87 protein-coding genes and 5 tRNA genes are annotated in these 95,246 nt (G+C 59.5%); 44 read left to right on the top strand and 48 right to left on the bottom strand.

Annotation, left to right across the window (positions count from 1 at the left end):
- The first annotated feature begins 45 nt into the window (after positions 1–45).
- A complete protein-coding gene (locus AB5Z05_RS16825) occupies positions 46–1,086 on the top strand; it encodes an IS481-like element ISAs19 family transposase (protein ID WP_279460456.1) in 1,041 nt (346 codons plus the stop codon).
- A 383-nt stretch (positions 1,087–1,469) separates the two neighbouring features.
- Entirely contained in the window at positions 1,470–2,069 is a 600-nt protein-coding gene (gene nqrE, locus AB5Z05_RS16820) for an NADH:ubiquinone reductase (Na(+)-transporting) subunit E (RefSeq protein ID WP_076493655.1), read from the top strand.
- A 65-nt stretch (positions 2,070–2,134) separates the two neighbouring features.
- Here the strand turns inward: nqrE and lnt are convergent, their stop codons facing one another.
- The 5 genes from lnt to miaB form a co-directional block, all read right to left on the bottom strand.
- A complete protein-coding gene (lnt, locus tag AB5Z05_RS16815; RefSeq protein ID WP_368152295.1) occupies positions 2,135–3,679 on the bottom strand; it encodes an apolipoprotein N-acyltransferase in 1,545 nt (514 codons plus the stop codon).
- 148 nt (positions 3,680–3,827) lie between these two features.
- Positions 3,828–4,712: a CNNM family magnesium/cobalt transport protein CorC gene (corC, locus tag AB5Z05_RS16810; RefSeq protein ID WP_005354092.1), complete on the bottom strand. Its 885-nt coding sequence runs from the start codon at positions 4,710–4,712 to the stop codon at positions 3,828–3,830.
- Positions 4,713–4,807: 95 nt separating this feature from the next.
- The gene (gene ybeY / locus AB5Z05_RS16805; RefSeq protein ID WP_368152294.1) at positions 4,808–5,272 is read right to left on the bottom strand and encodes an rRNA maturation RNase YbeY; all 465 of its coding nucleotides are present in this window, start codon (positions 5,270–5,272) and stop codon (positions 4,808–4,810) included.
- Entirely contained in the window at positions 5,269–6,318 is a 1,050-nt protein-coding gene (locus AB5Z05_RS16800; RefSeq protein WP_005335135.1) for a PhoH family protein, read from the bottom strand. The genes ybeY and AB5Z05_RS16800 overlap by 4 nt, the downstream gene beginning before the upstream one ends.
- A gap of 54 nt (positions 6,319–6,372) precedes the next feature.
- On the bottom strand, positions 6,373–7,806 hold the full coding sequence (miaB, locus tag AB5Z05_RS16795; RefSeq protein WP_368152292.1) for a tRNA (N6-isopentenyl adenosine(37)-C2)-methylthiotransferase MiaB: 1,434 nt from the start codon (positions 7,804–7,806) through the stop codon (positions 6,373–6,375).
- A gap of 265 nt (positions 7,807–8,071) precedes the next feature.
- Here miaB and AB5Z05_RS16790 point away from each other — a divergent pair, with 265 nt between their 5' ends.
- From AB5Z05_RS16790 to AB5Z05_RS16775, 4 genes are all read left to right on the top strand, one after another.
- Positions 8,072–9,235: an FAD-dependent monooxygenase gene (locus tag AB5Z05_RS16790; RefSeq protein WP_368152291.1), complete on the top strand. Its 1,164-nt coding sequence runs from the start codon at positions 8,072–8,074 to the stop codon at positions 9,233–9,235.
- Positions 9,236–9,284: 49 nt separating this feature from the next.
- On the top strand, positions 9,285–9,851 hold the full coding sequence (locus AB5Z05_RS16785; protein ID WP_368152289.1) for a cysteine hydrolase family protein: 567 nt from the start codon (positions 9,285–9,287) through the stop codon (positions 9,849–9,851).
- Positions 9,852–9,983: 132 nt separating this feature from the next.
- Positions 9,984–10,640 (top strand): excalibur calcium-binding domain-containing protein, encoded by a 657-nt coding sequence (locus tag AB5Z05_RS16780; protein ID WP_368152299.1) that lies wholly within the window; start codon positions 9,984–9,986, stop codon positions 10,638–10,640.
- Positions 10,641–10,839: 199 nt separating this feature from the next.
- Positions 10,840–11,778 (top strand): diguanylate cyclase, encoded by a 939-nt coding sequence (locus tag AB5Z05_RS16775; protein ID WP_368152287.1) that lies wholly within the window; start codon positions 10,840–10,842, stop codon positions 11,776–11,778.
- A gap of 92 nt (positions 11,779–11,870) precedes the next feature.
- Here AB5Z05_RS16775 and AB5Z05_RS16770 read toward each other — a convergent pair whose 3' ends face one another.
- Positions 11,871–12,779, bottom strand: coding sequence for a LysR family transcriptional regulator (locus tag AB5Z05_RS16770; protein ID WP_368152285.1), 909 nt, complete (start codon positions 12,777–12,779; stop codon positions 11,871–11,873).
- Positions 12,780–12,895: 116 nt separating this feature from the next.
- Between AB5Z05_RS16770 and AB5Z05_RS16765 the strand changes: the two genes are divergently transcribed.
- Positions 12,896–13,141 carry a hypothetical protein gene (locus AB5Z05_RS16765; protein ID WP_021229756.1) on the top strand — a complete coding sequence of 82 codons (246 nt, stop codon included), beginning with the start codon at positions 12,896–12,898 and terminating at the stop codon, positions 13,139–13,141.
- Between the two features lie 20 nt (positions 13,142–13,161).
- Positions 13,162–13,806, top strand: a complete 645-nt coding sequence (locus AB5Z05_RS16760) for an HAD-IA family hydrolase (protein ID WP_368152283.1) — start codon at positions 13,162–13,164, stop codon at positions 13,804–13,806.
- A 112-nt stretch (positions 13,807–13,918) separates the two neighbouring features.
- Here AB5Z05_RS16760 and AB5Z05_RS16755 read toward each other — a convergent pair whose 3' ends face one another.
- The gene (locus tag AB5Z05_RS16755; RefSeq protein ID WP_368152281.1) at positions 13,919–14,521 is read right to left on the bottom strand and encodes a nitroreductase family protein; all 603 of its coding nucleotides are present in this window, start codon (positions 14,519–14,521) and stop codon (positions 13,919–13,921) included.
- 248 nt (positions 14,522–14,769) lie between these two features.
- On the opposite strand from AB5Z05_RS16755, the gene AB5Z05_RS16750 reads away from it, so the two are divergent.
- Together AB5Z05_RS16750 and AB5Z05_RS16745 are read left to right on the top strand one after the other, a co-directional pair.
- The gene (locus tag AB5Z05_RS16750) at positions 14,770–16,320 is read left to right on the top strand and encodes a sensor domain-containing diguanylate cyclase (protein WP_227274193.1); all 1,551 of its coding nucleotides are present in this window, start codon (positions 14,770–14,772) and stop codon (positions 16,318–16,320) included.
- Positions 16,321–16,567: 247 nt separating this feature from the next.
- The gene (locus AB5Z05_RS16745; RefSeq protein WP_368152280.1) at positions 16,568–17,041 is read left to right on the top strand and encodes a YMGG-like glycine zipper-containing protein; all 474 of its coding nucleotides are present in this window, start codon (positions 16,568–16,570) and stop codon (positions 17,039–17,041) included.
- A gap of 80 nt (positions 17,042–17,121) precedes the next feature.
- Here AB5Z05_RS16745 and AB5Z05_RS16740 read toward each other — a convergent pair whose 3' ends face one another.
- The 5 genes from AB5Z05_RS16740 to AB5Z05_RS16720 all read right to left on the bottom strand — a co-directional run bounded on the left by AB5Z05_RS16740 (position 17,122) and on the right by AB5Z05_RS16720 (position 22,069).
- Positions 17,122–18,078 carry a D-2-hydroxyacid dehydrogenase gene (locus tag AB5Z05_RS16740; protein ID WP_021229760.1) on the bottom strand — a complete coding sequence of 319 codons (957 nt, stop codon included), beginning with the start codon at positions 18,076–18,078 and terminating at the stop codon, positions 17,122–17,124.
- A gap of 143 nt (positions 18,079–18,221) precedes the next feature.
- Positions 18,222–18,986, bottom strand: a complete 765-nt coding sequence (locus AB5Z05_RS16735) for a DUF3530 family protein (RefSeq protein ID WP_368152278.1) — start codon at positions 18,984–18,986, stop codon at positions 18,222–18,224.
- Between the two features lie 134 nt (positions 18,987–19,120).
- Positions 19,121–19,687, bottom strand: a complete 567-nt coding sequence (gene efp / locus AB5Z05_RS16730; protein WP_005362323.1) for an elongation factor P — start codon at positions 19,685–19,687, stop codon at positions 19,121–19,123.
- A 45-nt stretch (positions 19,688–19,732) separates the two neighbouring features.
- Positions 19,733–20,929, bottom strand: a complete 1,197-nt coding sequence (gene earP / locus AB5Z05_RS16725; protein WP_368152276.1) for an elongation factor P maturation arginine rhamnosyltransferase EarP — start codon at positions 20,927–20,929, stop codon at positions 19,733–19,735.
- Positions 20,930–21,025: 96 nt separating this feature from the next.
- Positions 21,026–22,069, bottom strand: coding sequence for a GMP reductase (locus AB5Z05_RS16720; protein WP_042078931.1), 1,044 nt, complete (start codon positions 22,067–22,069; stop codon positions 21,026–21,028).
- A 381-nt stretch (positions 22,070–22,450) separates the two neighbouring features.
- Here AB5Z05_RS16720 and AB5Z05_RS16715 point away from each other — a divergent pair, with 381 nt between their 5' ends.
- From AB5Z05_RS16715 to AB5Z05_RS16705, 3 genes are all read left to right on the top strand, one after another.
- The gene (locus tag AB5Z05_RS16715) at positions 22,451–22,945 is read left to right on the top strand and encodes an ATP-dependent zinc protease (protein WP_368152275.1); all 495 of its coding nucleotides are present in this window, start codon (positions 22,451–22,453) and stop codon (positions 22,943–22,945) included.
- Positions 22,946–23,083: 138 nt separating this feature from the next.
- Entirely contained in the window at positions 23,084–23,560 is a 477-nt protein-coding gene (locus AB5Z05_RS16710; protein WP_236758141.1) for a CesT family type III secretion system chaperone, read from the top strand.
- 33 nt (positions 23,561–23,593) lie between these two features.
- On the top strand, positions 23,594–24,886 hold the full coding sequence (locus AB5Z05_RS16705) for a phospholipase (protein WP_368152273.1): 1,293 nt from the start codon (positions 23,594–23,596) through the stop codon (positions 24,884–24,886).
- Positions 24,887–24,980: 94 nt separating this feature from the next.
- Here the strand turns inward: AB5Z05_RS16705 and AB5Z05_RS16700 are convergent, their stop codons facing one another.
- From AB5Z05_RS16700 to AB5Z05_RS16670, 7 genes are all read right to left on the bottom strand, one after another.
- Positions 24,981–26,423 carry an ATP-binding protein gene (locus AB5Z05_RS16700; protein WP_368152272.1) on the bottom strand — a complete coding sequence of 481 codons (1,443 nt, stop codon included), beginning with the start codon at positions 26,421–26,423 and terminating at the stop codon, positions 24,981–24,983.
- Positions 26,420–27,106, bottom strand: coding sequence for a response regulator (locus tag AB5Z05_RS16695; protein WP_005335091.1), 687 nt, complete (start codon positions 27,104–27,106; stop codon positions 26,420–26,422). The genes AB5Z05_RS16700 and AB5Z05_RS16695 overlap by 4 nt, the downstream gene beginning before the upstream one ends.
- Before the next feature lie 130 nt (positions 27,107–27,236).
- Positions 27,237–27,803, bottom strand: coding sequence for a tetratricopeptide repeat protein (locus AB5Z05_RS16690; RefSeq protein ID WP_234704167.1), 567 nt, complete (start codon positions 27,801–27,803; stop codon positions 27,237–27,239).
- A gap of 67 nt (positions 27,804–27,870) precedes the next feature.
- Entirely contained in the window at positions 27,871–28,740 is an 870-nt protein-coding gene (locus AB5Z05_RS16685; protein ID WP_042082681.1) for an SDR family oxidoreductase, read from the bottom strand.
- Positions 28,741–28,774: 34 nt separating this feature from the next.
- Entirely contained in the window at positions 28,775–29,428 is a 654-nt protein-coding gene (locus AB5Z05_RS16680; RefSeq protein WP_005347997.1) for a TenA family transcriptional regulator, read from the bottom strand.
- On the bottom strand, positions 29,425–30,921 hold the full coding sequence (locus AB5Z05_RS16675; protein ID WP_368152270.1) for an AMP-dependent synthetase/ligase: 1,497 nt from the start codon (positions 30,919–30,921) through the stop codon (positions 29,425–29,427). The genes AB5Z05_RS16680 and AB5Z05_RS16675 overlap by 4 nt, the downstream gene beginning before the upstream one ends.
- Complete coding sequence (locus AB5Z05_RS16670; protein ID WP_368152269.1) at positions 30,918–31,592, bottom strand: thermostable hemolysin; 675 nt, start codon at positions 31,590–31,592, stop codon at positions 30,918–30,920. Before AB5Z05_RS16670 ends, AB5Z05_RS16675 begins: the two co-directional genes overlap by 4 nt.
- A 144-nt stretch (positions 31,593–31,736) precedes the next feature.
- On the opposite strand from AB5Z05_RS16670, the gene AB5Z05_RS16665 reads away from it, so the two are divergent.
- Positions 31,737–32,384 carry a class I SAM-dependent methyltransferase gene (locus AB5Z05_RS16665; protein WP_368152268.1) on the top strand — a complete coding sequence of 216 codons (648 nt, stop codon included), beginning with the start codon at positions 31,737–31,739 and terminating at the stop codon, positions 32,382–32,384.
- 39 nt (positions 32,385–32,423) lie between these two features.
- On the opposite strand, the gene AB5Z05_RS16660 is transcribed toward AB5Z05_RS16665, so the two are convergent.
- On the bottom strand, positions 32,424–33,812 hold the full coding sequence (locus AB5Z05_RS16660; RefSeq protein ID WP_368152266.1) for an NAD(P)/FAD-dependent oxidoreductase: 1,389 nt from the start codon (positions 33,810–33,812) through the stop codon (positions 32,424–32,426).
- 28 nt (positions 33,813–33,840) lie between these two features.
- On the bottom strand, positions 33,841–34,764 hold the full coding sequence (locus tag AB5Z05_RS16655) for an ABC transporter six-transmembrane domain-containing protein (RefSeq protein WP_368152264.1): 924 nt from the start codon (positions 34,762–34,764) through the stop codon (positions 33,841–33,843).
- 107 nt (positions 34,765–34,871) lie between these two features.
- Here AB5Z05_RS16655 and AB5Z05_RS16650 point away from each other — a divergent pair, with 107 nt between their 5' ends.
- The 3 genes from AB5Z05_RS16650 (at position 34,872) to AB5Z05_RS16640 (ending at position 37,640) form a co-directional block, all read left to right on the top strand.
- Positions 34,872–35,465 carry a TetR/AcrR family transcriptional regulator gene (locus AB5Z05_RS16650; protein ID WP_368152263.1) on the top strand — a complete coding sequence of 198 codons (594 nt, stop codon included), beginning with the start codon at positions 34,872–34,874 and terminating at the stop codon, positions 35,463–35,465.
- 107 nt (positions 35,466–35,572) lie between these two features.
- Positions 35,573–36,799 carry a winged helix-turn-helix domain-containing protein gene (locus AB5Z05_RS16645; RefSeq protein ID WP_368152261.1) on the top strand — a complete coding sequence of 409 codons (1,227 nt, stop codon included), beginning with the start codon at positions 35,573–35,575 and terminating at the stop codon, positions 36,797–36,799.
- Positions 36,800–36,890: 91 nt separating this feature from the next.
- A complete protein-coding gene (locus AB5Z05_RS16640; protein WP_368152259.1) occupies positions 36,891–37,640 on the top strand; it encodes a substrate-binding periplasmic protein in 750 nt (249 codons plus the stop codon).
- An 89-nt stretch (positions 37,641–37,729) separates the two neighbouring features.
- Here AB5Z05_RS16640 and AB5Z05_RS16635 read toward each other — a convergent pair whose 3' ends face one another.
- The 10 genes from AB5Z05_RS16635 to mscM all read right to left on the bottom strand — a co-directional run bounded on the left by AB5Z05_RS16635 (position 37,730) and on the right by mscM (position 50,149).
- A complete protein-coding gene (locus AB5Z05_RS16635) occupies positions 37,730–38,854 on the bottom strand; it encodes a M20 family metallopeptidase (RefSeq protein ID WP_368152258.1) in 1,125 nt (374 codons plus the stop codon).
- 25 nt (positions 38,855–38,879) lie between these two features.
- Positions 38,880–39,347 carry a YjiG family protein gene (locus tag AB5Z05_RS16630; protein WP_005335063.1) on the bottom strand — a complete coding sequence of 156 codons (468 nt, stop codon included), beginning with the start codon at positions 39,345–39,347 and terminating at the stop codon, positions 38,880–38,882.
- Positions 39,344–40,072 carry a nucleoside recognition domain-containing protein gene (locus AB5Z05_RS16625; RefSeq protein ID WP_005335061.1) on the bottom strand — a complete coding sequence of 243 codons (729 nt, stop codon included), beginning with the start codon at positions 40,070–40,072 and terminating at the stop codon, positions 39,344–39,346. The genes AB5Z05_RS16630 and AB5Z05_RS16625 overlap by 4 nt, the downstream gene beginning before the upstream one ends.
- Positions 40,073–40,323: 251 nt before the next feature.
- Positions 40,324–40,680 (bottom strand): fumarate reductase subunit FrdD, encoded by a 357-nt coding sequence (frdD, locus tag AB5Z05_RS16620; RefSeq protein ID WP_005335059.1) that lies wholly within the window; start codon positions 40,678–40,680, stop codon positions 40,324–40,326.
- Between the two features lie 10 nt (positions 40,681–40,690).
- The gene (locus AB5Z05_RS16615; RefSeq protein WP_005335058.1) at positions 40,691–41,089 is read right to left on the bottom strand and encodes a hypothetical protein; all 399 of its coding nucleotides are present in this window, start codon (positions 41,087–41,089) and stop codon (positions 40,691–40,693) included.
- Positions 41,090–41,105: 16 nt separating this feature from the next.
- Positions 41,106–41,840 carry a succinate dehydrogenase/fumarate reductase iron-sulfur subunit gene (locus AB5Z05_RS16610; protein ID WP_005335057.1) on the bottom strand — a complete coding sequence of 245 codons (735 nt, stop codon included), beginning with the start codon at positions 41,838–41,840 and terminating at the stop codon, positions 41,106–41,108.
- Positions 41,833–43,617 (bottom strand): fumarate reductase (quinol) flavoprotein subunit, encoded by a 1,785-nt coding sequence (frdA, locus tag AB5Z05_RS16605; protein WP_005335056.1) that lies wholly within the window; start codon positions 43,615–43,617, stop codon positions 41,833–41,835. The genes AB5Z05_RS16610 and frdA overlap by 8 nt, the downstream gene beginning before the upstream one ends.
- A gap of 509 nt (positions 43,618–44,126) precedes the next feature.
- Entirely contained in the window at positions 44,127–46,004 is a 1,878-nt protein-coding gene (locus tag AB5Z05_RS16600; RefSeq protein ID WP_368152256.1) for a methyl-accepting chemotaxis protein, read from the bottom strand.
- A gap of 155 nt (positions 46,005–46,159) precedes the next feature.
- Complete coding sequence (locus AB5Z05_RS16595; protein ID WP_368152254.1) at positions 46,160–46,843, bottom strand: glycerophosphodiester phosphodiesterase; 684 nt, start codon at positions 46,841–46,843, stop codon at positions 46,160–46,162.
- 24 nt (positions 46,844–46,867) lie between these two features.
- Positions 46,868–50,149 (bottom strand): miniconductance mechanosensitive channel MscM, encoded by a 3,282-nt coding sequence (gene mscM, locus AB5Z05_RS16590; RefSeq protein ID WP_319888598.1) that lies wholly within the window; start codon positions 50,147–50,149, stop codon positions 46,868–46,870.
- A gap of 155 nt (positions 50,150–50,304) precedes the next feature.
- Between mscM and AB5Z05_RS16585 the strand changes: the two genes are divergently transcribed.
- The gene (locus AB5Z05_RS16585) at positions 50,305–51,642 is read left to right on the top strand and encodes an MATE family efflux transporter (protein WP_368152252.1); all 1,338 of its coding nucleotides are present in this window, start codon (positions 50,305–50,307) and stop codon (positions 51,640–51,642) included.
- A 102-nt stretch (positions 51,643–51,744) separates the two neighbouring features.
- Here the strand turns inward: AB5Z05_RS16585 and AB5Z05_RS16580 are convergent, their stop codons facing one another.
- Complete coding sequence (locus AB5Z05_RS16580; protein ID WP_368152251.1) at positions 51,745–52,566, bottom strand: peptidoglycan DD-metalloendopeptidase family protein; 822 nt, start codon at positions 52,564–52,566, stop codon at positions 51,745–51,747.
- A 302-nt stretch (positions 52,567–52,868) separates the two neighbouring features.
- On the opposite strand from AB5Z05_RS16580, the gene AB5Z05_RS16575 reads away from it, so the two are divergent.
- Complete coding sequence (locus tag AB5Z05_RS16575) at positions 52,869–53,648, top strand: BPSS1780 family membrane protein (RefSeq protein ID WP_368152250.1); 780 nt, start codon at positions 52,869–52,871, stop codon at positions 53,646–53,648.
- A 66-nt stretch (positions 53,649–53,714) separates the two neighbouring features.
- Here AB5Z05_RS16575 and AB5Z05_RS16570 read toward each other — a convergent pair whose 3' ends face one another.
- Positions 53,715–54,614 (bottom strand): LysR family transcriptional regulator, encoded by a 900-nt coding sequence (locus tag AB5Z05_RS16570; RefSeq protein WP_005362277.1) that lies wholly within the window; start codon positions 54,612–54,614, stop codon positions 53,715–53,717.
- A gap of 126 nt (positions 54,615–54,740) precedes the next feature.
- On the opposite strand from AB5Z05_RS16570, the gene AB5Z05_RS16565 reads away from it, so the two are divergent.
- The 4 genes from AB5Z05_RS16565 to oxyR all read left to right on the top strand — a co-directional run bounded on the left by AB5Z05_RS16565 (position 54,741) and on the right by oxyR (position 59,189).
- Positions 54,741–55,601: a Vmh family MBL fold metallo-hydrolase gene (locus tag AB5Z05_RS16565; RefSeq protein ID WP_058055949.1), complete on the top strand. Its 861-nt coding sequence runs from the start codon at positions 54,741–54,743 to the stop codon at positions 55,599–55,601.
- Positions 55,602–55,675: 74 nt separating this feature from the next.
- Entirely contained in the window at positions 55,676–56,320 is a 645-nt protein-coding gene (locus AB5Z05_RS16560) for a DsbA family protein (protein WP_368152296.1), read from the top strand.
- A 172-nt stretch (positions 56,321–56,492) separates the two neighbouring features.
- Entirely contained in the window at positions 56,493–58,133 is a 1,641-nt protein-coding gene (locus AB5Z05_RS16555; RefSeq protein ID WP_158109828.1) for a methyl-accepting chemotaxis protein, read from the top strand.
- Positions 58,134–58,289: 156 nt separating this feature from the next.
- A complete protein-coding gene (gene oxyR / locus AB5Z05_RS16550) occupies positions 58,290–59,189 on the top strand; it encodes a DNA-binding transcriptional regulator OxyR (RefSeq protein ID WP_088868677.1) in 900 nt (299 codons plus the stop codon).
- 49 nt (positions 59,190–59,238) lie between these two features.
- Here the strand turns inward: oxyR and AB5Z05_RS16545 are convergent, their stop codons facing one another.
- Positions 59,239–61,710, bottom strand: coding sequence for a penicillin-binding protein 1A (locus AB5Z05_RS16545; RefSeq protein ID WP_368152248.1), 2,472 nt, complete (start codon positions 61,708–61,710; stop codon positions 59,239–59,241).
- Between the two features lie 300 nt (positions 61,711–62,010).
- Between AB5Z05_RS16545 and tapM the strand changes: the two genes are divergently transcribed.
- The 19 genes from tapM to AB5Z05_RS16450 all read left to right on the top strand — a co-directional run bounded on the left by tapM (position 62,011) and on the right by AB5Z05_RS16450 (position 80,312).
- Entirely contained in the window at positions 62,011–63,072 is a 1,062-nt protein-coding gene (gene tapM / locus AB5Z05_RS16540; protein WP_368152247.1) for a PilM family type IVa pilus assembly protein TapM, read from the top strand.
- Positions 63,060–63,638, top strand: a complete 579-nt coding sequence (gene tapN / locus AB5Z05_RS16535; protein ID WP_368152245.1) for a PilN family type IV pilus biogenesis protein TapN — start codon at positions 63,060–63,062, stop codon at positions 63,636–63,638. The genes tapM and tapN overlap by 13 nt, the downstream gene beginning before the upstream one ends.
- The gene (gene tapO / locus AB5Z05_RS16530) at positions 63,635–64,234 is read left to right on the top strand and encodes a PilO family type IV pilus biogenesis protein TapO (protein WP_019446350.1); all 600 of its coding nucleotides are present in this window, start codon (positions 63,635–63,637) and stop codon (positions 64,232–64,234) included. Before tapN ends, tapO begins: the two co-directional genes overlap by 4 nt.
- A complete protein-coding gene (locus tag AB5Z05_RS16525) occupies positions 64,231–64,764 on the top strand; it encodes a pilus assembly protein PilP (protein ID WP_005335020.1) in 534 nt (177 codons plus the stop codon). Before tapO ends, AB5Z05_RS16525 begins: the two co-directional genes overlap by 4 nt.
- 16 nt (positions 64,765–64,780) lie before the next feature.
- Positions 64,781–67,006 carry a type IV pilus secretin PilQ gene (gene pilQ, locus AB5Z05_RS16520; RefSeq protein ID WP_368152243.1) on the top strand — a complete coding sequence of 742 codons (2,226 nt, stop codon included), beginning with the start codon at positions 64,781–64,783 and terminating at the stop codon, positions 67,004–67,006.
- Between the two features lie 191 nt (positions 67,007–67,197).
- Entirely contained in the window at positions 67,198–67,716 is a 519-nt protein-coding gene (gene aroK / locus AB5Z05_RS16515) for a shikimate kinase AroK (RefSeq protein ID WP_005335014.1), read from the top strand.
- Between the two features lie 14 nt (positions 67,717–67,730).
- Positions 67,731–68,813, top strand: coding sequence for a 3-dehydroquinate synthase (gene aroB / locus AB5Z05_RS16510; RefSeq protein ID WP_021229792.1), 1,083 nt, complete (start codon positions 67,731–67,733; stop codon positions 68,811–68,813).
- Positions 68,803–70,383, top strand: coding sequence for an SPOR domain-containing protein (locus AB5Z05_RS16505; protein WP_368152242.1), 1,581 nt, complete (start codon positions 68,803–68,805; stop codon positions 70,381–70,383). The genes aroB and AB5Z05_RS16505 overlap by 11 nt, the downstream gene beginning before the upstream one ends.
- Before the next feature lie 70 nt (positions 70,384–70,453).
- On the top strand, positions 70,454–71,326 hold the full coding sequence (locus tag AB5Z05_RS16500; protein ID WP_005335008.1) for a Dam family site-specific DNA-(adenine-N6)-methyltransferase: 873 nt from the start codon (positions 70,454–70,456) through the stop codon (positions 71,324–71,326).
- A gap of 189 nt (positions 71,327–71,515) precedes the next feature.
- Positions 71,516–72,190, top strand: a complete 675-nt coding sequence (rpe, locus tag AB5Z05_RS16495; RefSeq protein ID WP_005335006.1) for a ribulose-phosphate 3-epimerase — start codon at positions 71,516–71,518, stop codon at positions 72,188–72,190.
- Entirely contained in the window at positions 72,177–72,845 is a 669-nt protein-coding gene (locus tag AB5Z05_RS16490) for a phosphoglycolate phosphatase (RefSeq protein ID WP_042082626.1), read from the top strand. The genes rpe and AB5Z05_RS16490 overlap by 14 nt, the downstream gene beginning before the upstream one ends.
- 42 nt (positions 72,846–72,887) lie before the next feature.
- Positions 72,888–73,892, top strand: coding sequence for a tryptophan--tRNA ligase (trpS, locus tag AB5Z05_RS16485; protein ID WP_005362251.1), 1,005 nt, complete (start codon positions 72,888–72,890; stop codon positions 73,890–73,892).
- Between the two features lie 118 nt (positions 73,893–74,010).
- On the top strand, positions 74,011–74,226 hold the full coding sequence (locus AB5Z05_RS16480; protein ID WP_005334997.1) for a hypothetical protein: 216 nt from the start codon (positions 74,011–74,013) through the stop codon (positions 74,224–74,226).
- 21 nt (positions 74,227–74,247) lie between these two features.
- Positions 74,248–74,829: an aminodeoxychorismate synthase component II gene (locus AB5Z05_RS16475; RefSeq protein WP_064340847.1), complete on the top strand. Its 582-nt coding sequence runs from the start codon at positions 74,248–74,250 to the stop codon at positions 74,827–74,829.
- A gap of 276 nt (positions 74,830–75,105) precedes the next feature.
- A complete protein-coding gene (locus AB5Z05_RS16470) occupies positions 75,106–76,323 on the top strand; it encodes an aspartate aminotransferase family protein (RefSeq protein WP_368152239.1) in 1,218 nt (405 codons plus the stop codon).
- Between the two features lie 76 nt (positions 76,324–76,399).
- Complete coding sequence (gene astA, locus AB5Z05_RS16465) at positions 76,400–77,419, top strand: arginine N-succinyltransferase (protein ID WP_005334994.1); 1,020 nt, start codon at positions 76,400–76,402, stop codon at positions 77,417–77,419.
- A gap of 72 nt (positions 77,420–77,491) precedes the next feature.
- Positions 77,492–78,961: a succinylglutamate-semialdehyde dehydrogenase gene (gene astD, locus AB5Z05_RS16460; RefSeq protein ID WP_368152237.1), complete on the top strand. Its 1,470-nt coding sequence runs from the start codon at positions 77,492–77,494 to the stop codon at positions 78,959–78,961.
- A 59-nt stretch (positions 78,962–79,020) separates the two neighbouring features.
- On the top strand, positions 79,021–79,818 hold the full coding sequence (locus tag AB5Z05_RS16455; RefSeq protein WP_159144220.1) for a DUF1338 domain-containing protein: 798 nt from the start codon (positions 79,021–79,023) through the stop codon (positions 79,816–79,818).
- Between the two features lie 233 nt (positions 79,819–80,051).
- Positions 80,052–80,312: a hypothetical protein gene (locus tag AB5Z05_RS16450; protein WP_076491277.1), complete on the top strand. Its 261-nt coding sequence runs from the start codon at positions 80,052–80,054 to the stop codon at positions 80,310–80,312.
- A gap of 84 nt (positions 80,313–80,396) precedes the next feature.
- Here the strand turns inward: AB5Z05_RS16450 and AB5Z05_RS16445 are convergent, their stop codons facing one another.
- On the bottom strand, positions 80,397–80,999 hold the full coding sequence (locus AB5Z05_RS16445; protein ID WP_150995647.1) for an HAD family phosphatase: 603 nt from the start codon (positions 80,997–80,999) through the stop codon (positions 80,397–80,399).
- A 173-nt stretch (positions 81,000–81,172) separates the two neighbouring features.
- Between AB5Z05_RS16445 and AB5Z05_RS16440 the strand changes: the two genes are divergently transcribed.
- Positions 81,173–82,549, top strand: coding sequence for an MDR family MFS transporter (locus AB5Z05_RS16440; protein ID WP_368152236.1), 1,377 nt, complete (start codon positions 81,173–81,175; stop codon positions 82,547–82,549).
- A 111-nt stretch (positions 82,550–82,660) separates the two neighbouring features.
- Here AB5Z05_RS16440 and nifJ read toward each other — a convergent pair whose 3' ends face one another.
- The 8 genes from nifJ to pnuC all read right to left on the bottom strand — a co-directional run bounded on the left by nifJ (position 82,661) and on the right by pnuC (position 92,333).
- The gene (nifJ, locus tag AB5Z05_RS16435; RefSeq protein WP_368152235.1) at positions 82,661–86,206 is read right to left on the bottom strand and encodes a pyruvate:ferredoxin (flavodoxin) oxidoreductase; all 3,546 of its coding nucleotides are present in this window, start codon (positions 86,204–86,206) and stop codon (positions 82,661–82,663) included.
- A 229-nt stretch (positions 86,207–86,435) separates the two neighbouring features.
- Positions 86,436–88,076: an alpha-glucosidase gene (locus AB5Z05_RS16430; protein WP_368152233.1), complete on the bottom strand. Its 1,641-nt coding sequence runs from the start codon at positions 88,074–88,076 to the stop codon at positions 86,436–86,438.
- Positions 88,077–88,276: 200 nt separating this feature from the next.
- Positions 88,277–88,678 carry a DUF1622 domain-containing protein gene (locus tag AB5Z05_RS16425; protein WP_043822331.1) on the bottom strand — a complete coding sequence of 134 codons (402 nt, stop codon included), beginning with the start codon at positions 88,676–88,678 and terminating at the stop codon, positions 88,277–88,279.
- Between the two features lie 61 nt (positions 88,679–88,739).
- On the bottom strand, positions 88,740–89,660 hold the full coding sequence (locus AB5Z05_RS16420) for an alpha/beta hydrolase (RefSeq protein WP_368152232.1): 921 nt from the start codon (positions 89,658–89,660) through the stop codon (positions 88,740–88,742).
- Between the two features lie 87 nt (positions 89,661–89,747).
- Positions 89,748–90,068, bottom strand: coding sequence for a N(4)-acetylcytidine aminohydrolase (yqfB, locus tag AB5Z05_RS16415; RefSeq protein ID WP_219271097.1), 321 nt, complete (start codon positions 90,066–90,068; stop codon positions 89,748–89,750).
- 43 nt (positions 90,069–90,111) lie between these two features.
- Positions 90,112–90,783 (bottom strand): Crp/Fnr family transcriptional regulator, encoded by a 672-nt coding sequence (locus tag AB5Z05_RS16410; protein ID WP_368152231.1) that lies wholly within the window; start codon positions 90,781–90,783, stop codon positions 90,112–90,114.
- A 104-nt stretch (positions 90,784–90,887) separates the two neighbouring features.
- On the bottom strand, positions 90,888–91,613 hold the full coding sequence (locus AB5Z05_RS16405; RefSeq protein WP_368152229.1) for a nucleoside phosphorylase: 726 nt from the start codon (positions 91,611–91,613) through the stop codon (positions 90,888–90,890).
- Positions 91,614–91,616: 3 nt separating this feature from the next.
- A complete protein-coding gene (gene pnuC / locus AB5Z05_RS16400; RefSeq protein WP_005353925.1) occupies positions 91,617–92,333 on the bottom strand; it encodes a nicotinamide riboside transporter PnuC in 717 nt (238 codons plus the stop codon).
- Between the two features lie 263 nt (positions 92,334–92,596).
- Here pnuC and AB5Z05_RS16395 point away from each other — a divergent pair, with 263 nt between their 5' ends.
- Entirely contained in the window at positions 92,597–94,429 is a 1,833-nt protein-coding gene (locus AB5Z05_RS16395) for an SLC13 family permease (protein ID WP_368152227.1), read from the top strand.
- 218 nt (positions 94,430–94,647) lie between these two features.
- Here AB5Z05_RS16395 and AB5Z05_RS16390 read toward each other — a convergent pair.
- The 5 genes from AB5Z05_RS16390 to AB5Z05_RS16370 all read right to left on the bottom strand — a co-directional run bounded on the left by AB5Z05_RS16390 (position 94,648) and on the right by AB5Z05_RS16370 (position 95,130).
- Positions 94,648–94,731, bottom strand: a tRNA-Leu gene (locus tag AB5Z05_RS16390).
- A gap of 8 nt (positions 94,732–94,739) precedes the next feature.
- A tRNA-Met gene (locus tag AB5Z05_RS16385) sits at positions 94,740–94,816 on the bottom strand.
- A gap of 39 nt (positions 94,817–94,855) precedes the next feature.
- Positions 94,856–94,930: transfer RNA gene (locus tag AB5Z05_RS16380), tRNA-Gln, on the bottom strand.
- Between the two features lie 10 nt (positions 94,931–94,940).
- Positions 94,941–95,017, bottom strand: a tRNA-Met gene (locus AB5Z05_RS16375).
- Between the two features lie 38 nt (positions 95,018–95,055).
- A tRNA-Gln gene (locus AB5Z05_RS16370) sits at positions 95,056–95,130 on the bottom strand.
- Between the last annotated feature and the right edge of the window lie 116 nt (positions 95,131–95,246).

Raw genomic sequence — 95,246 nt, 5'->3', positions numbered from 1 at the left:
CGGATAACAAAACGGTACCCCTACCGTGTTATCTGGAGTCACCGTATGACCACCAACGAGAAAGTAGCACGTCGCAAACTCAGCCTGCTAGAGCTCGCCAAAGAGCTCAATAACGTCAGTAAAGCCTGCAAGCTCATTGGCTACAGCCGCCAGCAGTTCTACGAAATTCGCCGTAATTACCAGACCTATGGCGCCGAGGGCTTGCTCGACAAATTGCCGGGCTGTAAAGGGGCTCATCCCAATCGGGTTGCGCCCGAGATTGAACAGGCCATCCTCGATTACTCCCTCACCAGACCAACTCAAGGCCCGCTGCGGGTCGCGCAAGAACTGGCTCTGCAAGGCATCAATGTCAGTGCGGGCGGTGTGCGTGGCGTGTGGCAACGGCACGACTTGCTCTCTAAACACGACCGCTTGCTGCGCCTTGAGAAAACTCACCGTGAGCAGACCATTGAGCTCAATGACGAGCAAATTCGCCTGTTAGAACGATTCAGTCCCGAGTTCCGAGAACGCCAGATTGAGGTTCATTACACCGGAGAACTGGTGGCGGTCGACACCTTCTTCGTCGGCGCGCTCAAGGGGGTTGGCAAGGTGTATCTACAAACCGTGCTGGACTGCTACAGTCGCCACGCCTGGGGACGGCTCTACACCAGCAAGCTGCCGGTGACCTCGGTTCATGTGCTCAATGAAACGGTGCTGCCGTTTTTCGAGGCCCACGAGGCGCGGGTCTATACCATCCTGTCGGACAACGGGCGCGAGTTCTGTGGGCGCCCAGACCACCATCCCTACGAGCTGTTCCTGCAACTGGAGGGGATTGAGCACCGAACCACCAAGGTGCGCAGGCCGCAGAGCAACGGCTTTATCGAGCGGCTGCATCGAACCTTGCTGGATGAACACTTCCGCATCAAGGGGAGGACGACCTGGTATGAGTCGGTAGAGCAGATGCAGACAGACCTGGATAGCTATCTGGTGCACTACAACACCCAGCGGCCACATCAGGGCAGGATGATGGAGGGTCAAACCCCCTACAGCATGTTCAAGAAGGGTCTGAAATTGATACCGAAGGAAGTGCGCTCTAAAGTAGCGTAAACAAGACACCGGTTTGAGGCCGGTGTCAGGTGATAACTAGATCTGTACACTCGGCCTGCTCTGTGGCCTGTTGTTCTTTGTGCCGCTGATCTATGTCAGACAAGCTTGTGGCCACGTTGGCTATCTGCATAAACGGCAACTCTGTGGCTACCATCTGCAATTTCGCTTCTGTCACGGCGACTAGCTCACCCAGCTGGCGGACGCTCATCCACGTTTTCACACTGCTTTTAACGCTACCGATTGACTGACGGGGCAGGCTGACAACTGCAGCCTGCGCTCTATCGTCCGGAGTTGCGTCCGTGCTTTCTGTTGTTTCGTCCATGCTGCTGGCCATCGGCCAGAGGCAGACTTTCTCTTTGCGCAAACACCTGGTGAGCACACCTATGGACTACTACCTCAACCTGTTTATTCACTCAATCTTTGTCGAAAACCTCGCCCTGGCCTTCTTTCTGGGGATGTGTACCTTTCTGGCCGTCTCGAAGAACATCAACACCGCCTTTGGCCTTGGCATGACGATCCTTGTGGTGATGGTGATCGCCATTCCCCTCAACAACTTGATTTACCGCCATATCTTGCGGGCAGGCAGCACCTTTTTCGGCGAATTCGATCTGGGATTTCTCGATTACATCATCTACATCGGGGTGTTGGCGGCGCTGGTGCAGGTGATGGAGATGGTGCTCGACAAGTACGTTCCGGCGCTCTATCAGGCGCTTGGTATCTATCTGCCGTTGTTGACGGTGCACTGCGCCATCTTTGGTGGGGTGATGTTTATGGCGCAGCGGGATTACGATTTTGCCGAGTCGCTGGTCTACAGCGCAGGCTCGGGGCTTGGCTGGCTGCTGGCCATTGTCGCCATGGCCGGGCTGCGCCAGAAACTGAAGTACGCTGATGTACCCGAGGGGCTGCGGGGCATCGGCATCACCTTTATCGTGGCGGGGCTGATGTCCCTCGGCTTTATGTCCTTCTCAGGCATATCGCTTTGATTGGAGATGAAAAAAATGAGGCGCCTGCGGGCGCCTCGTTGTTTATCGGGGATTGCGGATTGGCGTTACAGCTCGCGGGCCCAGGGGTGAGCCTTGGGGCGCAGGGCCAGCGCCAGACCCAGCAGCAGCACGGTCAGGCCGTAGAGGGGCCAGCTGCCAAAGCGCATATAGGGGGTCTCGCCGTGGGCGGGACGCACCTCGCTGCGCAGCACGCCCGCTTCAAACTGCGGGATCTGGCCGATGATGCTGCCGTCGATTTCGGTAACGATGGTGATGCCGGTGTTGGTGTCCCGCAGCAGCGGACGAGCCAGCTCCAGCGCGCGCATCCGGGCGATCTCCATATGCTGCCAGGGGCCAATGCTGGTGCCGAACCAGGCATCGTTGGAGACGGTCAGCAGGAAGTCGGTATCGGCATTGACGTTGCGGCGCACCTCCTCCGGGAAGATGATCTCGTAGCAGATGGCGGCGGCAAACTTGAGCCCCTTGGCGATCAGGTTTGGCTGCACTTCGTCACCCCGGCTGAAGGAGGACATCGGCAGGTTGAAGAAGGGGGCGATGGGGCGCAGCAGATCTTCAAACGGCACGAACTCGCCGATGGGCAGCAGGTGGTACTTGTTGTAGCGGTTGGAGTGGTTGTAGAAGTAGGACTCCTTGCCATCCGCATCCTGCACCCCCATGCCGAGCACGGTATTGTAGAAGCGTTGTTGCTGCTCGTCGTAGTGAATAATCCCAGCCAGCAGGCCGGTATCGTTCACCTTCATCGCCTTGTCCAGATTCTCCAGATAGGGGCCCATCGCCTTCTCGATGGCCGGGATCGCCGACTCTGGCCAGATGATGATGTCGGCATCCTGATTCTCGCGGCTCAAGTCCTGATAGGTGCGCACCGTGGGGGCCAGCGCCTCCGGATCCCACTTGAGGGACTGGGCGATATTGCCCTGCACCAGTGCCACCTTGACCGGCTCGCCACGGGTCACCCAGTTGAGCTGCATCAGACCGTGGGCACCTGCCACCAGCAGGGCAGGCACCGCCAGCCAGAGCGGGGAGCGGGATTTCCACACCAGCCAGATAGCGGAGGCGGACAGCAACAGGGCGAGGGTGATGCCCTGCACCCCGAGAATGGGGGCAAAGCCCTTGAGTGGGCCGTCGATCTGGCTGTAACCAAACCAGAGCCAGGGGAAGCCGGTCATCACCCAGCCGCGCAGCCAGTCAGCCACCAACCACAGTGCCGGGAAGGCGAACAGCCAGCGGCTCCAGTGACGGCCGCCAAAGAAGCGGGCAAAGATCCAGCAGGCGAGCATCGGGTAGAGGGCCAGATAGGCGGAGAGCCCGGCCAGCAGTACAAAGGCGACCGGCAGCGGGATGCCACCAAACTCAGTCATGCTGACGTGGATCCACCACAGCCCCGGCAAAAAGAGTCCCATGGCGTAGCCAAAACCGCGCCAGGCGGCCTGTTTCGGCGTGGCTTTGTCCAGCAGGGCGTAGAGGCCAAGCAGGGAGGGGATCACCAGCGGCCAGTAGCCGAAGGGGGAGAAGGCCAGCACGGCGATGGCACCAGAGGCCAATGCACTGAGGCTTAACAGAATTTTGGAAGTAACAGGGGATAATCTCACGGGCGATGGTGCTCGTCTTGGTGTGCAACTGGGGTCGAATGGCCGGTATCTTAACCTGTAAGCGGGGCAACGGCGAGCCTCGATGCCGGTGGCAGAGAGCACAACGCCCCGAGGTCGGGGCGTTGTTTCACACATTGAGCGGATCTGCTTATTGCGGCTCGGATTGCGCCGCCGCGTGGTGTTCGGGGATCTTCACCTGCAGCTGCTGCAGACGACGCCGGTCGGCATGCATCACCTTGAACAGGTAGCCGTCCAGCTCGATCTCCTCGCCCTTCTTTGGCAGGTGGCTGAAGGCGTGCATTACCAGACCACCCACCGTGTCCACCTCTTCATCGCTGAATTTGGTGCCGAAGAAGTCGTTGAAATCCTCGATCTCGGTCAGGGCACTGATGGAGAAGACCCGCTTGCTGAGGCGGCGGATTTCGTCCGGTTCATCCTCGATGTCGTCAAACTCGTCGTCGATCTCGCCAACGATCAGTTCCAGTATGTCTTCGATGGTCACCAGACCGGAGACGCCACCAAATTCGTCGACCACGATGGCCATGTGGTAGCGCTCTTCACGGAACTCCTTGAGCAGACGGTCAACCCGTTTGCTTTCCGGCACGATCACCGTGGGGCGCAAGATTTTCTCGAGCTGCAGAGGCTCGCTGGCGTGATGGCCACCAAACCCGAAGGGGAGCAGATCCTTGGCGAGCAGAATGCCCTCCACATGATCCTTGTCCTCGTTGATTACCGGGAAGCGGGAGTGGCCGGACTCGATGATCACCGGCAGGATTGCATCCACCGGTTGGGACTTCTCGATGGTCACCATCTGGGAGCGGGGGATCATGATATCGCGCACGCGAAGATCGGCGATCTCCAGCACCCCCTCGATCATGTCCTTGGTGTCCTGATCGATGAGGTCGCGCTCTTCGGCATCGGCTATCACGTCTACCAAATCATTGCGGTCTTTTGGCTCGCCCTGGAAGAGTTGGCTGAGTTTGTCGAGCCAGGTTTTCTTCGGCGAGCCGGTACTAGGGTGATCGTCGGTCATTTTCTCTCTTGGTTACTCGTATGAACACACTTGAAATAGTTCGGGTTATATAAGGATGGCCATCTGCTGTTTCAAGACGATGACCGTCCGGCGTTTTACTCTTCGTCGTTCAGATAAGGATCGGCAAAACCGAGCTCCTGCATGATGTCGCGTTCAAGCGCTTCCATCTCTTCGGCTTCCTCATCCTCGATATGGTCATAACCTAGCAGATGCAGACTGCCGTGCACAACCATGTGGGCCCAGTGGGCCATCATGGGCTTGCCCTGCTCCTCAGCCTCGCGCTCTACCACCTGACGGCAGATCACCAGATCGCCGAGCAGCGGCAGCTCCAGACCGGGTGGCGCCTCGAACGGGAAGGAGAGCACGTTGGTGGGCTTGTCCTTGCCGCGATAGGTGAGGTTGAGTTCGTTGCTCTCCGCCTCGTCGACGATGCGCACAGTCACTTCTGCCTCCTGCTGGAAGCCGAGAATGGTGCCGTCGAGCCAGCCTTGCAACTGGGCTTCGGTGGGCAGGCCGTCAGTGCTGGCACTGGCCACCTGCAGATCCAGGGTTACGCTCATTGCTCACTCTCTTTGCTGGCGTTTGTTTGGCCGGCCACCTTCTCGGCTGCCTGTTTGGCATCGAATGCCTCGTAAGCCTGCACGATACGGGCCACCACCGGGTGGCGCACCACGTCTTTGGACTCGAAGAAGTTGAACGACAGACCATCGACCCCTTGCAGCACTTCCAGCGCGTGGCGCAGGCCGGATTTGGCGTTGCGCGGCAGGTCTACCTGGGTGATGTCACCGGTGACCACCGCCTTGGAGTTGAAGCCGATGCGGGTGAGGAACATCTTCATCTGCTCGGTGGTGGTGTTCTGGGCCTCATCGAGAATGATAAAGGCGTCATTGAGGGTTCTTCCGCGCATATAGGCGAGCGGCGCCACCTCGATGATGTTGCGCTCCATCAGCTTCTCGACCCGCTCAAAACCCAGCATCTCGAACAGGGCGTCGTAGAGCGGGCGCAGGTAAGGATCCACCTTCTGGGAGAGATCGCCGGGCAGGAAGCCCAGTTTCTCGCCCGCTTCCACCGCCGGACGGGTCAGCAGAATGCGGCGGATCTCCTGACGCTCCAGCGCATCCACTGCTGCCGCGACCGCCAGATAGGTCTTGCCGGTACCGGCCGGGCCTATGCCGAAGCAGATATCGTGGCGCACGATATTGGCAATGTACTGGGCCTGATTTGGGCTGCGTGGCTTGATGAGACCGCGCTTGGTCTTGACCGTCACCTCCTTGCCATAGGGGATGCTAGGCGCCGGTTCGTCATCCTGCTCCAGCACCCGCGACTCCTGAATGGCCAGATGGACCATGTCGGGGGTGATGTCGGTCACCTTGCCACCCTTGAGGGGCTGGGTTTCCACATAGAGGTGCTTGAGGATGACGGCGGCGGCATCCAGCTGGGCCGGTTTGCCCACCAACTGGAAGTGGCTGTCACGGTAGCTGATCTCGACGCCGAGGCGGCGCTCCAGCTGCTTGATGTTGTCATCGAAGGGGCCGCACAGGCTGGCAAGGCGCTGGTTGTCGGCGGGCTCCAGATGCAGATTCAGGGTCGAGATGTGTCGGCTCAAAATATCCTCGTCTCAAGGCGCTCCCCATCCGCCGGGCGAATGGGGAGGAGGGGATTAATGGGGAGTGAAGGCGGCAACGCCCAGCTCGTCCGGTACGTTATCCGGGCGACGGGCCAGGATTTCGCTCGGGGCGGTGGCGATCCGCAGGTTCATCTCGCTCTCGCCGCGGATGAACTTGCCGCGCAGGGAGTTGGGACGCACCTCGGTGATCTCCACGTCGGCAAAGCCGCCGATCAGGGTGTGCTGGCCTTCAAAGTTGACCACCCGGTTGTTCTCGGTGCGACCACACAGCTGCATCGGGTCGAGCTTGGAGGGCCCTTCCACCAGAATGCGCTGGGTAGTGCCCAGCATGGCGCGGCCAATCTGCATCGCCTGGTTGTTGATGACGTGCTGCAGGCGGGCCAGACGGGCTTTCTTCACTTCCATGTCGACATCGTCTGGCATGTCGGCGGCCGGGGTGCCCGGGCGCGGACTGAAGATGAAGCTGAAGCTCATGTCGAAACCCACATCCTCGATCAACTTCATGGTCGCTTCAAAGTCTTCCTCCGTCTCGTTCGGGAAGCCAACGATGAAGTCGGAGCTGATGGTGATGTCGGGACGGGCGGCACGCAGGCGACGGATCTTGGATTTGTACTCCAGGATGGTGTGCGGGCGCTTCATCATGGTCAGGATGCGATCAGAGCCGCTCTGCACCGGCAGGTGCAGGAAGCTGACCACTTCCGGGGTGTCTTTGTAGACTTCGATGATGTCGTCGGTGAACTCGATCGGGTGGCTGGTGGTGTAGCGAATGCGATCGATACCGTCGATGGCGGCCACCAGACGCAGCAACTCGGCGAAGGTGCAGATGCCGCCATCAAAGGTCGGACCGCGGTAGGCGTTGACGTTCTGGCCGAGCAGGTTCACTTCGCGCACGCCCTGCTGGGCGAGCTGGGCGATTTCGTAGAGCACGTCGTCCAGCGGTCGGCTCACCTCTTCACCGCGGGTGTAGGGCACCACGCAGTAAGTACAGTATTTGGAGCAGCCTTCCATGATGGAGACGAACGCGGTAGCCCCTTCGGCGCGAGGTTCGGGCAGGCTGTCGAATTTTTCGATTTCGGGGAAGGCGATATCAACCTGGGCACCACGGCCCTCTTGCACTTCCTTGATCATGGCGGGCAGGCGATGCAGGGTCTGCGGGCCGAACACGATATCCACATAGGGAGCGCGCTGGCGGATGGCGTCGCCCTCCTGAGAGGCAACGCAGCCACCCACGCCGATCACCAGACCGGGCTTGTTGGCCTTGAGCTTTTTCCAGCGTCCCAGCTGGTGGAACACCTTCTCCTGCGCTTTTTCGCGGATGGAGCAGGTATTCAGCAGCAAGACATCTGCCTCTTCGGGCTCTTCGGTAAGGGTGTAGCCATTGCTGGCATCCAACAGGTCGGCCATTTTGGACGAGTCATACTCGTTCATCTGGCAACCCCAGGTTTTAATGTGAAGTTTCTTGCTCATTGCTTCTCTTGACTTGTTTTGAAATCGGCATGGTCAAAGGACCGCGCATTTTACTCCGCATTCTGGATACTGCCTAGCTAATATCCAGCTGGCAATGGTGCTCACCCGATACCTGTTGCCAGCAAGCTCAATAAGCTTTCTCTTTGATTTGACGCAGCAATTCCCCGTTTGTCTCACTGTTTATCAGTCGCCCTTGCGCTATCATGCAGCCATCCGGTTCACGTCCGGGCGCTGTCGCCGGACGCACCCTTTCAGGAATAAATGTATGGAACAGTGTGATATCGCCATCGTCGGCGCCGGCATGGTGGGCGCCGCCACCGCCTGTCTGCTGGCGGCTCAGGGCCTCTCGGTGCGGGTCATCGAGACCCAACTGCCGGAGCATTACGGGCCGGAGCAGCCGCTGGAGCTGCGGGTCTCCGCCATCAGTCAGGCCTCGGTGGCGCTGCTGGAGCAGGCCGGTGCCTGGCACCATCTGCAGCAGATGCGGCTCTGCCCCTACCGCCGGCTGGAGACCTGGGAGCTGGACGGTTTTGCCACCCGCTTCAATGCCGCCGATCTCGGTCTGCCCCAGCTCGGCTACATCATCGAAAACCGGTTGGTTCAGCTCGCCCTGCTCAAACGGATGGAGGATTTTCCCACCATCCAGACCCACACCCCGGCGGCTGTGATGAGCCTGCGCCAGAGTGCAGATGAAGCTGTGCTGACTCTGGACGACGGCACTGAACTGGCCGCGCGCTGGGTGCTGGCTTGCGACGGTGCCGAATCCCACACCCGCAAGCTGGCGGGTATCGGCGTATCGCGCTTCGAGTACCGCCAGCACTGCATGCTGATCAATATCGACACCGATTTTGCGCAGGAAGATATCACCTGGCAGCAGTTCACCCCGAGTGGCCCGCGGGCCTTCCTGCCGCTGCCCGGTCAGCACGGCTCTCTGGTGTGGTATGACAGCCCGGCCCGTATCCGCGCGCTGGCGGCCATGAGCAACGAAGGGCTTGCCGCCGAAGTGCGCCGCCACTTCCCAAGCCGGCTCGGCGGGTTCACCGTCACCGGCAAGGGGAGCTTCCCGCTGGTGCGCCGCCACGCCAACGGCTATCACGCCGGTAGGGTGGTGCTGCTTGGCGATGCTGCCCACACCATCAACCCGCTGGCGGGGCAGGGGGTCAACCTCGGCTTCAAGGATGTGGCCTGCTGGGCTGATCTGCTGCAAGGAGCTGGCGCCGACTGGCATCAGCTGGCATTGGCCGAGCGTTACGAGCGGCGCCGTCGTCCCGACAACCTGCTGATGCAGTCGGGGATGGATCTCTTCTACGGGGTATTCAGCAATGAGATTGGCCCGCTCAAGCTGGCCCGCAATCTTGCTCTCAATCTGGCGGACAAGGCGGGCCCATTGAAGGAGATGGCGCTGCGCTATGCACTGGGGCTGGTTTGACAGGTCGGAACCAGATAGCACGGGCTGAATGCGCGAAGGAGCAAAGGTGATGAACAAGGCACTGCTGGTGATCGATTTTATCAACGACATCGCCCACCCCGACGGGCGCATTGCCGCCTCCGCAGCCCATGTGCTGGAGCAGGATGCCATCGCGCATGCCAATCAGGCGCTGGCCCATGCCCGCGCCCACGGCTGGCTGGTAGTGCTGATCAAGGTGGGCTTTGACGGCGGCTATCAGCTGCAACCCAAGGGGTCTCCCATGTTTGGTCGCGCTCACCAGTTGGGGGCGCTCTCCTTGGCTGACAGCGGCACCGACTTTCATCCGGATCTGGATGTGCAACCCGGTGATCTGGTGCTGGCCAAGCCCAGGGTCAGCCCCTTCTATGGCACGGCGCTGGAGCCTGCGCTGCGGGCCAATCACATCGACCACCTCTATCTGTGCGGGGTGAGCACCAGCTGGGCCATTCAGGCGGCAGCGCGGGATGGTCACGATCGCGACTACGCCATCACCATTCTGGAGGATGCCTGCGCCGCCGTAGATGCCACCGAGCATCACACCTCGCTGCGGATGCTGGGTCGCATCGCCGAGATCATCAAGGTGTCCCAGCTGGCTTGATCCTTAACGCAGGCAGCACCCGAGCACCGTGTTGAGATTGACTCAGCGGCTCCCTATCGGGCCGCAGCGCTTTTGGGCAACATGATTGTCGGGCAATATAGTGCTCACATGGATAACAACAAGGATGGACAGATGCGTTATCAGGGACGGATCGCGAGCTGGAACGAGGCGCGCGGCTTTGGATTTATTACGCCGGAGCAAAATGGCGCCGAGCAGGCAATCAATGGAGCACGCAGTGCAGGGCTGTTTGTGCATGTTACGGCGCTGCAATCAGATGGCCGCGTGCCAGTGCCGGGGGAGCGTGTCACCTATCTGATCGGCAGTGGCCAGGATGGCAAACCAAGGGCGTTACAGGTCTTTTTCCCCGATCGCCCGCTCACGTTGGCGGATGCCGAGCCTTCATCCGCATCATCAGCGGCGCCATCGTTTCGGGCGGCAAGTCAGCCGCCACGCCCCACCTCGACCAGTGAGAGAAGTAACCCCTATCGACGTCGCAAGAGCAGCTGGAGTGGCAAATTGATCCCTCTGCTGGTGCTCGTCGGCCTCTTTTCCATCTATTCCCGTTTCTCGGCCGAGTCGATGGCGCCATTGCCGGTCTCCTCTTTCAATCAGGAGGAGGTCAGCACGCCACAGGCAACGACCTTTATTCGCCAGTGTGATGGTCGGCAGCATTGTTCCCAGATGACTTCCTGCGAGGAGGCAACCTGGTTTTTGCAACATTGCCCGAACACCAAAATGGACGGAGAGGGCGATGGCATCCCCTGCGAAAATCAGTGGTGTGGTCATTAAATGTGACTGATCAGATACATATTCTCATGATGTGCTCTTGTTATCCGGAACAGGGAAACTGGCCTGAAACCTTGCCGGATAGTGTTCGATGGTGAAATTTGGTCTCAGTTGGCTAAGTGGAAATTGGGTGCTTTACTCTATCTGCTGACTTTATTGTTAATAGATGGCGGTATGCCACTTTTGCCACAGGATGGCCATCATGGTGGATGATATACAGAGGCCGCGAAGTCACTTCTCCGAGCGGGCTCATTATCTGGCTGCGCTGCTGGATTCGCTGGAAGACCAGATATCGGTGATAGACCGGGATGGCGTGATCCATTACACCAATCTCGCCTGGGAGCTGTTTGGTGAACAAAACGGCATGCCCAAGGGATATAACTGGCTCGGAGTCAATTACATGGGGGCTTGTGACGATGAAGCCGAGCCCTCAGGATTGGCTGCCGTTGAGGGGATCCTCCGGGTTATCCGTCATCAGCAGGATAAGTTCTATCTGGAATACCCCTGCCACAGCCCCGACACCCTGCGCTGGTTTATGATGCGAGTCGCGCCGGTACCCGGGCTTGATGCCGAGTATTTTTCCATCGCCCATATCAATATCACCGAGCGCAAGCTGCTGGAGCTGGAAGTTGCCAGCCTCTCCCAACATGATCCCCTGACCGGACTGGCCAATCGGCGGCTGTTCAACAGCTTTCTGCATAACGAGTGGCGGCGCAGCATGCGTGAACACACACCGCTCTCCCTCATCATGCTGGATCTGGATAACTTCAAGGCGTGCAATGACCATCTTGGTCATCAGATGGGGGATGGCTCCCTCCAGCTGGTGGGCCATCTTCTGCAATCCTTCTGCCAGCGTCCGGCGGATCTGCCCTGCCGTTTTGGTGGTGACGAGTTTGCTCTGATCCTCGGCAATACCGATCGAGATGCGGCCCAGCGGATTGGAGAGGAGATCCGCCAGGCCATTAACGATCTCGACATCGTGGTGGCAAATAATATTCAGCTTAGCGCCAGCATTGGCATTGCTACCTACACGGCAGAGCAACTGCTGGAGGGAGAAGGGGCGTTGCTGGCCGCGGCCGATGCGGCGCTTTATTGCGCCAAGGGGGCGGGTAAAAACCGTAGTCACTGCGCCAGTTGTTGAGCCGCATTACCGCTTTTGTCCTGCATGCGCCCCCTTGATGGGGGCGCACTGTTTTGACGTGGCACGATGTTAGCTACCAGCGAGCGCTGGTTTCAGCGCTCGGGTGTGGCCGACACCGGCAGGGGATGGCTGGCGATCACCTGGTTGACGAAGTGATCCCGGATGGGGTCGGCAAAGTCCGGATTCCATACCATGCTGACCTCCCACTCGGAGCTGGGGCCTGAGAGGGGATAGAGGGTGACATCGGGCCCTGCGATAAAGCTGACGCTGCGTGGCAGGATGGCGTTGCCGATGCCCGCCGCGACCAGCGCCACCAGCGTCTGGATATCTTCGGCCTCCTGAACCATGCCGGTCAGCCGATTGGCGCCGAGGAAACCGGCGATCTGCTGGCTGAGACCGGGGCAGCGGTGGCCCACCATCTGCAACAGGGGTTGACTGGTCAGTGCCTGCTGGACGTCGAATGCGGCCGGGTCTGGCTCGGTCATCCGTGTCGGCACCGCCAGCACCAGCCGGTCGATCAGCAGTCTGTGCTCCTGCAACTGCGGCACCTGAGGTCTGCGCATAAAGCCAAGCTGCAACTGGCCGGAGAGCAACTGCTCCTGCTGGATGGCGGAGGGCATATCCTGCAGATGGACCATCACGTCCGTGACCTGCTGTTTGAAGCGGGCCACCAGCGCAGGGGCCAGTGCGAAACTCGACAGACCGAAGCCAATCTTGAGCCGACCGGCTACCCCGCTCGCCACCGCCAGCGCATGGCTCTCGAACTCCCGACCGTGCTCGACCAGCGCACTCGCCTGAGTGAGCAGCTGGGCACCGAGCGCTGTCAGCTCGGCGCCGTGGCGGCCCCGTTTGAACAGGGTGCAGCCCAGTGCCTGCTCCAGCCCCTGGATCTGCTTGGTGAGGGCCGGTTGGGTGATAAAGAGGCGGCTGGCCGCTTCCCGGTAGTTGGCGGTGTCGGCCAGCGTTACAAACGCCTGCAGTTGCCTCAAGTCGAATCTCATTCCAATTGGTTATCCAAAGTGGCGATTTATTGATTATAAATTATCTAATCGCCTTGTTCTAATGGCTCTGCAAGGGGGGAATCGCCCTCCTCTGAACCGGAACAAGGAGCCATATCATGTCCACTCAACGTTATCTTTTTTTGATCAAGGGCAAGCTGGTGCTGGCCCAGCCATTGGCGGCCCCGGATACGGGGGAGCTGCTCGCCAGCCTGTTGCAACAGGGGTTTGTGGTCGGCCCCTTGCAAGTGTGGGCTGGCAGTGCCGAGCAGGCGCTGGCCTGTTATGAGCGTGCCGCTCAGCAGCAGGCCTTTGCCGATGCGCTCTCTGGCTCTCTGCCCGAGCTGGCCGGGGTGTCTGTATGAATGCCTGTATGAGTGCTGGCATGAACACGATCACCCTGTCGGTATCCGCCCTGCTGCTCGATATGGATGGCACCCTGGTCTGCTCGACCGGCGATGTGGAGAAGGTGTGGCGGCTCTGGTGCCAGTATCATCAGCTTGCCCCTGAGCCGGTACTGGCTATGTGCCACGGTATGCGCTCACGTGAGGTGATCCGGGCGCTGGCCCCGCAGCTGGATGTGGAGCGGGAAGCGGTGCGGCTCGACGAGCTGGAGATGCTGCATACCAGCGGTGATGCTATCCCAGGAGCTGGCGAGTTGCTGCGCCACCTGCCGCCACAGCATTGGGCCATCGTGACCTCCGCCAGTGAGCAGGTTGCCCGTCACCGCCTGCGTTGTGCCGGTTTGCCGCTGCCGACCGTGTTGGTGGGAGCCGAAGCGGTGATCAATGGCAAACCCGATCCCGAGCCCTATCTGCTGGGGGCTGAACGGCTTGGCATCTCGCCCGCTCGCTGTCTGGTATTTGAGGATGCCACGGCCGGTATCGAGAGTGCCCTGCGTGCAGGTTGCACCGTGGTGCAGGTAGGGGGCTATGCGCCGCTCAATCCGGCAGTGGTGGCAGTGATCCGCGACTGGCGCGAGGTGAAGGTGGGGGAAGATGACTCCTTGCTGGTGACACTGCCCGCCTGATCGATGGAGATAAGGGGTTGTGGCTGCATATGCGCTATGAACCAGCGCTATCCGCACTCTATGTTGCAATAAAAACGCCCCCGAGATGCGGGGGCGTTTTGCTATCTGACTGTTATTTGAAGACGCGGAAACGGGTCGCGTCGTCGATAAAGGTCTTCTCTCCAGCCGGTTGCTTGATGCTGCCAAAGGGCATTTGGGCGCGCAGCAGCCAGCTGGCGGGCAGGTTCCACTCCTTGCGTACCGCCTCGTCGATCAGCGGGTTGTAGTGCTGCAGGGAGGCGCCGACTTTCTCCTGCGCCAACGTCGTCCAGACCGCAAACTGGGCGATGCCGGTGGCATGTTCCGACCAGATGGGGAAGTTGTCGGCATAGAGGGCGAATTTTTGCTGCAGATCCTTGATGACGTCGGTGTCTTCGAAGAACAGCACGGTACCGAAGCCTGCGCGGAAGCTGCCATCTACCTTGGCCTCACTCTGGGCGTAGGCTTCCGGCGGCACAATCTTTTTCAGCTCGGCTTTGACGATATCCCATAGCTTGCGGTGCTGGGCGCCAAACAGGATGACGGCGCGGGAGCTCTGGGAGTTGAAGGAGGAGGGGCTGTGTCTGATGGCATCCTGGAGCAGGGCCGTCAGCTGCTCCGGTGTGTGGGACACCTGGTCGCCCAGGGCATAGATGGTACGACGTGCTTTGATCTGTTCGATAAACGGACTGCTCATAACATCTCCTTGTTCTGCTTGGCGTTGCAGCCGGTGATGGACGGTGTGTCCAGCGCCTGCCGAATCAGGTATAGACTATAACACCCGCAATGCAGAGCGGGGTTAACCCGGGGTAACTAGCGTTTTTCCTGTCAGTTGATATTCGTTTGCGAACCTTGACGTTTCGCTAATGTTGGAAGTGTCATTTAAGGGGCGCGAAAGTGATATTAATCAATGATTCACTCTCCTTTCTCTCCCACAATCCCTGTATGTTTTCTTGGTTCGGATGTGATGTGAGCCGTTCGTATCTCAATAAACGCTACTATGTGCTTGTCCCCCTCTCTGCATTGATTGGTTTGATGATCCTGATAGTGACGATCATCATGGCTATTGCCAGCTATCTGAGGGATATCGATATGACGGTATCCGGCTTCGGCCACATGGCCTCCTCCGTTGAAGCGTCCCTGATCCACGAGATGGTGAAGGTCAATGAGCGGCAACTGGCAGTGCTGGAGGCCTCGCTCGACAAGGAGAAGATCGCTCGCGGCGGGCTGGCCGACTCCCCCATCTGGGCCATTGCGCACAAGATCAAACCAGGTAACCACTACATCTACTTTTACAACCTGAACGCGGATCGTATCGACAGCTACCCGGACTGGCTACCGCCCCCCGGTTATCAGGCGGCGCTGCGACCCTGGTATCAGGTGACCACCATGCCGGGCGACGAGCTCGTCTGGTTTGGCCCCTACCCTGAATACAATACCAATGAACTGATACTCAGCCTGATCAAACGGGTGCGGGACGATCAGGGGCAGCTGCTGGGGCTGCTGATGGTCGACATGTCGTTCGACTCGCTGCAGCAGGCGCTACAACGGACGGTTGGTGGCAATCAGGCGGCACTCTATCTTACCTTGCGCGACAGCGGCCAGCTGGTGGTGGGCAGCAATATGGATCTGCTGGCAGATCACCCTATCGAGCAGCATCAGGGCCAGCAGTGGCTTGGTCTGGATGTGTTGTGTCATGGCACTTTCCTGAAGCGCGAGCTGGCGGATATTGGCTGGGATCTCAATATCTATCTGCCGTCCGTGCTGTTTCGCAACAGCCTCTATGAGGCGCTGCAGATGGTGGTTTTACCATTGATCTCCCTGTTTGCCATCTGGTGTTGCACACTGAGTCTGCTGGTGCGGATCTTCCGCCAGGAGCAGGCGCTGGTGTCGGGTTCACTGACCGGTATCGTGCGCAATCTGGAGAGTTCTCCCCCCATCACCAAGGCCAATACCTGGTTTGTGCGACGCAGCCTGAACGAGATCGATCAGGTCAGGGCCAGCTTCCTCAAGGGGCAGGATGCGCTGTTGCGGGACCCTCTGACCGGTATCATGAACCGGCGAGCCTTCGAACAGCACAAGAGCGCGCTGGAGCTGAGGGGGGAGCGCTTCTGGCTGCTGCTGTTTGATATTGATCACTTCAAAGGACTCAATGACAGTCGGGGTCATGCCTTCGGCGATCAGGTGCTGTGTCGGGTGGCCAATTGCCTTGCTGATGTGCTGGGGGTGAGCACGGTTTACCGGATTGGTGGCGATGAGTTTGCCTCTCTGCTGCAACAGCCACAGGATGAGCTGGCGGAGAAGCTCAATTGTCTGCTTGACGTGGTGCGACATCAGCAGTGGCGTGAGCACAAGGGGCAGGTCACCTTGAGTATCGGCGGCGCCTGCCATTCACCCGTCGCCGACCCCATCTTCGAGCGTGCTGATGCAGCCCTTTATCGTAGCAAGGAGGCTGGCCGGGACTGCTGGCATCTGGCGGATGAGGCTGCTGACTGACAGCTTTTGTCCCAGCGCGGCGGGCCTGTGCCGGGACACGACAACCCGATTGTGGGTCACCCTGCCGTAATAGTTTGGCTTTTTGGTGATTTTAATCTTTAAATTCAATCGCTTGATTTTACTCTTCCATTTTTGGCAGTAGCCGTGCGGCCATTGACCGTCGCATCCCTCATTTCTGCTGGCTGGCGAACCCCGTGGCGCTTTGTATAGTGCCGCTGAATATTAATCAGGTTTGACAGGAGTACCTATGGAGATGAATTCGTGTGCTCTTCGCGCACTGGCACTGCTGGGCGCCTTGCTGGCTGGCAGCACGACCGTGCATGCTTCCGAGACCCTTAATACCATTCTGGGTGGCGGCGCAGGTGGTGTGGCGGGCACCATGATCGGCAAGGAGCTGGGGGGTGATACCGGTGCGCTGGTGGGGGCTGCATTGGGCGGTGCAGCTGGTGGTGCGGCGACGGCCAACAAGGGCAACAAGAATGAAGCGGCCCTTGGCGGTGCGGTGGGGGCGCTGGGCGGTGCCGCTATCGGCAAGAGTGTTGGTGGCGATACCGGTCAGCTGATCGGCGCCGGGGTCGGCGGGGCGAGTGGTTCGGCCATCGGTGCCAAGACCGGCGATGGCCACAAGAGCCAGGATCGCTATTACGATGATCATCACCATCACAAGCACCACAAGAAGTACAAAAAGCATAAGAAGCACAGATGGCACGACGACGATTGATGTGCGCGCAGTGAGTGCGAAAGATGCAAAACGGGGCCTGTTGGCCCCGTTGTGCATTGTGTGGTGACTCGCTCGTGCGGTTACACCAGCCGGTGCTGGCGGCGACCGGCGGCAAAGGCGTTGATGTTGTCGATCAGCTGGTCGGCCAGTCGCTGCATCGACTCCTCGCTGGCCCAGGCCACATGGGGGGTCAGAATGAAGTGGGGGTATTGCAGCGCCTTCATCAAGGGATGGTCGGGGGGCGGGGGTTCGACGCTCGCCACATCGAAACCGGCGCCACCGAGGCGGCCGTTGGCCAGCGCTTGCAGCAGCGCCTCCTCATCCACCAGCCCACCGCGGCCGACGTTGATCAGCAGAGCGCCCGGTTTCATCAGATCCAGCTCCCGCTCGCCAATCAGGTTGCGGGTGTAGGGGGTGAGCGGGCAGTGCAGGCTGATCACATCCGAACTTTGCAGCAACTCGTCGAGGGGGAGGCGATCCTCATCGTGACTGGTGCCGACCTGGCTCTGGGCGTAACGCACTGTCATCCCCATCCCTTTGGCCCGCTCGCCGAGTGCCTGACCGAGCGTCCCTTTGCCGATGATGCCAAGCTGCTTGCCGTGCAGATCCATGATGTTGTGGTCGAAAAAGCAGAACTGGCCGCTCTGTTGCCAGCGCCCCTCCAGCAGCGACTGGCGCCAGCAGAAGAGGTTGCGCGACAGGGCCAGCATCAGCGCCATGGCGTGCTCCGGCACCGAGGGGCCCGAGTAATTGCGGATATTGCACACCCCGACGTTGGCGGCGCGGCACGCTTCCAGATCCACGTTGTCGCTGCCGGTTGCGGCCAGCGCGATGAGTTTGAGCTCAGGCAGCTGGGCCAGTTCGGCGGCGCCGATCCGTACTTTGTTGATGATAGCGATGCTGGCATCTTTGAGCCGTTCCACCACCTGTTCCGGGGTAGTACTTGGATAGCTCTGCCAGTGGTGGGGGAAGTCGGGGTGATGCAGGGTGATGCCCGCATCCAGGGTATCGCTGTCGAGAAACACAATCTGCTGCATGAGCCTTCCTGCCATTGTTCAGGTTCGAGAGGCCATGATGCCAAAGAGGATGCAGTCAGAGCCAGTCCATCGCCGTGTCATGGCTGGGCTTTATCCGGCAGATGTGAGCTTGCGCGCTTTATTGCGCCACGCTAGCGGCCGGTTTAGAGCCAGCCCAGATGGTTGAGCCAGCCCTGAATGCGGGTGGGGGTCTCTTCCAGCTCCATCAGAGCGTAGGGGCGATAGTTGAGCTTGTTGCTGCGCCGGCTCTCGCTTCTGCGGGCCTCGGCGGCCAGCAGTGGCCAGCGACCGCCATCCTCCTGATAGAGGTCCAGAGTGGGGATGGCCGCCTGAGCCACCTGTTTGGCCAGGGTCTGGTTGCTCTGCTGGTTAGGGAAAAAACCATCGAGCAGCACCAGTGCATCGGGGGCGGGCAACTGTTCGCTGGCGATGAGGTTGGCAGTCCAGGCGGCGCCGGTACCTTGCGCCAGGATCAGCTTGAAGCCCCCCTCCTGCAGCTTGGCATCGGCCAGCTTGCTGATCCGTTCGGCAAACTGTTTGCGAAATGTATCGCTGTTTTTCGCTTTTTTCTCGGCGGCTGGGTCCAGTTCGGTCTGCTCGGGGGAGGGCAGCAGCAGCAGGGTATCAAAGCCCAGTCGGCCGAGGGCGCGAGTCAGTTGCCACAGCTGGCCGCTGCGCTGCCAGTCGGGCAGTAAAATGGCGAGCCCCAGATAGTTTTCACTGTCGTGTTTGGCGAACAGCACCGTCTGCTTGTCGATTTGGGTGGCATCGGGCAACCCTTTCCAGTCGCTCGCTTGCCAGTGGTCGAGGGGCATTGGCTCGGCAACGGGGGGTGCGACCTCGCTTGCCTCTGCCCCATGGCCAGCCAGCAAGGTCAATAACAGCAGTGATAAGGATAATCTGGCCATAGTGTGCTCCCCCGGTTATCTGGGTTAGCGGCGGCGGCGGGATTTTCTGAAGGCGGGCGGTGTGATGGCAACTCGGAGGCAATAAAAAAGCGAGCCGTTGGCTCGCTTTTTTGCAATCAATTCAAAGCGGTCAATTAGTTGACGCGACGCTTGAATTCGCCGGTGCGGGTATCGATTTCGATCTTGTCACCGATCTCTACGAAAGCGGCAACAGCCAGCTCGTAGGTAGTGCCTTTCAGACGGGCAGGCTTGGTCACTTTACCGGAGGTGTCGCCACGGGCAGCCGGTTCGGTGTACTCAACTTCGCGCACGATGGTGGTCGGCAGTTCTACGGAGATGGCTTTCTCGTTGTAGAAAGTCACTTCGCAGATGTCTTCCATGCCGTCTACCAGGTAGTTCAGCACGTCACCCAGGTTGTCTTTCTCTACGTCGTACTGGTTGTACTCGGTGTCCATAAAGACATACAGGGGGTCGGAGAAGTAGGAGTAGGTGCACTCTTTACGTTCCAGCTGAACAACGTCCAGCTTGTCGTCGGCCTTGAAGACGGTCTCGGTAGCGCTGCCGTTCAGCAGGCCCTTCAGCTTCATTTTGACCACGGCGGAGTTACGGCCGGATTTGTTGAATTCAGCCTTCTGAACCACCATCGGCTCGGTGCCGATCATGACTACGTTACCAGCGCGGATTTCCTGTGCGGTTTTCATGTAAAAAATTCCTGTTCGTGAAACGGACGGATAAAAACTGCCAGATTATATACGGCTTTCTAAAAATTTCACCAACCTCGTGACGAGATCCCCGTCCCGGAGCAACTTCTGTGACCAGCTTCGCCCATGTTGCTGCCAAATGGCGCTATATCGGGGCCATTGGGCCCAAAGTTCGCCGCAATCTTCGCCACGGTTGAGAGCCAGATTGAAGCAGCGCAGCCATTGGCCGCACTCGGCGGGTAGATCGGATAAGTAGTGGTCAAGGAACTGCTCCAGCTTGACCAGATGGGCCTCCTCCTCCTGTTGGTAGATGTGCCAGAGGAAAGGACGAGCCGCCCACTGGGCCCGCACGAAGGAGTCCTCCCCACGCACCAGATTGAGATCGCAGCTCCAGAGTAGTCGATCGTAACCGGCCTGATCGGTCATCGGCAGCAGCTTGATGGTGAGGTTGCCCGAGTGGAGCAGATCCCCCGCGTTGGCCGCAGGGATGGCATCAGTCAGACCGGCACCGGTGAGCACATCGTTGAGAGAGCGCCCCAGCGGCAGCAGCAGGGTGACGGGCGTGGCGCTCTGGCACCAGCTCTCGACCAGGCTCTTCAGCGCATCGCTCTCGTAGGTAAAGAGGCTGACCCGCAGCTCGTTCTCTTGTCTGGGCGGCAATCCGAGGCTGGCCCAGTAGGCAGCCAGTCCCGCTTCATCCTGTTGCCACTGTTCCCGTTCGGCGATGAGGTCGTGCTCGCACAAGAGACCGCCGGTTTTAGCGGTAAAGCCGGGGAAGAAGAAGTATTTGTTGAGGCTCTGGTTGCCCACTCGCTGGGGCGAGGCGAGGGCGTGGCAATCCTCGACCCAGCTCTCTGCCGAGAGATACTCCAGATTGATCCAGCATGGGGGGCTGGGTTGGCTCGCCATCAGCTCTATGAAGGGGGCGGGCAGTTCGCAGGCAAAGGCCTCGATCACCACCCTGGCCGTAGTCATGTCGGTCGGCAGGGTCTCATGCCAGTGCTGGATATAGATGCCATCGACCCACTGGCCATCCTGCGCCGGGTCGAGCCCGGGGCAGATGCGGGCGAAACTTGCCAGATCGTCCACCCAGAGCCGCACCTGAACCTCATTGCCATGTGCCGCAATATTCCCCTCCCGCTTTAACTGGCGGGCAAGTCGCCAGGTGACACCGATGTCGCCGAAGTTGTCGACGACGCAGCAGAAGATATCCCAGTCAAACGGGGGCAGGGGAGTGGTCATGGCTCGGGGTTCCAGATGCAAAAAAACCGGTGCGCAGGGTAGCACACCGGTTGACGGGCTTCTAACCGTCAGCGCGTGACGGCGGTCTGTGGCAGGTTACTCCTTGCCGTAGACGTTGTTCTCTTGCTCACGTACCCGGATAAAGGTGGTGCGCTTGGTGAGTTCTTTCAGCTGGCTGGCACCCACGTAGGTACAGGTGGAGCGCACGCCGCCCAGAATGTCGCGCACGGCGTTCTCGACCGGGCCGCGGTAGGGCAGCAGCACGGTTTTACCCTCAGAGGCACGGTATTCCGCGACGCCGCCGGCGTGCTTGTCCATGGCGCTGGAGGAGCTCATGCCGTAGAACTTCATGAAGGGCTCGCCGTCTACATCGACGATCTCGCCACCGCACTCTTCGTGGGCTGCCAGCATGCCGCCCAGCATGACGAAGTCGGCACCGCCGCCGAAGGCTTTGGCGACGTCGCCCGGGCAGGTACAGCCGCCGTCACCGACGATCTGGCCGCCGAGGCCGTGGGCCGCATCGGCACACTCGATGATGGCGGATAGCTGCGGATAGCCGACACCGGTCTTGACGCGAGTGGTGCAGACCGAGCCCGGGCCGATGCCGACCTTGACGATGTCGGCGCCGGAGAGGATCAGCTCTTCGACCATCTCGCCGGTCACCACGTTGCCCGCCAGAATGACGTGGTTGGGGCAGGCTTCACGAATCTTGCGTACGAACTCAACGAAGTGTTCGGAGTAGCCGTTGGCCACATCGACACAGATGAAGCGCAGCGCTTCGGACATGGCGAGGATTTGGCGGGTCTTGGCGAAATCTTCAGCCGAGGTGCCGGTGGAGACCATCACATGGCCCAGCAGCGCCGGGTCGGTCTCGTTGACGAAAGCTTGCCACTGCTCAAGGTTGTAGTGCTTGTGTACCGCGGTCATCATCTCGAAACCGGCCAGCGTGCGCGCCATGGCGAAGCTGCCGACGGTATCCATGTTGGCGGCGATAACGGGTACGCCTTGCCATTGGGTCTGAGTGTGTTTGAAGGTGAACTGACGGGTCAGGCTTACTTGGGAACGGCTCTTGAGAGTAGAGCGCTTGGGGCGGAACAGGACATCCTTGAAACCGAGCTTCAAGTCTTCTTCGATACGCATTACAAATTCCTTATTGAGCCTTGTTGAAAGTCACTTTTGCAGTGGCAAATTTTCGGCAGGCGCAAAAAAACCGGTGGTTTTCAGGTCCTCCGGTTTACAACAGTGTAGGCAAAAATCCCTTCAGAACAAGACTGATAATTTGTAAATCCTTGTGGTAGCCTTTGGCGTCACAACCTGAGGTTAACCACCAGTTTCATCCAGCACCGTTCGGTGCCTTGCTCTCCTTCGATATTCCCGCCCGCTTGGGCCGCCGTTCGGCCACTCTTTGTCGTCTCTCTCCTGACCCGCCAGATATTATCCAAGTAGCTGAAATAAATCGGATTGACCCACAATGGGACTGTGGTAGAACTGGGCGCAGGATTGACAAGGCAGGGTCGTAAAATGGGCAAGATGATGGTGGGGATCTCCTTGATGCTGGCACTGTGTGGCAGTGCGCTGGCTGAGACCCCGACCAGCTATGGCTGGATCGAGAAGGGGCTTATTTTGCCCACCGGCGTGGCGGTAAAGATGAAACTCGACACCGGGGCGCTCACCTCTTCCCTCGATGCACGCGCCATCACCAGATTCAAACGGGATGGCAAGCCCTGGGTGCGCTTCATGCTGGTGGTGACCGATGCCGACAGCGGCAAATTGGTCAAGCAGCAGTTCGAGCGGCGGGTCGAGCGCAGCGTGACGGTGCGTGGGGCGGGCGGTATGGAGCAGCGGCCAACGGTGACTATGTCCATCTGTCTGGGGGACAAGGTGTATGAGGAGTGGTTCACCCTGCGGGATCGCAGCAAGATGATCTATCCGGTGCTGCTGGGCCGCCGGCTGCTGGCCGAGCTAGGCCCGGTGGACTCCAGTCGAACCTTTACCGTACAGCCCGCCTGCCGTTAGGGGCAATTTCGGCGTGAATCTAAAAAACGCCGTTTCACAGCTAAATCCCCGCCCCTCTACCAGAGGTAGCATCTCCACCATACCCTGAAGCGTGCGAGTTCGTTCGCCAGCAAGGGCTTGAGCGTGGAGTGCATCATAGTGAAACCCTATCAACAAATCGTATCTGAATGGCTATTGCTCGCGGGCGAACAGCAGGGCGTAGCCTTGAGTCTGGGCAGCGATGGCCACTGCCGTGTGCCATTCGGTCTGGATAGCGAGTGCCTGGTCGAAGTGCCCGATAACGATGAGCTGCAGGCATGCTACCTCTATATCCCCTTGCTACGTCTGCCTGACGATGCGGTCAGTCAGTTGCAGCTGACCCGCTCGGCCCTTGAGCTGAACATGTTTGGTTTGACCACGGGGGGAAGCCAGATCAGTCTGGACAGTCGCAGCAACCATCTGGTGCTGACCTTTTCCTCTCTTATCGAAATGCTCGATAAAACTCTGTTTATGCAGACCCTGGGCGAATTTCTTGATCTCGGCGTCACCTTGCAGACGCAATTGCAGGCGTTGCACGCCCGGCAGGAGACAGCTGCCATTCCCTCCCCGTTATCTGGCGCCATGATCCCGTGTTGATGGATCGTCATTGGTATTAATCAGGAGTAGAAGATGTCTATTCAAAGCATTGGACAACCCCAGCGCGCTAGCGCTGTGGCCTCTCATGAGCATGGCGAGGTGCAATCCTCATCTCGCCAGCACTCGGTTCATCACAATCTGGCCTCTCACTATACCAGTCTCGGCTTCGGCTCCCGGGTTCAGCCGGGCAAGGTATTGAATACCTCGCTCAAGTGGTTGACCCTCAGTGCCCCGGCTCGCAAGATTGGCATCGCCATCCAGGGCGGCCATGATTCCCATGCCCAGAGTGCCAAGGGCAAAGCCCGTTACTGGACGGGCGCCATTATCAAAGGGTTGGCTAATATCACCGGCGGCGTCAGCAGCGTGGCCAGCGGTGCGGTGACGGCCGGGGTGGCCGGGGTGAAAAACCTTGGCGAGTCAGCGGCGCGTCTGGTGGCCTCCTCCTCTCTGGGGTTGGCGGGTAGCGTGATGAAGGGGGCCTCCCATCTGCCGCTCGGTATGTCAGAGCAGTTGCAACAGGGCTCACAGCAGGCCTTGAGTGCCGCCAAGGGGATCATCAAACCGGCCTTCGTGGCGAAGGCGCAGCAGGAACCGCTGACTGCCGAGGGGGCGAGAGCGGTGATGGATGCGGCCCAGCTGGCGCGGGTCAGCTGCTCCAGCAGTTATCGGGAGATGCCGGCAGGCTACAGTCACGCCACGCTGGCAGATATTCCCCCTTCGATATTGGCCCGCCGTGAAGATGGTTCCGGTGGCACCGGGAATGCCCTGACGCTTCATGTCACCCCGGGCAAGAACGAGAATGACCCCTTTATCCTGACAGGTGATGCCTGGTCTGCACTCAAGGTCGCCGTTTACAAGCGTGGCGATACCATGGTGCTCTCGTTTGTGGGCACTCAGCCTGCCAAACGCCCCGGCACCCTGAAGAGCGATGCTGGCGCGGCCCTTGGCATCAAGGACAGCGCGTTTCAAGATGCCGACCGGCTGGTCAAGGCCTTTGCCCAGCAGTATGGCGGCAAGGTCGAGGTGCTGGGCCACTCGCTGGGGGGCGGTCTGGCGCAATATGCCGGCATCAAGCACGGGCTCAAGGTCACGGCGTTCAACAGCATGGGGCTGCATGTCGGATTGCGGGATCGCCTCGCTCACAAGCTGGATGATGCCAATGTCACCCACGTCAACACCAGCGGGGATCCGCTGAGCCAGAAGGTGGAGCACGGTGTGTTCGGGCTGGATGCCTCTTCCCAGGTGGGCAAGCGTTATGTGATTGAACACTCTGGCGGGCATCGCATGGAGGCGGTGACGGCAGGTCTGGATGCGCTGCTTGCCTGATCTGCCGGGGATGGCGCGGCGACAAGTCGCGTAGCGTCAGCGTGCTAATTATCTATAAACAACGCCTCCCTTGGGAGGCGTTGTCATTTTCGGATCAGGGCTGGGAGTGGGTGTGGGTCGGTAGCCAGACGCTCACCTCCAGCCCCCCTTCCGGCCGGTTGTGGACATCGAGGTCGGCGCCGTGCAACTGGGCGATGCGCGAAACGATGGCCATGCCGAGACCCACGCCATCCCCCTGCTGGGGATTGACCCGAAAGAAGCGTTCATACAGCCGGGGCAAGGCACTGGCGGGAATGCCGGGGCCATTGTCGCTCACATCCACCCTCACCCGGTTGCCCTCTCGCTGAACCCGCACCCTGATCTCGCCCTCTGGCTGGGTGTAGCGCAGTGCATTGTCGATGAGATTACTGAACAGCAGGTCGAGCAGGGTGGCCTGCCCCATCACCAGCTGCGGCAATTCACACTCCAGCGACAGCTGCTGATCCTTCTTGAGGGCAATGGGAGCCAGCGTCGCCAGGGTGCCTTGCAGCAGGTGGCCTATCTCCAGCTCGGTCAGTACCAGTCCCTGCTGGTTGTCGATACGGGCCTGGGTCAGCAGTTGGCGGATCAGCCGATCGCTGCGGTCGAGGGCCTGCAGCATCTTGTGCAGGGATTGCTGGCGGCTTACTTCATCTTCGGCAGCCAGGGCATTTTCACTGTGGATCCGCAGCACCGCCAGCGGGGTGCGCAGCTCGTGGGCCGCCTCGTTGGTAAACTGTTTCTCCCGCTCTATGGTCTCCGCCAGCGCCTGCATTAGCCGGTTGATCTCGTTGGTGAGGGGGGTCAGCTCCTGAGCGCTTATCTTGAGGCTGAGGGGGCTCAGGTTGGCGGGGTGACGTTCGCTGATGGCCTGGGCCAGCTGACGAAGGGGAGCCAGCCCGCGGGTGATGAGCCACCAGAGCAGGGCCAGCAGGAAGGGGAGGGTGATCAGTAGCGGCAGCATGGTGAGGGTGGCCATCTTGCTGGCCAGTTCGCTGCGCTCGTCGTCCCGCTCGGCCACCACCAGCCAGGTCTGCTCCTGCTGGTTGTAGAGGGTGAAGGTGCGCCACTGGTGATTATCTTTTTCGACCGTGTCAAAGCCGATAGCCAGGGTGACCAGCGGCTGATCCGGGGCGCTGGGGGCGCGCAGCAGCAAGCCGCCCATTTCATCGAGCAGCTGGAAGTAGAGATTGCGTTCGAACTCGTGGCCGTAGGGGGTGATCTCCCGATCCTCGCCGGTCAGGTTGAGGCTGGGGTCTTTTTGCCACTCATCGGGATTTTGCGCCTCCCACTCCTGATAGACGGTGCCGTTGGCGGGCAGTTGCCCCTGCTGGGCCATGTAGCGAGCCAGCAGCTGGTTGGTGATGCGGGCCGACTGTGCGAGGCGGGCATCAAACAGCTCCTCCATTTCGTGGCTCGCCTCCATGTAACCGATAAAGGCGCTGATGGTGAGACTCAGGCTTACCAGCGTCAGGATACCGGTGAGCAGAAAGCGGCGAATGGAGCGGGGGCGTTTCATCGTGCGGGTGTCCGGCTTGGCTGTTCGAGCTGGGGAATGATGTAGCCGACCCCGCGAATATTGCGGATGAGGTCGCTGTAGAACTTCTTGCGCAGATGGTGGATATGCACCTCTACCGCGTTGCTCTCGGCGCCTTCATCCCAGCCGTAGAGACTCTGTTGCAGCTGATCCTTGCTCAGCACCCGGCCGCTCTGGCTGATCAGCTCCTGCAGCAACTTGTATTCGTGGGGGGTGAGTTTGACCGCCTCCCCCTGATAGGTGACCTGCTGGGATTCGGGATAGATAAGGATATCGCCATACTCCAGTACCGCCTGAGCCTGCCCCTTGCTGCGACGAACCAGGGCGCGCAGGCGGGCGTTGAGCTCCTGCAGGGCGAAGGGCTTGACCATGTAGTCGTCGGAGCCGGCATCAAGGCCGACCACCCGATCATCCAGCGCATCGCGGGCGGTGAGGATCAGCACCGGCAGCTGGTGTCCTTCACGCCGCAACTTGCGCAGCAGGCTGAGGCCATCGATGTCGGGCAGATTGAGATCGAGGATCAGGGCTGCGAACTCGTCGCTCTTGAGGGCTGCCAGAGCGGGCAACCCCTGTTGCAGCCAGTCCACCGTATAGCCGCTATGGCGTAGTGCATCCTGCATACCATCCCCCAGCATCACATCATCTTCCACCAGCAGGATCCGCATTCTTCTCTCCCTGTTTGTTGGGTGTGGCGATCTGGCTCAGCGCCAGGGCGTGCCGTGGCATAAACAACCCTGCCCACCAGTATGCAAGCTGGTGGGCAGAGTTTAAATAGTTCTTTGATCCATCAGGGTTTTATAGCTTGGCCAGCCGATCGCGGATCTCCATTCTGCGCCCTTCGTCGGCCACTTCGCGGCCCGGGCGGGCCGGGGCGGCCAGCGCCTTGTCGAGGTAGGTTTTGGCCTCGGCCTTGCGACCCTGATCCAGCAGGAAGTCGCCATAGAAGAAGTTGGGGTCGATGCCATCCGGATTGATGGCCAGCGCCTGCTTGAGCAGCTGTTCTGCCTTTTCGTCATCGCCAAAGCCGACCGGCCACCCGGGCACCTGATAGTAGAGGGAGCCCAGACTGGTGTAGGCAGAGCCGTCCAGCGCTTTGGGATCCTGCTTGAGCGCCAGCTCCAGCTTGGCCTTGGCCTCTTTCACCAGACCCAGTGCCCCCAGCCCCCCTTTGGCCCCCGCCCAGGTGCTCTTGACGATGGCAGACCAGATCAGCAGGTCGGCGCGAAAAGGCTCCTTGGCGCTGGCCGCTTCGGCCTGGGTGCTCAGGGTTTCGAGGCAGCTCTCTTTCGCCTTGCCGGTCTGTTGATACTGGCAGACGGCCCACTGTTGCTGGATGGGGACGAGGGCATCACCCGCGGCCATGACCGAGGAGGACCCCAGCAGGATGGCGATGGCACAAGAGGTCACTGATTGACGGACAAAATTCATATTAATGCTCCTTCTTGGTCGGGATCGGGCGGGACAAGTCTGGTTGTGGCGCACTGTTTGCGCCGGCATCAGCCGTCCCTGGCTGAAGATGACGGGCATAACGTTTGATGATCGGCAGCTGTCTGGCCAGCGCCTTGTCGACGATGCCGGGCAGCAGGGCATTGAGCCGCACGAACAGTTTTTCCGGCCAGCCGAGCCAGCTGCGGCGGGTTTCGTTGCACAGGGCGATGACCGCCTCTTCGGCCACCTCCTGCGGGCTGTCGGTCTGGGTGCCGAGCGCCGCATTCATCTCGTAAGCGGCCTCAGAATTGAGCTTGGTGCGGGTGGCGCGGGGGGCAAAGTGCAGCACCTTGATGCCGCTCCCCTCCAGCTCCCGCCCCAGCGCTTCGCTAAAGCCGCGCAGGGCAAATTTGCTGGCGCAGTAGACGCTGTAACCGGGGTAGCCGATGCTGCCCAGGCTCGAGCCCATGTTCATGATGATCCCCGGCTTGCGCATGGTTGGCAGCAGGGCACGGGTGAGCTGGATGGGCGCCTCGATATTGAGCAGCAGTTGGCGCTCCACCTGCTCGAAGCTCTGATCTTCCAGCCAGGCAAACTGGTTGCAGCCAGCGTTGTTGATCAGGATGTCGATCCCGTCCTCCAGTGCCGGGTGTTGCAACAGCTTGGCCCGCTCCTGGGCGGAGCCGAGGTCGGCGAGCACCACCTGATGGCGCTCGGGGTGGGGCAGTGACTTGCACAGCCGCTCCAGTGCGGGGCCGCGACGTCCGTGCAGTAGCAGGTGTGCACCCTGGGCCGCCAGCTCCTGCGCCAGCTCTTCACCTATGCCACCGCTGGCGCCGGTGAGCAGCACGAGTTTCCCTTCAAGATTCATGGTGTGGGTTCCCTTTTTGCTTTCTGCTGCCGATTTACACAGTGGCGGTGAGGTTGTAGAGCATCTCGCCATATAGGCGGTAGACCACCTTGGCCCCGTGGATGATGGCCGCCTGATCCGCCGGACTTTCGACCCGATCCATCAGGGATTCAAAGAACTTGAGGTGCTCCTGATCCAGGGCGCCGTGAGAGCTCAGGTAGCTCATCGCCTGAGGTGGCAGGCCGAGGCCCTTCTTCAGCTGGTCGGCGACGGTGAGGGCGATGGCCACGCTGGTGCCTTCCAGCACCTGTACCATGCCGAAGAAGCCCATGGGGTTGCCGCGCTGGATCTGGTCGTAGAGGAAGGCGACCATCAGCTCGATGGGCAGCCCGGGCTGGCCGTGGCGCACCGCCTCGGCATCACCGCCACAGGCGCGGATATCGTTGAGGATCCACTCCTGATGGCCATACTCCTCGTCGATGTACTCGGCAATGGCACCGCGCACCCACTCGTACTCCTGACCCAGCTTGCCGCCGGTGGCCATCAGCAGCGGAACTGTGTGGCGCACGTGGTAGTAAGCCTGCGCCAGAAAGGCGAGATAGGTGTCACGGCTGATATCGCCACGGCGACAGGCTTCGATAATGGGGGCGTTGAACAGATGCTCACGCTCCTGAGCAGTGGCTTGTTGCAGAGTCTGGTAGAAGCTCATGACGATTCTCCTGTAAGGCATTGGCTGATTTGCCGGGAAAAGTGTTGGTAAATCTCGTTGCGACGGGGACGCCCGTTGGCGGTCAGCAGGCCAGGATGCTGGTCGAGTGCCACCGGCAACCAGTGGTGCAGCCGGGCATAATCGGGCAGCCGCTGGTTCAGACCTGCGATCTGGCGTGGCAGATCCGCCTCTTTGCCCGGCAGGGGCTGGATCAGCGCCACGTTGGCGGGCTGACCATCACCAAAGACCACGATGCGGGCGATGGCGGGGCAGAGCTGGGCCTCGGCCTCCACCCACTCGGGGGAGAAGTTGCGGCCAAAGGCTGTGATCTGGACATTCTTCTTGCGCCCGGTGATATGGAGGTAGCCTTCATCATCCAGATGACCCAGATCGCCTGTGGCGATCTGCATGGCAGAAGGTTCGCCGGTGGCGATCTGTTCGGGAGTCGGTTCGTTGCTGCCGAGATAGCCCAGCATGGCACTGCCGCTCACCATAATTTCGCCGTCGCTGGCGATAGTGACCTGACAGTGGGGCAGGGGGCGGCCGACGCTGCCTGGCTTGTCAGCATCCGTGCTGTTGAGCGCCACCACGGAGCCGCACTCCGAGAGGCCATATCCCTCATACACCGGCAGGCCGAGCTGGCGGGCATGTTTGATCAGGTCGGGGGCTACCTTGCCGCCACCGACGGCAATAAAGCGCAGGCTCTTGAGCTGCTGGGCCAGCGTTGGGGTGCTGGTGCAGAGTGCCAGCAGCAGGCGCAGCAGTTCGGGGACCAGCACCAGACTCTGGGTCGACCAGCGCAGCAGGGCCTCCCCCAGCATGGCCGCATTGAGCGAACTGGAGCCGCTGAAACCGAGCTCCCCGAGGGACGGAATGCGGCTGCAGGCGCCGGTCAGCAGCGGCACATAGAGGCCGGTGATGTTCTCAAGCAGGGTCGCCAGCGGCAGCAGGGTCAGGTGTTTTTCTACCTTGGCTGGCGCGACTCGCTCGGCCAGCGCATGGCTTACCGCCACCATCTGGGTCAGTGACAGGCAGACGCCCTTGGGCTGGCCCGTGGTACCGGAGGTGTAGGTGATCTTGGCGGTGCCCTTGGGCAGCGCCGGTCGATTAGCCGGTATGTGGCGCCAGAGTGGCAGCTCTCCGGTGATCAGCGAGAGCGGCTCGGCGGCATGCCACCCCTGATGATGTGGGCCCACCAGCGCATCGGCGCCACTGCTCTCCAGCAACCAGGCCTGCTGGGCCTGACTGAAGAAGTGAGGTACCGGGATCACCACGATACCGGCGCGGGTGCAGGCGAGATCCAGCAGCGCCCAGGGCAGGCCGTTGTCCAGTTGCAGCGCCAGACGGCTGATGTCGAGCTGTTGCAGCTGGCTGGCCAGACGCTGGATCTGTTGCCACAGGGTCTGGTAATCGAGCCGCTGCTGGCTGCTCAGCAGCGCAGGGGATTGCGGATTCTCGCGGGCATGTTTGGCGATGGCGTCGAACAGGCTCATTGGGCGCACCTTTTTTGATGGGGCTGGTTATCACTGCTCTTGCTGGCATCCTCAAACAGGGTCGGCATGGGGGCCAGCAGATTGAGCAGCAGGCTGCTCTGGGCGAGCACCTCGCGCCCCTGATTGATGTCGCCCACCATCACCTTGGGTTGGCAGCGGTAGTACTTACCCCAGGCATCGGCGTCGGCCCCCACCTGATGGGCCTGTGCGGGGGCCAGCTCCACCGGATTGAGTTGCAGGCGGGCAAAGCTGTTGCGCAGCTTGGCAGTGCCGGTAAAGACCACGTAGTCGAGGGCGTTTTCACATAGCAGACGACACAGGGCCGCAAACATCAGGCGGGCATTGCCCGGTTCGCTGCAGGCCAGATTGCCCACTTCGATAATGCGGTTGCGTGCCGGATAGACCCCGAGGCGGGTGTTGATGGCGGCCTCGATGGTTTGCTCCAGATACTGTTCCAGATAGAGAGGCCCCTCACTGGCATGATTGAGACCACAGGCACCGACCAGCGTCCCGTCCGCCCGATAGAGCCCCAGCAGACAGGGGAGAAAATGGGGGATGCGGGCGTTGAACTCGAGGGTATAGGCTGCCTGGATATAGGTTTGCAGTGCCATGACCTGCTGCGGGGACTTGGCTAGCAGCAATCGGTAGGGGGCCTGGATCTCGATGGTCATGGGTGACTCCTTCTCTTGCGATGGTTTGAGAGTAAAAGGGCAAACTTAAGAAACCCTTAAGGAGCAAAAAAAGTTGTCAGCGAGGCAGCGGGCAGGCAATCTGCGCCGCTGTTATCCAACAGGAAGCCCCCAAGAGGAACCGCCATGTCATCCACCGTCAGCTGCCCCCTGTGTGCCAGCCATCGCAGTTATCCCCTGCCGGTGGCGGGCAAGCGCTATCATCGCTGCCTCGCGTGCGAGCTGGTCTGGCTGGATGAGGCGGATCATCTGGATGAGGCGGCGGAGAAGGCGGTCTATGACGGTCACGACAATCGGGTGGATGATCCCCGTTATCGCACTTTTTTGATGCGGGCATTTGGCGAGGTACTGAGTCGGGTGCCAACTCCTGCCTGCGGCCTCGATTTTGGCTGCGGTCCCGGCCCTGCGCTGGTGGCGATGGGGCGCGAGGCGGGTTACCAGATGGCGGGGTATGACAAGTTCTACGCCGATTTTCCCGAGTTGCTGACGCGTCAGTATGACTTCATCACCAGTACCGAGGTGATAGAGCATATCGCCGAGCCGCGCACGGTGCTGGCGCAGTTGTGGGATTGCCTCAAGCCCGGCGGCCTGCTGGTGCTGCAAACCCAGCGGGTGCTCAGTGACGAGCGGTTTAAAAACTGGCGTTATCGCCACGACCCGACCCACATAGTCTTCTTTGCCGAGGCATCGTTTCAGGTGCTGGCCGCCCGCTGGCAGGCCGAGCTCAGCTTCCCCCACGCCGATGTGGCGGTATTGCAGAAAGGCACGCCCTGATGCGTGCCTTCTTCTGTTACTCGTCGGGTTCGCCCGGCGCTACTCCTTGTAGCCCTTGTCCTGCCACTGGTAGTACATCAAGGCAGATTTGACGCCGATTGACTTGAACGGCTCTGGCGGCAGCCACATCGGCAGACTCTGCTCCGCGTGGTTGAACCAGGGATGCTCCTTGCCTTGATAGAGGCTGGCCACGATGTCGCCAAACAGGAAGGAGAGGTTGATGCCGTGGCCGTTGTAGCCGAGGGCGTAGTAGATGTTCTTGTGAGCCCCCATCACCCCCACCGCTTCGGTGCTGTCGCCGGTCATGCCGAGCACCCCGTCCCACACCTGCTCAAACTTGATCCCCTTGAGGGCCGGATAGAGGGTCACCAGCTCGGTCATCATCATCTCGCTGACCCAGTTAAGATCGCCCTTGTAGTTGAGGCCGTCGTTGAAGACGTACTCGGCATTGCCGCCACCGATGACAATGCGGTTATCCGGGGTCAATACCAGATGAAACAGGATGTTGCGGGTGTCGTAGTAGGGCACCCGGCTCTGCCACTGGATGGCTGCCAGCTGCTTTTTGGTGAGCGGCTCGGTGACGGCGCTCTGGGCGTGTACCGGAAAGACCCGGCCGCTGAAGTAGCCAAGTTTTGAGGTATAGCCGTTGGTCGCCAGCACTATGCTGTCGGCGGTCACCTTGTACTTGTCGGCCACATTGAGCTCGATCTGCTTGCCCTCCTTGATCCCCATTACCGGGCTCTGCTCGTAGATGGTGACGCCCGACTGCTCCACCGCCTTGCGCAGGGCATTGACCAGTTTCATGGCGTGTACCTGACCGCCATTGGGGTCGTAGACCGCCCCCACGTAGCGATCGGTGCCGAGTTTTTCCTCTGTGGTATCGGCGTTCCAGTACTGGAGCGGGATGCCGAGGCGATTGGCGGTTTTCACATAGTCGCGGTACTCGGCGATATCCTCCTCATCGAGGATTGCCTCTACATAGCCATCGAGCTTGAGGTCGGCCTCGACGCCGGTTGAGGCGACCAGCGCCTGCAGCTTGCGCATGCTGGCGACGGTGAGATCGTAGTGGCGTTTGCTCGCTTCCCCCTCCTCATAGAGATCCATCACCTCGGAGCCCGGCAATACCATGCCGCCGTTGCGGCCCGAGGCACCACTGCCCACCTGCTTGGCCTCGAAGATGGCGATCTTGAGCGACGGGTTGGCCTTGGCCAGATGCCAGGCACTGGAGAGGCCGCTGTAGCCGCCACCTATGATGGCGATATCCACCTTCAGGTCTTGCGCCAGCGGGGCGCTCTCCTCTGCCGGTTTCTCCTTGAACCAGTAGCTGGTGTTGGGCTCAAAGTCGCTCATCTTGGGGCCGCAGGCGGCGAGGAAAAAACAGCTGATGCACATGGTCAACGCTCGTTGGCAAAGGGTGGTCGGATTCATCTTCTACTCCGGTTACAGATACAAAATATCAAATCATTTCATCGGGTTGGGCGGTGTTGACCCGGCGACCTATGTCTCTCAGCCGGGCCAGCTGATCGGCAAGACCGGGCCCCTCATCCAGGCTGGTGACAAAGTTCCAGAGGTAGGTCATCACAGCATAGACATGGCCTGCCGAGACCTGGGGCTGGGCCATCAGCATGGTGATGGCCAGCAGGAACAACAGGGAGGCGCTGATGCCGACCGCCAGAAAAGCGAGTGCCTCCCGATCCGAAATCCGGATTCGGAGCCAGGCCAGCGCGCGGTAGTGGCGGGCGAGGCTGGTTGACTGGGCATGGGTGACCAGTTTGACCTCGTGTTCCAGCCGATCGTTGAGCCGCTCGTGCAGCAGCTGGTTCTTGCGCGAAAAGCCGGGTAGCAGCAGGCCGAACAGCAACAATATCCCCATGCAGGCGATGCCGACCCAGAACTCGATCACCATCAGCATCACGGCCGCACCGACGATGGAGATCAGGCTGGTGGCCAGGATCGGGATATGTTTCTCGAAGAAGTCGACAAACTCCCGCGCCAGGGTGACCCGCGCCACTATGGTAGATTGCCCCTCCTGCTGTTGGCGCTGGGTCAGGATCACCGGCACCGCCAGTGCCGCATAGATATGGGTAAAGGTGCGGGTATCGACCGCCCGGCGCAGGGCGCCGATGAGCCAGAACAGCAGCACGATCAGGGCGTAGCTCGAGGCCTGTAGCCACTGGCCCTTGACGATGGCGTCGATGGCAAAGCCGGCGAACAGGGGATAGACCACCAGCAGGATGTTTTCGAGGGCCACCAGCGAGAAGGTGCCTGCCAGCTTGAGGGGATTGGCCCGCGCAATCGCCCCCAGCGAACGACCGGCCGAGTGTGGCAACGGCGTGGCCTGCTCGTCGCAACTGGCTGCCGAAGTGGTTGGTGTTGTCATGGGTTATCTCCTAAGATGTCGGAAACGCTAAGTTTGAGCGAGTGCTCAAAGTTTGTTTGAGCGACTGCTCAAAGTCAAGCAGAACGATGGATATCGCAGGAGGTCAGATGGCACGCCCATCAGCAGAACAGCGCAAAGAGATGATCATCGAGGCCGTACTGGCCCTGTTTCGGGAGAAGGGGATGGCGGCATCGTCAACCCGTGATATTGCCGAGCGCACCGGTCTGGCGCGCAGTCACGTCTACCACTACTTCAAGGATTGGAAGGAGCTTTGCCTCTGCGCTGTGGAGCGTTTCACCTATCAGGAGATCGCCGAGCTGCGGGAGTGGCTGTTGCCGCTGCCAGCCCGCGAAGCGTTGCCGCTCTTTGTGCGAGACAACCTGCCGACCAGTCAGGATGCCTCCTGGGCCATCTACCTAGATGCCTGGAACGAGTCACTGCGCGACCCTGTGTTTGCCGAGAGCTACCGCAAAATCATTCTGGCCTGGCGCGAGGTGCTGGAGCAGATCCTGCAAAAGGGGATCGACAGTGGCGAGTTTGTGGCGGGCGATGCTCGGCGACTGGCACGTCAGATCACCTCCCTCATCAACGGCTATGCCGATGACCTCATTCTGGAGCCGACCCCCGAGACGGTAGAGGCCACTTATCAAGAGATCATGCTGGTGGTCAATCAGCTGGTCTTGCCCCCGGCCCACTCATAGCGGCGCAGGCACACAAGGAAGGGGAGGCATGCCAGCGTGGAGCCTCCCCCGGTTTTGTTGGCTATCCGCCGGGCGCGCGATAGCCAGATACCAGGGAGCGGTTGTTGATGTCGATTACCCATTTGTCACTGCAGGATGCCCGTCATCTGCAACTGGCGGCGCAGGGGCTGCTCGCCCCCCGTCGCAGCAAGGCGACTCCGGCCGACCTGTTGGCCACCATTCGTCGCATGGCGCTGCTGCAGATCGATACCATCTCGGTGGTGGCGCGCAGCCCCTATCTGGTGCTCTTTAGCCGGCTTGGCCAGTACGAACCGCGTTGGTTGGAGCAGCTGCTGGCCGACGGCGAGATCTTCGAATATTGGGCCCACGAGGCCTGCTTTGTGCCCCGCGAGGATTACCGGCTGTTGCGCCACCGGATGCTCGACCCCACCGCCATGGGGTGGAAGTTTTCGGCCAACTGGCTAGCCACCCATCAGCAGGAGATCGACCTGCTTATCGAGCGCATTCGCCAGCATGGCCCGGTGCGGGCGGCCGACTTTGAACGCACAACCGGCAAGGGGAATGGCTGGTGGGACTGGAAGCCGGAGAAGCGCCATCTGGAGGTATTGTTTACCACCGGTCAGCTGATGGTGCGGGAGCGGCGCAACTTTCAGCGGGTCTATGATCTCGCCGAGCGGGTCATCCCCGAGTGGAGCGACCAGCGGGATCTGCCGAGCGTCGAGCTGGCGCAGCGTGATATGGTGCGCGCCAGCTGCCGAGCGCTGGGGCTGGTCAAAACCGGTTGGGTGGCGGACTACTACCGGCTGCGGCGCGGCAAATATGACGCCTTGCTCCATCAACTGGCGGACGAGGGGGAGCTGTTGCCGGTACGGGTGGAGGGATGGCAGCACGGTGCTTTCGTGCACGCCTCGCTGGCCGATGAGCTGGCAAGGGCACAGGCGGGCACCCTCAAGGCAACCCATACCACCGTCTTGTCGCCGTTTGACCCGCTGGTGTGGGATCGCAAACGGGCCAGTGAACTGTTCAATTTTGACTATCGCATCGAGTGCTACACCCCAGCCCCCAAGCGTCAATACGGCTACTTCGTGTTGCCCTTGCTCCATCGTGGCAAGCTGGTGGGCAGAATGGATGCCAAGGCTCATCGTCAGCAGGGGATCTTCGAGATCAAGAGCCTCTATCTGGAAACCGGGGTGAGAGTGACCCGTACGCTTGCACAGGATCTGGCGAAAGCCCTGCAAAAGCTGGCTGACTGGCATCAGACCCCGCAGCTTCGTTATGGTGCCATTCCGGCCAATTTGCTGACGTTGTGGCATGAAAGCGCCCCTGCAAAGTGAGATCTATCCCTTCTGGGCTAAGCTGCAAGAGGGATAAACAGTTCGGGAGCGGGAGATGAAACGAGCGGCAACATGGTGGGCGGGATTGGCGATGGTTATCTTGTCCCCTGCGCTATGGGGGCAAGAGCCGCCAGTGAAGATCTGTCTGGGGGAGGGCAACGAGTGGGCCCCCTTTACCTACTGGGAGCGCAAGGACGGGGTGCCCGATACCAGCCGCCTGACAGGTTCGGCGACGACGCTGGTGCTCGATTCATTACAACAGAGCGGGCTCTCGCACCAGATCCGCTATCTGCCCTGGGCGCGGGTGCAGCAGGAGCTGGCGGATTATCGCCAGAATGGTCTGTGCGAGCTGACCTGGGATGCCAGCTACAAGCAGGAGCGGGCCGAGTTTGCCTTTTATAGCGTACCCCTCTATTACACCCACCTCGGTTTCTTCTATCTCAAGCGCCGCTACCCCGAACCGCCGGATCTGCAGACGGTCAATCGTTCCCGGGTGTGCGGGGTGATTGGCTACAACTACACACCCTACGGGCTTGCGCAGGAGCCACGCCGGGTCAAGCAGTTGCAGCAGGCGCTCGATATGCTGGAGCGGGATCGCTGCGACTTTCTGCCGAGCGAAATCGAACCTCTGGTGGCTGGCATCAGCCTTGGCATCTACCGCAGCGAGAGCGGGTTGCTCAATCTCGCCCTGCCCAGCCGCAAGGGATTCTATCTGCTGGTGAGCAAGGGCTCCCCCCGCGGTCACCAGCTGGTGAACATCCTCAATCAGTCGCTGGTGGCATTTCAGGAAGGGGGGCATACGGATGAGGTGATGCGCCGCTTCTTGCCGCCAATGGAGTAATAGCGAAGGGGGGCTGTCATTCAGGAGGAGCAGATGGACAGAGGGCCAGCCGGTGCAAACCGGCTGGCCTTTTTTTACGTGAGAGGCTGTCAGGCTGCCAGACGGGTCAGTACCTTCACCAGCAGCTCGATGCGCGGGGCAATGCTGACCAGATCCAGATACTCCTCGTCACTGTGGAAACCGGCACCGATAGGGCCCAGACCATCCAGAGTGGGGATACCGAGGGCGGCGGTCAGGTTGGCATCGGAGCCGCCCCCCACCTCTTGCCAGCTGATCGGCAGCCCCAGTTCGGCGCCACACTCCTCCACCAGTTGCATCAGTGCCTGAGTGCCCTCTGACGGCACCATGGCCGGTTTGTGGGCCTCGCGGGTCAGCTGGATGGTGACGCCGTCCAGATGCGGCCGCTCGGCTAGGGTCTGCAGATGATCGTTGATCTGGTGGTACTCCTGATTGTCCCAGAAGCGCATATCCACCACGGCGCTGGCATGGGCCGGCACTATGTTGGCGCCATTGCCCCCCTCGACAATGCCGATGTTGAGGGTGGTGCCGCTCTCGAAGTTGGTCAGGGTGTTGATGGCCAGGATCCAGTGGCCCAGCTCGGTGATGGCGCTGCGCCCCTTCTGCGGTTCGTTGCCTGCGTGAGCCGCCTTGCCGGTGAAATCGATGCGATAACGGGCCATCCCCTTGCGCGCCTTGACCAGCGAGCCATCTGCGCGGGCCGCTTCGGCCACCAGCACCTGTTTTGCCTGTTTGGCCACCATTGCCAGCCAGTCGCTGGAGTGCAGGGATCCGATCTCCTCATCCGGGTTCATGCAGACGCAGATGCTCAGGCGATCGCGCACCTCGCGGGGCAGTTCACGCAGGGCATAGACGATGTTGAGCAGGCCGGATTTCATGTCGGAGACACCGGGGCCGTAAGCGCGCTCACCATCGATGCTCATCGGGCGGGCAGCGGCGGTACCGAGGGGGAAGACGGTATCCATATGGCCGATCAGCATTACATCGATCTGCGCCGCATCAGGCTGGTTGCGGATCTCCAGTCCCACCCCGGCTGCGCCACAGTCGACCCGCTTGATCTGCCAGCCGCCCATCGCCTCATATTTGGCAGCCATCAGGTCGGCCACTGCCGCAATGCCCGGCTGGTGCAGGGATCCGCAATCCAGATTGATCAGCGGGGCCAGTTCGGTCAGGTATTGATCCAGAGAAAAAGTCATTGCTTGCTCCACTATCAGGTTCGGGTCAGAGAAGGATGTTCATCACCAGCATGGCGCCGAAGGCGTTGAGTACCGAGATGGCGACCATGATGGGGATGTAACGCCCTTCGGTACCGATGCAGCCGAGGATGCGGCCCATGTACTGCACCTGGGAGCCCATCAGGTAGATGGCTGGCGCCAGAATGGCGATGTGGGTGCCGTTGAGGATCCCCTGATCGAACAGGGTGATGACCACACCGACTGCACCGCCCATCGACATCCAGGCGCCGATCAGCACGGCTGCCGCCTCACCGGGCAACCCGAAGATGGCCATGACGGGGGAGAAAATGGCGCCCATGGCATCCAGCGCGCCGGTGATCTGCAGCGCCTTGATGATGACAAAGGCCATCAGTACGTTGGGAACGGTGGAGGTGGTGGCGATGACCCAGCCCTTCTTGGCCCCTTCGACGAAGATATCGGTGACGATGGGTTTCTTGATGTTGGCCTGGCTCATTTGGCTTGCTCCTGAGTGTTGAGGGTCTGCTGGGTGTTGTTATCGGTCTGCTTGCCTTCGCTCATATTGAGGTAGACCCGAAACAGGTTGGCCCCGACAAATTTGAAGGCGAACATCACGATGACAGCCAGACCGATGGAGGAGCTGACCGCCGGGCTGCCATCTGCCAGTGTCAGGGTGAACAGCACGGCGCCGGAGGAGAAGAAGTTGACGATGGTGGCACCAGCGGAGAACTGGAACATGGTGAATACGTCGGTTTCACGCTTGGTGATGAGCCCTTCATCCTTGAGCTGACGGGTCATGGCGGCACCGGCATCGGTACTCTGCAGGGAGGCGATAAGGGCGAGGCCGGTGTTGCCCGGGATCCCCATCAGCGGACGCAGCAGCGGGGTCAGCAACTTGCGGGCCGCTTCCAGCGCGCCGTAGTGCTCCAGCACATTGATCATACCGAGGGCAAACATCACGGTGGGGATCAGGGTCAGGGCGAACAGAAAGCCATCGCGAGCGCCGTTGCCCCCCTTGCCGCGCATGTCGGTCATGGCGGTCTTGATGCCGTCACCATTCTCGCTGACGCTCTGGACCATGGTGCCGAACGAGCCGTTCAGCGTGGTGAAATCGAATACCCCATACCACTCGCCGGATTGCAACAGTCCGGAGAAGAAGACCACGGCGAAGGCCAGTGCCAGGTAACTGCCTATGCTCACCGAGCGTGTTTTGTCTGTCATTAGCTAGCTCCATATGAATAATTATTTAATCTGAATAATTATAATTGATATGGATGTCACTAAATTGATGGTGGTCAAAATGGTTTGCTGCAAATGACGAATGTATTGGGGTTATGTGACTATGATCGCCATATGATTGGACGATAATCTGGTTTTTATCGAATTGTTTGAGTGAATAAAAAGCAGGGGCGGGGTAGCGGGGCAAAAAAAACCGGGCACGAGGCCCGGTTTGGTCAATCAGTCAGATGTGATTACTGGAGTACCAGCACCATCAGCAGGCCGACACTAATGGCAGATACCAGGAAGGCAAAGCCATAGAACACATAGTGGTGCAGCTTGGTGGTGTGGATCCCCAGATCGTGCAGACCGTGGTAGATACGGTGCATACCGTGCCAGACTGGCAGGGCGATGATCACCAGCAGGATGCAGGCACCCCACCAGGAGCTGGCGAACGCGTGCACGCGGTCATAGCTCATGGTTTCCACGTCCATGATGCCCATGGGCACCAGCAGACCGGTGATGAGGACAATGACCGGCAGCAGCATGGCAACGACCATGCCACCCGCACCAAACAGACCCCAGTAAATTGGTTCGTCAGAACGTCTCATTGTTTTCTCCTCAGGCCACGATGATCAGGACAAGCAGGGACACCACCGCCAGCGCCACATACTGGGCGAGAACGATCGGCTTCTCCGGTACCAGGTCTTCACCACGGAAGATACGCATGGCTTTCGGCGCCAGGGCGAACCAGGTTTTGGCATGGAACAGGCACGCCGCCAGAGCGACGACATGGAACAGGATAGCGATCGGGCTTTGCAGGGATTCCAGCCAGCCGTTGAACGCTTCCTGACCCTGAACCAGGCGCATCAGGCCCCACATCAGCACAACGGCGTAGATGGAGACGAAGATACTGGTGCCTTCACGGATCATGTAACCGGTGTAGAAGGCGTTCTTCAGCCACCAGTCTTTCTTCATTTCGCGGACGTAAGGTTTACGTTTGCTATCAGTGTTGTTCATGGTCTCAATCCTGCTCTCAATCTGGCTTGAACATGGCGATCATGTAGTCCTTGGCGCTTTCGACCTTGCCAAGCTGGATGGCCGCCGCCGGATCGACGCCCTTCGGGCACACTTCGGAGCAGTAGCCCACGAAGGTACAGCCCCAGACGCCTTCGTCCTGGCTGATGATGCGCATACGCTCTTTGGCGCCGGCATCACGGTTGTCGACGTTGTAGCGATAGGCCAGAGCCAGTGCCGCCGGACCGGTGAACTTCTTGTTGATGCCGTACTGCGGGCAGGCCGCGTAGCAGAGACCACAGTTGATGCACTGGGAGAACTGCTTGTACTGCGCCATCTGGGCCGGAGTCTGGATGTACTCGCCATCACACAGGCTGCGCGGCTCGCTCGGGATGATGTACGGCTTGATGCTCTCCAGCTTCTCGATGAAGTCGGACATGTCGACAACCAGATCGCGCTCGATCGGGAAGTTGTTGAGCGGCTCGACGGTCATCTTGCCCGGCAGATAGTCGCGCAGGAACGCCTTGCAACCCAGTTTGGGCACACCGTTGACCATCATGCCGCAGGAGCCGCAGATCGCCATCCGGCAGGACCAGCGGAAGCTCAGGGTAGAGTCCAGGTGATCCTTGATGTACTGCAGGGCGTCCAGCAGAGACATCTCTCTCTGGTATGGCACCTGGAAGGTTTGCATCCAGGGCTCGTTATCCTGTTCCGGACGGTAGCGCAGGATCTCAATTTCAATCATCTCAGCCATTCTTCTTAGCCTCGTCTTGTTTCTCACCCTCGGAGCCGTACACGCGTTTTGCCGGCTGGGACTTAGTGATCTTCACATCGGAGTAATCGATGGAGGGCGTTTCGCCATTTTTGTAGAACGAGAGCGTGTGCTTGAGGAAGTTCACGTCATCGCGCTCTTCGTAACCATCCAGACGCTGGTGGGAACCGCGGGACTCTTTACGATTGATGGCGGAGTGCGCCATGGCTTCAGCCACGTCCAGCATGTAGCCCAGTTCGATGGCGTACAGCAGATCGGTGTTGAAGACAGAGGACTTGTCGTTGATCTTGACCTTCTTGTAACGGGCTTTCAGCTCGTTGATCTTGTCGATGGTGCCCTGCATCAGCTCTTCGGTACGGTAGATACCGACACCGGCTTCCATGGACATGCCCAGCTCGTTGCGGATATCGGCCGGGTTTTCGGTACCGTCTACGTCCATCAGGGAGAGGTGCTGCTTGATGAGCGCCTCGGCCTTGGCGGCCAGCGCTTCGGTATTGCCATGCTTCTGAGTCTTGGCAAATTCACCTGCCTGCTCACCGGCCAGCTTGCCGAATACCACGATCTCGGACAGGGAGTTGGAACCCAGACGGTTGGCACCGTGCAGACCAACGGAGGCACATTCGCCCGCGGCGTAGAGGCCGGGCAGACGAGTGGCACACTTGTTGTCAGTCTCGATACCACCCATGGTGTAGTGGGCAGTCGGACGTACCGGGATAGGCTCTTTGGCCGGATCCACGTTGACGTAGGCTTTGGCCAGTTCGCAGATGAACGGCAGACGCTCTTTCAGGTACTTCTCGCCAAGGTGACGCAGGTCGAGGTGAACCACATCGCCCATCGGGCCCTGAATGACGCGGCCTTTCTGCTGCTCTTGCCAGAATGCCTGGGAAACACGGTCGCGCGGACCCAGCTCCATGTATTTGCTCTTCGGCTGGCCGATCGGGGTTTCCGGGCCCAAGCCGTAGTCTTGCAGGTAGCGGTAGCCATCCTTGTTCAGCAGGACGCCACCCTCACCACGACAACCTTCGGTCATCAGGATGCCGGTGCCCGGCAGACCGGTCGGGTGATACTGGACGAACTCCATATCACGCAGCGGTACGCCGTGACGGTAGGCCAGTGCCATGCCGTCGCCGGTGACGATGCCACCGTTGGTGTTGTAGCGATAGACACGGCCAGCGCCGCCGGTTGCCACGATCACGGATTTGGCCTGGATGAAGCGGGTGATACCGTTCTGGATGTCGAAGGTCAGTACACCCTGAACGCGGCCGTCGTCCACGATCAGATCAAGACAGAAATGCTCGTCGAAGCGCTTGATGCTCGGGTATTTGACGGAGGTCTGGAACAGGGTGTGCAGAATATGGAAACCGGACTTGTCTGCGGCGAACCAGGTACGGGGAACCTTCATGCCACCAAACGGACGCACGTTGGCTTTACCATCCGGCTTGCGGCTCCAGGGGCAACCCCAGTGCTCCAGCTGGATCATCTCTTTGGTCGCGTTGTTGACGAAGTATTCCACTACGTCCTGCTCGCACAGCCAGTCACCACCGGAGACGGTGTCGTTGAAGTGGTTTTCGAGGGAGTCGTCATCACGGACGACACCGGCAGCGCCGCCTTCGGCAGCAACCGTGTGGCTGCGCATCGGGTAAACCTTGGAAATCAGGGCGATGTCCAGGTCTGGCTGTGATTCGGCTATAGCGATAGCGGCGCGTAAGCCGGTACCGCCAGCACCGATGATGGCCACATCGGTCTTGATAATATCCACATCTGCCTCCTTAGGGATAGATTTGCTGGGCACGATTTTGCTCTATGAAAAAAATTCAGGCTTGATGCAAGTCAAACTGCTAGGTTTTATTCCCTTTTTATTGGTTATTTTTCTATAAAACACCCAAATCCCTGGATGAAAATGTCGTTATTATCGTCATTTTTTGGTGCTACTGAGCAGTTGAACACCTAGCTACGAGTACTTTAACTTCTGGATTGTACGTAGTTTTCTTTCAATAAAATGCGAATCACCTCTCTTTTTAGGTACTCGCGAAAAAAATTTTAAGTTTTTTATTGTAATTTTTTAATGAGAATTATTGGCATTCATCTATTCGGATAGAAATAGGTAATCCGAAGTGCGGCGGTGACCACGGCGGTGTTCTGATAATTCCAGACGAATTACAAGGGTTTCAAGGCGGGGGATTTGGCGGGTAATGTGAGATTACTCACTGAAAATTAAGCGCTATTTAGAAAAATAAAAGGGGCCTGTACGGCCCCTTTTGCTCATGCTCAAATGCGGAACATGCCGACCTGATTGCTCAGTTCACCCGAAATATTTTTAAGTTGTTCAGAGAGATGGCGTGAGCTGTCTGCATCTACTGCCAGTTCGTCCGAGACATCTTTCACTGCCTGAATGTTGCGACTTACCTCGTCGGTGACGGCCCGCTGCTCTTCAGCCGCGCTGGAGATCTGGGTCGCCATGTCGGAGATCTGGTTGATCGAGGTGGTGATCTGCTCCAGTGCATGGGTGGCGTTGTTGGCGTCATCCACGCTGTTCTGGGCCAGCAGCTGGCCTTCGTGCATGGTGCTGACCGCTCCCTGGGTATTGCGTTGCAGGGTTTCGATCATATTGCGGATTTCAACGGTGGAGCTGTGGGTACGCTGTGACAAGACGCGCACCTCGTCGGCTACCACCGCAAAGCCGCGACCCTGTTCACCGGCACGGGCCGCTTCGATGGCGGCGTTGAGTGCCAGCAGGTTGGTCTGCTCGGCGATGCCCTGAATGGTGGAGAGGATGGTGTTGATCTCCTGAGCGTTTTTCTCCAGTTCCTGAATGATGTTGGAGGCCTGTTCCACCTGGGTGGCCAGATCGGTGATGGAGCGCTGGTTGCGGGCGATCACCTGCTTGCCATGCTCGCAACTGCTGGAGGAGCTGCGGGCCGCTTCGGCGGTCTGCTCGGCGTTGCTGGCAACCTCGACCGCGGTGGCCGACATCTCGTGTACCGCAGTGGCGATCTGGGAGATCTCGTTTTGCTGGCGTGCCAGACCCTGATTGGCCTTCTCCGCCATGCTGTGGGAGGACTTGGCCTGCTGGTTGAGCTGGCCGGAGGAGTTGGAGATATCCTGCACCATCACATGGATCCGCTCGATGAAGGTGTTGACGTGTTTGGCAACCGCGCCTACTTCATCCTCACGTTCAATCTTGATGCGGCGGGTCAGATCGCCGTTGCCACGGGAGAGATCGGCAATCGCTTCGCCCAGGGTTTTCAGAGGGGCCAGCGAGCCGTTGATGGCGACATAGGAGAAGCCCGCCACGATCAGTATGGTGATAAGCCCCTGAATGAAGGAGGAGGTAACCATGCGGCGTACCGACTGGTAGGCGATCTCTTCATCCACCATCATGCCGTAATACCAGTTGGTATTGGGAATGGCATTAAAGTCGTAGACCTCTTTCTTGCCGCTGATCACCAGCTCGTTGATCATGCCGTCATGGGCAACCTGATTGATGTAGGCCGCAGTCAGTTCCGGTGCCAGAGCGGTGGCGGATTTCAGGCTCAGGGAGGCATCGGGGTGCGCGATGATGGTGCCATTGCTGTCCACCAGCATGGCGTAGGTGCCCTCGGTGGTGACCGCCAGAATGTCCGAGATCAGTGAGCTGATGGAGACGTCACCGGCGATGACCCCCTGAGTATTGCCGCGCTGAAACGGCTCGGCAATGGTGACAATCAGCTGGCCGGTGGAGATGTCGGCATAGGGGGCTGTAATGACCAGCTTGCCTGCGGCGGCCGCGTCCTTGTACCAGGGGCGTTGACGTGGGTCATAACCGGCGGGCAGGTCGGTTGGTTTGCTCTGGATCATTTTGCCGTCAGCGGTACCGGCATAGACCAGGTCGAAGCCACCGGCATTCATGGACTGGGCCAGATGACTGATGGGCTCATCTTCTTTGGCGAATGCATCCTTGGTGGTGCTGACCATGCTGATCCGGGAGTCGACCCAGCGGGAGATCCCCTTGACGTTGGCCATGGAGCTTTCGTCGATGATGTTCCAGACCAGTCGCTGGGTCTCGCTGCGCAGTTGCGAGGTGTTGTACCAGACCTGCAGGCAGGTGATCACCAGAATGATGACCCCGATAGCCAGAACAAGCTTGTTTTTAATGGATAAGTTCATAGTTACATCCTTGTGAGCGTCAGTCTGAAGTGTGTGTGGAATCTAGTTATTGTTATGAGCCTCTGTTTATCGGCTGAAGTTGAACTCTTTGTATCCCGGTCAGCTATTTAAAGTTAGTGCCTAAATCAGTGGTTATCCATGCGCGTATCCCCCTCTCACTGTGTCAGAAAACGATCTGGTCGATTGGTGAAGATTCCATCGACCCCCATGCTAGAGAGCGTTTCATAATCTTCTGGATAATCAACGGTATAAACCAGAACTTTGAGCCCCCGGCGATGGGCATCATCGACCAGCGCAGCGTCGATGAAATCAACATCGCAATTGATGGACCAGGCCCCCAGCTCGTCGGCAAACTGCGCCAGGTTGAGCGGCAGGTTGGCGGTCAGGGCACCGAGCCGGATATCGGGCCGCAAGGCGGCGAATCGGGCCAGCTCCGGGTGATGGAAGGAGGAGACCACCCACTGGCCGGGAGTAAAGCCCAGCTCGGCCTCTGCCCGTCGGGTCAGGGCTGCCACCGCATCGGCGGTATGAGTCCCCTTGAGCTCGATATGCAGCTCGCAGCGTCCGGCGATGATCTCCATCACCTGCCACAGGGTCGGGATCACCTCTCCTTCACCGGCATCGAGCTGTTCCAGATAGGAGCGGGATTGTTCGGTCAGCACCCCCTTGCCATTGGTGCAGCGCTCCAGCCGCCGGTCGTGGAAGACCCACAACTCGCCATCGGCCGCCTGCACGTCGATCTCGATGGCTGGCGCACCCAACTCCAGTGCTTTGGCCATCGCCTTGAGAGTGTTTTCCGGTGCCAGACCGCTGGCGCCACGATGGGCAATAATCTGCATGTTCTGCTCCTTCTACCTCGCGGATCAGCCGCGGCTCAGGTGAATGTCGATCTGTTGATGGGGCAGGGTAAGTCCCTGCTGCTGCATCTTCTCCAGCACCAGCGAGTGAACCTCGTGAGTGATGGGCATTCGATGATCCATGTTGTTGACGTAGAGGCGGATCTCGTAGATCAGCGCCGAGTCGGTGAATTCGATCAGGAAGACCTCGGGCGTCGGCGTTTCCAATACCAGGGTCGATGCCTGGATGGACTCTTCCAGAATGCGCTGCACCAGTTTCGGATCCCGGGTCAGGCCGATCCGGATCCGCAGTTTGACCCGGGTGATGGCATCGGAGAGCGACCAGTTGATGAACTGTTCGGTGATGAAGGCCTTGTTGGGCACGATGATCTCCTTGCGATCCCAATCCACTATGGTGGTGGCCCGGGTCTTGATCTTGGTGACGGTGCCGGTGAGATCGCGGATGGTGACGGTGTCACCGAGCCGGATCGGCTTCTCAAACAGGATGATGAGGCCGGAGACAAAGTTGGCGAAGATCTCCTGCAGGCCGAAACCCAACCCCACCGAGAGGGCGGCGACCAGCCATTGGGTCTTCGACCAGTCGATGCCGAGCATGGAGAAGCCGGTGAGGGCGCCGATCAGGATCACCAGATACTTGCTGGTGGTCGTGAGGGCAAAGCCGGTACCCGGGGAGAGGCTGAGGTGTTGCAGCAGGGTCAGCTCCATCAGCCCCGGCAGGTTGCGGGCTGTCACAACGGTCAGAATGAAGACGAAGGCGGTCAGCATCAGATCCTGCAAGGTGATGGCCGAGAGCTGCTCGATGCCGCCAATCTTGCTGCTCACCTGCCACACCTCGATATTGCTGAGGAAGCTGAAGGCGGAGTTGAGATCCGACCATTGCACCACCACCAGCATGGTGAAGCCCAGCATCAGCAGGGTGCGCACCAACCCCAGCGACTGTGCGCTGATGGTATCGAGATCCAGCTCAGTCTCTTCCACCACGTCCGGGGTTTCGGAGCTGAGCTCGTCATGCCCCTCTTCCCGGCCGCGCTGGGCCAGGATCTCGGCCCGCTTGCTCTTGGCACGCTCGAAGGCGAGGCGGCGGCGCTGGATCAGCATCCAGCGTCTGGCCAGATAGTAGATCAGCAGGCAACCCAGCCCCATCAGCAGGCTAAGCTCCAGCTGGCGCAGCAGGGTGCGCGAGGTATAGAAGTAGCCAAACAGGGCGCCAATCACCGCCAGCAGTGGCGCCAGCATCAGGCTGTTCCAGATGAAGTGGTGCAGCAGATGGGGCTTGGTCATGTCGGTCTGGCCCCAGGTGAGTGGCAGCCGCTCCCGGTTGAGGCGGGCAAAGAAGAGCAGCAGCCAGAGTGCGCCGATCATGAAGGCCATCCGGCCGAGGGAGTCGTAGAAGGCGTGCTCCTGATAGCTGTTGGCCATCCCCTGCACGAAGAAACTCGGGATCAGCACCAGCAGCAGGGTGCGAAACTGCCCCCACACCTTTTGCACCTGTTCCCGGGGCCAGCGGAAGTGGTGGATCAAAATCCCCCGCTCCAGCGTCAGGTGGCGGGCCATCACCAGTGCCAGCAGCAGAAACCAGATCTCGCCAAGGCCGCGCGCCACCGCCACTGCAAACGGGTATTGCCAGGCCCCTTCGAGCAGGCCGCGCACCATCAGCACCATGGCAGGCAAGGGGAGGGCGGCAAGCAGGGATCGCAGCAGCAAGCGGCTGGTGAGGCTGAATTTGTCCTGGGTTACCTTGCCGATCCGCGGCGCAATATGGTCGCAATAGAGGCTCAGATGACGGGCCAGTTTGAACCAGCTCCAGGCCAGCACCAGCAGACCAATACCGGCCAGAGTGAGGCTCAGCGGGCTGTTTTCGGCGATGGCGTAGGGCAGTTGCAACCAGTTGTCCGGGTTGAAGGCCAGCGTCAGCGCGGCGGGAATGCCGAGCATCACCTGTGGGGTAAAGGGGCGCACATCCGGCATCCAGAACAGGTGGCTGGCGCTTATTTCACGGATCTCGTCGATCTTGCTGTTCTGACGGCTGTAGAGCAGTTTGAGGCGGGTCTGCTCCTGAATGAGGGTGTCTGAGGCGTCGTTGAGCCGGGTCAGCAGTTGGCGCCGGGCCTTGAGCAGGTTGTCGAGCACCGCTTGCTGCGGCCGATCCAGCGTCACCTCCTCTTCGGCCATCAGCTTGTCGCGCAGCTGGCGGGTATCCTTGAGCCCATCCTGCTCGCTCTCGTACTGGTACTTGGCCATGCGGGCGCTGACGATGGCGGACTCCAGCTTGTCGAGGGGGAACTGGGGAGGCAGATCGGAGAGTTTGCTGCGCAGGTTCTCGCCGTAGGCATTACTGATCTGCAGCCATTCCAGCTGTTCGCGTACCGAGTTGACCAGCTCATTCAGTTCAAACAGATTCTTGTCGACGCTGCGCTGCTCGTCCTGCACCCGCTCAATCTGATCTTCCAGTGTGCCGAGCTGGATGGAGAGCGCCTGATTCTGCTGTTGCTGCTCCAGCAGCAGCGGCATGTCGGTGGTGAGCTGTTTGCGCAGCCGCTCGCTCTCCTCCAGCGCCTGCTCGGTCTTCTCCCGCCGCAGTTGGTTCTGCTGGGTCAGCAGGCTGGCTTGCCACTCATCCTCGTCGGCGATGGCCAGATTGAGCTCCTGCAGCTTCAGCTTGCCGAGATCGTTGCGCTGCTGGGCCGAGAGCTGCTCCAGCTCCAGCATCTGGATCCGGTCGGAGAGGCTCTGCTCCTTCATTCTGGTCAGCAGCAGTTGTGCCTCCTGCTGGCGATCCGATTCGCTGCTGAAGCTCAGTCGCTCCAGCTGGCTGCGGGTCAGTTGCAGTTGTTTGCGCAGATCGTCCACCCGCAGGTGATACTCCTGACCGGTGCTCTCCAGCTGGTTGAGGCTGTCCATCACCCCCTGCCGCTCCTTGCGCAGGTTGAGCTGGCGGTTGCTGCTCAGGCCAATGGCCTGGCGCAGCGCCTCCTCCTTGAGGCTCGCCAGCGGCGGGCGAGCTGCGGGCTGATAGTTGTGCAGGCTCTCCTTGAGCCGTGCCGACTCCTTGGGGTAATCGATAAGGATCTGCTGATAGGCTTTACTCTGCTCCCGGTAACGCTCGGCCTCTCTGGCAAATTGCAGCGCCTGCTGGTAGCTCTCCCGCAGCTTCTGGTTTTCCGGGGTATCGCTCTTGGGCACGCTCTGCAACAGGGATTCGGCTTGGGCAATGGCATCGTCGGCGCGCACGGCTGGCGGCAACAAGATAAGGGAGAGCAGCAAGAGGGTGAGCAGGCGTTGCAACATGAGGCTCGTTTCCGTTCAGAAGAGGTGGCCCTAGCCTAAAACAGGGCAGGGAGGCGGGTAAAGCAGTCTATATTAATGATTCATAACACAAATAACAGGAAGTCGTGCTGCCGTTTCGCTATGATCCCGGCCGCTTTCTCTCCACCGAGTCGAATATGTCAGCTGTTGATCTGGGCACAGCCCCGCTATCTCGCCTTTTCTGGCGTTACGTAACCCCGACCGTGGCGGCCATGCTGATCACCGGCATCTATGTCACCATCGATGGCATCTTCGTTGGCCATGTGCTGGGTCAGGATGGCATGGCCGGTCTGATGCTGGCTTATCCCATCTGCGCCGTGCTTTATGCGGTGGGGGCGCTGATCGGCATGGGGGCCTCGTCGCTGGTCTCCTTCTATCTGGGGCAGGGCAACTCGGCCAAAGCCCGCCATATCGTCGGCAATGCGCTGGTGATGGTGTTGCTGGCCTCGGCACTACTCAGTTTTATCGGGATCCGTTATGGCGAGCCCATGCTGGCCTGGATGGGGGCGGAGGGGGAGATCTTCACCGCCGGGCTCTCCTACCTGCAGGCCTACGCCTGGCTTGGCGTCTTTGCGGTGCTGTCGATGGCGTTCAGCTCGCTGCTGCGCAACGATGGCCGCCCAGGCTTTGTCACCCTCATCATGGTAGTCGGGGGCCTGCTCAACGTGCTGCTCGACTATCTGCTGATGGTGGTGTTTCCGTTCGGACTGGCCGGGGTGGCGACGGCCACTATGCTCTCCCAGGCAGTGACGGGCCTAGCCTGCCTGTGGCACTTCTTCACGCCGCGCAGCCAACTGCGGATAAGCTGGGACACCTTGCGCCCCGATCTGCGGCTGATGGGTGAGACGGTGCGCCTCGGGATCTCCAGTTTTCTGATGTACCTCTATCTCTCTGTGGTGCTGGCGCTGCACAACAAGGCGTTGCTAGCGGTGGGCACTTCGCTGCATGTGGCGGCCTACGGGGTGATCAGTTACACCGAGGCCTTCTTCTATCTGGTGTTTGAGGGGATCGCCATGGGTATCCAGCCCATCGCCAGCTTTAACGCGGGCGCTGGTCACTGGCGGCGGGTGTTGCGGATCCGCAACTTGGCACTTGGAGTGACGTTGGGGATCGCCCTGTGCGCCATGTTCCCGCTCTATCTGTGGCCGGAGGCGGCGGTCTATCTGTTTGCCGGCGATAACGCCACCTTGCTGCCGGTGGCGAGCCTCGGGATCTGGCTCTACTTCTGGGGGCTGCCGATGGAGGGCTTGCTGCTGGTGGGGGCCACCTACTTCCAGGCCATCAATCGGGCCCGCATCGCCTCCCTGCTCACTGGCGGCAAGCTGGTGCTGATCGGCGGTTTCTTGTGGGGATTCTCGACCCTGTGGGGCGTGCCCGGGGTCTGGCTGGCATTGCCAACGTGCAGCTCATTGCTGGTGTTGGTGATGTGGCGGGCGATGCGTCGGGAGTCCGGCGCCCACGCGCTGGCCGAATAGGCAATCAGGTTCGAGGTGCAGATAGCAGACAGGCAGCCATGGGCTGCCTGTTTTGTTATCGGAATTTTGTTCGGGGATATTTTGTTAACGGGCTCTGCCGATTCAGGGCTTGAAGGCACCGATAAAGATGGCGGGATCGACCCGGGTGTCGTTGAGGCTGACGTTCCAGTGCATATGGGGGCCGGTAGCGCGGCCGGTCGAACCGACTTGCCCGACGATGCCGCCACGCGGCAGGCTCTGGCCGAGCTTCACATCTACCTTCGACATGTGGCAGAACATGCTGATGAGGCCCTGACCGTGGTCGACAAAGACGGTATTGCCATTGAAGAAGTAGTTGCCGATCAGGATCACCTTGCCTGCGGCGGGGGACTTGATCGGGGTGCCGGCGCCCACTGCGAAGTCGAGGCCGGAGTGGGGATTGCGCTCCTCGCCATTGAAGAAACGACGCAGGCCAAACGGGCTGGAGAGGGGGCCGTTGACCGGCTTGTCGAACATCAGGTTGCTCGGCTGGTTGGGGCTGAAGGTCTGGTAAGCCCGGGTCTGCTCCGCCAGCTCGCGGTTGATACGTGTCATATCCTCGGCGAGCGGATTGACCTGACGGCTGTTCTTGAGCTTGATGTGCTGCTCGCGGTAGTGCTTGGGGGTGACGGTGAAGCCGAGAGTGCGGCCATCACCTGTGGTCAGTTGTTGGGCGCCGGGCTTGCTTTTCAGAGAGATGCCGACGATGGCGATCCACTGGTTGTCTTCGCGCACTACCAGCACGGGTTTGTCGTGATAGCGGGCCGTGGGGGCAGTGGGTGACGCGCCAAGAGGGATCACCGCAACGCCACCTGGCACCGGATGGTTGAGCAGGCGACTGATAAAACCCTCGGCCAGAACTGAATGGCTGGCCAGTAACAACAACAGACAACACACAACTCTCATGACGATATCACTCGATGTTAAAACGCCCGGGATGGCGGGATGACAACCCCCTGTCCGGCAGTCGTCGATCACTAAAGGGTGATCACGACACGTAGGCCACGACAGGCGCGGCTGGGGAAGGGGGCAGATTGTGCCTCGTTATGGTCGGGGCAGCCAGTGGCGGGGCGTGGCTGATGCCCCTTTTGTGCGTAGCTGCGTCAGGTTTTATGTCGTGGTCGGGCCGCTTCGCCATTGAGTCGCCCCCGCCCTGGCTCTAGAATCGGCTTCCGGCACTGATGCCACCGACACTCCGAGGAGACGATATGAACGGATTACCCCCTTTGCGCACCATTCCGGCCCGGTACACGACAGGTCGTGGCTGGCTCTGGGTTCGCAGCGGGTTCGATATCTTCAACAAGGGGATGGGGATCAGCGTGGCCATGGTGCTGGTCTGGTTTATGGTGGGTATGCTGCTGGAGCAACTGCCGGCGGGTGGCCTTATCTCCCAGCTGCTCTACATGGTGTGGGGCGCGGGTTGGGTGGCGGTCGCCGCTCGGGGTTATCGGGGGGAGCCGCTGCAGTTTGCCGATCTCTTCGCCGGTTTTCGCCACAAGCTGACCCCGCTGATGCTAGGCGGTCTGCTGGTGTTGCTGCTGTTCAGCCTGGTGGGCCTCGTCTGTCTCGGTCTGCTCTCCATGTGGGGGCTGCTCCCGCTGCTGACGCAGGATCCCGAGAGCATGGTGGTCTCAGCCAGCCAGTTGCAACAACTGCTGCTGGTATTGCTGGTGGGGATGCTGCTCATCATTCCCGTGCTGATGGGGGTCACCTTTGCTCCGGCGCTGATCTACCACCACGATATCGGCATCATCCAGGCGGTACGGCTGAGCTTCTTCGGCTGCTGGCGCAATATTTTTCCCTTCTTCTGGTGGGGGCTGCTCTCAGCCATGTTATTGCTGTTTGGCGCTGTGCTGTTGCTGGTAGGTCTGCTGGTGGTGATCCCGGCGCTCAACTACTCCATCTATGTGGCTTATCGGGATATTTTCCTGGACGAGAGTGCGCAGCCGGAAGCGCCGCACTCAGAACCATTCGGATTTGAAGCCTGATCAAGGGATCAGAGTGAAGAAGGGGCCCGCAGCGGCCCCTTCTTCATGATCGGGTTTGAGGTGTGCTCACTCCTGCCAGATGGGATCCGCCGCCATGCGGGCCAGCAGAAAATCGAGGAAGCTGCGCAGCAGTGGCGACATCTGCTTGCGTGTGGCATATACCCCGTAGACCCCGAGCCGCTTGGGCTGCCAGTCGGTCAGCAGGGGCACCAGTTCCCCGCGCTCCAGATAGGGTTGTGCCGAGTAGCGGGGTTGCAGGCTGATCCCTGCGCCTTCCAGCGTTGCTTCCAGCAGCAGGTTGGAGATATTGGCGCTCAGGTTACCACTGACCGGCACTGACTCGGGACCGTCCGGTCCATTGAACTCCCACAGGCTCTTGCCAAAGTAGGTGTAGGTGAGGCAGTTGTGCAGCGCCAAATCCTGCACCTTGTGTGGCATTGGATGACGGGCCAGATAGGCCGGGCTGGCACAGACTACCGAGTGGCAGGTGCCGAGACGACGCGCCACCAGATTGGGGTCGAGGTCGTTGGTGATGCGCACCGCCAGATCGATCCGCTCCTCCACCAGATTGACGGTTCTGTCGAGCAGCAGAATGTCGATGGCCGTCCCCGGGTATTGCGCCAGATAGTCGTTGGCCGCCCCGACCAGCAAGGCTTCCGACAGGGAGTAGCTGCTGGTGATCCGCAGTTGCCCCTTGGGGGCGTCATCTCCCTTCACGGCGATCTGCTCCATCTCTTCGCCGAGCGCCAGCATGGCGCGGGCTCGGTTCAGCGCCTCCTCTCCTGGCCCGGTCAGACTCAGACGACGGGTGGTACGGTGCAGCAGGCGGGCGCCCATCCAGCTCTCCAGCTCGGCCAGATAGCGCGACACCATGGCGCGCGACATATCCAGTTTCTCTCCGGCGCCGCTCAGGCTCCCTTGTTCGACTACGCTGACAAAGACCCGCAAGGCGGTCAGTCGATCCATGTACGGCTCTCTATATGTTCGATATGTGCAACAGTGATGCGCTTTTTATGCTGTATTTGCACCTTAAGTGATCCAATACACTGTGTCCATCAAATGAACCCCCGAATACTTAATGAGGAATAGATGATGAACAACACCCTGATTCGCAACCTGACTCTGGCGACCACCCTGTTGAGTGGCGCCGCACTGGCCGCCCCCCTGAGCGTGACCGTCTACAACCCTGGCGAGAAGGCGATCTTTCCGGTCTCCTCCTCACTGGTGACCGGTGACAAAGAGGCCATCCTGATCGATGCCCAGTTCGACGTGCAAAATGGTCAGGCGCTGGTCGACATGATCAAGAAGAGCGGCAAGAAGCTGACCACTGTCTATATCAGTGCCGGTGACCCCGACTTCTACTTCGGTCTGGAGCCAGTCATGGCGGCGTTCCCGGATGTCAAAGTGCTGGCCGACCAGCATGTGGTTGACCACATCAACCAGACCAAGGATGCCAAGCTGAGCTACTGGAGCCCGATCCTCGGGAAGGGTGCACCGAAGAGCCTGACCGTGCCGCAAGTGATGACCGCCAGCCACCTGACGCTGGATGGCGAGAAGATTGAAATCAAAGAGATGAATACCCCGAATGCCTACCTCTGGGCCCCTTCCATCAAGACTGCTTTTGGTGGTGTGCCGGTTTACCACGGGGTGCATGTCTGGATGGCGGACAGCCAGACCAAGGCGGCTCGCAGCAACTGGGTCAAGGCGCTGGACAACCTGCTGGCCCTGAAACCCGAGCGTGTGGTACCGGGCCACTTCCTGGGCACTGCTCCCAAAGGCACTGCTGCTGTGAGCTTTACCCGTGACTATGTAGAGCGTTTCGAACAGGAGCTGGCCAAGGCGAAAAACTCCGGTGAGCTGATTGAGGCTCTGAAGAAAGCCTATCCGGCACTGCCGGTTGACGATGGTCTGGCCATCGGTGCCAAGGTCAATACCGGCGAGATGAAGTGGTAAGCCACTGAGCCTGCTTTCCCTGTGTTTTTTACCGGGCCTAAGGGCCCGGTTTTTTATCCGAGATCGAAGCGAGAATAAAGATGAGCGAACAACAAACCACCCTCCATTATGTCTATGACCCGCTCTGTGGCTGGTGCTACGGTGCCGCCCCCCTGTTGCAGGCGGCAGCCACCATGGCCGGACTCAAGATCGAGCTGCATGCGGGCGGTCTCTGGATGGGTAGTCGCCGTCAGCCGATGGGCGAGGCATTGCGTGATTATGTGCGCCCCCATGATCAGCGGATCGAAGCGCTGACCGGCCAGCATTTTGGCGAACGCTACTTTAACGAACTGCTGCTGCGGGAAGGCTGTCTGCTGGACTCCGAGCCGCCGATCCGTGCGGTTTTGGCCGTCACGGCGTTGGGGGGCGATGGGCTGGTCATGTTGCACCGGATCCAGCAATCCCACTATCGGGACGGGATCTGGATTGGTGAGCCGGCATTTCTCGCCACGCTGGCGGCAGAGCAGGGGATTTCAGCCGAGGCATTCCAACAAGCTTATCTGCAGGCCCCCTTGCTGCAACATCTGGCAGATAGCCAGGGCTGGATGAAACGGCTGGGCGGTCAGGGTTATCCCACCCTTGGGTTGATGCACAACGGTAAGGTGAGTGCTGTGCGAGTGGCTGACTTTTTGGGCGATCCTGCCGGGTTGCGTCAGCATCTTCTTGAGTTGATGGAATAGTTATTAGAATGTGAACGGACAAGGTCTCTTTAGAATTGGAATGAACGGGCCGATATTCCTGTATGCAGAAGCGATATGAAAGCCTTCGACTTTCTGCTTGCAGACTATGCTCTATGTGACCATTCCCGGTGGATGTTGCGGGAGTGCAGACTCATTTCAAGGAAGCCCCCATATGTTCAAAAACATGTCTATCGGCCAGAAACTGAGTGCCGGATTTGCCATCCTGGCACTGCTGGTACTGGGCTTGGCCTGGTTTTCCATCAGCCAGTTGGCAAAGCTCTATGGTGATACCGAAACCATCACTGACAACCTGCTGCCGTCAACCCGCTATGCCAGCCAGATGCATGTTGCCATTCTGGATGCGCGCCGCTCAGAGCTGGCCCAGGTCATCGGTGGTCTGAACAAGGATGATCAAGAGGTAAGCGATCGCACTCTGACCTTTAATAAGGCCAAGCAGGAGTTTGAACAAGCCGCCCAAAAATACGGTGCTTTACCTTTCACTACTGGTGAAGAGAAACAGGTTTATGAGCAGGTGGTTGCGGCGGGGGCCAAGTATTTTGCGGTGCATGACCAACTGTTGAGCGCCTTTGCTGCTGGCGATCTGGAGCGAGTCAGAAGTCTGCGCAAAAACGAAACCCGGGTCGCTCTGGAGGAGGTGGGAGCAAAATCCTTCCGCTTGCGGGAAATCAATAACGAGATTGCGGCCCAGATGACAAAAGATGTGGAGGCGCTCTACAGCAGTGCCAGAACCATGAGCGTCATCGTCAGTCTGGTGACGCTGGGTTTTGTGGTGGCAATTGCCTGGCTGCTGACTGGTCAGATCCGCAACCCCGTGATGGCGTTACTGGAACAGACCCGTCGTGTCTCCTCTGGTGATCTCACCTCCCGTATCGATATGCAGCAGTTCAACAATGATGAACTGGGAACCCTTGCCAAAGGGTTTGGTGAGATGCAGACCAATCTGCGCACCCTGGTGAGTGAAGTGTCGGGCTCTGTGGTTCAACTGAGTTCCGCTGCGGAGGAGATCAGCTCTGTTGCCAGCCAGTCAGCCAACAATATGAATGCTCAGCAACATGAGCTGAACCAGCTGGCGACGGCGATGAACGAGATGCAGGCTACGGTGCAGGAGGTCTCTCGCAACACCAGTGATGCGGCCAGTGCCGCCACCTCGGCCAGCGAAACGGCAGAGATTGGTGCGCAAACGGTGAATGACTCCATTCTGCGCATCGAGCGGGTCGCCGGTGCTATCGAGAGCACTGCGGTGGTGATCCGCCAACTGGGCGATGACAGCCGCAATATCGGCATGGTGCTGGAGGTGATCCGCGGTATTGCCGAACAGACCAACCTGCTGGCATTGAACGCCGCCATTGAAGCGGCCCGTGCCGGTGAGCAGGGACGGGGGTTTGCTGTGGTGGCGGATGAGGTGCGTACTTTGGCCAAGCGCACTCAGGACTCCACCTCCCAGATCAACACCATCATTGCCGAGTTGCAGCAGCGTGCCGAACAGGCCGGCAGTACCATGCAACAGAGTCAGGAGCTGATGAACACCACGGTTGCTACCGCGCGGGAAGCTGGCGAGTCCATCTCCCAGATCAGTGGCTCGGTCAGCAGCATCTCCCACATGAACATCCAGATTGCAACGGCCACCGAAGAGCAGGGAGCTGTGAGCGAGGAGCTCAACCGTAACGTGGTCAATATCAGTCATGCTTCCGAAGAGGTGGCCGCCGGTGCCACCCAGATGGCTCAGGCGTGCAACGAGTTGAACCACCTGGCTACCCAGTTGCAAGATATGGTGCGCCGTTTCAGGGTGTAATCCCTCGGTGAGTCAAACAGCCCGATTACCGCAAGGTGATCGGGCTTTTCTGTTTTGGAGGGGCAGCCAGAGAGGTTCACCGCGAGCGGATGACTTGTCCAGCCGGACGATATTGTGCATGCTGATGGCCCATTTTCCAGGCAGGACTCTTGCTGTATGAATCTTCGCGATCTCGAATATCTGGTGGCGCTGGATGAGGAAAAACATTTTCGCAAAGCTGCTGAACGCTGCTTTGTCAGTCAACCCACCCTGAGCGGCCAGCTGCGCAAGCTGGAAGATGAACTCGGGGTCATTCTGATCGAACGTACCTCGCGCAAGGTGCTGTTTACTCCGGCTGGCGATGCCATGGCCCATCAGGCGCGTCGGGTGCTCAAGGAGGTGCGCGAGCTCAAGAGCATCGGTCAGCACTTCTCCGAGCCGATGTCAGGGGAGATCCATATCGGTTTTATTCCGACCGTGGGCCCCTACCTGTTGCCCCGCATTATCCAGACCCTGCGTGAGCGTTTTCCCCAGCTGGAGTTCTATCTCTATGAGGAGCAGACCCAAACCCTGCTCAAACGGCTGGAAGAGGGGGAGCTGGATTGCGTCATTCTGGCCGAGATGCCTGGGATGGAGGGGTTTGGTTCAATCCAGCTCTATCATGAGCCGATGTGGTTGGCGGTGCCTTGCCATCACCCCGAAGCACAGGCCAGGCAGGTACCGCTTGGCAATCTCAAGGGCAAGAAATTGCTGATGCTGGCTGATGGCCACTGTTTGCGGGATCAGGCGATGGGATTCTGTTTCGCTGGCGGGATAGGTGAGGATCAACGCTTCAAGGGGACCAGTCTCGAGACCCTGCGCAACATGGTGGCCGCCGGTAGTGGCATGACTTTGGTGCCAAGGTTGGCCGTACCTGCCGATCATGATGAGGGCGGGGTGAGCTATCGGCCGGTGGTTGACCCTGTGCCGGGGCGAACCATCTCGTTGCTCTATCGCCACTACTCGGTGCGTCGCCCCTGCTTCAATGAGTTGGCCGCCTCGATCGCCACGCTGATGAGCAAGCAGTTGGCCCAATAAAAAAACCGGCAGCCAAGGCTGCCGGTTTTGCTTCTGCCGCGATAACGACTTAGAAGATATCGTCGGTAGAGACAGGCCCTTCTACATCGGGGTTGTCACCGCCGTAGACCTGATTGCCATCCGAGCTCGGTGCTGCGTAGCGGGTCGGCTCGGTACCTTCCTTGAAGTATTCATCGGTTCCGCCACTGGTTGCCAGCAGGCCTGTTTCGCTATCAATCTTCACCGTCATGATCCCCTCGGGAACCGGCATTTTGTGCTCAGGCAGCTTTTTGAGGGCGACTTTCATGAAGTCGATCCAGATAGGCTGCGCGGCGCCACCACCAAACTCGGCACGGCCAAGGCCACGCTGGTGGTTGTCAAAACCGATCCATGAGGTAGCAACGATGTCCGGGGTGTAGCCGGAGAACCAGGCATCCCGCGATTCGTTGGTGGTACCGGTTTTACCGGAGATGTCGTGACGTTTCAGGTCGCGGGCTGCACGCCAGCCGGTACCACGCCAGCCGTTGCCACCCCAGATGGCTGTGCTCAGGGTGTCGGTGATCAGGAACGCACTCTGGGCACTGATGGTATGCGGGGCGATGGTTGGCGCGAGAGGGGTCTGCGTGCCATCTTGTGCGGCACCATCAACAGTTGGCTCTGGCAGTGTGCTCTGCTCGGGCGCGGCCTGCTGTTCGCAGGTGGTGCAAGCAATAGCAGGATTGGCCTGATAGAGGGTGTTCTCCAGACTGTCGGTCACTTTGTCGATGAAGTATGGGGTAACCAGGAAGCCACCGTTGGCCAGAACCGAGTAACCACGCACTACCTCGAGGGGGGTGAATTCGGCAGCGCCCAGTGCCAGCGACTCATGGGGAGAGATGAAGTCGCGGGGGAAGCCAAAGCGGGTCAGACCGTCGATATAGGTCTCCAGACCGATGGCGCGCATCAGTCGAACCGACATCACGTTCTTGGACTTGGCCAGACCCAGACGCAGCGGGGTGGGGCCATCATAAACGGCTGGGGAGTTCTTGGGCTGCCACATAGGCCCTTTTGACGGATCCCACTGGTTGATCGGTGCATCGTTGATGAGCGACGCCAGGGTATAGCCGTGCTCCAGCGCGGTCGCATAGAGGAAAGGCTTGATATTGGAGCCGATCTGGCGACGCGCCTGATCGACCCGGTTGAATTTGGAGAGTTCGAAGCTGAAGCCGCCAACCACTGCTTCCAGTGCCCCATTTTTCGGGTTCATGGCGACCAGCGCGGCGTTCACATCCGGGATTTGGGCCAGCAGCAACTCTTCGCCCTCTTCCCGCACCCAGATTTGGGCGCCGACTTTCAGCACATCGCGCGCCGATTTTGGGGCATAGCTCTGACGGTCGTCGGTAATAAAGGAGCGGGCCCATTTAATGCCGTTCCAGCCGAGCTCTGCTTCCTTGCCATTTTTCAGTACCAGCGTGGCGCTGCGATCACCGAGCTTGGTCACGACCGCCGCCATCAGCGGATCATAAGTGGGCTGCTTGCCAAGGTGAGCGACGATCTGCTCGTAATCCCAGGCTGTCTCGCCTGCCTTCCACAACTGAGCTGTCGGGCCGCGATAGCCGTGGCGCATGTCATAGGCAAAAACGCCATCCAGCAGTGCCTGTCTTGCCGCCCGCTGACGTTCGGCAGAGACGGTAGTGTAGACGTGCAGGCCCATGGTGTAGGCATCTTCACCGAACTGCTCGACCATCTTCTGGCGCACCATTTCCCCCAGATAGGGGGCGTGCAAGGTCACTTCGGCGCCGTGAAAACGGGCCTTGATCGGCATCTTGGACGCTTCGTCAAACTGGGCTTGGGTGATCTTGCCGGTTTCCAGCATCCGGCCCAGCACCACGTTGCGGCGAGCAAAGGCGCGCTCGGGGGAGCGGATGGGGTTGAGCATGGAGGGGGCTTTCGGCAGACCTGCAATGATGGCGATCTCGTCCAGTCCCAGATCCTTGACCTCTTTACCAAAGTAAACCTGTGCCGCAGCACCGATCCCGAAGGAGCGATAACCGAGGGGGATCTTGTTGAGGTAGAGTTCGAGGATCTCGTCTTTTGAGAGATTCTGCTCGATCCGCCAGGCCAGGAAGACCTCCTTGATCTTGCGGATGATGGTCTTCTCATTGCTCAGGAAGAAGTTGCGGGCAACCTGCTGGGTGATGGTACTGGCACCCTGACGGGCATGGCCGGAAACAGCCCAGACGGATGCAGCTCGAATGATACCAATCGGGTCAATGCCCGGGTGCTCATAGAAACGTGCATCTTCGGTCGCCAGTACGGCATCGATCATGGGTTGCGGAATTTCGTCCAGACGCAGCGGAATGCGACGAATTTCGCCATATTGGGCGATCAACTCCCCATCCCGGCTGTAAACCCGCATCGGGGTTGCCAGCTTGACGTCACGCAGTGCGGTGACATCGGGCAGTTGGGGTTTGATATAGAAGTAGATACCGATGAGGCTGGCGACACCCAGCACAGCACCCAGCATCATGACAATAAACAGGCGAACGAGCCATTTCAGCATGGAAGAACTACCAATCGTCTTAAAATTAGCCAACGGGCGCAGAGTATAGCCCTTTTGCCATCAGGAATTCGAGGTTTTCCTGTGGCGAGCCACCCACCTCAAAAGGATGCGAGAGGTTAGCACTACGGGGAGCAATAACCAAGGAGGGCCACTTGCCATGAAGAAAGCGAGATGGGTCACTTTTCGGCATAAACTTTATGACATTGATAGTTAGAGCATTTAGGATGAGTGAAGCACTCCTCTGATCGGGTGTCCTACACTCTGTTCAGGAATAAAACCAAATAACGCATGGATGTGTATATGTTTGGGCTTTTTAACAAGGGATCCCTCCTTCCTCTGGTGGGCATTGATTTTGGCAGCCAGACCATCAAGGCCGTTACCCTCAGTGGCCGACCTGGCAAGCTTTATCTCGAATCGGTCGCCGATATTGCCACCCCGAAAGGGACGCTGGTTGACTATCAATTGCAGGATATCGAGCGCGTCAGCCAATCTCTCAAGACTCTCAAGCGCCTGATCCCAGCTCACAGCGACTATGCCGCCACTGCGGTGACCGGCTCCAACGTGATAACCAAGGTGATCCAGATTGATGCCCGCCTCAGCGACAAGGAGCTGGAGAATCAGGTGCAGCTGGAGGCCGAGCAGATCATTCCCTTCCCCCTCGATGAAGTGAGTCTCGATTTTGAGGTACTGAGCACCAACAACAGTGAAGATCGTCAGGATGTGCTGCTGAGCGCAGCCCGCACCGAGAGTGTCAACGGCCGGGTCAGCGCCCTTGCCGAAGCCGGTATTGCCGTCAAGGTGGTGGATGTGGGCGCCCATGCGCTGGGCCGTGCCGTGGTGGCTTGTCTGCCCGAATTGCAGGAGAGTGAACGGCCGATCGGGGTGATAGACATCGGTGCCAGTGCCATGACCTTTGCGGCCCTGGTCAAGGGAGAGGTGATCTACTCCCGCTTGCAAAACTTCGGTGGCGATCAGTACAGCCAGGCGCTCTCCTCCTTTTATGGCATGACGCTGGATGAGGCTGAGCAGGCTAAAACCAAAGGTACCTTGCCTGTTGACCATGAGCTGGATGTGCTGATGCCCCACATCAACTCGCTGCTGCAGCAAGTGCGGCGCAATATCCAGCTGTTTTGCAGTTCATCCGGTTATCGCGACATCGCAAAACTGGTGCTGACGGGGGGAGGCAGTCTGCTACCCGGTTTGTTGGTACAGGTAAAAGAAGAGGTCAATTGCGAGGTGTTGCACCCGGATCTGTTCGCTCTGTTTGGCAAACCGAAAGGGGAGGCAGAACTGGTACATGGCGCTAAATATATGACGGCATTCGGGTTGGCTCTGAGGAGTTTCACACCATGTCAAATATAAACCTTCTGCCCTGGCGTGAAGCCCGTGCCCAGCGCCAAAAGAAACAGTTCGGGGCTTTGCTTGGGATTTTTGTGCTGGCCACGGTCGCGCTGGGATTTTTTGCCAACTGGCTGGTTGATCGCCAGATCGTCGCCCAGCAGCAGCGCAACCAGCGGCTGGTTCAGGAGATGACTATTCTGGATGCCCAACTGGGGGAGATCCGTCAGCTCAAAGAGCGTCGCAAGGAACTGATCGATCGGATGCAGCTCATCGAGCAGTTGCAGATGCGACGCAATGTGCCCGTCCGCCTCTTCAATCAGCTGCCTTCACTGGTGCCCAACGGGGTTTACCTCAACACCCTTTCGATGCAAAACAATATTATTGATGTTAATGGCAAGACCGAAGCCTATGGCCGGGTAGCCAGCATGATGCGGCGGATTGATGGTTCCGGCTGGTTGGGCCAGGCAAAGATAAGCACTATTTTTGCGGCTGATATTGCGCCAGTGTCATTGAGCCAGTTTTCCATGATGTTCCTGATCGCCAACAATGCTGCGGCTGCAGGGAATGTGGCCAAGGAGCAACAATGAATCTTCAGCAACTCAACGAGCTGGATATCAATGACATAGCAAGCTGGCCAAAATGGGCAAAAGGGGTCTTCATCTTTTTCTGCTGCGTGTTGACCGGTGGCGCCATCTACTACTACGTGATTGCCAACTCACTGACCAGTTTGACTCAGGAAGCGGGGAAGGAGACCGAACTGAAAGCCCAGTTTGAAAGCAAGGCGATGCTGGCTGCCAACCTGGGGGCATACAAGGCGCAAATGGTTCAGCTTGAGCAACTGGTTGATACCCAGCTCAAGCAGTTGCCCAATACCCATGAGGTCGCCGGTCTGCTGGACGATATCAGCTTTATTGCTACCGACAACGGCTTGAAATTGAACCGGATCAACTGGGAGCCAGAGGTAAAGCACGAGTTTTCAACCGAGCTACCAATGCGTATCGAAGTCGTGGGCACTTACCATGAAATTGGCAAGTTTACCGCTGACATGGCCGCTTTGCCCCGTATCGTCATTCTTGACTCTTTCACTCTGGGTCAGAGCAAGGATGAAGGGGAGCTGATTTCGATGTCGATGCTGGCAAAGACCTACAAGTACAACGGTAAAACAGTGGAGCCGAAACAATGAGACGCATCTGCTGGTTGTTACCTGCCCTCTTGCTGGCGGCGTGTGGTGGCCAGGAGGACATGGATAGCTATGTCGCCCAGACCAAAGCAAGGCCGCCCATACCTATCGAGCCCTTGCCCGAGCTGAAGCCTTTTGCCCCCATGCACTACCAGCAACGCGAGTTGCGCAGCCCCTTCATGGTTCCTCAGCCTGAGGCGACGGTCGGAAGTACAAGCACTGCCAAGGCCCAGCCGGATTGTGCTCAGACCCTGATGGATCGTGAGAAAGAGGTGCTGGAAAATTATTCGCTGGCCAGTCTGTCGATGCATGGTTCTTTGGGTAAGGCAGGTCAGTTGTGGGCCTTGATCAGCACCCCAGATGGCAAATCGATGCGGGTCGGACTCAACCAGTATATGGGGCTTGATCAGGGCCGAGTCATCAAGATCACTGACACTGCCGTGGATTTGCTGGAAACCATTCCGGACGGGAAGGGGTGCTGGGTAACAAGAGAAACCCAGTTGGCAATGGCCAATGTGCAAGAAAAACAATAATCAGGGACGAACAGCAATGAGAACAACAATAGAGAGTGTATCCAAAGTGGCTTTGCTGTTTTGCGCCAGCGCCCTCAGTCAGGCGTGGGCAGTGGCAACCCTGCAGGAGATCAAGGTCAATCCGCTGCTGGCCGATCAATTGCTGGTGGAGCTCAGTTTTAGTGAGCCTGTCACGGGCTTTACCGATCGTCTCTCTTACCAACCCAATCAGCTGTTGTTGCATGTTCCCGGTGCGGTAGGGGCGCTGAAAGTGAACCCGCTGCCGATCCAGCGCCTGGGGGTAGATAATATCAAGGTGGAGGGTAAGGGCGCAGGTCTGGATATCAAGATAGCACTCGATCAGCTTGCTCCCTATCAGGTGCAGCAACAGGGGAACAAATTACTGGTGTCATTGGGCGAGGGGGCCTCTTCCGGGCTCATCAATGGTGAGAGCGCCCTGATTGCACCCGCAACCTCGGCTACTCCTGTGCCAGCGCCCTCTGCGATGGCGGCCACACCCTCTCCCTCGGCGCTGCTCAATCCTCAAGTCGTTGCCCGGTCTATGCCTGTTGCACCCGTGACAACGCCGGTAGCCACACAGCCTGCCAGCAAGCCGGTGCTTAACAACTATCAGAGCAGTGGGGACGGCGCCTATTTCAACTCGGTTACCGGTGTGGATTTTCGTCGTGGTAAAGATGGCCAGGGGGAGTTTCTGGTTACGCTGGATAACAGCTCAGCCGCTGTTGATGTGAGCAGCCGCGGTCAGACCGTACTGGCCAAGTTTCATGGTACTCGGGTACCGGATGGTTTGCTTAATCTGATCAACGTGCAGGATTTTGCAACGCCGGTCTCTCAGGTTGAAGTCTCCCGGCAGGGGAGCGATACCCTGTTTGAACTGTCGATCAATGGTCAGTTTGATTACCGTTACGATCAGGCTGACAAGCTCTTCATTATCGAGGTGAAAAAGCGGACGACGGCCACGGCATCCAAGCAGTATCAGGGAAAGCCCATCTCATTGAACTTTCAGGATATTCCAGTCCGTACCGTATTGCAGCTTATTGCCGATTTCAACAACCTTAACTTGGTAACCACAGATTCGGTATCAGGCAATATTACCCTGCGTCTGGATGGGGTGCCGTGGGAGCAGGCGCTCGACATTATTTTGAAAGTGCGGGGTCTGGATAAACGACTGGACAACAACATTCTGCTGGTGGCTCCTGCGGAAGAGATCGCAACACGCGAGAAGCAGCAACTTGAGAGCCGCAATCAGGTCGCAGATTTGGCGCAGCTCTATACCGAATATCTGCAGATAAACTATGCCAAGGCCTCGGAAGTGGCAGCCCTGCTCTCTTCCGAAAGTACCAAGTTACTGTCACCCCGTGGTGCGGTGAGCGTTGACGAGCGAACCAACGTGCTGGTGGTCAAGGATACCGCCGATGTCATCAGCAGCATCAAACGGATGCTCGATATTCTCGATATTCCGGTCAAGCAGGTGGTTATCGAGGCGCGGATGGTGACCATTGATGACGGTTTTGATGAAGCGCTCGGGGTGCGGTGGGGGGTGACCAAGAATGATGGTCATGGCAACAGTACGTCCGGTTCCATAGCGGGGAATGATGGCTCTGGTAACAACAATGGTGGCTCGACAATTACCAGACCGACAGCAGACGATCGGTTGAACGTCAACCTGCCGGTGACCAATGCGGCCGGTACTTTGGCCTTCCAGGTTGCCCGTTTGGCTGATGGTACCTTGCTGGATCTCGAGTTGTCGGCGCTGGAAAAAGAGAGCAAGGCCGAGATTATCGCTAGTCCGCGCGTGACCACGGCGAACCAGAAACCGGCATTGATCGAGCAGGGTACCGAGATCCCCTATGTGGAGTCCTCTTCCAGTGGCGCTACCTCGGTAACCTTCAAGAAGGCGGTATTGAGCCTGAAGGTTACCCCGCAGATCACCCCTGACAATCGGGTGATTCTCGACCTGACCGTAACCCAGGATACCAAGGGTGAAACGGTACCGACCGGCACCGGTGATGCGGTTTCCATCAACGCCCAGTCCATCACCACTCAGGTGTTGGTGAACAATGGCGAGACCCTGGTGTTGGGCGGCATCTATCAGCAGACCATCAAGAGCGATGTGACCAAGGTGCCGCTGCTTGGCGATATCCCCGGATTGGGGGCCCTGTTCCGCAAGACCACCAGCGAGAACAAAAAGCGAGAGTTGCTGATTTTCGTGACGCCCAAGATAGTCACCGACGCCTTCTGAATGCTTTACATGTGAGGGTAAAACACATATAACCTTACGCCCCAATGAGGCTGGGGCGTAAGGGCTGCGGTTGCCAGTCCCGATATCTATTGAGATAATCCCCCTCCTGATCCATCGCAAGATAAGGTTCATAGGTACCCCGATCCAGTATTCATCGGGGTCGTACAGTTTGTAATTACTAACGAAAAGACATGGCTGAGAAACGCAATATTTTCCTGATAGGTCCCATGGGTGCGGGCAAGAGCACCATAGGTAGACATCTGGCAGAACAACTGCATATGGAGTTTTTCGACTCAGATCATGAGATTGAGCGCCGCAGTGGTGCTGATATCGGCTGGGTGTTCGATGTTGAAGGCGAAGAAGGTTTCCGGATTCGCGAAGAGAAGGTGATCGGCGAATTGTCAGAGCAGCAGGGTATCGTGCTGGCGACGGGTGGCGGTGCCATCAAGAGTCGCGAAACCCGCAACAAGTTGTCTGCTCGTGGCATCGTGGTCTACCTCGAAACCACTATTGAAAAGCAGCTGGCGCGCACACAGCGAGACAAACGCCGCCCTCTGCTACAGACCGAAGAACCGGCACGCGAAGTGCTGGAACGTCTGGCACAAGAGCGCAATGCCCTGTATGAAGAGGTTGCCGACTTTGTTGTGCACACCGATGACCAGAGCGCAAAAATCGTTGCCAATCAAATTGTAAAGCTGATCGGTATGTAATCTAGAGGACGTCCATGGAACGGTTGAAGGTCGAACTGGGTGAACGCAGCTATCCCATCGAGATAGCTGCCGGGTTGTTGCAGCGCCCCGAGGCGCTGGTCTCGACCATCAAGGGCAAGCGGGTGATGATAGTGACCAACACGGTCGTTGCTCCGCTTTATCTTGAACGGGTAACCGCTCTGCTGTCGGGTTTTCAGGTTGAACACCTGATCCTGCCTGACGGCGAGGCATACAAGAACCTGGCGACCTTTGAGCAGATCATGTCTGCTCTGCTTGAAACCAACCATGGGCGCGATACGACACTGATCGCTCTGGGGGGCGGCGTGATCGGGGATGTGGTGGGCTTTGCGGCAGCAAGCTATCAACGTGGCATTCCTTTTATCCAGATCCCGACCACTCTGCTCTCCCAGGTTGACTCCTCTGTCGGCGGTAAAACCGCTGTCAACCACCCCCTCGGCAAGAACATGATTGGGGCTTTTTATCAGCCCAAACAAGTTGTTATCGATACCGAATGTCTGAGTACCTTGCCAGCCCGCGAATTTGCCGCAGGGATGGCCGAGGTGATCAAGTACGGCATCATTTGGGATGCTGATTTCTTCAGCTGGCTGGAGCAGAACATGGTGCGTCTGCAACAGCTGGAACCTGCCGCGCTGGCCTACGCCATCAAACGCTGCTGCGAGATCAAAGCCGATGTGGTCGGTCAGGATGAGACCGAGCACGGCGTCCGTGCGCTGCTCAATCTGGGCCACACCTTTGGTCATGCCATCGAGGCCGAGCAGGGGTATGGCAACTGGCTGCACGGTGAAGCAGTATCAGCCGGCACCATGCTAGCAGCCTGGACTGCGCAGGCCCGTGGCGATATGAGCGAAGCGGACGTTGCGCGTGTGCGCGCTCTGCTGCTGGCCGCCAATCTGCCCATTCATGCGCCTGCCGAGATGGATTTCGCTGCCTTTATTCGCCATATGCGCCGTGACAAGAAGGTGCTGGAAGGCAAGCTGCGTCTGGTGTTGCCGGTTGGTATCGGCCATGCGCAGGTGGTGGGGGATGTGTCCGATGCCGAGTTGCTGGCGGTGATCGAGTCTGGTCGTGACGAATAAACTGCTAAAACTTCCTTCCCAGCGGCAGCTGGTTGACCGGCTGCTGCATCTGATTGAATTCAATCACCCTTTCATTTTTCTCTCCGGTAAACCCGGTTGTGGTCGCGGTACGCTGTGCGAATCCCTGCTCGGCGTGTTGCCGGAAAAAGTGCGGGTGGTAAGCCTGATTGGTACGCCTGCCATGAAGATGGTGGATGTGCGCCAGCTGTTGCTGCCACAGGTGGTGGCGCGCCCGCTGTTCAATCCACAGGATGCGCTGGCGGAGAGCTTCTTTCGCATGCTGGAGGGGAGCAAGCCTGCCACCCTGTTGCTACTGATAGAGCGTGCCGACCAGTTGCCGGCCGACCTGCTGGGAGAGTTGTGGGCGATCATCCGTCATAACGATACCCTGGCGGCGCCCCATCAGCTGGCCATTATCGTCTCGGGCAGTGACGTCTGGTGTCGTACGCAACGACCGCAGCTCAAAGGGCGTGCCATGCCAGCCCTTGAGCTGGAAGTGCCGCCACTGAGCCCGCCCGAGCAGCGCATCTTCTTGTATGAGAAAGCCAAAGAGCTCAAGATCCCGGCGACCCTCTTGCCCAAGCCGCAAGTGGAGGAGATCCTGAAAACGGCGAACGGACATCCGTCCACCATCATGCAGTTACTGGAGGATATCATGACCGACAGAAGGCCCAAGAAGCGTCAGGCGGAGTTGCCCGTCAAGAAGATTGCCACCGCTATCGCGCTGGTCGCTGGCGGGCTACTGGCTTTGAGCTACCTGCTGCCTGCGCTGTTTGACAATGAAAGCAAACCGGCACTGCAGGATCCGGCGCAGAACACGGCATTGCCGATCCCGGTAGCGGGAGGCGATCCCCTCACCGCAGGCGGTTCGAATACCGATGCCGCTGCACAAGGCGCGCAAAACAGCGATGCAGCCAGCAATCCCAACGGGGTAGTGAAGGATTGGCAGCCGGAGGCGAAAGTGCTGCCAAAGTCGGTAGAGAGCGAAACCGTGACCACCGAATCAACCAATTACGAAGGGCGTCGGGTGGTGATCTCTGACGAGGTCGTGCAAAAGCTGATGACCGAACCCAAGGTGAGCGGCGCACTGCCTACTGACGTGGTGGACGAGCTGACCGGCAAGAACCCGAGTGGCACAGCCCCCAGTGGTGCAATCGCAACCACGGCGCCAGCCAGTACCGCCAAGGCACAGAACCCGGTGACAACCGCAACGCCTGCTGCCACCACCAAAACAGCCAGCAACGAGCCGGTTGCCGCGCCAGCACCCAAGGTGGACCTGACACCGGTCGCCACCTTGAACAAGAAGCCGCGCAATCACTACAGCGTTCAGCTGATGGGGGCGAGCAACACCAAGGCGGTGGATCAATTTGTCGCCGAGCATGGTTTGGCGGGCAAGGTATGGGTCTATCAGACCAAATTCCGTGGCAGCCCTTGGTACGTGGTGCTGCAAGGGGATTATGCCGGTTTGACCCAAGCCAAGAGTGCCATTCGCAAGCTTCCGCCAGCCTTGCTGAAAGGTCAGCCCTGGCCCAAGTCGTTTGCACAGGTACAAAAAGAGCTGAAGCAATAGCCTTGATACCGGATAAGGGGGTAGAATCGTCCCCCTTTTTGGGTCTTGCCTTCTTACACACCGGATTTCCATGAAAAAAACACGCGCTTTTTTAAAATGGGCCGGGGGAAAATACTCCCTGGTTGAAGAGATTGCCGAGCGCCTGCCGGCCGGGCGTGTGTTGCTGGAGCCCTTCGTCGGGGCCGGGTCTGTGTTTCTCAACACCGACTACGACGCGTATGTGCTCAACGACATCAATCCGGATCTGATCTGCCTGTACAACCACCTCAAGCTGACGCCGGACAGTTTCATTGCCGAGGCGCGCAAGCTGTTTGTGGCAGAGCACAACCACAAGGCGGCCTATTATCGGCTGCGTACCCAGTTCAATCAGACCGAGACCACCTTCGAGCGGGCACTCTTGTTCCTGTTTCTCAACCGTCACGGTTTCAACGGACTGTGCCGCTACAACAAGAAGGGCGGCTTCAACGTGCCGTTCGGTTCTTACAAGAAACCCTATTTCCCGGAAAAAGAGCTGTGGGCCTTTGCCGAAAAGGCGCAGAAGGCGACCTTTATCTGCGAGAGCTACGCCGATGCCATCAAGCGTGCCGAAGAGGATTGGGTTATCTATTGTGATCCACCCTATGCGCCGCTCTCCACTACGGCGAGCTTCACCACCTATGCCTCCGGTGGGTTTACCCTGGATGATCAGGCGATCCTGGCGCGACTGGCCCGTCACACAGCCGCTCACAAAGGGGTGCCGGTGCTGATCAGTAACCACGATATCGAGCTGACTCGTGAGCTTTATCGCGGTGCCCGCCTCGACGAGATCCTGGTCAAGCGCACTATCAGCCGCAACGGTGGCACCCGCAACAAGGTGGCCGAGTTGTTGGCGCTCTATCCCCCCGGTATCGAGCCGGAGCAGGGCTACTATCCCAGTGACAGCGAACTGCTGCCACTGACGTAACAGACCATGCGGCGCCCAAGGGCGCCGTTTTTTATGGGCGAGTCCGCGCCCGTGCCGATGCCGCAAAACCCGGGTGGCTTGGGGAGGGGAGGCGATTGCCCCATTTACCCCGCATTCGAGTCGTTTTCGCCCGCCTTTTACGTTAAAATTGCGCCGCTTTTTCTCCCTGGCTGCCAATGGATGATGCTGATGAAAGACTTTCTGATTGCCCCCTCGATCCTCTCTGCCGATTTTGCCCGTCTGGGTGACGATGTAGCCAAGGTATTGGCTGCAGGTGCCGACGTGGTTCACTTCGACGTGATGGACAACCACTATGTCCCCAACCTGACCATTGGCCCCATGGTCTGTCAGGCGCTGCGTGACTACGGTATCGAGGCCCCCATCGACGTGCACCTGATGGTCAAGCCGGTGGATCGCATCATTCCTGATTTTGCCAAGGCCGGTGCTTCCCTCATTACCTTCCATCCGGAAGCCTCTGATCACGTTGATCGCTCTTTGGGCCTCATCAAGGAGATGGGTTGCCAGGCGGGTCTGGTGCTGAATCCGGCTACCTCGCTCTCCTGCCTCGAGTATGTGATGGACAAGCTGGATGTGATCCTGCTGATGTCGGTCAACCCGGGCTTCGGTGGCCAGAGCTTTATCCCCGGTACCCTCGACAAGCTGCGTCAGGTGCGTCGTCTGATCGACGAGAGCGGCCGCGATATTCGCCTCGAGATCGATGGCGGGGTGAAGGTCGACAACATTCGCGAGATCGCCGAAGCGGGTGCCGACATGTTTGTCGCCGGCTCGGCCATTTTCAGCCAGCCTGACTACAAGGCGGTGATCGACAAGATGCGTGCGGAGCTGGCTCATGTCACACGCTGAGCGCGCATTTGATTTGGTGCTGTTCGATCTGGACGGCACCCTGATTGATAGCGCCGCCCAGCTGGCGCTGGCGGTCAATCTGACTCTGGCAGACCTCGGTCTGGCGCAGGCTGATGAAGCGGTGATCCGTACCTGGGTAGGCAACGGAGCCGACAAGCTGATCCAGCGGGCGCTCGCCTATCGCGAGGCCGATCCCGAGCTGTTTGCCAAGGCCAGGCCGATCTTTTTCCAGCACTACAACGCTTGCCTGCTGCAAGGGCTGGCGATGTATGACGGGGTGGCCCAGAGTCTGCGTCGCTTGCAAAGCCTGGGCTACAAGCAGGCGATCGTCACCAACAAGCCGAGCGATTTCGTGGCCCCCATCCTCGATGCCCTTGGCATCAGCGATTGCTTCGAACTCTGGCTCGGTGGCAACTGTGTGCCGGTCAAGAAGCCGAGCCCGGAGCCCTTGCTGCACGCCTGCCAGGAGTTGGGGGTGAGCCCCGCTCGCACCCTGATGGTGGGCGACTCCGAAAATGACGTGCTGGCGGCCAAGGCGGCTGGCATGAAGGTGGTGGGTCTTACATACGGCTATAACTATGGCCGTCCCATCGCCGACTCCCATCCAGACTGGGTATTCGAGCAGTTTGCCCAGCTCGATGCACTTTTGGTCTAATAGCGCAGCTGGGCTGGCTGAATAACAAGGATTAACACTCTCATGACTAAACCAATCGTATTGAGCGGAGCGCAACCCTCCGGTCAACTGACCATCGGCAACTACATGGGGGCCCTGCGTCAGTGGGTCAACATGCAGGATGAGTTCGACTGCCTCTACTGCATCGTCGACCTGCACGCCATCACCACTCGTCAGGACCCGGCTGCCCTGCGCAAGGCTTGTCTGGACGCGGCAGCCCTCTATCTGGCGGTCGGTATCGATCCCAAGAAGAGCACCGTCTTCATCCAGTCTCACGTGCCGCAGCACGCCGAGCTGGGCTGGATCCTCAACTGCTATACCCAGATGGGTGAGTTGTCGCGCATGACCCAGTTCAAGGACAAGTCCGCCCGTTTCGAGAACAACGTCAACGTCGGCCTGTTCGGTTATCCGGTGCTGATGGCGGCCGACATCCTGCTCTATCAGGCCAATCAGGTGCCGGTCGGCAACGACCAGAAGCAGCATCTGGAGCTGACCCGCGACATCTGCACCCGTTTCAACAACCTCTATGGTGAGGTGTTCACCATGCCGGAGCCCTTCATTCCGACCGAAGGGGCACGGGTGATGAGCCTGCAGGATCCGACCAAGAAGATGTCCAAGTCGGATGACAACGAAGCCAACTTCATCGGCCTGCTGGAAGATCCCAAGCAGATCGTCAAGAAGATCAAGCGTGCGGTGACCGACTCCGACGAGCCGGCGGTGGTGCGTTTCGACCCGGAAAACAAACCGGGTGTTTCCAACCTGCTGACCCTGATGTCCGGGGTGACGGGTCGCTCCATCCCCGAGCTGGAGCAGCACTTCGAAGGCAAGATGTACGGTCACCTCAAGACCGAAACCGCCGAAGCCGTGGTTGCGCTACTGGAACCGATCCAGGCCCGTTTCCACGAGTTGCGTCAGGATGAGGCCCATCTGATCGCGATTCTGGCAGAAGGCGCACAAAAGGCGCGCGAAAGAGCTGAAAAAACCCTGACCAGCGTATATGATGTAGTCGGCTTCGTTCCTCGAGCCTGACATACTGGGAAGGTGTAGTAGAAGAGAGCTGGGTATTTGCCTGGCTTTCTTTATTTTCTGCCCGGCTATTTTGTTTAATTTCTTTATTTCAACCTGGGTAATATCCCCAAGAGAAAGCATGCCTGTTCAACCAACTATTTCTGCTGAAGAGCTGAGTGACAAAGGTCACTGGCTACGTAAATTTCGCAAGGCGAAAAACCTCAATACCCTGCAGTTGATGGTCTCCAATGCCATCGACAAGCACCATAAAACCCCTGCCGTTGCTGCCGCCATCTATCTGGCCGAATGTCAGCGTGAACGGGAAATGGAACAGGGTCGTTATCTCGATCGTTAATTCTCCGCTGTTGGTTATCTCATGCTGTTGTTGATCGATAACTACGACTCTTTTACCTGGAACCTGGTGCAATATTTCGGCGCCCTGGGACAAGAGGTTGTGGTCAAGCGCAATGATGAACTGACGCTTGATGCCATAGCGCAGCTCTCCCCCCGTTTTCTGGTGATCTCCCCCGGTCCCTGTACGCCCAATGAGGCGGGGATCTCTCTCGATGCCATCAGCCACTTTGCTGGCAAGCTGCCCATTCTCGGCGTCTGTCTCGGTCATCAGTCGTTGGCGCAGGCCTTCGGCGCCCGCGTAATACGTGCCCGTCAGGTAATGCACGGCAAAACCTCGCTCATCCGCCATCGCCATGAGGGGGTGTTCAAGGGGCTCAACAACCCGCTGAGGGTGACTCGTTACCATTCACTGGTGGTGGAGCGCGACACGCTGCCCGACTGCTTCGAGATCACCGCCTGGAGTGAGCATGCCGATGGCTCGTTTGACGAGATCATGGGGCTGCGCCACAAGACGCTCCCTGTCGAGGGTGTTCAGTTCCATCCGGAGAGTATTTTGAGCGAACAGGGCCATCAGTTGCTGGCCAACTTTCTGGCGCGTTCATAAAAAGTTGTGATCGCCTTCTCAAGTTCGAGAGAAGGCAAAAAAAATTTCCCTGACACTTTATTCACCCCCTCTCCTGCCCAAATTATCTCTTGCCAAGCCCCCCTGAGTCGTTATGCAATGCGGTTGCCTAAAATCTCAAGAGCAATCGAACATTGTTCCTTATAGGCCGTCTTGTTACAGACTTTTTACTTTATTTCTGTGATAATCCCGTCACGTTTACACGGATTTAACTTTTGGGCGGTGGATTATTCTGTCGCCGAATCGAAGGAGAGCTATATGTCAGAGTTGTTGGCAGTGACACGTGAAGTGTTTGATGAAGTGATGGTTCCCAACTATGCGCCCGCCAAGATCATCCCGGTGCGTGGTGAAGGGTCACGTGTCTGGGATCAGGAAGGGCGCGAGTATGTCGACTTCGCCGGTGGCATCGCCGTCAACGGTTTGGGTCACTGTCATCCCAAGCTGGTCGAGGCCCTGAAAACCCAGGGCGAGAAGCTGTGGCACCTCTCCAACGTCATGACCAACGAGCCGGCCCTGCGTCTGGCCAAGAAGCTGGTTGCCGCCACCTTCGCCGACAAGGTCTACTTCTGCAACTCCGGCGCCGAAGCGAACGAAGCCGCTCTCAAGTTGGCTCGCCGCTACGCCATCGAGAAGTTTGGCGAGCAGAAGACCCAGATCATCGCCTTCAATCAGGGTTTCCACGGTCGTACCTTCTTTACCGTGAGCGTCGGCGGTCAGGCAGCCTACTCCGATGGCTTCGGTCCCAAGCCCGGTGACATTACCCATGTTCCCTACAACGATCTGGCGGCGCTGGCCGAGGTGATCTCCGACAACACCTGCGCCGTGGTGATGGAGCCGCTGCAAGGGGAGGGGGGCATCATTCGTCCTACCGACGAGTTTGCCAAAGGGGTACGCGAGCTGTGTGACAAACACAATGCCCTGCTCATCTATGACGAAGTACAGTCCGGTGTCGGTCGTACCGGCGAGCTCTACGCCTACATGGGGCTTGGCGTCACGCCGGACATCCTCACCAGCGCCAAGGCGCTGGGTGGCGGTTTCCCTATTGGCGCCATGCTGACTACCAACGAAATCGCCTCTTACCTGAAAGTGGGCACTCACGGCTCTACCTACGGCGGCAACCCGCTTGCCTGTGCGGTCGCCGAGGCGGTGATCGACGTGATCAATACCCCGGAGGTGCTGGCTGGCATCAAGCAACGCGAACAGCTGTTCCGCGAGGGGCTTGAGGCGATCAACGCCAAATACCACTGCTTTAGCGAGATCCGCGGCAAGGGGCTGCTGCTGGGCGCTGCCCTGAGCGATGCCTTCAAGGGGCGTTCCCGCGACTTCCTGCTGGCCTCCATCGATCAGGGGCTGATGGCACTGGTGGCTGGTACCAACGTGGTTCGTTTTGCCCCTTCACTGGTGATCCCGGAAGCGGACATCAAGGAAGGGTTGGCCCGCTTCGAGAAGGCGGTTGCCCAGGTGGTTAACGCCTGATTCCAAATTGAGGTGGGGAGCTCTCCCGGCAGGAGCCGGGACCCCACCTGTCGTCAATGAAAGGGAGTTGTCATTTATGTTGGTTATCCGTCCCATCGAGCAAAAAGATTTTGCCGGGCTCAAGACCTGCGCCATCGAGTCCGGCACCGGCATGACCTCGTTGCCCGTCAACGATGAGCTGCTGCAGCGCAAGATTGATGCCTCTACCCAGACTTTTTCCGACAAGCCCGCAGGCAAGGGGGACTGCCTCTACTTCTTCGTGGCTGAGGATCTGGAGACTGGCGAGATGGTCGGCACCTGTGCCATCGATGCCGCGGTTGGCCTCTCCCAGCCGTTTTACAACTACCACATCGGCAAAGTGGTGCACTCTTCTCCCAAGCTCGGCATCTACAACGTCGTTGAAACCCTGACCCTCTCCAACGACTACACCGGCAACTCCGAGCTCTGCACCCTGTTCTTGCGCGAATGTGCCCGCGAGGGGCTCAACGGCCGCCTGCTCTCCAAGCACCGCTTCCTGTTTATGGCCGAGCACCCTGAGCTGTTTGACGAGACCGTCTTCGCCGAGATGCGCGGCGTCTCCGATGCCAACGGTCACAGCCCCTTCTACGAGTGGCTGCAAACCCATTTCTTCTCGATGGATTTTCCCACCGTCGACTATCTGACCGGCATCGGCAAGAAGCGCTTTATCGCCGAATTGATGCCCAAGTACCCCATCTACGTCAATTTGCTGAGCAAAGAGGCGCGCGCCGTTATCGGTCAGACCCACGAGAAAACCCGTCCCGCCATCAAGATGCTGCAGGACGAGGGCTTCGTGAACCGTGGCTACGTCGATATTTTCGATGCGGGCCCCACCGTCGAGTGCGACGTGAAGAATATCCGCAGCGTGCGCCGCAGCAAGAAACTGCGGGTGCTGGTGGGCGAGCCCATCGGTGGCAAGACCCACCTTATCTGCAACAGCCGTTTCGAGCATTACCGCGCCTGCTACGGCAATATCCGGGTCGATCTCGACAAGCATGAAGCCATCATTCCGCCCAAGATGGCGGCGGCACTCAAGGTGCAGGATGGCGACATGGTGCGGGTGGTTGACCTCGACTGAGGCAAACAGGACAAGCAAACCGATTATCAGACAGGCAGCCGAGGCTGCCTGCCAGCGACAGGGAGTGAATGGATGAGCCAGTTAGTGCAATTTATCGACGGTCAGTGGCTTGCCGGTGAAGGCAAGCCGTTCGAGTCAACCGATCCGGCCAAGAACGAGGTGATCTGGCAGGGGGCTGCCGCCAGCACGGCGCAGGTGGATGCCGCCGTCAAGGCCGCCCGTGCCGCCTTCTACCATTGGGCGGACATGAGCCTTGAGGATCGTCTGGCCATAGTGCGTCGTTATGCCGACCTGCTTGGCGAGCAGAAAGAGGCGCTGGCCCTGACCATCGCCCGTGAAACAGGCAAACCGCTGTGGGAGACCCGCACCGAAGTAGCCGCCATGCAGGGCAAGATTGCCATCTCCATCCGGGCGCACGACGAGCGTACCGGCACCGTTGAAAATGCCATGCCGGGCGCCAAGGCGTTTGTCCGTCACAAGCCCCACGGTGTGGTGGCGGTGTTCGGCCCCTACAACTTCCCGGGCCATCTGCCCAACGGCCATATCGTACCGGCACTGATTGCGGGTAACGCCGTGGTATTCAAACCCTCCGAGCTGACCCCCATGGTGGCCGAAGCCATGGTCAAGGTGTGGCAGGAGGCGGGGCTGCCCAATGGCGTGCTCAATCTGGTGCAAGGGGAGGTAGAGACTGGCAAGGCGCTGGCTGGCAACCCCGACATCGACGGCCTCTTCTTTACTGGTTCTTCCCGCACCGGTCATTTCCTCCATCAACAGTTTGCCGGTCAGCCGGGCAAAATTCTGGCTCTCGAGATGGGCGGCAACAACCCGCTGATCGTGAAAGAGGTGAGTGACATCGACGGCGCCGTCCATGCCATCGTCCAGTCGGCATTTATCACCTCGGGTCAACGTTGCACCTGTTCCCGCCGTCTGTTTGTCGAGCGCGGCGAGCGGGGCGATGCGCTGGTCAAGCGACTGATCGAGGTGGTCAGCCAGATCAAGGTAGGCCTCTATGACGCCGCCGAGCAGCCGTTCATGGGCTCGATGATAAGCGAGAAGGCAGCACAGGGCATGGTCGAGGCGCAAGCCAACCTGCAGCGCCTCGGTGGCGAGAGCCTGCTTACCCTCAAGCACCTGGAAGCGGGCACAGGCTTTGTCTCCCCGGGCATTATCGACGTGACCTCAGTGAGCGCGCTGCCTGACGAAGAGTACTTCGGCCCGCTGCTGCAGCTCATTCGCTATGACGATTTCGATGCCGCAATCGATCAGGGCAACGCCACCCGCTACGGTCTCTCGGCCGGTCTGCTGGGGGACAAGGAGGCGGACTGGCACCATTTCTTCAAGCGGATCCGCGCCGGTATCGTCAACTGGAACAAACCCATCACCGGCGCCTCCAGTGCCGCGCCGTTTGGTGGCATCGGCGCTTCCGGCAACCACAGGGCAAGCGCCTACTACGCTGCTGATTACTGTGCTTACCCAGTTGCCTCCGTTGAAGACAGCAAAGCCGCCATGCCGGATCAACTGTCGCCCGGCCTGCGCTTCTAATAACGACACGGGGCATCCAGCGGTGCCCCCATCTGTACCCGCAATCAAAGGAAAGAGAGATGCAAAAGGATATCGACACCCTGTTCAGCCATCTGTGGGACAACTATATCAAGGTGACCCCGAGCGCCCTCAAGGTGCACACCCTGCTGGGTGGCGGCGAGCCCATCGTCAACGATCACGTGGCGTTTCGTACCTACAACCTGCCCAAGCTGGGGCTGGAGAAGCTGGCCGCCCACTTTCTGGCGCTCGGTTACGAGCAGAAGGGCGAGTATGTGTTCAAGGCCAAGAAGCTCTACGCCAAGCACTTCGAGCACAAAGATCCGGACGCGCCCAAGGTCTTTATCAGCGAGCTGAAGGTCGAAGAACTCTCCCCGGCGGCGCAGGCTATCATCCATAAACTGGCGGATCAGGTGCCCGATCATCTGACCGATACCCCGGCATTTCTCTACACCGGCGCCCCCTGGCAGGTCTCCTATGCCGATTATCAGACCCTGCTGGCGGAGAGCGAGTACGCGGCATGGATGGCAGCATGGGGCTATCGTGCCAACCACTTCACGGTCAATATCAACAAGTTGAAGGATTTCGACACCATCCATCAGGTCAATGCGGCGCTCAAGGCGGCGGGTTTTGTCCTCAACAGCGTGGGTGGCGAGGTGAAGGGGGATCCGCAGGTGATGCTGGAGCAATCCTCCACCATGGCGGACAAAGCCGAGGTTCCGTTCAGCGATGGGGTGCGTACCATCCCGAGCTGCTTCTACGAGTTTGCCCTGCGCTATCCGCAGGCCGATGGTGTGCTCTATCCGGGCTTTGTCGAGGCCTCGGCGGACAAGATCTTCGAATCGACGAATGCCATGTAACGGGAGCGACCCTGTTTCAGTCGCAACGCCTCCTCGTGGAGGCGTTTTGTTTGGCGCCGAGTGACGGTGGCGAGTGTTGTCTGACGCCGCGTGGGAAGGGGATTTGTACGGAGCCCAACCGGTAAATGTGTGTTGATAAAAATGTGAACGAGATCACTTGAGACGACACAGATTGACGCTGGCGGTGGAGCAAAAAGGAGTAGAATGGCGCTTTATTTTTGCGGGGCCAATCGATGCCTAACTATCACTTTTTCAAGCAGGGTCAGGCGCTTACCTATCTAGATGCCAATGCGCCCAGCTATAGCGATGAGCGTCGTCAACTGGTCGAACAGGGATTTGCCGCCATCGCCGCCCCCACCTTTGCAGATACCCCGGCCGAAGCCCTTGAGCTGCTTCGCACTCATCAGGCACTACAGGATGAGGCCAACGCCAACGCCCTTTGTCTGACGGTTGCCACTATTCCGGCGGTGATCGCAACTCTGTCCGGGCACTGACGCTGCCGCTATGCTCACCTGAATAAAAAATGGTGCCACTGTCATGACACCATTTTATCGGTTTGCCTGCTTGCCCTGAGTACTTTACCGCTGGTGCAGGTCACCTTCGATAACCAGCACGGTATCCATCCCTGCCGCCTTGCCAGCCTCAAGCCCGATGCGGGTATCTTCAAACACCAGACAGTTGGCCGGATTGGCGCCGAGCAATTCGGCCACCTGCAAGAAGGTATCAGGGTGCGGTTTGTGGTTGGTGACATCATCGGCACTCACCACCACAGAGATATAGGCATCGAGCCCGGTACTCTTCAGGATCGACTCCGCCTGATTGCGCGGTGAACCGGTGCCAATCCCCATCTTGACCTTGCCGTGATAGTGCCTGACCAGCTCCCACATCTTGGGAAAGACGCTGACCTTGTCGATATGTGCCATATAGAGTGCAATCTTGCGGCGGGTAAAAGCCTCGACATCCACCGTCAGCCCCTGCTGCTCGGCCAGCATGGCGATGATCTTGCGGGTGGGAATGCCGCCGTACTGATAGAGCTGATCCCGCTCGAAGGGGATGCCGAACTCGGCGCAGGTGAGCTCCCAGGCATCCAGATGGAGGGGCATGGAATCTACCAAAGTGCCATCCATATCGAAAATTAGGGCATCGTAGTGATCAAACCCGTACTGCTCACGCTCGCTCATGGGGGCTCCTTGAATCAAATAAAGCAGGCTAGCAGAAACGGTCGGCACTTTGTGGGATCGGCTTCATGGTTGGGTAGATTGTGGCCGCCGTTTTTTCTATCTCTTGCTGATTTGTGAGACAATAATCCGTTTATTGCCGGATACTTTGGCATATCAGATCTGCGAGTCCGCTTATGACCTCGAAAATATCCCCCAAAACCATTTTCTCCAGTGTGGCGCTGGTGATCGCGCTCGGTTCACTGGAAAAGAGCATCGTCACCACCCCGCTGCCCATGATTGGCGCCGAGCTGCATGCCGGTGCCGCCCTCACCTGGGTGGTCACCGCCTACCTGCTGGCGGCTACTGCCGTGCTGCCCCTCTACGGCAAGCTGAGCGATCTCTTTGGCCGGGTGCGGATGCTCAATATCGGCATCGGCCTGTTTCTGGCGGGCTCGGTGGCCTGCGCGCTCTCCCAGGATCTGCCGACCCTGTTGGCTGCGCGGGTGCTGCAAGGGCTGGGGGGCGGCGGTCTGATTGCCCTCGCGTTTACCGTGATTGCCGACACCATTCCGCCACGGGAGGTGGGCAAATATCAGGGCTACATTTCGGCGGTCTATGCGGTCTCCAGTATCGCTGGCCCCTTGCTTGGCGGCTACTTCACCGAGCAACTCAGCTGGCGCTGGATCTTCTGGATCAATCTGCCGCTCGGGGCGCTTGCAGTCTTTCTCATCAACCGCAACCTCAAGCAGCTCAACGTGCGTCGCCACAGTCGCTTCGACTGGAAGGGGGCGGGTCTGCTGATTACCGTCACCACGCTCACCCTGTTGCTGCTCTCGCCGGAGGCGGCGCTGCCCGCCGTCTGGCTCTCGGCGGCGCTGGGCGTTGCGCTGCTGTTGCTCATTCTGATTGAGCGGCGTGCCCACGACCCCATATTGCCCGCCCATCTGGCCCGGCTGCCCGGCTATCTGGTGAGCGTGCTGCTGGTGATGCTCTCCCAGTTGCTGATGTTTGCCGTGCTGGTCTATCTGCCGTTGCAGATGCAGTGGCAGAAGGGGATGAGCGCCAGCGAGAGCGGCGCCATCATGGTCATCTTCATGATTTGCATCACTGCCGGTGCCTTTGTCGGCGGCAAGCTGATTGGCCGTACCGGCCACTACAAGAGCTTTGTCGCGGTGGGCTTTGGCCTCGCTGCGGTGGCTCTGTGGCAGATCCACTTCGATGCCTGGGTCAGGCTGGCGCTCGGGTTTGCCGGTATCGGTCTCGGTCTGGTGCTGCCCGCCCTCTCCGTGGTGGTGCAGAATGCTCTGCCACGGGAAGATCGCGGCATCGGCATGTCGCTGTTCAACTTCGGGCGGGAGCTCGGCGGTGCCGTCGGCGTGGCCATCTGCTCCATGCTGTTTCACTTCCGCCAGCCAGCCGGCAGCGATGGCGATCTGAGCCGGCTCGCCCCCGATCTGCTGGCCCCAGGCTTCAGCGCGACCTATATCGGCATGGCACTGATCGCCACGCTGGCGCTGCTCATCACCCTGCTGGCGTTGAAACGCCACGAGCTTGCCTCCATCAGCGCCTGATTTGGCCTGCGCCGATATTGGCTCACCATAGCTACCATCAGGGCACCCCGCGGGGAGCCCTGATGGTTATTTGGTAAATAGAGTGGCTGTTGCCATCAAGCCGAACGCGGCTTACTCCTGCGCCGGACTCTCCTTGCCTGCCAGCTGGCTCAGCCAGGCGAAGCGGCGATTGGCCTCCTGCTCCGCCTCTTGATAGAGCTGGCTGGCCACCTCCGGCAGCTGGCGCTCCAGCCGTTGGAAGCGGGGCTCGTGGCGCAAGGTCTCGGCCAGCGAGGCATTGGGGGCCCGCGAGTCGAGTGCCAGCGGCAGTTTGCCCTCTTCTGCGCGGCGCGGATCGAAGCGGTAGAGCGGCCAGAAGCCGGTGGCGGTCAGCTGCTTCATCTGCTCATGGCTCTCGGCCATGTCGTAGCCATGCTCCTCGCAGGGGCTGTAGGCAATGATGAGTGAGGGGCCCGGGTAGGCTTCCGCCTCCTGAATCGCCTTCACCGTCTGGTTCATCTGGGCGCCGAGGGAGATCTGCGCCACATAGACGTGGCCATACATCATCACGCTGGCGCCGAGATCCTTGCGTCCCTTGCGCTTGCCCTGCTCGCCAAACTTGGTAATGGCCCCGAGTGGCGTCGCCTTCGATTGCTGGCCGCCGGTGTTGGAGTAGCACTGGGTGTCGAGCACCAGCACATTGATGTTCTCCCCCAGACTCAACACATGGTCGAGTCCACCAAAGCCGATGTCGTAGGCCCAGCCATCGCCGCCGATGAGCCAGACCGATTTTTCCACTAGATAGTCCGCATCGCGAGCCAGCTCTTGGGCTGCCGGGATCTGGCTCTCCTGCAGCAGCGCTCGCAACTGCTGGATATGGGCCCGCTGCTTGGAAACCGGCAGGGTGGCATCGCCGAGCGCCTCGCGCAGCGCTGCCGGAATTGTGTCGCCGAGGCTCGCCAGCAGACGGCGCACCCGCTCCCTGTGCTGATCGACGGTGAGGCGGAAGCCTAGTCCGAACTCGGCGTTGTCTTCAAACAGCGAGTTGGCCCAGGCTGGGCCGCGCCCGTCGGCGTTGGTGGTGTAAGGGGTGGTAGGCAGGTTGCCGCCATAAATGGACGAGCAGCCGGTGGCGTTGGCAATCAGCAGCCGATCGCCATAGAGCTGGGTCAGCAGTTTGATGTAGGGAGTCTCGCCACAGCCGGAGCAGGCGCCGGAGTATTCAAACAGCGGCGAGATGAGCTGGGAGGTGCGGATGTCGATGCGCTCCAGCTGCTCGGCGCTGCGCTCTGGCAGATCGAGGAAGAAGTCGTAGTTGGCCTTCTGCGCGTCGAGGTGATCGAGGCGTGAAGCCATATTGATCGCCTTGCGATCCGGGTTGCTGCGATCCTTGGCCGGGCACACCTCGACGCAGAGGTTGCAGCCGGTGCAATCCTCCGGCGCCACCTGCAGCACGTACTGCTGGCCGCGCATATCGCGGGATTTCACATCCAGCGCATCCAGAGTGGCGGGGGCAGCGGCCAGCGCATCCGGTTCCACCACCTTGGCGCGAATGGCCGAGTGGGGACAGGCAGCGACACAGTAGTTGCACTGGGTGCAGAGCTCCGCCTCCCAGATGGGGATCTCCTTGGCGATGTTGCGCTTCTCCCAGCGGGTGGTGCCGACCGGCCAGGTGCCATCCGGCGGGAAGGCCGAGACAGGCAGGCTGTCACCCAGTCCCGCCAGCATGGCGGCGGTGACGGTCTGGACAAAGTCGGGGGCCTTGGCCGAAACCACCGGCGGGCGGGGACGGCTGGCGGGATCCAGCTCACCCAGCGGCACCCGGGTCAGGGCGGCGCAGGTTGCCTCCAGTGCCATCCAGTTGCGCTCGACCAGTGTCTGTCCCTTGCTGCCATAGCTGGTAGCGACGGCCTGCTTCAGCAGGCTGGTCGCCTCTGCGGGGGGAATGATGGCGCTGAGCTGGAAGAAGGCCATCTGCATCACGGTATTGATGCGGTTGCCGAGCTGGCAGTCGCGGGCAATTTTGGCGGCGTTGATGATGTAGAAGCGCGCCTCTTTCTCGCGCAGGGCGTGCTGTACCTCGCTGGGGAGGCGCTGCAAGATCTCCGCTTCGCTGTAGGGGGAGTTGAGCAGGAAGATGCCGCCCGCTTTCAAGCGCTCCGCCATCCGGTACTTGTCGACAAACTGCCACTGATGGCAGCCGATAAAGTCCGCCTCTTCCACCAGATAGGCCGACTGCAGCGGCCGCTCGCCCACCCGCAGGTGAGAGACGGTGAGGCCACCCGCCTTCTTGGAATCGTAGACGAAATAGCCCTGCGGATAGAGGTCGGTGTGGTTGCCGAGGATCTTGATGCTGTTCTTGGCCGCCGAGACGGTGCCATCGCTGCCAAGGCCGTAGAAGAGCGCTTCCAGCTTGTGTTGCTGGCTGTGGATGGGGCTTTGCGAATCCAGCGTGGGCAGCGGTAGCGAGAGGCCTGTGATGTCATCGAAGATGCCGACGGTAAAGCGCGGACGCGGGTTCTCTTGCGCCAGTTCAGCAAACACCGCCAGCGCGCAGGCGGGGCCGAACTCTTTGGAGGAGAGGCCATAGCGGCCGCCGATCACCCGTGGCAGGCTTGCCCGCTCGCCCCGGCTGACCGCTTCGGCAAGCGCCGTCATCACGTCGAGATAGAGGGGCTCGGCCTGTGCGCCCGGCTCCTTGGTACGATCCAGAACGGCGATGGCGTGGGCACTCTCGGGAATCGCGGCCAGCAGGTGCTTGGCCGAGAAGGGGCGGTAGAGGCGCACCTTCACCAACCCCACCTTCTCCCCTTGGGCCTGCAGGCGCTCGATGACTTCCTCGCAGGTGCCGATGGCCGAGCCCATCAGCACCACAATCCGCTCCGCCTGCGGGTGGCCGACATATTCAAACGGTCGGTAGTGGCGGCCGGTCTGCTCGCCAAAAGCCTGCATCGCCTTGCTCACATGGCCATAGGCGGCGTCATACCAGGGGTTGCTCGCCTCCCGGCACTGGAAGTAGGTGTCCGGGTTGGCGGCGGTGCCGCGAATGACCGGTTTGTCGGGGGTGAGCGCCCGGTCACGATGGGCGCGGATGGCATCTGCGGGCAGCAGGGCGCGCAGGGTGTCGTCAGCGAGCGGCGCTATCTTGGCGATCTCGTGAGAGGTACGAAAGCCGTCGAAGAAGTGGATAAAGGGGAGGCGGCTGTTGAGGCTCGCTATCTGGGAGATCAGGGCAAAGTCCTGCGCCTCCTGCACATTGCTGGCACAGAGCATGGCGCAGCCGGTCTGGCGCACCGCCATCACGTCCGAGTGATCGCCAAAGATCGATAGCGCATGGGTCGCCACGGTGCGCGCCGCCACATGCAGTACGAAGGGGATAAGCTGACCCGCCAGCTTGTAGAGGTTGGGGATCATCAGCAGCAAACCCTGCGACGAGGTAAACGAGGTCGCCAGCGCGCCGGTCTGCAGGGCACCGTGGACGGCAGCGATGGCGCCCCCTTCCGACTGCATTTCGACAACCCGAGGCACATCCCCCCAGAGGTTCTTGCCCCGCTCGCTCGACCAGGCCGACGACTGCTCAGCCATGGCCGAGCTGGGGGTGATGGGGTAGATGGCGATGACTTCGCTGGTGCGGTACGCCACCGAGGCGACTGCGTTATTCCCGTCTGTGGTGATCATCTGTTTTCCACTTTGCTATGCCAGTTTGAAGGCCGATAGTTGCATCGGTAATGGATAGGTCGCAGGCATAGTAAGAGGGGCAATAAGAGCGTATCAAACGGGATAAATAATCAATTAATAAGTCAGTAATAGTGGTTAATTTAATCCCATCATGTGGGGGCGTGATTTTCTGCTGGTAGCCGGTGGAGTAGCGATTGACGGGCCATTGCTTTGGCCCGTCAGCACGGGGTTAACCCTGCTCCACTCGCAGCCAGATGGCACACTGATAAGGGGCGAAGAGTGGCAGTGGTTCGTTTGGGTAATTGGCCAGCAGCAACCGCATCTCGTCTGTCACCTTGTCGAAGTGGGGCATCGTCAAGGGATTGGCCGTGAGATTGGCGAGCAGCAGCAGGGTGTGCTGTTCTCCGCTAGCCGGATCCTGCCAGTGGCGGCGATAGCTGATGCGCTCGGGATCATCCCCATCCAGCAGCTCGAAATTGCCGTGGCGAACGACCGGGTGGGCCTTGCGCAGGGCGATAAGCTGGCGATAGCAGTGAAACGGCGAGTCGGGGCGGGCCAGCTGCTCGGCGGCATTAATCTCGATGTGATTGGCGTTGAGGGCGATCCAGGGCGTGGCCGTGCTGAAACCGGCGTGGGGGCCGGCGTCCCACTGCATCGGGGTACGGGCGTTGTCGCGGCCGATGGCATCGAGCCGCCGACTCAGCTCGGCAGGATCCAGCCCTGACTGGCTGGCGCGGTAGTTGATGGCCTCCACATCGCGCAGCTCGCCCGGCTGCCAGTGGCGGTTGGTCATGGCGAGCTCCTCCCCCTGATAGATGAAGGGAGTGCCCTGCATCATGTGCAGCACCATGGCCCACAGCCTGGCGCTGGTTTCCCGCCATTCTGGCCTGTCATCGCCAAAGCGGGAGACGGCGCGAGGCAGGTCGTGGTTGCCGAGAAACAGGCTGTTCCAGCCCTGACCGTGCAGCCCTTGCTGGTGGCGGGCCATGGCTCGCTTGAAGGCGAGGGGATCGAAGCGGGATGACCACTTGTCACTGCCGAGCCCCAGATGCTCGAAGTTGAACACCATGCTGAACTCGCTGCCATCGTGGTTCGAATAGTTCTGCATATGGGAGAGATCGGCCCCCCAGGTCTCCCCCACCGTGATGATCCCCTTGCCGCCGAAGCTGGCGGCATTGAGCTCGCGGATATAGTCGTGCAGGCGCGGGCCGTTGCTCATGGCCAGTCGGTCCCACTCCTTGCTCACCATATCGATCACATCGAAGCGAAATCCCTTGATCCCTTTGCCCAGCCAGAAGTTGATCACCTCTGCCATCTCGGCACGCACCGCCGGGTTATCCCAGTCCAGATCGGCCTGACTGGGATCGAAGTTGTGCAGATAGTAGCGATCAAGCGCTGGCACATACTGCCAGCCGCTGCCGCCAAAAATCGAGGTAATGGGGTGAGCATCGACAAAGGCTTGATCGCGAAATACGTAGTACTCCTGATAGCGCGAGTCGCCGGCCAGTGCCTTCATAAACCACTCGTGCTCGGTAGAGGTGTGGTTGGCGACGATATCCATCATGATGCCGATGCCGTGAGCGGCCGCTTCGGCTATCAGCTGCTCCATCTCGGTCAGGGTACCGAAGGCGGGGTCGATGGCTCGGTAGTCCGCCACATCATAGCCATTGTCCCGCTTGGGGGAGCGATAGATGGGGGTGAGCCAGAGCATATCGACTCCGAGGGTGGCCAGATAGTCGAGGCGCTGACGGATGCCGTTGATATCGCCCATGCCGTCGCCATCGCTGTCCTGAAAACTCATGGGGTAGATCTGGTAGATGACGCAGCTATCGAGGTCGATATCGGGCGTGTGAAGGGAGTGCGTATTCATCAGCTTGGCCGGTTAGGGGAGAAGATTTTCTATCTTACGCAGATGAACGGGTACTCGACAGGGCAGGGGAAACCTTGAAAAGGGTTCCATAGTTGGCTGATTGCCAAAAGTGCGGGAAGGGTCACAAAGGTGCCATCCCGGGCCACGGCTGTGGTCGGGATGGCACGGCACTTAGCGTTGATGCTATGCAGGAATACTGGTTATTGAGCAGCCTTGGCCTGCTCGCTGCGCTGCTCCTGCTGGCGCTCTGCCTTCTCTTGCTGGCGTTCCGCTTGTGCTTCCAGCTCCTTGCCGAGGAAGTAGTTCAGGAAGGTGCGGATCACCGCGATGATGGCAAGGCGGATCAGCTCCTCCTTGCTTGGCGCGACCGTGGTGGCCAGGATGTCAGCGGCGAGCTGGAACTCCAGCGCCAGAATGAGCCAGCTGCCAAAACAGAGGCGAATGCGCGGAAAGCCCGGTTCGTGATCCTCCATCCGTGCCGCCAGCCAGAGGGTCTTGCCAAGCCCTATCACCACACAGGCGATGGAGATGATCTCCAGCAGCAGCTGGAACAGCTCGACCCCGTGCATCATCCCTTCTCTCAGGCTCGCTATCTCAAACACTCGGGTCACCTCCCTGATTCAAAAGAGGACACTATTAACACATCGCTCGGCAAAGGCCAAATCAGAGGTGCCTGATAAGCATCGCGATCTGCTCAATTGTCTGACGGGCTGCCTGGCTCACACCTGCCAACTGGAAGAAGCCGTGTATAACACCCAGTTGCCGCTGACAGGTAGCCGTGACTCCGGCTTGCAGCAGTTTGCGATAGAGGGCTTCCCCTTCATCGCGCAGCGGATCATATTCCGCCGTTACGATATGGGTCGGCGGCAATCCTGACAGGGCAGGATGGTGGAGCGGGCTGGCTCCGGGGTGAGTGGTGGGCAGTTCACCCAGATAGGCGTGAAAACCGCTTAACAGCATGTCGCGGGTGATGAGGTAGTCATCCCCTAGCTGCCGATAGCTGTCACTGTCGCCCGCAGCATCGAGCATCGGATAGATGAGCAGTTGGGCTGCAGGCAAGGGTGCACCTTGCTCCTTGAGTCGCAAGGTGGTGATCAGGGCGAGGTGGCCGCCGGCACTGTCGCCCGCAAGGACAATCCGTGCCGGATCCCCATGCCATTTCTCCACATCGGCCATGATGGCGAGCGTGGCTGCCAGTGCGTCGTCGTGTGCTGCAGGATAGGTGTGTTCAGGGGCAAGGCGGGTATGTACCGCGAACACCAGTGCTTCGGCGCGATTACACAGCATGCGCATCTGGCGGTCGTGGGTGTCGAACTCGCCGCTGACAAAACAGCCGCCATGAAAGTAGATCAGGGCCGGATGGCTTGCACTTGAGGTGGACGCTGGCTGATAGAGGCGAACGGAATAATGGCCGTTTTGCCACTCTTCGACAGCGCCAACCTCCTCCCGTTCACCACCCAATATGGCTGAAGCAAGATAGCCTTCACGCCGCTTCTGCCAGCTCAGGCTGCTCGCCTTGGGGCGGCCTGCAGCGATGAACTCTGCCACCATGGCCGCAATGGCCGGTTCAAGTTGTGTATCCATAATTCACCAACAACTGTATATAAAAACAGTTGTTTTGCGCCTTTAGCCAGAGAGCGCAACCGGCGTTAGCTGAGGCAGCTCACAAAATCAGACTTCAAGCAGCTGGAATTCAATCACATAGAGCGGCGGCAGAGCGGGGTAGATATCGCGGATCACCTGTTTGAGCTCGGGGAGGGTCATGTTCTCCTGACGGGCGTGCTCGTCGTTCAGTTCATCGAAGGCTACAGCATTGACGGAGAGCACCTCGATGGTGCCAAAGGGCTGGTGTTCCGGGTTGGTGAACAGCGCCAGCCGCTGGCCGGGCTGCCAGTTGGCCTCGCTCTCGTCGCGGATGGTGATGGTCTTGCGGCCCGCCTGAATGTCGGCAACGAAGCGGCTGAAGAAGGTGAATTCGGGATGGGTAGACATGGCTCTCTCCTGACAGGGTGAATCGAAATGGGATGAATGGAAATCAAAGGTCGAGATAGGCGCGCAGCCTGGTCAGATCGGCGATAACGGGGCCGTCACTGCCGTCGGCCACTATGCCCTGTTCGACCAGCTCCTTGAGGGCACGGCGGTAAACCCGCTCTGTGGTGCCGAAGCGCGCCGCCTCGTGGGCCCGCTTACGTGACCCCAGCATGGGGGTGCGCTGGCGTTCTCGCCACAACTCATAGGCGATGTTGTAGGCGATGGGGTGGAGCAGTCGGCTGGTGGTGATCTCCAGCGTATCGAGATAGTCGCTGGCAAGCGCCGCGGCGAAGAAGAGGGTCAGCTCGGGCTCGGCCAGCAGGCGCTGGGCCAGCTTGTCGGCACAGATGACCCGGGCGTCGAGTTCGGTCTCGGCCACCACGTTCCACTGCACCGGGGTGGCGCTGAAGAACTCCATTTCGCCGAAGAGCTGGCTGTGACACTCAATCTCGCCGAGCTGGAAGATGCGGCCCGAGTGGACGGCGCTATTGAGGGAGACCCGCCCTGCGCCCACCAGATAGAGCTGCTCGCTCAGCTCCCCCTGCCGCATGATGGATTCGCCCGGCAGGTAGCGACGCAGAAACAGGGTGCACGCTTCCAGCGCCGCGGCAAAGCGGGGTTCCAGTTTGGCGAGTTCGGCGTGAAAACGACCGAGGGGATAGGGCTGTTGCTGCATGACGTACCTGTCGCACCGATGACGAGGGCCATGAGGCTAGCAAGAGCGCGGGCCGGATACCAGCCCGCCTCCTGTCGAATGTGCCGTGATTAACGGTTTGCGGGTTATTGCACCAGGGCGTGGAGGGCGGCGGCGATGGCGTTTCGCTCGCCGTTCATCATGGCCTGCTCGGCGTTGGCGTACTCATTGACCCCATCCTGCACATCCTGCTCGAACAGCACCACGTTGCAGAGCACGGCGGCAACCCGCACCTTGCGCAGGCGCCCCACCGTCAGTAGAGAGGCAGTTTCCATATCGGCGCCCAGCACGCCACGGGCATGCCAGTAGCGGCATACCTCCTGCTCGTCATCCCGATAGAAGCTGTCGTGGGAGCGCACCAGCCCGTGCCAATGAGGCTGGCTGCCGGTTACCACATGGTTGAGCAAGGCGGCCTGCAGCCAGATATCGGCGCAGGCGGGGTACTCGGCGGGCAGATAGGCCTGTGAGGCACCCTCATTGCGTACAGCCCCTTCCACCACGATAAGGTCGCCCAGCCCGATGTCGTGTTGCAGGGCACCGGCGGAGCCGACCCGAATAAGCGAGCGGGCACCGGCTTGCACCAGCTCCTCCAGCGCTATGATGGCCGAGGCGCCGCCGATGCCGGTGCTGCAGACCGTGATGGGCAGCCCCTGATAGCGGCCGTTGATGAGGCGAAACTCCCGGTTTTGCCCCAGCACTTCACACTGTTCGAGCTGGCTGGCGATGCGATCGACCCGGGCCGGGTCGCCGCACAGTACCACTCGCTCGGCAATCTGGTCGGGGCGGCACTGGAGATGGGGTAACAGAGTCATGGCTTACAGACCTTGTGGCTGGCGCTTGGCGGCAATCACCCAGAGGCGAGTGCCGTTGGCGGCGATAAACAGCAGGATCAGGTACTCCAGCGACATGGCGTAGACGCCCTGCGCGGCATAGACACCGATGCTGATGATGTTGATGACGACCCAGAGGATCCAGTTCTCCACGTATTTGCGGGTCATCAGGATCTGGGCGACGACCGAGAGCACCGTCATGCTGGCATCCCAGAACGGGAAGGCATCGGGGGAGGGCTCGGGGATGGCAAGGTTGGCACCAAACAGGTTGAGCAGGGAGACCGAGGTGCGTGCCAGGGTGGCGAAGACCGGGTCGATATAGCGGGTCAGCAGAGCGATGGCCAGCACGCTCACGGCTGCGGTCACCATCAGTTTGGATCTGCTGAGCCAGCGGATCTGCAGGGTATCCCCCTGATCGTTGGCCGGGCGGGTCCAGGCGTACCAGCCGTAGACGTTGGCGCAGAAGAAGAACAGCTGCAACATCAACAGTCCGTAGAGCTGGATCTGGAAGAAGATGATGGCAAACAGGCTGACGTTGATCAGACCAAACAGGTAATTGATGGTTTTCTCCTGACTGGCGAACCAGATACAGGCTAGACCAAACAGGGTGCCGATGGCTTCAATCCATGACATGGCATAGCCGCCACCCAGCGGTATGGTCACTAGCGTGTTATTGATGCTGAACAGCTCGAATATGCTCATTTTCTGATCCTTGGGCATGAGGGTTAGTATGCGAGGGCGCCATTCTAAGGGGTGAGGGGGAGAAGGGGCAGGACTTTTGTCCGCCCCGGGCTTGGCCCATATCAAAGAAATCGCCGCTGCCGCCCGGTTATTCCAGCAGTGATGGGTTATGGTGCCCCGGCGGGCCGGACTTTATTGATATGTAGCAAGATGATAGCGCCGTGGCTGTGGTCTGATAGAGTCCACTCTCCGGGAGGAGAATCACGTGATAAAAGGAGGTTGTATTGAATTCCGAGCTTGTCTGGGTGCTCTGTCTGCTGGCTGGCGCCATCTATCTCTTCATGACCAACAAGGTGCGCATGGATGTGGTCGCCCTGTTGATCATTATCCTCTTTGTGCTGAGCGGCACCCTCACCCTGCCGGAGGCGCTGGCGGGCTTTAGCGATCCCAACGTCATTCTGATTGCCGCCCTGTTTGTGGTGGGTGAGGGGCTGGTTCGCACCGGCATCGCCTATCAGGTGGGGGATGCATTGGTGAAGGTGGCGGGCAGCAGCGAGACCAAGCTGCTGGTGTTGCTGATGGTGGCGGTGGCAAGTCTGGGGGCTGTGATGAGCAGCACCGGGGTGGTGGCCATCTTTATCCCGGTGGTGCTGAGTGTGGCGAATCGAATGGGGATCCCGGCCGGTCGCCTGATGATGCCCCTCGGTTTTGCCGGGCTGATCAGCGGCATGATGACGCTGGTGGCGACGCCCCCCAACATGGTGGTCAACAGCGAGCTGATGCGCCACGGCATACATGGTTTCGGGTTCTTCGATTTCACCCCCATGGGCCTGCTGATCCTGGGGCTGGGCATCCTCTACATGCTGCTGGTGCGCGGCTCCTTGGTGGGCGAGGGAGAAGAGGGCAAAGGCAAGCCGACCGGGCGCCGCACCCTGCGCGATCTGATCCGAGACTACCGATTGGCCGGTAGGGCCCGTCGTCTGGCGCTGCGGCCTGACTCCCCGCTGATTGGTCACACCCTGGACGAGCTGCAACTGCGCGCCCGTTATGGTGCCCACGTCATCGGGGTGGAGCGCTGGCGCAAGTTTCGCCGGGTGATGGTGCCGGTGTCGGGGATCAGTGAATTTCAGGCCAAGGATGTTCTGCTGATCGACATGTCAGATCCCGAGGTGGATGTGCGGGCGTTTTGCACCGAGGCGCGGCTCGAACCCATGATCCTGCGCGGGGAGTATTTCTCCGATCAGGCGCGGGAGGTGGGGATGGCCGAGGTGTCGCTGATCCCCGAGTCCAAGCTGCTGGGTAAAAGCGTGCGTGAGGTGACCTTCCGCTCCAGCTACGGTTTGAGCGTGGTGGGGCTGCGCCGGGATGGCGAGACGATGGGTGGCAAGCTGGTGGATGAGCCGCTGCAGATGGGGGATACCCTGCTGGTGGTGGGCAACTGGAGTCATATCCGACTGCTGCAAACCCACAGCCGTGACTTTCTGCTGATGGGGCTGCCGGCCGAGGTAGACGAGATGGCGCCAGCGCGCAGCCAGGCGATCCATGCCCTCTTTTGTCTTGGCGTGATGATCCTGCTGATGGTGACCGATCCGGTGCCCAACGTGATTGCGGCGCTGATCGCCTGTCTGCTGATGGGCAAGTTTCGCTGCATCGACATGGAGAGCGCCTACAAGTCGATCCACTGGCCGACCCTGATCCTGATTGTCGGCATGTTGCCCTTCGCGCTGGCGCTGCAAAAAACCGGCGGGGTGGATCTCATCGTGGGCGGGTTGATGAGCGCAGTGGGAGAGATGGGGCCGCGGGTGATGCTGGCCAGTCTGTTTGCCCTCTGCGCCGTGATCGGTTTGTTCATCTCCAACACGGCGACGGCGGTATTGATGGCGCCGATTGCCTTGGGCACGGCGCAGCAGATGGGAGTCTCGCCCTATCCGTTTGCCATGACCATCGCCATCGCCGCCTCGGCCGCCTTCATGACGCCGGTCTCGTCACCGGTGAATACCCTGGTTCTGGGACCGGGCAACTACAAGTTCGCCGACTTTATCCGTATCGGCGTCCCCTTCACCCTGCTGGTGATGGCGGTGAGCGTGGTAGCCATTCCCTGGTTCTTCCCGTTCTGATAACCGGGATGATGAATGTGTGCACCAGCGGCCTGCGGGCCGCTTTTTTATGGCCGGGAGACAAGAGTGGCAAGGCGTGCTCGGAATAAATGAAGAGGGACGTGAACGGGAATTAACGTGGAGCTGGGTTAATAGAGGCGCGAGAGAAAAACTGGGGAGAGGCAAATTTCAGATACAAAAAAACCAGCGTGAGCTGGTCTGTTTGGTACTGCTATTAATGGTGCGGAAGGAGAGACTCGAACTCTCACGCCTAGGGCGCCAGAACCTAAATCTGGTGCGTCTACCAATTTCGCCACTTCCGCAATATTAATGGTGGCTATGACGGGATTCGAACCTGTGACCCCCGCATTATGAGTGCGATGCTCTAACCAACTGAGCTACATAGCCGTTTGTTATCGACCACAGATGTGGAAGAGAACAGAAAAATGGCTGGGGTACTAGGATTCGAACCTAGGGATGGCGAGATCAAAACCCGCTGCCTTACCGCTTGGCGATACCCCAACAGAAATAATGGTGGCTATGACGGGATTCGAACCTGTGACCCCCGCATTATGAGTGCGATGCTCTAACCAACTGAGCTACATAGCCGTTTGTTATCAACCACTGATGTGGAAGAGAACAGAAAATGGCTGGGGTACTAGGATTCGAACCTAGGGATGGCGAGATCAAAACCCGCTGCCTTACCGCTTGGCGATACCCCAACAGCGCTCCTCAACAGTCATGAGACTGGCAAAGAACTTTTAAAAATGGCTGGGGTACTAGGATTCGAACCTAGGGATGGCGAGATCAAAACCCGCTGCCTTACCGCTTGGCGATA

The organism is Aeromonas sp. R2-4, from assembly GCF_040908365.1.
Lineage (GTDB): Bacteria > Pseudomonadota > Gammaproteobacteria > Enterobacterales > Aeromonadaceae > Aeromonas > Aeromonas veronii.
The sequence above is the reverse complement of the archived record's forward strand: the minus strand, read 5'-3'. Positions and strand labels throughout refer to the sequence as shown.

Coding starts and splice junctions, on each gene's coding strand:
- AB5Z05_RS16640 (WP_368152259.1), top strand. CDS start 36,891: ATGGTTATCTTGTCCCCTGCGCTATGGGGGCAAGAGCCGCCAGTGAAG.
- AB5Z05_RS16595 (WP_368152254.1), bottom strand. CDS start 46,843: ATGCAGATTATTGCCCATCGTGGCGCCAGCGGTCTGGCACCGGAAAAC.
- AB5Z05_RS16565 (WP_058055949.1), top strand. CDS start 54,741: ATGAACAACACCCTGATTCGCAACCTGACTCTGGCGACCACCCTGTTG.
- AB5Z05_RS16405 (WP_368152229.1), bottom strand. CDS start 91,613: ATGACTCTGTTACCCCATCTCCAGTGCCGCCCCGACCAGATTGCCGAG.
- AB5Z05_RS16455 (WP_159144220.1), top strand. CDS start 79,021: ATGCAAAAGGATATCGACACCCTGTTCAGCCATCTGTGGGACAACTAT.
- AB5Z05_RS16555 (WP_158109828.1), top strand. CDS start 56,493: ATGTTCAAAAACATGTCTATCGGCCAGAAACTGAGTGCCGGATTTGCC.
- miaB (WP_368152292.1), bottom strand. CDS start 7,806: ATGAGCAAGAAACTTCACATTAAAACCTGGGGTTGCCAGATGAACGAG.
- earP (WP_368152276.1), bottom strand. CDS start 20,929: ATGACCACTCCCCTGCCCCCGTTTGACTGGGATATCTTCTGCTGCGTC.
- astD (WP_368152237.1), top strand. CDS start 77,492: ATGAGCCAGTTAGTGCAATTTATCGACGGTCAGTGGCTTGCCGGTGAA.
- AB5Z05_RS16600 (WP_368152256.1), bottom strand. CDS start 46,004: ATGAACTTATCCATTAAAAACAAGCTTGTTCTGGCTATCGGGGTCATC.
- tapO (WP_019446350.1), top strand. CDS start 63,635: ATGAATCTTCAGCAACTCAACGAGCTGGATATCAATGACATAGCAAGC.
- AB5Z05_RS16700 (WP_368152272.1), bottom strand. CDS start 26,423: ATGAAACGCCCCCGCTCCATTCGCCGCTTTCTGCTCACCGGTATCCTG.
- nqrE (WP_076493655.1), top strand. CDS start 1,470: ATGGACTACTACCTCAACCTGTTTATTCACTCAATCTTTGTCGAAAAC.
- AB5Z05_RS16775 (WP_368152287.1), top strand. CDS start 10,840: ATGGTGGATGATATACAGAGGCCGCGAAGTCACTTCTCCGAGCGGGCT.
- AB5Z05_RS16645 (WP_368152261.1), top strand. CDS start 35,573: ATGTCGATTACCCATTTGTCACTGCAGGATGCCCGTCATCTGCAACTG.
- AB5Z05_RS16780 (WP_368152299.1), top strand. CDS start 9,984: ATGCGTTATCAGGGACGGATCGCGAGCTGGAACGAGGCGCGCGGCTTT.
- AB5Z05_RS16410 (WP_368152231.1), bottom strand. CDS start 90,783: ATGCAGCAACAGCCCTATCCCCTCGGTCGTTTTCACGCCGAACTCGCC.
- AB5Z05_RS16475 (WP_064340847.1), top strand. CDS start 74,248: ATGCTGTTGTTGATCGATAACTACGACTCTTTTACCTGGAACCTGGTG.
- AB5Z05_RS16625 (WP_005335061.1), bottom strand. CDS start 40,072: ATGACAGACAAAACACGCTCGGTGAGCATAGGCAGTTACCTGGCACTG.
- AB5Z05_RS16635 (WP_368152258.1), bottom strand. CDS start 38,854: ATGACTTTTTCTCTGGATCAATACCTGACCGAACTGGCCCCGCTGATC.
- AB5Z05_RS16450 (WP_076491277.1), top strand. CDS start 80,052: ATGCCTAACTATCACTTTTTCAAGCAGGGTCAGGCGCTTACCTATCTA.
- trpS (WP_005362251.1), top strand. CDS start 72,888: ATGACTAAACCAATCGTATTGAGCGGAGCGCAACCCTCCGGTCAACTG.
- AB5Z05_RS16610 (WP_005335057.1), bottom strand. CDS start 41,840: ATGGCTGAGATGATTGAAATTGAGATCCTGCGCTACCGTCCGGAACAG.
- AB5Z05_RS16525 (WP_005335020.1), top strand. CDS start 64,231: ATGAGACGCATCTGCTGGTTGTTACCTGCCCTCTTGCTGGCGGCGTGT.
- AB5Z05_RS16630 (WP_005335063.1), bottom strand. CDS start 39,347: ATGAGCCAGGCCAACATCAAGAAACCCATCGTCACCGATATCTTCGTC.
- AB5Z05_RS16705 (WP_368152273.1), top strand. CDS start 23,594: ATGTCTATTCAAAGCATTGGACAACCCCAGCGCGCTAGCGCTGTGGCC.
- AB5Z05_RS16440 (WP_368152236.1), top strand. CDS start 81,173: ATGACCTCGAAAATATCCCCCAAAACCATTTTCTCCAGTGTGGCGCTG.
- AB5Z05_RS16825 (WP_279460456.1), top strand. CDS start 46: ATGACCACCAACGAGAAAGTAGCACGTCGCAAACTCAGCCTGCTAGAG.
- pilQ (WP_368152243.1), top strand. CDS start 64,781: ATGAGAACAACAATAGAGAGTGTATCCAAAGTGGCTTTGCTGTTTTGC.
- AB5Z05_RS16445 (WP_150995647.1), bottom strand. CDS start 80,999: ATGAGCGAGCGTGAGCAGTACGGGTTTGATCACTACGATGCCCTAATT.
- AB5Z05_RS16735 (WP_368152278.1), bottom strand. CDS start 18,986: ATGGCCAGATTATCCTTATCACTGCTGTTATTGACCTTGCTGGCTGGC.
- AB5Z05_RS16650 (WP_368152263.1), top strand. CDS start 34,872: ATGGCACGCCCATCAGCAGAACAGCGCAAAGAGATGATCATCGAGGCC.
- AB5Z05_RS16580 (WP_368152251.1), bottom strand. CDS start 52,566: ATGAGAGTTGTGTGTTGTCTGTTGTTGTTACTGGCCAGCCATTCAGTT.
- oxyR (WP_088868677.1), top strand. CDS start 58,290: ATGAATCTTCGCGATCTCGAATATCTGGTGGCGCTGGATGAGGAAAAA.
- corC (WP_005354092.1), bottom strand. CDS start 4,712: ATGACCGACGATCACCCTAGTACCGGCTCGCCGAAGAAAACCTGGCTC.
- AB5Z05_RS16665 (WP_368152268.1), top strand. CDS start 31,737: ATGTCATCCACCGTCAGCTGCCCCCTGTGTGCCAGCCATCGCAGTTAT.
- tapM (WP_368152247.1), top strand. CDS start 62,011: ATGTTTGGGCTTTTTAACAAGGGATCCCTCCTTCCTCTGGTGGGCATT.
- AB5Z05_RS16490 (WP_042082626.1), top strand. CDS start 72,177: ATGTCACACGCTGAGCGCGCATTTGATTTGGTGCTGTTCGATCTGGAC.
- AB5Z05_RS16690 (WP_234704167.1), bottom strand. CDS start 27,803: ATGGCCGCGGGTGATGCCCTCGTCCCCATCCAGCAACAGTGGGCCGTC.
- AB5Z05_RS16660 (WP_368152266.1), bottom strand. CDS start 33,812: ATGAATCCGACCACCCTTTGCCAACGAGCGTTGACCATGTGCATCAGC.
- AB5Z05_RS16685 (WP_042082681.1), bottom strand. CDS start 28,740: ATGAATCTTGAAGGGAAACTCGTGCTGCTCACCGGCGCCAGCGGTGGC.
- AB5Z05_RS16680 (WP_005347997.1), bottom strand. CDS start 29,428: ATGAGCTTCTACCAGACTCTGCAACAAGCCACTGCTCAGGAGCGTGAG.
- AB5Z05_RS16755 (WP_368152281.1), bottom strand. CDS start 14,521: ATGAGCAGTCCGTTTATCGAACAGATCAAAGCACGTCGTACCATCTAT.
- ybeY (WP_368152294.1), bottom strand. CDS start 5,272: ATGAGCGTAACCCTGGATCTGCAGGTGGCCAGTGCCAGCACTGACGGC.
- AB5Z05_RS16695 (WP_005335091.1), bottom strand. CDS start 27,106: ATGCGGATCCTGCTGGTGGAAGATGATGTGATGCTGGGGGATGGTATG.
- mscM (WP_319888598.1), bottom strand. CDS start 50,149: ATGTTGCAACGCCTGCTCACCCTCTTGCTGCTCTCCCTTATCTTGTTG.
- AB5Z05_RS16420 (WP_368152232.1), bottom strand. CDS start 89,660: ATGGATACACAACTTGAACCGGCCATTGCGGCCATGGTGGCAGAGTTC.
- tapN (WP_368152245.1), top strand. CDS start 63,060: ATGTCAAATATAAACCTTCTGCCCTGGCGTGAAGCCCGTGCCCAGCGC.
- nifJ (WP_368152235.1), bottom strand. CDS start 86,206: ATGATCACCACAGACGGGAATAACGCAGTCGCCTCGGTGGCGTACCGC.
- AB5Z05_RS16615 (WP_005335058.1), bottom strand. CDS start 41,089: ATGAACAACACTGATAGCAAACGTAAACCTTACGTCCGCGAAATGAAG.
- AB5Z05_RS16675 (WP_368152270.1), bottom strand. CDS start 30,921: ATGAGCCTGTTCGACGCCATCGCCAAACATGCCCGCGAGAATCCGCAA.
- AB5Z05_RS16480 (WP_005334997.1), top strand. CDS start 74,011: ATGCCTGTTCAACCAACTATTTCTGCTGAAGAGCTGAGTGACAAAGGT.
- AB5Z05_RS16785 (WP_368152289.1), top strand. CDS start 9,285: ATGAACAAGGCACTGCTGGTGATCGATTTTATCAACGACATCGCCCAC.
- AB5Z05_RS16585 (WP_368152252.1), top strand. CDS start 50,305: ATGTCAGCTGTTGATCTGGGCACAGCCCCGCTATCTCGCCTTTTCTGG.
- AB5Z05_RS16500 (WP_005335008.1), top strand. CDS start 70,454: ATGAAAAAAACACGCGCTTTTTTAAAATGGGCCGGGGGAAAATACTCC.
- yqfB (WP_219271097.1), bottom strand. CDS start 90,068: ATGTCTACCCATCCCGAATTCACCTTCTTCAGCCGCTTCGTTGCCGAC.
- AB5Z05_RS16575 (WP_368152250.1), top strand. CDS start 52,869: ATGAACGGATTACCCCCTTTGCGCACCATTCCGGCCCGGTACACGACA.
- AB5Z05_RS16740 (WP_021229760.1), bottom strand. CDS start 18,078: ATGCAGCAGATTGTGTTTCTCGACAGCGATACCCTGGATGCGGGCATC.
- AB5Z05_RS16715 (WP_368152275.1), top strand. CDS start 22,451: ATGGGCAAGATGATGGTGGGGATCTCCTTGATGCTGGCACTGTGTGGC.
- AB5Z05_RS16760 (WP_368152283.1), top strand. CDS start 13,162: ATGAACACGATCACCCTGTCGGTATCCGCCCTGCTGCTCGATATGGAT.
- rpe (WP_005335006.1), top strand. CDS start 71,516: ATGAAAGACTTTCTGATTGCCCCCTCGATCCTCTCTGCCGATTTTGCC.
- AB5Z05_RS16750 (WP_227274193.1), top strand. CDS start 14,770: ATGTTTTCTTGGTTCGGATGTGATGTGAGCCGTTCGTATCTCAATAAA.
- AB5Z05_RS16670 (WP_368152269.1), bottom strand. CDS start 31,592: ATGACCATCGAGATCCAGGCCCCCTACCGATTGCTGCTAGCCAAGTCC.
- efp (WP_005362323.1), bottom strand. CDS start 19,687: ATGAAAACCGCACAGGAAATCCGCGCTGGTAACGTAGTCATGATCGGC.
- frdD (WP_005335059.1), bottom strand. CDS start 40,680: ATGAGACGTTCTGACGAACCAATTTACTGGGGTCTGTTTGGTGCGGGT.
- AB5Z05_RS16765 (WP_021229756.1), top strand. CDS start 12,896: ATGTCCACTCAACGTTATCTTTTTTTGATCAAGGGCAAGCTGGTGCTG.
- aroK (WP_005335014.1), top strand. CDS start 67,198: ATGGCTGAGAAACGCAATATTTTCCTGATAGGTCCCATGGGTGCGGGC.
- AB5Z05_RS16745 (WP_368152280.1), top strand. CDS start 16,568: ATGGAGATGAATTCGTGTGCTCTTCGCGCACTGGCACTGCTGGGCGCC.
- AB5Z05_RS16430 (WP_368152233.1), bottom strand. CDS start 88,076: ATGAATACGCACTCCCTTCACACGCCCGATATCGACCTCGATAGCTGC.
- aroB (WP_021229792.1), top strand. CDS start 67,731: ATGGAACGGTTGAAGGTCGAACTGGGTGAACGCAGCTATCCCATCGAG.
- pnuC (WP_005353925.1), bottom strand. CDS start 92,333: ATGAGCATATTCGAGCTGTTCAGCATCAATAACACGCTAGTGACCATA.
- astA (WP_005334994.1), top strand. CDS start 76,400: ATGTTGGTTATCCGTCCCATCGAGCAAAAAGATTTTGCCGGGCTCAAG.
- AB5Z05_RS16720 (WP_042078931.1), bottom strand. CDS start 22,069: ATGCGTATCGAAGAAGACTTGAAGCTCGGTTTCAAGGATGTCCTGTTC.
- AB5Z05_RS16790 (WP_368152291.1), top strand. CDS start 8,072: ATGGAACAGTGTGATATCGCCATCGTCGGCGCCGGCATGGTGGGCGCC.
- AB5Z05_RS16570 (WP_005362277.1), bottom strand. CDS start 54,614: ATGGATCGACTGACCGCCTTGCGGGTCTTTGTCAGCGTAGTCGAACAA.
- AB5Z05_RS16655 (WP_368152264.1), bottom strand. CDS start 34,764: ATGACAACACCAACCACTTCGGCAGCCAGTTGCGACGAGCAGGCCACG.
- AB5Z05_RS16770 (WP_368152285.1), bottom strand. CDS start 12,779: ATGAGATTCGACTTGAGGCAACTGCAGGCGTTTGTAACGCTGGCCGAC.
- AB5Z05_RS16545 (WP_368152248.1), bottom strand. CDS start 61,710: ATGCTGAAATGGCTCGTTCGCCTGTTTATTGTCATGATGCTGGGTGCT.
- AB5Z05_RS16470 (WP_368152239.1), top strand. CDS start 75,106: ATGTCAGAGTTGTTGGCAGTGACACGTGAAGTGTTTGATGAAGTGATG.